General features: G+C 42.8%; 103 protein-coding genes and 1 other annotated feature (2 of these 104 running past the window's edge). Of the genes, 25 read left to right on the forward strand and 78 right to left on the reverse strand.

Going from position 1 to position 115,343, the window contains the following annotated elements:
- The 5 genes from IGJ74_RS15230 to IGJ74_RS15250 form a co-directional block, all read right to left on the reverse strand.
- Window positions 1-1,107, reverse strand: the 5' portion of a protein-coding gene (locus IGJ74_RS15230) for a sensor histidine kinase (RefSeq protein ID WP_074536794.1). Its footprint begins 252 nt before the window's first position; the window shows 1,107 of its 1,359 coding nt (coding positions 1-1,107); the start codon lies at window positions 1,105-1,107; its stop codon lies beyond the left edge, outside the window.
- Window positions 1,097-1,804 (reverse strand): response regulator transcription factor, encoded by a 708-nt coding sequence (locus tag IGJ74_RS15235; RefSeq protein WP_034878320.1) that lies wholly within the window; start codon window positions 1,802-1,804, stop codon window positions 1,097-1,099. Before IGJ74_RS15235 ends, IGJ74_RS15230 begins: the two co-directional genes overlap by 11 nt.
- A 141-nt stretch (window positions 1,805-1,945) precedes the next feature.
- Window positions 1,946-3,382, reverse strand: coding sequence for an ABC transporter ATP-binding protein (locus tag IGJ74_RS15240; protein WP_086332695.1), 1,437 nt, complete (start codon window positions 3,380-3,382; stop codon window positions 1,946-1,948).
- Window positions 3,379-4,080 (reverse strand): energy-coupling factor transporter transmembrane component T, encoded by a 702-nt coding sequence (locus IGJ74_RS15245; RefSeq protein WP_008379524.1) that lies wholly within the window; start codon window positions 4,078-4,080, stop codon window positions 3,379-3,381. Before IGJ74_RS15245 ends, IGJ74_RS15240 begins: the two co-directional genes overlap by 4 nt.
- Complete coding sequence (locus tag IGJ74_RS15250) at window positions 4,077-4,676, reverse strand: MptD family putative ECF transporter S component (protein ID WP_005233871.1); 600 nt, start codon at window positions 4,674-4,676, stop codon at window positions 4,077-4,079. The genes IGJ74_RS15245 and IGJ74_RS15250 overlap by 4 nt, the downstream gene beginning before the upstream one ends.
- Before the next feature lie 549 nt (window positions 4,677-5,225).
- On the opposite strand from IGJ74_RS15250, the gene IGJ74_RS15255 reads away from it, so the two are divergent.
- On the forward strand, window positions 5,226-5,801 hold the full coding sequence (locus tag IGJ74_RS15255) for a helix-turn-helix transcriptional regulator (RefSeq protein WP_087664598.1): 576 nt from the start codon (window positions 5,226-5,228) through the stop codon (window positions 5,799-5,801).
- A 218-nt stretch (window positions 5,802-6,019) separates the two neighbouring features.
- Here IGJ74_RS15255 and hxlB read toward each other — a convergent pair whose 3' ends face one another.
- The 11 genes from hxlB to nox form a co-directional block, all read right to left on the reverse strand.
- Window positions 6,020-6,613 (reverse strand): 6-phospho-3-hexuloisomerase, encoded by a 594-nt coding sequence (hxlB, locus tag IGJ74_RS15260; protein ID WP_176374301.1) that lies wholly within the window; start codon window positions 6,611-6,613, stop codon window positions 6,020-6,022.
- The gene (locus IGJ74_RS15265) at window positions 6,591-7,343 is read right to left on the reverse strand and encodes an SDR family NAD(P)-dependent oxidoreductase (protein WP_087664596.1); all 753 of its coding nucleotides are present in this window, start codon (window positions 7,341-7,343) and stop codon (window positions 6,591-6,593) included. The genes hxlB and IGJ74_RS15265 overlap by 23 nt, the downstream gene beginning before the upstream one ends.
- Window positions 7,344-7,422: 79 nt before the next feature.
- A complete protein-coding gene (rpe, locus tag IGJ74_RS15270; protein ID WP_087664595.1) occupies window positions 7,423-8,070 on the reverse strand; it encodes a ribulose-phosphate 3-epimerase in 648 nt (215 codons plus the stop codon).
- A gap of 41 nt (window positions 8,071-8,111) precedes the next feature.
- Window positions 8,112-9,362, reverse strand: coding sequence for a PTS transporter subunit IIC (locus IGJ74_RS15275; RefSeq protein WP_430608574.1), 1,251 nt, complete (start codon window positions 9,360-9,362; stop codon window positions 8,112-8,114).
- Window positions 9,363-9,551: 189 nt separating this feature from the next.
- The gene (locus tag IGJ74_RS15280) at window positions 9,552-9,848 is read right to left on the reverse strand and encodes a PTS sugar transporter subunit IIB (RefSeq protein WP_087664593.1); all 297 of its coding nucleotides are present in this window, start codon (window positions 9,846-9,848) and stop codon (window positions 9,552-9,554) included.
- A gap of 15 nt (window positions 9,849-9,863) precedes the next feature.
- On the reverse strand, window positions 9,864-10,331 hold the full coding sequence (locus tag IGJ74_RS15285; RefSeq protein ID WP_005233861.1) for a PTS sugar transporter subunit IIA: 468 nt from the start codon (window positions 10,329-10,331) through the stop codon (window positions 9,864-9,866).
- Window positions 10,332-10,527: 196 nt separating this feature from the next.
- Window positions 10,528-12,585 (reverse strand): BglG family transcription antiterminator, encoded by a 2,058-nt coding sequence (locus IGJ74_RS15290; protein WP_218193022.1) that lies wholly within the window; start codon window positions 12,583-12,585, stop codon window positions 10,528-10,530.
- A gap of 610 nt (window positions 12,586-13,195) precedes the next feature.
- Complete coding sequence (gene rplT / locus IGJ74_RS15295) at window positions 13,196-13,555, reverse strand: 50S ribosomal protein L20 (protein ID WP_003128653.1); 360 nt, start codon at window positions 13,553-13,555, stop codon at window positions 13,196-13,198.
- 63 nt (window positions 13,556-13,618) lie between these two features.
- Complete coding sequence (gene rpmI / locus IGJ74_RS15300) at window positions 13,619-13,819, reverse strand: 50S ribosomal protein L35 (protein WP_003128650.1); 201 nt, start codon at window positions 13,817-13,819, stop codon at window positions 13,619-13,621.
- A 60-nt stretch (window positions 13,820-13,879) separates the two neighbouring features.
- A complete protein-coding gene (gene infC / locus IGJ74_RS15305; protein WP_005228103.1) occupies window positions 13,880-14,401 on the reverse strand; it encodes a translation initiation factor IF-3 in 522 nt (173 codons plus the stop codon).
- A gap of 47 nt (window positions 14,402-14,448) precedes the next feature.
- Window positions 14,449-14,572: a sequence feature (ribosomal protein L20 leader region), on the reverse strand.
- A gap of 102 nt (window positions 14,573-14,674) precedes the next feature.
- A complete protein-coding gene (nox, locus tag IGJ74_RS15310) occupies window positions 14,675-16,009 on the reverse strand; it encodes a H2O-forming NADH oxidase (RefSeq protein WP_081117741.1) in 1,335 nt (444 codons plus the stop codon).
- Window positions 16,010-16,341: 332 nt separating this feature from the next.
- On the opposite strand from nox, the gene IGJ74_RS15315 reads away from it, so the two are divergent.
- Window positions 16,342-16,977 (forward strand): pentapeptide repeat-containing protein, encoded by a 636-nt coding sequence (locus tag IGJ74_RS15315; RefSeq protein WP_005233801.1) that lies wholly within the window; start codon window positions 16,342-16,344, stop codon window positions 16,975-16,977.
- Here IGJ74_RS15315 and IGJ74_RS15320 read toward each other — a convergent pair.
- Both IGJ74_RS15320 and IGJ74_RS15325 read right to left on the reverse strand, forming a co-directional pair.
- On the reverse strand, window positions 16,974-17,879 hold the full coding sequence (locus IGJ74_RS15320; RefSeq protein WP_008379505.1) for a magnesium transporter CorA family protein: 906 nt from the start codon (window positions 17,877-17,879) through the stop codon (window positions 16,974-16,976). The two genes, IGJ74_RS15315 and IGJ74_RS15320, sit on opposite strands and share 4 nt — an antisense overlap.
- 90 nt (window positions 17,880-17,969) lie before the next feature.
- On the reverse strand, window positions 17,970-18,614 hold the full coding sequence (locus tag IGJ74_RS15325) for a deoxynucleoside kinase (RefSeq protein ID WP_008379503.1): 645 nt from the start codon (window positions 18,612-18,614) through the stop codon (window positions 17,970-17,972).
- A gap of 305 nt (window positions 18,615-18,919) precedes the next feature.
- Here IGJ74_RS15325 and mvk point away from each other — a divergent pair, with 305 nt between their 5' ends.
- From mvk to IGJ74_RS15350, 5 genes are all read left to right on the forward strand, one after another.
- On the forward strand, window positions 18,920-19,852 hold the full coding sequence (mvk, locus tag IGJ74_RS15330) for a mevalonate kinase (protein ID WP_176374300.1): 933 nt from the start codon (window positions 18,920-18,922) through the stop codon (window positions 19,850-19,852).
- On the forward strand, window positions 19,845-20,843 hold the full coding sequence (mvaD, locus tag IGJ74_RS15335; protein ID WP_087664590.1) for a diphosphomevalonate decarboxylase: 999 nt from the start codon (window positions 19,845-19,847) through the stop codon (window positions 20,841-20,843). The genes mvk and mvaD overlap by 8 nt, the downstream gene beginning before the upstream one ends.
- 36 nt (window positions 20,844-20,879) lie before the next feature.
- Entirely contained in the window at window positions 20,880-21,962 is a 1,083-nt protein-coding gene (locus IGJ74_RS15340; protein WP_005233792.1) for a phosphomevalonate kinase, read from the forward strand.
- Complete coding sequence (fni, locus tag IGJ74_RS15345) at window positions 21,959-22,999, forward strand: type 2 isopentenyl-diphosphate Delta-isomerase (protein WP_087664589.1); 1,041 nt, start codon at window positions 21,959-21,961, stop codon at window positions 22,997-22,999. The genes IGJ74_RS15340 and fni overlap by 4 nt, the downstream gene beginning before the upstream one ends.
- Window positions 23,000-23,293: 294 nt before the next feature.
- Window positions 23,294-25,216: a heavy metal translocating P-type ATPase gene (locus IGJ74_RS15350; RefSeq protein WP_061053311.1), complete on the forward strand. Its 1,923-nt coding sequence runs from the start codon at window positions 23,294-23,296 to the stop codon at window positions 25,214-25,216.
- A gap of 81 nt (window positions 25,217-25,297) precedes the next feature.
- Here the strand turns inward: IGJ74_RS15350 and celB are convergent, their stop codons facing one another.
- From celB to rpsO, 4 genes are all read right to left on the reverse strand, one after another.
- Entirely contained in the window at window positions 25,298-26,638 is a 1,341-nt protein-coding gene (gene celB, locus IGJ74_RS15355) for a PTS cellobiose transporter subunit IIC (protein WP_034872146.1), read from the reverse strand.
- A 2-nt stretch (window positions 26,639-26,640) separates the two neighbouring features.
- Window positions 26,641-28,041 carry a glycoside hydrolase family 1 protein gene (locus IGJ74_RS15360; RefSeq protein ID WP_074536709.1) on the reverse strand — a complete coding sequence of 467 codons (1,401 nt, stop codon included), beginning with the start codon at window positions 28,039-28,041 and terminating at the stop codon, window positions 26,641-26,643.
- Between the two features lie 210 nt (window positions 28,042-28,251).
- Entirely contained in the window at window positions 28,252-30,369 is a 2,118-nt protein-coding gene (gene pnp / locus IGJ74_RS15365) for a polyribonucleotide nucleotidyltransferase (RefSeq protein ID WP_008379486.1), read from the reverse strand.
- A gap of 382 nt (window positions 30,370-30,751) precedes the next feature.
- Window positions 30,752-31,021 (reverse strand): 30S ribosomal protein S15, encoded by a 270-nt coding sequence (gene rpsO, locus IGJ74_RS15370; protein ID WP_005228072.1) that lies wholly within the window; start codon window positions 31,019-31,021, stop codon window positions 30,752-30,754.
- A 216-nt stretch (window positions 31,022-31,237) separates the two neighbouring features.
- Here rpsO and IGJ74_RS15375 point away from each other — a divergent pair, with 216 nt between their 5' ends.
- Window positions 31,238-32,098, forward strand: coding sequence for a MurR/RpiR family transcriptional regulator (locus IGJ74_RS15375; RefSeq protein ID WP_008379484.1), 861 nt, complete (start codon window positions 31,238-31,240; stop codon window positions 32,096-32,098).
- Window positions 32,099-32,167: 69 nt separating this feature from the next.
- On the opposite strand, the gene IGJ74_RS15380 is transcribed toward IGJ74_RS15375, so the two are convergent.
- The 7 genes from IGJ74_RS15380 to IGJ74_RS15410 form a co-directional block, all read right to left on the reverse strand.
- Window positions 32,168-33,553, reverse strand: a complete 1,386-nt coding sequence (locus IGJ74_RS15380) for a glycoside hydrolase family 1 protein (protein ID WP_087664587.1) — start codon at window positions 33,551-33,553, stop codon at window positions 32,168-32,170.
- Entirely contained in the window at window positions 33,550-35,805 is a 2,256-nt protein-coding gene (locus IGJ74_RS15385; protein ID WP_087664586.1) for a glycoside hydrolase family 3 N-terminal domain-containing protein, read from the reverse strand. The genes IGJ74_RS15380 and IGJ74_RS15385 overlap by 4 nt, the downstream gene beginning before the upstream one ends.
- Before the next feature lie 6 nt (window positions 35,806-35,811).
- The gene (locus tag IGJ74_RS15390) at window positions 35,812-38,859 is read right to left on the reverse strand and encodes an alpha-mannosidase (protein WP_087664585.1); all 3,048 of its coding nucleotides are present in this window, start codon (window positions 38,857-38,859) and stop codon (window positions 35,812-35,814) included.
- An 84-nt stretch (window positions 38,860-38,943) separates the two neighbouring features.
- A complete protein-coding gene (locus IGJ74_RS15395; protein ID WP_087664584.1) occupies window positions 38,944-40,596 on the reverse strand; it encodes an extracellular solute-binding protein in 1,653 nt (550 codons plus the stop codon).
- Window positions 40,597-40,617: 21 nt separating this feature from the next.
- On the reverse strand, window positions 40,618-41,532 hold the full coding sequence (locus tag IGJ74_RS15400) for a carbohydrate ABC transporter permease (protein ID WP_016621896.1): 915 nt from the start codon (window positions 41,530-41,532) through the stop codon (window positions 40,618-40,620).
- 15 nt (window positions 41,533-41,547) lie between these two features.
- On the reverse strand, window positions 41,548-42,501 hold the full coding sequence (locus tag IGJ74_RS15405) for an ABC transporter permease (RefSeq protein ID WP_008379472.1): 954 nt from the start codon (window positions 42,499-42,501) through the stop codon (window positions 41,548-41,550).
- Window positions 42,502-42,556: 55 nt separating this feature from the next.
- On the reverse strand, window positions 42,557-43,915 hold the full coding sequence (locus IGJ74_RS15410; RefSeq protein WP_016621897.1) for an alpha-L-fucosidase: 1,359 nt from the start codon (window positions 43,913-43,915) through the stop codon (window positions 42,557-42,559).
- A 297-nt stretch (window positions 43,916-44,212) separates the two neighbouring features.
- On the opposite strand from IGJ74_RS15410, the gene IGJ74_RS15415 reads away from it, so the two are divergent.
- Genes IGJ74_RS15415 through IGJ74_RS15430 form a run of 4 tightly spaced genes read left to right on the forward strand, consistent with a single transcriptional unit; the run spans window position 44,213 to window position 48,575 of the window.
- Window positions 44,213-44,842: a YesL family protein gene (locus IGJ74_RS15415; RefSeq protein ID WP_016621899.1), complete on the forward strand. Its 630-nt coding sequence runs from the start codon at window positions 44,213-44,215 to the stop codon at window positions 44,840-44,842.
- A 15-nt stretch (window positions 44,843-44,857) separates the two neighbouring features.
- Complete coding sequence (locus IGJ74_RS15420) at window positions 44,858-46,729, forward strand: beta-N-acetylhexosaminidase (RefSeq protein ID WP_087664583.1); 1,872 nt, start codon at window positions 44,858-44,860, stop codon at window positions 46,727-46,729.
- An 18-nt stretch (window positions 46,730-46,747) separates the two neighbouring features.
- The gene (locus tag IGJ74_RS15425) at window positions 46,748-47,245 is read left to right on the forward strand and encodes a hypothetical protein (protein ID WP_008379463.1); all 498 of its coding nucleotides are present in this window, start codon (window positions 46,748-46,750) and stop codon (window positions 47,243-47,245) included.
- A 25-nt stretch (window positions 47,246-47,270) separates the two neighbouring features.
- Complete coding sequence (locus tag IGJ74_RS15430) at window positions 47,271-48,575, forward strand: alpha-L-fucosidase (RefSeq protein WP_087664582.1); 1,305 nt, start codon at window positions 47,271-47,273, stop codon at window positions 48,573-48,575.
- A gap of 238 nt (window positions 48,576-48,813) precedes the next feature.
- On the opposite strand, the gene IGJ74_RS15435 is transcribed toward IGJ74_RS15430, so the two are convergent.
- From IGJ74_RS15435 to IGJ74_RS15470, 8 genes are all read right to left on the reverse strand, one after another.
- Window positions 48,814-49,314, reverse strand: coding sequence for a GNAT family N-acetyltransferase (locus IGJ74_RS15435; protein ID WP_005233764.1), 501 nt, complete (start codon window positions 49,312-49,314; stop codon window positions 48,814-48,816).
- A 150-nt stretch (window positions 49,315-49,464) separates the two neighbouring features.
- Window positions 49,465-50,766 (reverse strand): family 20 glycosylhydrolase, encoded by a 1,302-nt coding sequence (locus tag IGJ74_RS15440; protein WP_087664581.1) that lies wholly within the window; start codon window positions 50,764-50,766, stop codon window positions 49,465-49,467.
- 19 nt (window positions 50,767-50,785) lie between these two features.
- Window positions 50,786-53,053, reverse strand: a complete 2,268-nt coding sequence (locus tag IGJ74_RS15445; RefSeq protein WP_008379459.1) for a helix-turn-helix domain-containing protein — start codon at window positions 53,051-53,053, stop codon at window positions 50,786-50,788.
- Between the two features lie 129 nt (window positions 53,054-53,182).
- The gene (locus tag IGJ74_RS15450) at window positions 53,183-54,109 is read right to left on the reverse strand and encodes an ROK family protein (protein WP_087664580.1); all 927 of its coding nucleotides are present in this window, start codon (window positions 54,107-54,109) and stop codon (window positions 53,183-53,185) included.
- Window positions 54,110-54,639: 530 nt separating this feature from the next.
- A complete protein-coding gene (locus IGJ74_RS15455; protein WP_008379457.1) occupies window positions 54,640-55,176 on the reverse strand; it encodes a flavodoxin domain-containing protein in 537 nt (178 codons plus the stop codon).
- A gap of 19 nt (window positions 55,177-55,195) precedes the next feature.
- Window positions 55,196-55,777 (reverse strand): TetR/AcrR family transcriptional regulator, encoded by a 582-nt coding sequence (locus IGJ74_RS15460; protein ID WP_087664579.1) that lies wholly within the window; start codon window positions 55,775-55,777, stop codon window positions 55,196-55,198.
- Between the two features lie 282 nt (window positions 55,778-56,059).
- Entirely contained in the window at window positions 56,060-57,241 is a 1,182-nt protein-coding gene (locus IGJ74_RS15465; RefSeq protein WP_005233743.1) for an AI-2E family transporter, read from the reverse strand.
- A 15-nt stretch (window positions 57,242-57,256) separates the two neighbouring features.
- Window positions 57,257-57,610: a PTS glucitol/sorbitol transporter subunit IIA gene (locus tag IGJ74_RS15470; protein ID WP_034878298.1), complete on the reverse strand. Its 354-nt coding sequence runs from the start codon at window positions 57,608-57,610 to the stop codon at window positions 57,257-57,259.
- 118 nt (window positions 57,611-57,728) lie between these two features.
- Between IGJ74_RS15470 and IGJ74_RS15475 the strand changes: the two genes are divergently transcribed.
- Genes IGJ74_RS15475 through IGJ74_RS15485 form a run of 3 tightly spaced genes read left to right on the forward strand, consistent with a single transcriptional unit; the run spans window position 57,729 to window position 59,316 of the window.
- A complete protein-coding gene (locus IGJ74_RS15475) occupies window positions 57,729-58,751 on the forward strand; it encodes a lactonase family protein (protein WP_087664578.1) in 1,023 nt (340 codons plus the stop codon).
- A 19-nt stretch (window positions 58,752-58,770) separates the two neighbouring features.
- Entirely contained in the window at window positions 58,771-59,121 is a 351-nt protein-coding gene (locus IGJ74_RS15480) for a hypothetical protein (protein ID WP_005233740.1), read from the forward strand.
- Window positions 59,122-59,154: 33 nt separating this feature from the next.
- Window positions 59,155-59,316 carry a hypothetical protein gene (locus IGJ74_RS15485; protein WP_005233739.1) on the forward strand — a complete coding sequence of 54 codons (162 nt, stop codon included), beginning with the start codon at window positions 59,155-59,157 and terminating at the stop codon, window positions 59,314-59,316.
- A 43-nt stretch (window positions 59,317-59,359) separates the two neighbouring features.
- Here the strand turns inward: IGJ74_RS15485 and IGJ74_RS15490 are convergent, their stop codons facing one another.
- The 10 genes from IGJ74_RS15490 to metG form a co-directional block, all read right to left on the reverse strand.
- Window positions 59,360-60,907, reverse strand: coding sequence for a bifunctional metallophosphatase/5'-nucleotidase (locus IGJ74_RS15490; RefSeq protein WP_087664577.1), 1,548 nt, complete (start codon window positions 60,905-60,907; stop codon window positions 59,360-59,362).
- Window positions 60,908-61,083: 176 nt separating this feature from the next.
- A complete protein-coding gene (locus IGJ74_RS15495) occupies window positions 61,084-62,367 on the reverse strand; it encodes an ABC transporter substrate-binding protein (protein ID WP_016609876.1) in 1,284 nt (427 codons plus the stop codon).
- Between the two features lie 16 nt (window positions 62,368-62,383).
- Window positions 62,384-63,676, reverse strand: coding sequence for an MBL fold metallo-hydrolase (locus IGJ74_RS15500; protein ID WP_005233728.1), 1,293 nt, complete (start codon window positions 63,674-63,676; stop codon window positions 62,384-62,386).
- Window positions 63,660-64,478, reverse strand: a complete 819-nt coding sequence (locus IGJ74_RS15505) for a carbohydrate ABC transporter permease (RefSeq protein WP_005228015.1) — start codon at window positions 64,476-64,478, stop codon at window positions 63,660-63,662. Before IGJ74_RS15505 ends, IGJ74_RS15500 begins: the two co-directional genes overlap by 17 nt.
- Before the next feature lie 4 nt (window positions 64,479-64,482).
- Entirely contained in the window at window positions 64,483-65,364 is an 882-nt protein-coding gene (locus tag IGJ74_RS15510; protein ID WP_218193024.1) for a carbohydrate ABC transporter permease, read from the reverse strand.
- Window positions 65,364-66,437, reverse strand: coding sequence for an ABC transporter ATP-binding protein (locus IGJ74_RS15515; RefSeq protein ID WP_005233711.1), 1,074 nt, complete (start codon window positions 66,435-66,437; stop codon window positions 65,364-65,366). Before IGJ74_RS15515 ends, IGJ74_RS15510 begins: the two co-directional genes overlap by 1 nt.
- Window positions 66,438-66,906: 469 nt before the next feature.
- Window positions 66,907-68,409 (reverse strand): ribosomal protection-like ABC-F family protein, encoded by a 1,503-nt coding sequence (gene abc-f / locus IGJ74_RS15520; protein WP_086316601.1) that lies wholly within the window; start codon window positions 68,407-68,409, stop codon window positions 66,907-66,909.
- Window positions 68,410-68,893: 484 nt separating this feature from the next.
- On the reverse strand, window positions 68,894-69,322 hold the full coding sequence (locus tag IGJ74_RS15525) for a hypothetical protein (protein WP_005228008.1): 429 nt from the start codon (window positions 69,320-69,322) through the stop codon (window positions 68,894-68,896).
- A 171-nt stretch (window positions 69,323-69,493) separates the two neighbouring features.
- Window positions 69,494-72,172, reverse strand: coding sequence for a cation-translocating P-type ATPase (locus IGJ74_RS15530; protein ID WP_008379442.1), 2,679 nt, complete (start codon window positions 72,170-72,172; stop codon window positions 69,494-69,496).
- A 262-nt stretch (window positions 72,173-72,434) separates the two neighbouring features.
- On the reverse strand, window positions 72,435-74,441 hold the full coding sequence (metG, locus tag IGJ74_RS15535; protein ID WP_005233704.1) for a methionine--tRNA ligase: 2,007 nt from the start codon (window positions 74,439-74,441) through the stop codon (window positions 72,435-72,437).
- A gap of 356 nt (window positions 74,442-74,797) precedes the next feature.
- Between metG and IGJ74_RS15540 the strand changes: the two genes are divergently transcribed.
- A complete protein-coding gene (locus tag IGJ74_RS15540; RefSeq protein ID WP_034872151.1) occupies window positions 74,798-75,073 on the forward strand; it encodes a hypothetical protein in 276 nt (91 codons plus the stop codon).
- 50 nt (window positions 75,074-75,123) lie between these two features.
- Window positions 75,124-75,954, forward strand: coding sequence for an NUDIX domain-containing protein (locus IGJ74_RS15545; protein ID WP_194188228.1), 831 nt, complete (start codon window positions 75,124-75,126; stop codon window positions 75,952-75,954).
- Window positions 75,955-76,099: 145 nt separating this feature from the next.
- Here IGJ74_RS15545 and IGJ74_RS15550 read toward each other — a convergent pair whose 3' ends face one another.
- Genes IGJ74_RS15550 through opp3b form a run of 5 tightly spaced genes read right to left on the reverse strand, consistent with a single transcriptional unit; the run spans window position 76,100 to window position 81,118 of the window.
- Window positions 76,100-77,098 (reverse strand): RNA-guided endonuclease TnpB family protein, encoded by a 999-nt coding sequence (locus IGJ74_RS15550; protein WP_008379437.1) that lies wholly within the window; start codon window positions 77,096-77,098, stop codon window positions 76,100-76,102.
- Between the two features lie 30 nt (window positions 77,099-77,128).
- On the reverse strand, window positions 77,129-78,067 hold the full coding sequence (locus tag IGJ74_RS15555) for an ABC transporter ATP-binding protein (RefSeq protein ID WP_005233685.1): 939 nt from the start codon (window positions 78,065-78,067) through the stop codon (window positions 77,129-77,131).
- 14 nt (window positions 78,068-78,081) lie between these two features.
- Window positions 78,082-79,134, reverse strand: coding sequence for an ABC transporter ATP-binding protein (locus tag IGJ74_RS15560; protein ID WP_216593164.1), 1,053 nt, complete (start codon window positions 79,132-79,134; stop codon window positions 78,082-78,084).
- The gene (locus IGJ74_RS15565; protein WP_005233683.1) at window positions 79,134-80,177 is read right to left on the reverse strand and encodes an ABC transporter permease; all 1,044 of its coding nucleotides are present in this window, start codon (window positions 80,175-80,177) and stop codon (window positions 79,134-79,136) included. Before IGJ74_RS15565 ends, IGJ74_RS15560 begins: the two co-directional genes overlap by 1 nt.
- Window positions 80,177-81,118 carry an oligopeptide ABC transporter permease gene (gene opp3b, locus IGJ74_RS15570; protein WP_005233681.1) on the reverse strand — a complete coding sequence of 314 codons (942 nt, stop codon included), beginning with the start codon at window positions 81,116-81,118 and terminating at the stop codon, window positions 80,177-80,179. Before opp3b ends, IGJ74_RS15565 begins: the two co-directional genes overlap by 1 nt.
- Window positions 81,119-81,202: 84 nt before the next feature.
- Between opp3b and IGJ74_RS15575 the strand changes: the two genes are divergently transcribed.
- Window positions 81,203-81,538, forward strand: coding sequence for a DUF3899 domain-containing protein (locus IGJ74_RS15575; RefSeq protein ID WP_005227990.1), 336 nt, complete (start codon window positions 81,203-81,205; stop codon window positions 81,536-81,538).
- Between the two features lie 100 nt (window positions 81,539-81,638).
- Here the strand turns inward: IGJ74_RS15575 and IGJ74_RS15580 are convergent, their stop codons facing one another.
- From IGJ74_RS15580 to IGJ74_RS15650, 15 genes are all read right to left on the reverse strand, one after another.
- Window positions 81,639-83,300: a peptide ABC transporter substrate-binding protein gene (locus IGJ74_RS15580; RefSeq protein WP_005233679.1), complete on the reverse strand. Its 1,662-nt coding sequence runs from the start codon at window positions 83,298-83,300 to the stop codon at window positions 81,639-81,641.
- Between the two features lie 441 nt (window positions 83,301-83,741).
- Window positions 83,742-84,389 carry a pyroglutamyl-peptidase I gene (pcp, locus tag IGJ74_RS15585; RefSeq protein WP_008379428.1) on the reverse strand — a complete coding sequence of 216 codons (648 nt, stop codon included), beginning with the start codon at window positions 84,387-84,389 and terminating at the stop codon, window positions 83,742-83,744.
- A gap of 30 nt (window positions 84,390-84,419) precedes the next feature.
- Complete coding sequence (locus tag IGJ74_RS15590; protein ID WP_005233677.1) at window positions 84,420-85,340, reverse strand: DUF979 domain-containing protein; 921 nt, start codon at window positions 85,338-85,340, stop codon at window positions 84,420-84,422.
- Window positions 85,341-86,024 carry a DUF969 domain-containing protein gene (locus tag IGJ74_RS15595; protein WP_005233676.1) on the reverse strand — a complete coding sequence of 228 codons (684 nt, stop codon included), beginning with the start codon at window positions 86,022-86,024 and terminating at the stop codon, window positions 85,341-85,343.
- 196 nt (window positions 86,025-86,220) lie between these two features.
- Window positions 86,221-87,288 carry a 23S rRNA (adenine(2503)-C(2))-methyltransferase RlmN gene (gene rlmN, locus IGJ74_RS15600; protein WP_010749104.1) on the reverse strand — a complete coding sequence of 356 codons (1,068 nt, stop codon included), beginning with the start codon at window positions 87,286-87,288 and terminating at the stop codon, window positions 86,221-86,223.
- Between the two features lie 305 nt (window positions 87,289-87,593).
- Entirely contained in the window at window positions 87,594-87,890 is a 297-nt protein-coding gene (locus tag IGJ74_RS15605; protein ID WP_016612926.1) for a hypothetical protein, read from the reverse strand.
- 8 nt (window positions 87,891-87,898) lie between these two features.
- On the reverse strand, window positions 87,899-88,270 hold the full coding sequence (locus IGJ74_RS15610) for a type II toxin-antitoxin system PemK/MazF family toxin (protein WP_005227961.1): 372 nt from the start codon (window positions 88,268-88,270) through the stop codon (window positions 87,899-87,901).
- Window positions 88,271-88,279: 9 nt separating this feature from the next.
- Complete coding sequence (gene alr, locus IGJ74_RS15615) at window positions 88,280-89,401, reverse strand: alanine racemase (protein ID WP_218193025.1); 1,122 nt, start codon at window positions 89,399-89,401, stop codon at window positions 88,280-88,282.
- A gap of 121 nt (window positions 89,402-89,522) precedes the next feature.
- Window positions 89,523-89,888, reverse strand: coding sequence for a holo-ACP synthase (gene acpS, locus IGJ74_RS15620; RefSeq protein ID WP_005233665.1), 366 nt, complete (start codon window positions 89,886-89,888; stop codon window positions 89,523-89,525).
- 417 nt (window positions 89,889-90,305) lie between these two features.
- On the reverse strand, window positions 90,306-91,019 hold the full coding sequence (locus tag IGJ74_RS15625) for a GntR family transcriptional regulator (protein ID WP_218193026.1): 714 nt from the start codon (window positions 91,017-91,019) through the stop codon (window positions 90,306-90,308).
- Between the two features lie 18 nt (window positions 91,020-91,037).
- Entirely contained in the window at window positions 91,038-92,057 is a 1,020-nt protein-coding gene (locus IGJ74_RS15630; RefSeq protein WP_255324114.1) for an ADP-ribosylglycohydrolase family protein, read from the reverse strand.
- A 26-nt stretch (window positions 92,058-92,083) separates the two neighbouring features.
- Window positions 92,084-93,427 (reverse strand): PTS transporter subunit EIIC, encoded by a 1,344-nt coding sequence (locus tag IGJ74_RS15635; RefSeq protein WP_218193028.1) that lies wholly within the window; start codon window positions 93,425-93,427, stop codon window positions 92,084-92,086.
- A gap of 260 nt (window positions 93,428-93,687) precedes the next feature.
- Window positions 93,688-95,214 carry a degradosome RNA helicase CshA gene (cshA, locus tag IGJ74_RS15640; RefSeq protein WP_010749100.1) on the reverse strand — a complete coding sequence of 509 codons (1,527 nt, stop codon included), beginning with the start codon at window positions 95,212-95,214 and terminating at the stop codon, window positions 93,688-93,690.
- Between the two features lie 290 nt (window positions 95,215-95,504).
- Window positions 95,505-96,854, reverse strand: a complete 1,350-nt coding sequence (locus tag IGJ74_RS15645; protein ID WP_218193029.1) for a UDP-N-acetylmuramoyl-tripeptide--D-alanyl-D-alanine ligase — start codon at window positions 96,852-96,854, stop codon at window positions 95,505-95,507.
- An 86-nt stretch (window positions 96,855-96,940) separates the two neighbouring features.
- Window positions 96,941-98,035: a D-alanine--D-alanine ligase gene (locus IGJ74_RS15650; RefSeq protein WP_087664574.1), complete on the reverse strand. Its 1,095-nt coding sequence runs from the start codon at window positions 98,033-98,035 to the stop codon at window positions 96,941-96,943.
- A 182-nt stretch (window positions 98,036-98,217) separates the two neighbouring features.
- On the opposite strand from IGJ74_RS15650, the gene IGJ74_RS15655 reads away from it, so the two are divergent.
- Window positions 98,218-99,960, forward strand: a complete 1,743-nt coding sequence (locus IGJ74_RS15655; RefSeq protein ID WP_218193031.1) for an AarF/UbiB family protein — start codon at window positions 98,218-98,220, stop codon at window positions 99,958-99,960.
- 52 nt (window positions 99,961-100,012) lie between these two features.
- On the opposite strand, the gene IGJ74_RS15660 is transcribed toward IGJ74_RS15655, so the two are convergent.
- From IGJ74_RS15660 to IGJ74_RS15685, 6 genes are all read right to left on the reverse strand, one after another.
- Window positions 100,013-100,465, reverse strand: coding sequence for a YaiI/YqxD family protein (locus IGJ74_RS15660; RefSeq protein WP_218193032.1), 453 nt, complete (start codon window positions 100,463-100,465; stop codon window positions 100,013-100,015).
- A gap of 168 nt (window positions 100,466-100,633) precedes the next feature.
- Complete coding sequence (locus IGJ74_RS15665) at window positions 100,634-101,299, reverse strand: ABC transporter ATP-binding protein (protein WP_010749095.1); 666 nt, start codon at window positions 101,297-101,299, stop codon at window positions 100,634-100,636.
- A 10-nt stretch (window positions 101,300-101,309) separates the two neighbouring features.
- The gene (locus tag IGJ74_RS15670; RefSeq protein WP_016612931.1) at window positions 101,310-102,794 is read right to left on the reverse strand and encodes an ABC transporter permease; all 1,485 of its coding nucleotides are present in this window, start codon (window positions 102,792-102,794) and stop codon (window positions 101,310-101,312) included.
- A 170-nt stretch (window positions 102,795-102,964) separates the two neighbouring features.
- Window positions 102,965-104,821 carry a carbohydrate-binding domain-containing protein gene (locus IGJ74_RS15675; RefSeq protein ID WP_101699368.1) on the reverse strand — a complete coding sequence of 619 codons (1,857 nt, stop codon included), beginning with the start codon at window positions 104,819-104,821 and terminating at the stop codon, window positions 102,965-102,967.
- A gap of 15 nt (window positions 104,822-104,836) precedes the next feature.
- Complete coding sequence (locus tag IGJ74_RS15680; protein WP_005233649.1) at window positions 104,837-105,514, reverse strand: DUF4956 domain-containing protein; 678 nt, start codon at window positions 105,512-105,514, stop codon at window positions 104,837-104,839.
- Window positions 105,504-106,226, reverse strand: a complete 723-nt coding sequence (locus IGJ74_RS15685; RefSeq protein ID WP_218193033.1) for a polyphosphate polymerase domain-containing protein — start codon at window positions 106,224-106,226, stop codon at window positions 105,504-105,506. The genes IGJ74_RS15680 and IGJ74_RS15685 overlap by 11 nt, the downstream gene beginning before the upstream one ends.
- Before the next feature lie 131 nt (window positions 106,227-106,357).
- Between IGJ74_RS15685 and IGJ74_RS15690 the strand changes: the two genes are divergently transcribed.
- The 3 genes from IGJ74_RS15690 to IGJ74_RS15700 are packed head-to-tail and all read left to right on the forward strand — an operon-like array spanning window position 106,358 to window position 108,837.
- Window positions 106,358-107,032, forward strand: a complete 675-nt coding sequence (locus IGJ74_RS15690) for a response regulator transcription factor (protein WP_005233644.1) — start codon at window positions 106,358-106,360, stop codon at window positions 107,030-107,032.
- A gap of 3 nt (window positions 107,033-107,035) precedes the next feature.
- On the forward strand, window positions 107,036-108,352 hold the full coding sequence (locus IGJ74_RS15695; RefSeq protein ID WP_005233642.1) for a sensor histidine kinase: 1,317 nt from the start codon (window positions 107,036-107,038) through the stop codon (window positions 108,350-108,352).
- Between the two features lie 11 nt (window positions 108,353-108,363).
- A complete protein-coding gene (locus IGJ74_RS15700) occupies window positions 108,364-108,837 on the forward strand; it encodes a GNAT family N-acetyltransferase (RefSeq protein WP_016612933.1) in 474 nt (157 codons plus the stop codon).
- A 352-nt stretch (window positions 108,838-109,189) separates the two neighbouring features.
- Here the strand turns inward: IGJ74_RS15700 and udk are convergent, their stop codons facing one another.
- The 3 genes from udk to IGJ74_RS15715 form a co-directional block, all read right to left on the reverse strand.
- Complete coding sequence (udk, locus tag IGJ74_RS15705; RefSeq protein ID WP_005227927.1) at window positions 109,190-109,813, reverse strand: uridine kinase; 624 nt, start codon at window positions 109,811-109,813, stop codon at window positions 109,190-109,192.
- 83 nt (window positions 109,814-109,896) lie between these two features.
- Complete coding sequence (locus tag IGJ74_RS15710; RefSeq protein ID WP_016612934.1) at window positions 109,897-110,580, reverse strand: YjjG family noncanonical pyrimidine nucleotidase; 684 nt, start codon at window positions 110,578-110,580, stop codon at window positions 109,897-109,899.
- Window positions 110,581-110,594: 14 nt separating this feature from the next.
- Complete coding sequence (locus IGJ74_RS15715) at window positions 110,595-111,311, reverse strand: 16S rRNA pseudouridine(516) synthase (protein WP_016621920.1); 717 nt, start codon at window positions 111,309-111,311, stop codon at window positions 110,595-110,597.
- 300 nt (window positions 111,312-111,611) lie between these two features.
- On the opposite strand from IGJ74_RS15715, the gene IGJ74_RS15720 reads away from it, so the two are divergent.
- The 3 genes from IGJ74_RS15720 to IGJ74_RS15730 all read left to right on the forward strand — a co-directional run bounded on the left by IGJ74_RS15720 (window position 111,612) and on the right by IGJ74_RS15730 (window position 114,158).
- Window positions 111,612-112,226 (forward strand): 50S ribosomal protein L25/general stress protein Ctc, encoded by a 615-nt coding sequence (locus IGJ74_RS15720; protein WP_005227923.1) that lies wholly within the window; start codon window positions 111,612-111,614, stop codon window positions 112,224-112,226.
- A gap of 318 nt (window positions 112,227-112,544) precedes the next feature.
- The gene (locus IGJ74_RS15725) at window positions 112,545-112,862 is read left to right on the forward strand and encodes a DUF960 domain-containing protein (RefSeq protein ID WP_005233624.1); all 318 of its coding nucleotides are present in this window, start codon (window positions 112,545-112,547) and stop codon (window positions 112,860-112,862) included.
- A 243-nt stretch (window positions 112,863-113,105) separates the two neighbouring features.
- The gene (locus IGJ74_RS15730; RefSeq protein WP_087664571.1) at window positions 113,106-114,158 is read left to right on the forward strand and encodes a helix-turn-helix domain-containing protein; all 1,053 of its coding nucleotides are present in this window, start codon (window positions 113,106-113,108) and stop codon (window positions 114,156-114,158) included.
- Between the two features lie 38 nt (window positions 114,159-114,196).
- On the opposite strand, the gene IGJ74_RS15735 is transcribed toward IGJ74_RS15730, so the two are convergent.
- Both IGJ74_RS15735 and IGJ74_RS15740 read right to left on the reverse strand, forming a co-directional pair.
- A complete protein-coding gene (locus IGJ74_RS15735) occupies window positions 114,197-115,051 on the reverse strand; it encodes a MetQ/NlpA family ABC transporter substrate-binding protein (RefSeq protein ID WP_010749087.1) in 855 nt (284 codons plus the stop codon).
- Window positions 115,052-115,095: 44 nt separating this feature from the next.
- Window positions 115,096-115,343 carry the 3' portion of a methionine ABC transporter permease gene (locus IGJ74_RS15740; RefSeq protein ID WP_005233617.1) on the reverse strand. Its footprint extends 439 nt past the window's final position, so the window shows 248 of its 687 coding nt (coding positions 440-687); its start codon lies off the right edge, out of view — the gene reads right to left on this strand; the stop codon is at window positions 115,096-115,098.

The following is a 115,343-nucleotide window of genomic DNA, read 5'->3' on the forward strand; positions in this document are numbered from 1 at the left end:
TGTCAAGGTCACATGAATCGGCTGATCAGCAGGCGAATACTTCGCGGCATTTTCTAACAGGTTTTGGATGATTTGCTGGAAGTCACGCTTATGCCCACGTTTCATACATTGGTTCTCCACAAAATATTCAATCGATTGCGGAACGATCGTCGCTTGTTTTTCACACTCTTCTCGGACGATCTGGGAAACATCAACAAGGGTCATTTCATCTGGGGATTGATTTTTTTCTAGGTCCAACAATTGATTGCTCAATGTTTCCAAACGCTTCGACTCTTTGTCGATAAACGCCATTGAGGAAGGAATGACTTCGGGATGTTTGGTTCCACGCCGCTGGATCAATTGGACATGTCCGCGAATCGCAGCCAAAGGTGTTCGCAGCTCATGGGAAGCATCGGCAACGAATCGTTTTTCCCGTTCGATCGTCTCACGCTGTTCTTTCAACAATTTATTGAAAGCCAAGGCCACCGAACGAATCTCGATGGGTTCTTCAGACACTGACAATTCTCCTTGTCGGCTTTGTTCAATGGCAGCAATTTCTTGCGCCATGCCGGTAAGTTTCTGACTCCATTTCCCGACACTCCAATAAATCAGCAGGCTGCCAATCACAACAGCGATCAGATTCAAGAAACTGCTGATCATAAAGAGACCATAGGCTAATTCCACACTATCCTCCCCATTGATAGCGATCGTCACCTGATCCCCATCGACTTCTTGGGTTTTCGTGTAATAGATGCCATCCTCTGTAAAAACGATGTCTTCGAGAAATGGCATCACTCGTCCTTGATTGATATCGGCAAAAATCTCTTCCGCATCTTCTGATGAAACGACACTGCCATCGGCTAAGATCACTTGCAGGGCGTCTTCTTCATCTGCCGAAACATAGGCATTGACGAGAGTGTCCCAGGTATCCCCTGATGCCTCGCCTTTTTCGATGGCTTCAAGAATGTTGCTAGCACGATTTTCGATATGTTCAAACAAATAACCTACGGATAATAAAATAAACAGCAGATTGAAGAGAATCAGCAGACCAAAGAGTATCAAGGAAAAGCGGCTCGTCAATTGAAACTGGGCTGTTTTTCTACGTTGGTTGACTGACTTATTCTTCATGGTCGGTCCTCAAGACATAGCCTAATCCTCGAACGGTTGCGATCATTTTGCCTTTGCCGCAAACATCCAGCTTGTTCCGCAGTGTACGGATATAGACATCTACAACATTCGTTTGACCGTCGTATTCATAACCCCAAATCTCATTCAATAGGTCATCTCTGGTTTTGACGACTTCCGGCTCTTTCATTAATTCATATAAAATCCCAAACTCTTTGGGCGTCAACTCAATGGTTTCACCGGCAACCTGAACCAAGTGCTTGGCGATGTCCATCATCAACTCCCCCGCCACTAATTGGTTTTGCTGGTTCTTTTGTTGTTTGGCTTCTCTTTGCAGCCGCCGCTCAATCACGCGAATTCTGGCAAACAGTTCTTCGATTTCAAAAGGTTTCGTTAAATAATCATCTAACCCAACATCAAGCCCCGTCACCACATCGGCGGTTTGATTTCTGGCGGTCATCATCAAAATCGGGATGTCGCTTTCTTTGCGTATCCGCCGCGCCACTGTGATGCCATCATAGATTGGCAGCATCCAATCCAATAAAATCAGATCAAAAGCATTTGCTTGCTGATTGAACAAGGTCAATGCCTCTTGCCCATCTTTGGCCCAGACCGTGCCATATCCCTCAAAAGTCAATTCGGACTGGATAAAACTGGCTAAACTTTCTTCGTCTTCTACTAGCAAGATCTTCAAAGTCATATGCGCTCCTCCTCTGGTTTTGCTTCTATCATAACGGATTTTTTCAAAACTTCCTAACTGATTGAAAGAAAAAAACATGAAGATTTTTTCATGTTCGACCAAAAAAAGACGGCATGAACCAAGGTTCACTCCGTCTTTCAGTTATTCCATATTTTTTGCCAGCTGATACGTGCCAACAAGTTCTCCTTTTTCGAGTTGAATCATGTAAGGACATGTTTCAGCTAAAAACTCACGATCATGACTGATCACGGCTAATAAATCAACTTCTTTGGCAACTATTCGCAGTAGTTTTGCGACTTCCTCCATTTGCTGCAAATCTAATCCACTCGTTGGTTCATCGAAAAACAACAAACGTTTGCCAGAAAGCAAGGCACTGCCAATCGCAACTCGTTGTTTTTCCCCACCCGACAAGCTTTGCGGATGTCGGGCAAGGAGTGGTGTTAAGTGCAACAATGAGACAATTTCTTCAAAACGAGCTGCGTTTTGGGCTTTGATCAGCAGCTCTTTTTCCACCGTTTCAAAAAACAGCTGCAAGTTAACATCCTGCATCATAAGAAAGCTTTCCTGCAGCAGCTGCTTTTGGGTCCGCTTTTGTCCATTGATGGCAAATACTGCTTCTGGGCATTTTTTCAATCCTGACAGGACTTGCACCAACGTACTTTTGCCAGCACCATTTGGTCCAACGATCCCCACAGCTTGCTTCGTCGGCAATTGTAGTTCAGGCAAGTTAAGCGCCCAATTTCTGCTGTTTGCTGAGCGTTTCGATTGCTTGATCTGCAGATGCGTTGCCCTTAATCCAGACTTTTCTGGCAAAGATTCTCGGCAGTGCTGATTTTCCAATGCCGCCTCGCCTACTTTTCGCAATCCCAACTCGTGAATTGCCTCCTCGGGCAGTGACAACAGCTGAGCTGCTGGATAAGACGCCCGCAATCGTCCTGCTTCTAATAGACAGAAGCGATCTGCCAGTGGCGCCAAATACGCCAAGCGGTGTTCGGCGATCACAATGGTTTTCCCTTGTTGTTTTAAAGAAGCCAATCCTTGAGTCAACTTTTGGATCGCTTCTTGATCCAAATTACTGGAAGGCTCATCCAATAAGAACACATCATGGGGCAGCATCGTGGCTGCAGCGAGAGCAATCAGCTGCTTCTCCCCACCAGATAGGTCAAAGACACTAGCATCAAGCAACGGGGTCAGGGAAAACTGCTGTGCTACTTCGGTGATTCGCTGCCGAATGTTTTCTGGTGCGACGCCCGCATTTTCCATCGAAAAAGCTAACTCCGAATAGACATCCGTGGTGAAAAATTGAGTCTTGGGGTTTTGAAAGACGACGCCAATCGTCTGGGCATAATGGGAGAAATCGGCAACTGGCAAGTCTGTTTCTCCGACACGGATCTTTCCTTGCACTTCGGCGGGATACAGCTCAGGGATCAAGCCATTCAAAACATTGAGCAAGGTCGATTTTCCGCTGCCGCTAGCGCCGCACAAAACGATAACTTCCCCAGCTGCGACTGTCAAAGAAAGCTCAGATAATACGGTTCGATTTTCTCGTTTCACTGACACTTGTTCTAGTGTGATCATCCAAGCCACATCCTTTTCACGATAAAGCCGCCTAATGCTAAAAAGACCAAGCCATCCCACCAGCGCAGCTTCAGTTCGTGGACGGTGGTATGGGGAGTTTCTGATGCTAACCCGCGAACCAGCGCCGTAGCCGACAGTTCGGTTGCGGTCTTTTCAGCCGACATCAGTAATGGGATCAAAAAATACTCCGCACTTTGCAGTGGATGAAGCAAGATCGATCCTGCCGACAGCGAGATGCCGCGAAAGCGCATCGCTTGGCGAATACTTTTGAAATCTTGTACCAATGTGGGAAAAAAACGAAATAAGACTGCCAGCGGGACTAATAATACATTGGGCACGTGCATTTTTTGCAACGCCGCCATCCACTCACTGTTCTTCGTCCCACTAATGGCAAAAGCCGCCGCCATGATCGTTGGCAATAAGCGGCGATAACCGACGGAAAAGAAATCCAGCAACACGATCAATAGGTGGTTTCCTTGGCGAAACAAAAAACTATCTGCCAGTGTCAGCAAGACAAACACGCCATAGAACATCAGACCTTTTTTCCAAAAGCCGCTGACTAAAAATAGCAGCAGCAAGAACGTGACAAAGACAAACTCATCGATCCAGCTAATGGACACCATCATAGTAAAACTAGCAAAGAGAATCACCGCCAATTTGCTGCGGGGATCAAACCTTGTTTTCGACACATTCCTCACCCTTTATGCGATTGGATCGTTGGTTGAAAATGTTTTTCCATCAAGCGGCTACCAATGCCTAAACCAGCCACCGCACCAATCAAAACGGCCAATGCACAAAGCCCCAACATCACATTGGAGGTATGAGCAAACACACCGGCAATGTAGGTTTCATCTTTTCCGCGAGCCACTAATGAATCGATGTAGGCATTTTTCATAAACCACAGGGGCAAGATCGGGCCCATCAAGCCAAAACTAAAGACGATATAACTCGCCAGTACGCGAACGTTCTCTTTGAGCTTTGTTTTGTATTGAATCAAATCAGCTGTTAAGGCACAAATCATATTGGGCAAAAAGGCCAATGGAAAATGTCCTGAAATCAAAAAAAAGAGCCCTACCACGGTACCCATAATGGTGATTGCGCCAAATTTCGGTACTTTATTCAATAAAATCAGATAGATAATGCCAGAAAACAAAGCGGTGACTGCTGGAATAAATAAATTATGAAAACCTGGGATCACAAAACGCAAAATCAATAGACAGACGCTCATTAAAAGAAAATAGATCGCTGTATAGATCCCCACTGCAATTAAATCTTGAACCTTTAGTTTTTTCACTGCGTATACGCTCCTTCTTGCAAGCAATCAATGAAAAAACCGTTGCTGCTTGCTTGTACAAACTTATTTTTACAAAGCCTCAGTATAGCACAAAGCAGACGTTTTTATGGGGAGATATGCTTATCAACAGTCGATTTTCTTCTAGAACAGAACCAACAAACAGACGTGACTTCTGAATGGCTCCATTTCAACACACAGGGACCTTTAAAGATCCACTAATGGAAAAATGATGCTTTCACACGCTTAGTTGTTTTCTCCTCTTCCCATCTTTGCGAAATTAATGAATAATAGATAAAGACAAACATTAAAAATCAGCACAGACTCTTCATCATTTTCTTTATTAAGAAACCAGCAGGTGCTTCTAAAAAAAACAATAAGAAAGCTGACTGTCGCTTATTCGTTGAAGAAAATCAACGCTGTACTGCTGTGTAAACAGCATAAACCCAACTGTAAAAACATTTTGACACTTGATTTCAAGGCATTGTCAAAGACATTTGATCGTTAAAAAGCAGACATTGGCCTACACTAATGGTAGAAGGAGCGGATAAAATGAACTTAAGCAAACAAATAAAAAAACATCGGGAACGATTAAGTCTCTCTCAGGAAGGGCTGGCAGAAAAACTTTATGTCTCCCGACAAACGATCTCAAATTGGGAGAATGAAAAAAGTTATCCTGATGTTCACAACTTATTATTGCTCAGTGTTCTATTTGATGTTTCTTTAGATGAATTAGTCAAAGGGGATGTTGAACAAATGAAAGAAACGATTGAGAAAACAGCAATGGATCGCTACACGAAAATAATGTTGGTCTTTACATTGTTGGCCGCATTATCTGTTGGGCCTGCTCTCTTTTTACCAGGACACTGGTGGATTGCCCCGCCTCTATGTTTTTGGCTCGTCTCCATGTATGCCGCATTGAAGATCGAAAAAATCAAGAAAACCCAAAATATCAAAACGTATAAAGAGATCGTTGCCTTCATGGAAAATCAAGACCTCGATGCCATTAGGAAAAAGCGAGACATCAAAAAAGATTTCCTCTCAAAAACAGTCATCGTCTTGGTCTTTGCCTTGATTGTCGGCATGCTTGCATGGCTTAGTACATTGCCGCATTTACTGATGCGCTGATAAAAAATACAGGGTGCAGCTGCTTTTCATAAATGAGTAGCTGCACCCTGTATTTTTTCATCTTCACCAATGTAAGCTTTCACAGGCCCGATTTCAAGTTTCTCTGCAGTATAATTTAAAAAATCAACTCTTTAGCTATCATAAAATCTATAACAATTCTGGGTCTTCTCTATAAACAAAAGGCGAAGCTGTAAAAAAACAACCTCACCATTGCTCAACTATTCAAAATCCGCATGCCGACCAAACATTTTTTCTGATGTTTCTCCAGTTTCTTCCATTAAATTCAATACCATGCCATCAAATATCAAAAACGCTAGCTGCTCAAAAGCTGAACCCATTGGTTGAGCGAAATTATCTTCGCTGCGTTCATTTTCTTCTTTCGTCGTTCCGGGCAAGACTAATACAGCATCGGCAAGTTTCCCAATTGTCGACTCTTTCTTCATTGTAACCAATGCTAAGTCAACACCGCTTTGTTTGGCTTTTTCCGCCAAACTCTTCAAGCTGCCAGTTTCTCCAGAACCAGAGCAGATGATTAATAAATCCCCTGGTTTTGAATGGGGTGAACTGATTTCTCCAACTAAGCTAACAGAAAACCCTAAGTGCATTAAACGATTTGCAAAAGCTTGAATCGCGATACCCGAACGGCCGGCACCATTTAAAAAGATGTGGTTCGCGGCTTTGATTTGATGAACAAAATTTTCAATTTCAGAGAGATCAATTTTCTTCACATTTTGAGTTAGCTCATTCAGTATATCCAGTGTGTAGTTTTTCATTCGATTATTCTCTCCTCTAAGCAATCGTTCTTCCGCCATCCATCAAAATCGTTTGTCCTTGGATATATGAATTCGCCGGATCAGCTAAAAAGATTGCTAAATTCGCAACATCTTCGATCGTACCAAAACGGCGAACCGGAATTTTTTGAATAACTGCATCTAAACTTTCTTGCGTTGGGTAGTTCACTCGCATCATTTCACCAGTATCGATCAAACGTGGAGCGATCGCATTGACATTGACACCTCTTGGTCCTAATTCTTTTGCTAATCCACGAATTAGTCCTTCTCCTCCTGCTTTAGAGGCGGGGTAGGAAACACCGCCACCCGTTCCGCTTAATGCAGAACCTGAACTAATGTAGACAATCGACCCTTCGTTTGTCAAAAAATCATTGTAGAAAGCTTTTACTGTATTAAACAACCCTGTAAGATTGATACTTAACGTCTTATTCCATTCTTCAAAAGAAATATCATTCATTTTATTGGCAAAAGCTACACCCGCATTTAACACTAAGAAATCAATTCGGCCAAATTCTTTGAAAACTTTTTCACGAGCTTCTACCAAAGCATCCGGATTCGAGACATCCGCTTGAACAAACAATGATTTTACGTACTTTTCCGTAATTTCTTCAACCGTTTTAGTCCCTGTTTCTGGATTATAGTCCACGATCACTGTGTTTGCTCCAGCGGCTGCAAATTTTTCGGCGATCCCTTTTCCAATTCCGTGTGCTGCTCCTGTTATTAATGCAACTTTTCCTTCAAAATTTCCCATTGATCTTTCTCCTCATTTCTTATATTTGTTGATGATAGCGACTCCCACTTAAAACTAAAAGTGGGAATCGTATCAAGAATCAGCTATTTATCGCTTCTCTTAGCGCTTGATATTGAGCCTTTTTATCGTCTGAGAACAGTGCTCCACCGACTACGATCAGTTCTGCCCCAGCTTCGGCACATTCTTTAGCAATTTCTTTATTTACGCCGCCATCGACTTCGATCTGGATCTTGCGATCGCCGATCAACTCTTTTGTCTGACGAATTTTTTCTAAACTTTTGCGAATAAATGTTTGACCTGGTTGTCCAGGATTGATGGTCATGATCAAAATATAATCGATGTCATCCAGCAAATATTCTAAAATAGCTTCTGGCGTGCCAGGATTGATGACCACACCGGCTTTTCTTCCAGCCTTACGAATCTTTTGCAAAATCGAATGGATATGCGGTGTTGATTCGTAGTGAACAGAAATCATTTCTGCTCCTGTAGCAATCACATCATCAATATGATCTTTAGGATGTTGAACCATCATATGGACATCAAAGACCATTTTTGAATTCTTTTTCATTTCAGCGATCTGATTCGGGCCGAACGCAATATTAGAAACGAAATTGCCATCCATCAAGTCAACGTGTAAAATTTCTGTCTTTTCTTCTTCTAAGAAATGGATATCGTCTTGTAAATGCATGATATCTGCTCCAAAAATTGATGGTAATATTTTTGCCATTTTTACATACGCCTCTTTCTCTTCTCATATTGATCTGTTTGCTAAAAAATTGTCGATAACCAGTAAGTTAAAATACTCCACGGTCCTGTCAATACAAAGTCAGTTCCTTGACCTTGCAGGCCAACACGTGCCCCATTCAGCATTTCAGTTGCTCCCGGAGCGACATAGCCTCCCAAGTACATGACGATGACACAAAATAATACTGTTGTAATAATTGATCGCAATAAGTTTCCTTTGCTCGCCATAACTGTCATGACGGACATATAAATAATCGACATCAAGATTCCGATTGGGAATGTTTTGATCCCAGGTAAAGCCAATGCACAAAGCATTACTAAGGGGATCGAAATAACAGTTGTTGTTGTCGTTGTCGGATCGCCTAATCCTAGAGCTACATCCATCCCAATATTCAAATCAGCATCTTCACCCATTTGTTTCGTCATAAAGTCTTTCGCAGCTTTTCCAATTGGCGATAAACCATCCATCAACACGCCTACTACTCGTGGCATTAGAACCATTACACCTGCAACGCCCATCCCCATTGGAATGATTTCAGTGATTCCTTGACGCGTCAGTAATCCTAAGAGAACACCCACAATCGTACCAATGATCACTGGTTCTCCCAACACACCGATCCTTTTATTTACGCCTTCTAAGCTAACATCCAATTTATTTAAACCAGGAATAAAATCAATCAACTTATTCAATAACCAAGCAATGACCAACGTCCAGCCAGTATGAATGATCGTCGTACAAGTCGTGCCTTCTAAACCGTAGTATTCCTGCCACATTGGTGCTACCCAGTCACCAACAAACAAGGCTAAGACTGACAAAGCAACTGTTACACCAAGACCAATAAAGAAGTTATCAAAAATAAAGTAAGCCAATGCACCAGGTACTAGAAAATGCATATAATTCCAAATATCAACATTTAATGTTTTAGTTAATTTCAAACGGACAAGAACTAAATTGATTACTAAACCAATAGGAATCGCCAAGCCGGCAAAAGGTGCCATCCACGATGCCGCCCCAACGGCTGGCCAACCAATATCCGTGATCGTAAATCCTGAACCCATACTAGAATAGTAATCAACTGCCGGGTCTAAAGACGTATTCAACAATCCCACAACTAAAGTTAGTCCGATAAACCCAACGCCAACTGTTAAACCAGCTTTTACAGCATCACCTAATTTCATTCGGAAGACTAATCCTAAAATCGTGATTATGATCGGTAAGATTGCTGAAGAACCCATACTAGTAATGGTTTGTACGATATTAATTAATGTGTCCATTTCAATTCTCCTTTTTCGTTTTAATGAGTAAAAGATTGAAATAACTGCTATTATTTAAATCCTTGTCTTATTTACTTAATGTTTAATCAGAATACTTTTCTGATTGAATATGATACTATGAAGTCAGTTTTAGATTGGTATACCGTTCCACTTTGGTTTCGAGGCAAAAGCGGAACAGGTATACTTTTTTTATGAATTTTGAATCTCTTTTAGTTTTTCTAGCAGATTTGCTTTTAATTTGGCTTCATTAATCCCTGTCACAAATCCCATGATACTCATCACTGGTACATCAATGTCGCCTTTATAGTTGTTGGTTGTTAACACGATATCGGCATTTTGACTCATTGATGGTAATTCCGTCATACTACATTTGTTTAAACTGATGTGAATATCGTTTTCTTTACATAAAGCCTTCACTTCATCTGCTGCTACGGTTGACGTTGCGATCCCGCTTCCACAGGCTACTAAAATATTTACTTTTTTCATCGTTGTTTCCTCCTCTTATTTTTCAGCAACGACTGCTGATATTTTCTCCATTACTTCTTTTGCTGACGTTGCTGACTGAATAGCTTTTACAAATGCTTCTTGTTGAATCAGACCAATCACTTGTTTCAAGATTTGTAAATGCTGTGTCCCATCACTTAGCCCTAAAATAAAGAATAAATCAACATCTATTTCTTCATCTGCATCTTCCATTTTTTTTATTTTAATTGGTCGTTTTAATGTGACTACCGAAATAAATGAATGGTTGATATACTCTGGATCACCATGGGGAATAGCAACTTTGTGTGTGCCTAAATCTAATCCCGTTGGATAGTTTTCTTCTCTTTCAACAATGAAGTCGTAAAACTTTTCTTTGACATAACCTTTATCATTAAAAATTTTAGCCATCTGCTTAAATAATTCTGTACGATCTGCACTATCTAAATTAAGAATAATTAGTTCTTCTTTGACATAATCATTTAACATGAATTTAGCTCCTTTACTTTTTTGGTGAGTGCTTCATTCCTTGACTAAATCATAAGCGCTTTCAATCAGATTTACTATTTCTGTTTTTCACAAAAAGTGTAAATAAATCTGGCTCAATTGTGATGTACATAGAAAAAGCAAGACAATCGGATTTGTCTCGCTTTTCAAGTCATTCTGATTAAAAAGAATTGTACTTTTAAGCTTCATTTTGTTCCCTTGAAAAGTTTTGTATTGCTTTAGTTATCTTTTTGGCATCGCCATATTTAACTATTCTATCAATGAATTCAGCATCTTTGGCAATACGATTGATCTGATAAAGAATTGGTAAATGACTCGTTTTATCAGGTGTCGTCAATAAAACGACAACATGGACTCGCTCACTTTGATAAATGATTCCCTGCTTTAATACTAAAATACACACGCCTAGACTCTGTTTCATTCGCATTGGATCTAAGTGAGGCAGGACGACCCGTTGTCGAAGCATAATATATGCTGGTTGATTCTTATATTCTTTCTTTAGCATTTTCGTATATTCATCCGTCACAATATTATCCTTGATCAACGTTTGGCTGGCCAATTCAAGAATGTTTTCCCAGGATAGTTGCTCTTCTACAAACAAGACATGCTTCTCGCAAACAACGTCAGCTATCTCACTACTAGAATTGCTCTTGTTTTCCTGTCCAGACTTGCGATCAATTAACAATAAAGAATCTAGATCTTCAATAATCTTTGTTTCAATACTTTTATCAACTGAGACATATTGCTTCAAAATATCCACAATCTGTGAAGATCTTATACTATCAAAATCAAGTTGAAAAACATCTTTTATTACATCTTGCCGTAATTGCAACTGATCGCTTCTATTTAAAATTTCGTTAATGACATAAACTTTCTTATCCGATTTCACAGGGACTGTAGAAAAAACAATGTCATGTGGGAGTATAAATTTTTCGTATTCTCGAAGGGAATTTGTTGGATAAAAAAGAAATTCTGGGAAGATTTCTTTCAGCTTTTGTTCAATCAATTTTGACATGGAAATTCCATTTGGGCATAAGATAGCCGCCTTGATGATTTTGTCTTCCAAGTCACTATGCTCTGTACTGATTAGGTGACCACCTACAAATAAGGTAATATATGCGATCTCTTCATCCGCTATTTCGGTTTGAAAGAACGCTTCTAGAGGTGAAATAGATTGTCGTACAAAATCATGTAAAACACTATACTCAGAACGAATTTTATCATAAAGAACATTTCCTGTAGAAAGATCGTATTTTATACGATAATAGGCCGGTTTAAAATGATTCAGTAATTTTTTTAACAGATCTTTTTTATCAGAGAGCACCAATAGCGTATTCATTTCAAATTCAGTTAAGAATTCCCATAAAGAATTAGCTAGAAAAGGTAAATCTTTTTCTGAAACCAATCTCTTATTTCGAACGTTTGAACTTAACAATTGTAGAGAGATAAAGACTTTTTCTTCCTCAGGTAAATCAGGAAAATCTGTCGTGATATATGAAAGAGATTGGTATTCTTTCGTATTCTCAATTTCTTCTCGATCATCAACGCGACAGGTATCGATTGATTGTCCACGGTCGATTCTTACAAATATTGAAGAAATAAAATAGATCAATGGGTAAAAATCTTCATCTGTGTATTTAACACCTAAAAACTTTTCTATCTTTAAGACGTCATCCATGACGTGCTCCATGTAGTTCTGTGAGCTTCCTAGTAATTGGATGGTCACATTTTCTCCATAATTTCGATAAATTCGACTGATGGCGTGAAATAGTATGATTCGTTTGTCCCATTCTTCTCCCACGATCACGTATCCTCTTTTTCGAGAAAATTCAATGGCCAAATGGTACTTCTTCAGCAATTCCTTAGCCCTTTTTATATCTGTTAAGGCAGTATTTTTACTGATTTGAAGTTCAATACAGAAATGATCAAGCGACAGCTCTTCAATTCTTGTTAATATCATTATTAGTAGTAGCTGTACTCTGTCTTCTTTTGAAAAAACAATATCCTGTACTGTTTGGTGAATCGTCAAATAATCAGCGGCTTTATTTTTTGCATAAAAGTAGCCATTTCTTCTTTCTATCACAGGCAATTCTTTTTCAAGCAGTTTTTGGTTGATTGACTCTACACTATAAGCTAGTTGCCTTTGCGATATTTCAAAGTACGTTAATAAGTCTTCTTCCTTTAAACTTCGATGTTTTATTAACTGTCGAAGTATATCCTGATCACGATTCCTCATTTTGCAGACCTCCTTCAGTAAATAATAAGCGCTTTCAAAGTGAATATCTAATTTTTTTTAGTTCAAAAAATGTAAAAAAGAAGCGCGTGATTGTGATGAGCAAAAACAATTGATTCAATTAAAAAAATATAGCATACGGAAATAGAGAGTTTTTACTTTTCAAATGGCTTTTCACTAAAATTCTATACCTACGTGATGTAATATACGAATAAAATACTAATATGGAATGTACTAATATTGATAGAACGATGGAAACACAGCTCTATCAACAAAAAACTTGTCAAAGCTTCTATACAACTAAGTGCCTACTTCTCACTGAACGATAATGAATGGTCGGTTATTTTACTTTCCAGCGCTTTTGAAAGTGTAATTTTCTTTTGAGGCCATCAGATAACTTGCTTTTTTTACTTATTAAAGGAGCATCTTCAAATTTTTACAAATACAATTAGGATATGCTTTAACTTCTCCCAATCCAGAAAGAGGTATCAACAGTCTGATAATATTCCTTAGTCCGATTGAAATAAAAACAAGCGACCATTTATTATTGATAAAGGACAAAAAAGCCGCTCGAATGAGCGGCCCTTGCTTTATTAGATAAATTGTTATCTGATTATTTGTTTAAAGCGTCTTTTGCTTGGTCAGCTAATGCAGTAAATGCTGTTGCATCGTTTACAGCCAAGTCAGCTAACATTTTGCGGTTGATGTCGATTTCAGCTAATTTCAAGCCGTGCATCAATTTTGAGTAGCTTAAACCATTCATACGAGCCGCTGCGTTGATACGAGCGATCCACAATTTGCGGAAGTCGCGTTTCTTTTGACGACGATCGCGGTATGCGTAGTTGTATGAATTCATTACTTGTTCTTTTGCTGTTTTAAATAGAGTGTGTTTAGAACCGTAGTAACCTTTTGCTAATTTAAGCACTTTTTTACGACGTTTACGAGTTACTGTTCCACCTTTAACACGTGCCATGTATAATTCCTCCTAATATGAAAATCGATAATTGTTTGTATACGTGAAGCTTGGGTTACGCAATTATTTCATGCGTGCTAGTTGTTGACGGATACGTTTGTAATCGCCAGCTGAAACCATTGAAGCTTTACGCAATTGACGACGTTGTTTTTTTGTTTTGCCGTGGAAACGGTGACTGGTAAAGGCACGGAAGCGTTTCAATCCGCCGCCGCCAGTGCGTTTTACGCGTTTTGCTAATCCGCGGTGTGTTTTTTGTTTTGGCATAACTAATTTCCTCCTCAAAATCTTTCGTTATCTGACTTTAAACTGAAACTCAGTGAGTCATTATTTATCGTTTTTTGGTGCTAATACTAAGAACATACTGCGGCCATCCATTTTTGGCTTTTGCTCAACAGTTGCCAAATCAGCAGTTTCTTCCGCCAAACGATCTAACACTTTCTGACCAATTTCTTTATGGGTAATGGCACGGCCTTTGAAACGGATCGAAGCTTTCACTTTGTCCCCTTTTTCAAGGAATTTACGTGCATTACGCAATTTTGTGTTGAAATCATTGACGTCGATCGTTGGACTTAAACGAACCTCTTTAATGTTGATTACTTTTTGTTTCTTACGAGCTTCACGGTCTTTTTTCTGTTGCTCAAAGCGGAATTTCCCGTAATCCATAATTCTTGCTACTGGCGGCTTAGCATTTGGTGCCACCAATACCACATCAAGGTTTGCTCGTTCTGCAATTTGCAATGCTTCAGCTTTACTCTTTACACCAAGTTGTTCGCCGTTTTGATCAATCAAACGCAATTCACGTGCACGAATGCCGTCGTTTACCATCATATCCTTTGCTATGGTCATTCACCTCCGAGTTTTTTGAGAGAAAGAAAAGCTTGTCGATTCGAAATCAGACAATAAAAAAACGAGTTCTTCACGAACCCGCACGTACTCCACACAAATAAATAGTAGGAATCCTATTCTGCCCAGCGATATCTTCACTCAGGCGAGAAGCGGGTGCTTCTGCTTTTATTTCTCAACTTTTATAGTATACTGCTTTTTCCTCTTATTGTCAACAGTTTTCATGATTGTTTCAAAAAAAAAAAGCCGGAGCATACGCTCCGACTTTCGTGTTTCTTATTCTGCTTTCAATGCAGCCATCGTGATGTAGTTATATGGTTGGTTGAAGTGAGGCAAGAAGAAGATATCTAATAGCTTCATCTTGTCGATCGTTACGCCTTCTTCGATCGCTAGTGAGAACATGTGGATGCCCATTGCGATTTCAGATGTACGTGACGCCATTTGTGCACCAACGATGCGTCGTGTTTCTTCTTCATAGACGATACGGATCTTAACTGTCGCATTTTCTTTCATGAAGCCTGGTTTTTGGGTATCTTCGTAATCAGAGTATTTCACTTTCATGCCATTACGTTCGGCAGCTTCGACTGACAAGCCAGTTGAAACCATGTTGTAGCCGAAGATCGAAATCCCGTTTGATCCTTGAACACCTGTTGATTCTAGAGACGTTCCGCCGATATTATGGGCAGCGACGATCCCTGAACGTACGGCATTCGTTGCTAATGCGATATACGTTGTTTGTTGCAAAGCATTTGAGTACACAGTTGCACAGTCACCGACTGCGTAAACATCTGCATCGCTTGTCCGTTGATGGCGGTCCACTAAGTACGCGCCGTTAGCAAACAATTCCAAATGATCTTTGCCTAGCTCGTTGTTTGGTAAGAAACCGATCGCGTTGATCACTAGATCAACTGGGTATTCGCCGTTGTCTGTTACAACTGCTTCTACTTTCTCTGTTCCTTTGTATTCACGTGCTAATTCACCGAAATGCAATTCAATGCCATTGTCAGCTAAGTTTTTGTCCATATCTTCTGTGAACCATTTGTCGTAGTAGTTTGGCAATGCCCGTGTCGCTGCATCAAAAAGCAACACATTTTTACCACGGCGTTTTGCTGCTTCAGCAATTTCAACACCGATGTAACCAGCACCGATAACGGCAACGTTTTTCACGTCTTCTGAGGCTAACTCTTTATCAACCGTTTGTCCATCTTGGAATTTTTTCAAGAAATGGATGTTTTTCAAGTCACGTCCAGGTACTTTGGGTGAGATCGGAACAGATCCAGTTGCGATGACAACTTTGTCATAAGATTCAACGATCGTTTCACCTTCACTGGTCACAGCGTGTACTTCTTTTTTCTCAAAATCGATATGGTCAACCACTGTTTCCATATGGATTTTTGCACCTTTTGCTTCAAAATCTTCACGTTTTGTATAGAACAAGCCTTCGTATGAATCGATTTGACGTCCAACCCATAAAGCAGTCCCACAACCTAGGTAGCTTAAGTTTGTATTACGGTCGATCATTACGACCTCTTGGTCTTTGTAGTTATCTAATAGTGTATTGGCAGCAGCAATCCCCGCGTGGTTTGCACCGATAATAACTGTTTTTGTCATGGAAAATTTCCTCCTTTTGTTTACATTGTCATTATAGCTCGCTTGTGAATTTGAAAACTATCAACTTTTTCGCGATTTTAAAAATTTGTGACAGTTTTTCGTTGATATACGTCACTTTCAGCGGGTTAAGTTTCTATATCAAAATTATTTTCGTCTTGCAAGTAAAAAGATTGTGAAAAAATATTTATTAAAAATCAAAGATTTTCCTTGTTATAAAAGCATTCTGCAAACCGATTGAATAAATTTCACAATACCCTGCCGCTTTTTCGTAACTATCGCGGCATCGATTCGCCGTGTTATACTGAGAGAAAAACATACAGGATGGGATCTTGATGAAGAAAAAAATCGTATTGCCACTACCGCCCTTATTGTCGGCATTAGAGCCACAGGATTTTTATTTAGAAGAAGAACTGCTTTTCGAAGGGGGGGTGTTCGAAGGCGGTGATTATAGCTATGATACTTGCAAAAACCTTATCTTGAAGCAATGTCATTTCAAGAAAGTGACGATGCAAAAAACACGCTTGAGTCAATGGGAATGTCAAAATGTCCTCTTTGAGAACTGCGATTTTTCTAATCTGGAATGTTTTGGTGCCAGCTTTCATCGTGTTCACTTTAAACAGTGTAAATTGACTGGTACGAATTTTGCGGAAAGCTATTTCCGTGACTGTACCTTTGAAGATTGCGTGGCAAACTTTGCTTCTTTTAGCAATACCAATTTACGGACGATGCTGTTTCGTCAGTGCCAACTAAACGACAGTGAGTTTTATGAGATGGATTGGAAACACTTGACGCTACAAGAAAACCAGTTGAACAATAGCAACTGGTTTCACACAAAATTAGCAACTTTAGATTTTCGGACCAATCAATTTCAAAAGATCGCGTTGTCCTTTGAACACTTGCGAGGACTAACAGTCGATCAAGAACAAGCCTTGGTCATCGCCGCCGGTCTAGGTTTGGTGATCGACTAACGAATTCTGCGCCATAAAGCAATCAACATCCAGACGGATAACACTAAACTGATTAACAAGGCAATACCCCAACCGAAAATACTATTGGTAAAAGGCAGCGGAACATTCATGCCAAAGAAACTGGTGACGATGGAAGGCACAGTCAATAAGAGGGACCAAACGGTCAAAAACTTCATGGTATCATTCAAGTTATTGTTTAATAGATTATTGTAGGTACCAGACAATTGTTCCAAAATTTGGAATGCCAGTTGGGTCATTTCCACTGCCTGTTTGGCTTCGATCAAGGCATCATCCAGTTGTTCCCGCTCATCATCATCCATCAAACGATAAATGGATAATGCTTTGATTTGCTCCAAGAGGACCGCATTTTGTTTCGTGGCAGACACTAAAAAAACCAGTCCAACTTCCAAATCAGACATTTGCAGTAAGTTTTTATTGGTTGTTTTTTCCCGTAGTCGCTGATTCAAGCGAATCCGCTCACTATTGACTTCTTCGACTAACGGAAAAAACGTGCCAGAAATCAAGAACAAGCTTTGAAACAAAAAATGAATGGGCGTTTGCAGCGGGTTTTGCAGGATCAAGCGCTCCATCATTGGAATCACATAACGGGTATTGTGGGATGCAAAAGTAAAGAGTTGCTTCCTTTTTAAAATAAACGTCATCGGGCTGGTCTCAAAATGATTTTCACGCTTTTCTTGCTGAGGTACATTGAAAACCAGCAGCAATGCTTCCTCTTCGGCATCATATTCGACCCGCGCGCGTTCGTTTTTATCTAAAGAGTACGTAAGCATCTCGTCAGACAAATGATATTGTTTTTGCAGTGCCATCACGCTTTTTGCGTCTTGTTGGTCGACTTGAATCCATTCATAGTTTCCGTCATAAAAGACATGTTTGTTTTCCACAATCCATCCTCCACTCTTGCTTTCTTCTATTATAAAAGAAAACAGCCAGAAGCCCAATCAAAGGACTTTCCTGGCTGTATTGGCTATTACTTATTTACGGGCGTCTTTCAAGGCCTCTTCCACCATCGTTAAAACGGCCTGTGCCGCTTGCGGGTCTTCGACAAAATTGAATTGATCGCCATCGATCTGGATCTTTGGACTCTCATTGTACTCTTCGTACCATTGATCGTAGCGTTTGTTCAACTCTTTGTAATAGTCGTATAACGAAGGATCAAAGGTCAACTGCTCATATTCCCGCCCACGTTTTTCAATACGCTCGAGCATCGTTTCAAAAGAAACGCGAATATGCACCAAAAGATCTGGATGCTTTTTGTGGGCTGCATACGGCAGCTCTTCTAACATATTGGCTAACAATTCATCATAGACTTTGACCTCGGTATCGGTCGCTCGCCCAAGGTCCGCATTTAAATGGAACAACAGTGAATCCTCATAAATGGAACGGTCCAGGACGTTATTGTCGTCTTTCATGGCTTGCTTGATACTTTCAAATCGTTTATTTAAGAAATAGATTTGCAGTAAAAACGCATATTTATTTGGATCTGCATAAAATAATGGTAACACTTCATTGTCATCGATCGATTCATAAAAGGCTTGACTGCCAAAATGATTGGCGATCAATGCGGTCAAACTTGATTTACCGGCACCAATCGTTCCTGCTAATACGATCACGCTCATATCCCCCAACTCACTCATCACTAAATATTGTATGTTGCATTTGCGATATCAACTATACAACACTATATCTTGTGCCGTCAACTGAAACTTTTGAAGCACAGATCAAGAATTTTTTCAATAAAAGTTTAAAGATTTTTGCTTTTTTTTGAAATCTCATACGGAATGCTTAACGAAAGAGCCTTCTTCTAGTAAAATAGGAAAGGATCTTTAATTAAATTGTGTTTTTGTCAGGAGATAGTTACAATTGACTGACAAACGATAAATGAATCATGTGGGGTAAGCTCCCTAGAGAAATGAGGAAAATAATGTCAATTGGTACTGGCATAGCTACAGGAAAAATCATCTTAATGGGTGAACATTCAGTTGTTTACGGTGAACCAGCAATTGCTTTCCCTTTTGCGGGAGCAAAAGTACAAGTCGAGATCACAGCAAATGAAACAAACACCTTGATTTCAAGTTACTATCACGGTCTGCTTGAAGAAGTCCCCAACCACTTAAAAAATGTCAAAGACTTGCTGCATCGTCTGCAACAAGACTTCCACACGGGTCCTTTTGCAACCTCCATCGTCAGCACTATCCCTTCTGAACGGGGAATGGGTTCTAGCGCGGCGGTCGCTGTTGCACTGACTCGCGCTTTTTTTGATTGGATCAAAAAAGACTTTACAAAAGAAGAATTGATGACCTATGTCAACTTTTCTGAAAAAATCGCTCATGGCAATCCTAGCGGGATCGATGCTGCGGCAGCCAGTGGGACAGATGCCATTTACTTTATCAAAGGGCATCCCATCACTTCGTTTCCCCTCACGATCGACGGTTATTTGCTCGTCGCTGATACTGGAATCAAAGGGCAAACGAGAGAAGCAGTCAAAAGTGTCGCCCATCTTTTTGAAACCAGCAAGCAGCTGGCTAGTCAAGCAATCCAGCGTTTAGGGATCGAAACCAAAAAAGCTAAAGAGGCCATCATAGCCAATCAATTAGAAGTATTAGGTGAAAGCATGAACAACGCCCATCAGGCCCTGCAGCAGCTAGGGGTCAGCAATCAGCAACTGGATCAGTTGGTTTCCTTAGCGTTGGCACACGGTGCTTACGGGGCAAAGCTGACCGGCGGGGGCCGGGGCGGCTGTATGATCGCACTAACCAAAACGAAGGAACAGGCTGAGAACATCAGCCGTATTTTATTGTCCAATGGCGCTCGTGCGGCATGGATACAAGGATTAGGAGTTTATGAACATGTATAAGGGAAAGGCTCGCGCCTACACGAATATCGCATTGATCAAGTATTGGGGAAAACAAGATGAAACTTTCATTTTACCGATGAACAATAGTTTGTCCCTGACCCTCGATGCTTTTTACACAGAAACAACGGTGGCTTTTTCACCCGATTTTACGCAAGATCGCTTTACATTGGATGGCGTGGTTCAAACAGACGCTGCCACAAAAAAAGTTGCGGACTTTTTGGATCTGGTACGAAAAAAAGCGGACTGCCCGTGGTATGCCACGGTGGAAAGTCAAAATTTTGTTCCAACCGCTGCCGGACTTGCCTCTTCTGCCAGTGGATTAGCGGCATTGGCGGGTGCCTGTAGTGAAGCACTGGACTTAAACTTGTCGGAGCAAGAGTTATCCCGTTTGGCCCGTCGCGGTTCTGGTTCGGCGTGTCGGAGTATCTACGGCGGCTTTGCTGAATGGCATCAAGGCACCGATGAGACTTCTTTTGCCACGCAAGTGCCGTCGAATGGCTGGGAAGAAGAATTGAGTATGATCTTTATTTTGATCAACGCACAAGCCAAAGAAGTTTCCAGTCGTGAGGGGATGCGTCGAACCGTTGAAACCTCGAGTTTTTATCCGGGTTGGCTTACTGCCACCGCAACTGATCTCGTGAAAATGAAACAAGCGATTGCCGAGAAAGACTTTACTGCTTTAGGTGAAACGACCGAGGCCAACGCCTTGAAAATGCATGGAACGACCTTAGCCGCCGAACCACCTTTTACTTATTGGTCTTCTGAATCTTTACGAGCCATGGAATGTGTCCGAATGCTGCGAAAAAAAGGATTGGCTTGCTATTTCACGATGGATGCTGGTCCCAATGTCAAAGTTTTATGCCAAAAACAAGAAGAACAAACGATTTTACGTGAATTAAGTGCTCACTTTGCCTCAGAACAATTAGTAACTGCTCACGCGGGTAAAGGATTAGCCTTTTTACCGGTGGAAGAATCTTCTGCCATCAACTAAGAAGCCATTAAGAAGCCATCGATTAGGAGTGTCGAAATGATTGAACTATCCGTTCCCGGAAAACTATTTATTGCTGGTGAATACGCCGTTGTCGAACCTGGTCATCCTGCAATCATCGTTGCCGTTGACCAATTTATTACAGTCAATGTGGAAGAGGCCCGTAAAAACGGCAGCATCCAGTCTGCCCAATACAGCGACCTGCCGATTCGCTGGACGCGTCGCAAAGGCGAATTAGTCTTAGACCATCGGGATAATCCTTTCCACTATATTTTGGCAGCCATTCGTCTGACGGAAAAATATGCCCAAGAAAAAGGCATCCCCCTTTCCTTTTACGATTTAAAAGTGACCAGTGAACTGGATAACTCGAATGGTCGCAAATATGGCCTCGGTTCCAGCGGTGCCGTGACTGTTGCCACGGTCAAAGCATTGAATCTGTACTATCAAATGGAAATGGATCGGTTGACCCAATTCAAAATTGCGGCTCTTGCCCATCTCGCTGTTCAAGGCAATGGGTCGTGCGGTGATATTGCGGCCTCTTGTTATGGCGGCTGGATCGCTTTTTCAACCTTCGATCACGACTGGGTCTTAGCCAAACAAAAGGACCATACCTTAACAGAATTGATCGCTTTCGATTGGCCAGGATTATCGATCCGTCCCTTGACGGTTCCGAAATCGCTTCGACTATTGATTGGTTGGACAGGCTCTCCTGCCTCCACCTCTGATTTAGTGGATCAAGTCTATCAATCCAAAGAAGAAAAAGAAAACGCCTATGCTGCCTTTTTAGCAGCCAGCAAAGACTGCGTCAATCGATTGATCGACGGCTTCTTAAATGAAGACAGTCGCACGATCAAAAAAATGATCACGGAAAATCGAAAGCTCCTGCGGGAGTTGTCCGCACTAACTGGTGTACCGATTGAAACCCCCGCACTTAAAAAGCTTTGTGATCTAGCAGAAAATTATTGTGGTGCAGCCAAATCTTCCGGTGCCGGCGGTGGCGATTGCGGCATCGTGATCGTTGACCAGAAAACCGGTATTTTACCATTGATGAGTGCGTGGGAAAAAGCCGAGATCACCCCCTTGCCGCTGCATGTTTACCATTACCGGGAGGACCTATCATGAATCGAAAAGATGAACATGTTTCCTTAGCAAAAGCGTTCCATAAAGAACACAGCAACGATTTTGATGCAGTTCGCTTGGTCCACCAGTCCTTTCCGCAAATTGACGTGGCTGATGTGGCAATTACGACGACTGTCTTTGACCGCTCATTTTCCAGCCCTTTTTTCATCAATGCCATGACAGGCGGCAGTGAAAAAACCTTAAAAATCAATCAAGAGTTAGCAGAGATCGCGCAAGCCTGTGATTTGATGATGGCAACCGGCTCCGTTTCGGCTGCCTTAAAAGACCCAAGTGTCGCCGATTCTTTCCGCATCGTCCGCAAAGCCAATCCTGACGGCTTCTTATTAGCCAATATTGGTGCGGGCAGTCCCGTTGAAAATGCACAACGGGCAGTAGAACTGTTTGGCGCCGACGCCTTGCAGATCCATCTTAATGCACCACAAGAATTAGTGATGCCCGAAGGCGATCGTCAATTTAGCCAATGGCTGTCCTTATTGGAAAAAACGATGGCTTCCGTTGCCGTTCCGGTTGTCGTCAAAGAAGTCGGCTTTGGGATGTCCCGTGAAACGATTCAGCAGTTACTGGCGATCGGCGTACAAACGATTGATGTTGCTGGCAGCGGCGGCACAAGTTTTACTCAAATCGAAAATGCTCGTCGAAAAAAACGTGAATTGGCGTATTTAGACACCTTTGGTCAATCCACCGTGATTTCCTTGCTGGAAGCAAATGAGATCCAACAGCCCTTTACCCGCATCGCTTCAGGCGGCGTTCGGGATGCTTACGATATCTTCAAAGCACTTTGCCTTGGTGCGGATAGCGTAGGACTATCCGCCACGATCCTCGTGCTGCTTTTGTCAAAAGGCAAAGAAGAAACCATCGCCACCTTACAATCATGGAAGGAACAGCTGCAGATGCTCTACACAATGGCAGGACAGACAAGCACTAAAGACCTCACCAAGGTTCAGCTGATTTTTTCTGGCGCTGTCAAAGAGTGGTGTGAAGCACGTCAAATTCCCTTAGCAAAGTATAGTTTGCGTTGAGAGATCCAATCGCTGACTACCACATCAAATAAGTAAAAGCAGTACAATTCGTTTTTTATTGTGCTGCTTTTTTTGTGTTCTTTTTTCTATAATAGTAAGTTTCCATTTATCATTTGGATAGTAGCGTTATTTAATCGCTACTTGATAATCACTTTCATTATCAGGTACGTTGTTTTTTTACCATCTTGTTTTCGAATGTGCTATGCTCAAGTCGAGGGAGGAATAATCGATTGTTTCTTGAGAAAAGGATCGGTTTTTTCATTCCTAGACTACATTCAAAAGGAGGCGTTTCTTATGAGTAAATCCGAATCGTCGGCTGTTTTTTCAACGATTGCTTGTTTGCTATTGATGGCAACTGGCTTTCTTATGGCATCTTTTTCCATTCCTTATAGCTTTGTCCCTTATCTGTTAGCGATTCTTGCCGGGGGTTGGAAACAAACCTGGGAAGGCACGCAAGAATTGGTGCACGACAAACGGTTGAACGTCGATCTACTGATGGCGTTAGCCGCCATTGGTGCCTGTATCATTGGGCATTGGTTTGAAGGGGCGATGCTGACCTTTATCTTTTGTTTGAGCGGTGCCCTTGAGGAATATACGACCAACAAAAGTACGCGAGAAATTAGTTCATTAATGGCACTGCAACCAACGACTGCCTTAAAAATGATTGAATCTGGGGAGCTCGTCGAAGTACCAGTCGAAGCCCTTCAGTTAAAAGATACGATTATGGTGGCAAAAGGCAGTGCGATCCCGATCGACGGTATCGTGATCCAAGGAACCAGCAGTGTTGATGAGGCGGCCATCAGTGGCGAATCCATTCCTGTCGAGAAACGTTTAGGCAGTGAAGTCTTTGGGGGAACCATCAACCTTGGGCAGCCATTGTACATTGAAGTTACTCAAACGAGTGAAAACACCCGCTTTGCAAAAATCATTCAATTGGTGGAAGAAGCGCAGCAAATGCCAAGTCAAACGGCGACCCTGATCGAAAAAATCGAACGGATCTATGTGCCGATCGTCCTGATCGCCGTCCCACTAATGATCGTTTTGTGTACGTTTTTCACGAATTGGGGGTTCCAAGAAAGTTTTTATCGTGGCATGGTCTTACTAGTAGTGGCATCCCCTTGTGCCTTAGTCGCCTCTGCTACTCCTGCGACGTTAGCAGCCATTTCTCACGCTGCTCGTTTGGGCGTTTTATGCAAAGGCGGACAAGCCTTGGATGCCTTTGCCAATGTCAAAGCGATCGCTTTTGACAAAACCGGAACGCTGACTCGAGGCAAACCTGCTGTCACTGATGTTCATCTATTGCTGGATGAACCGTTTATCCCCCAACTGATTGTTGGGATGGAAAAACAATCAAATCACCCATTGGCTGAAGCGATCTTGGCGTATTTCCACGATGAAAGACCATTGGAATTAGCAGTGGAAGAACAAGCGGGGGTCGGTCTAGCCACCACTTACCAAGCTGCCCATTGGACGATTGGAAAAGAAGTCGATCTAACCTCTGTTGCTGTCAGTGAACAAACCCGCATCCAAGAATTGAAAGCAGCCGGAAAAACCTTGATTTATATCAATCGTGACCGTGTATTAGCAGGGTATTTAGCACTATTGGATCAGCCCCGTCCTGAAGCTCGTGAGAGTCTTGCCTACTTCAATAAGCAAGGAATTCACACGACGATGCTGACGGGTGATCATTTAGGTACTGCCAAAGTGATCGCCGCAGAAATCGGCTTGTCTGACTATGAAAGTGATTGCCTGCCTGATGAGAAAACCACTCGGATCAAAGAAATGAAAGAAACCTACCAAATCAATGCGATGGTCGGTGATGGGATCAATGATGCCCCCGCCTTAGCGACCGCAAGTGTAGGGATCGCGATGGGCGAAGGAACAGATGTCGCAATGGATGTGGCGGACATCGTCTTGATGAAAAATGATTTGCTGCGTTTGGTCGACAGTCACCGTTTGGCTAAGAAATTACAGCGGATCATTAAACAAAACATCGTCTTTTCTATCAGTGTCATCTTGTTGCTGATCGCTTCAAACTTCCTTGAATTTCTCACGCTACCTCTAGGGGTCGTGGGTCATGAAGGAAGCACGATCTTAGTTATCTTAAACGGGTTGCGTATGCTTTTGCCATTACACAAAGAAACACCCCAGCAAGCCAAACCAACCCGCAAAGATTGCGATGATTGTGTCTTGTATCAACAGTCTTTGCATACGTGACCACTATTTGCACTAGCAAAAACGCCCATTGTTGGCACTTCACTAGAAGTCCATCAACGGGCGTTTTGCTGTTTTTTCTACTTATGCTTGATTGGCAAGTTGTTCCGTGTAGAGTTTGCCATCGTACATCTTAAAGAATGGATAATAGCAGAGAATGGAAACCCCTAAGTTGATCAAAGCGATCAGGATGGCTCGGAAATCACCGCCGGTTCCTAAAAACGCCCCTATGCCCACCGGTGAAATCCAGGGAATTCCCGTAATGACTTTATCGACAAAGCCAAACGAGCTAGCAAAGTAAGCAATCGTCACGTTGATCAAAGGTGTTACGATAAAGGGGATGATCAAATACGGATTGTAGACGATCGGTGCCCCGAAGATCACTGGTTCATTGATGTTAAAAAGCCCCGGTAAGATCGCTGCTTTTCCTAAGACTTTGAGCTGTTGTGATTTTGCCACAAACAGCATCAATAAAACCAATCCAAGCGTACTTCCTGCTCCGCCCATAAAAATATACATGTTCACAAAATCCCCAGCAAAAATATTATTGGCACCATCGATATTTTCAGTTAGAGCCACCAATAGGATGGGATTGATGAAACTATTTTTAATAACTGCCGTCCCATGAACCCCCACTGCCCATAAGAGGTGGATAAGGAGCATAATCACGATGATTCCTAACCAAGAACCCGTCAACTCCTTCACGAATTCAAATGGTTTGGATAGCAATCCGTGAAGATCCGTGTGGAAAACCGCCAGTACTCCATTGATCGCCACCATCAAAAAGGCAATCAAAATCGCTGGGATCAATGACGCAAATGCTTTGCTGACTCCATCGGGAACTCCTTCAGGCATCTGGATGGTGATCTTTCTTTTTACACAAAAACGATAGACTGACGTAGCAAGTACTGCAGTGATAATCCCGATGAAGATCCCTACTCCACTGAAGCGAGTGATCCAACCGCCTAAAGCGACCCCATTATAAACAATGGCGGTTTCGCTTTCTGACTGCAGCAATTGTGCCGCACCATCTGTGATATCGACTTGGACGATCGTCATTAAAAAGGCAAACAAACTTAATAACGCCCCTACAAAACTGCTCATAGTCAAATGCTCTTCTTTATGATAAATCTCAGTTAAATAATACCCTGTTGCTAAACAATAAAAAACAGCAATCGAGCCAACAGACATGGTAGTTACGACACTATAAAGTGGTGAAAATCGTAAAATCGTTTGTTCAAAAAAGCCAGCCAGTGGTGGAATGATTTGTGGTAAATTATTGATGATTAAAAAAATCGATCCGACGATCGTAAAAGGGACCGTAATGATCCCTGCTTGCATGATTGCGCGAATAAAGCGTAAATTCGCCAACTTATTCAAAGGCGGCATCAAACGCGTTTCTAAAAAGGTAAAAACACTTGTCATCGTTACTCCTCCAACGAAGGGATCGCCCCTTCTTCAATCAGCTTTTGATACCAATAAAAGCTGTCTTTTCTCACTCGTTTTTGTTCTTTTTCCTGTGCATCATTGCGATCCACGTAAATGAAGCCATACCGTTTTCGAATCCCCTCATGTACACTGATCAAATCAATGGCAGACCACGGACTGTATCCGATCAGATCCACCCCAGCATTGATCGCGGCTAAGCATTGGCTGATATGCTGCGATAAATAGTCGATGCGGTACGGATCATGAACCGTGCCATCTGCTTCTAGATGGTCTTCGGCCCCTAAGCCGTTTTCGGTAATGATGATCGGTAAGTGGTAACGATCATAAAGTGTTTGCAACGTCGTTTTCAGCCCCAAGGGATCGATGGTCCAATTGAAGGCATTTTTCTTCAAGAACGTATTGGTGAACCCTTTGTAAAAACCACGCTCCATAATGTCTTCACTTTGCTGATCGCTGATACCGTTCTTCATGTCCCCAGCTTCCGTCGGCTGCTCCACTGTCACTGTGGTGTAGAAGTTCATCGCGACAAAGTCAGGCTTAGCCCGTTCCATCAACGCCTTATCCTCCGGACCAAAGTCAATCGTGAGCCCATTTTGGTTCAAATAATCTTGAAAGACCGTATTGTAACGACCGAAGCAGGCGAAATCAAGGTACGCCCAGTTCCGGACACTGTTGAAATACAACGCTGCTTGGTTGTCTTCTGGTCGACTAGTCGCCGCATAGACCAAGGAAATATTTGGGACCGGTCCGATTTTGCCATTCGGTACGATTTCATGACACGCTTCGAAAGCATATTTTTCAGCGATCATCAGGTGATGAAATTGCTGGTATTTTTCTGATAATGGAATCTTTTTCCCTAATATTTTTTGATCCACCAGCAGCATGATATTTGGTTCATTGATCGTCAGCCAGTGCGTCACTCGATCCCCATAGGCTGTAAACAGCGTTTTGGCGTATGCGGCAAATGCCTCAACGGTGCTGCGTTTTGTCCAGCCGCCTTCGTCTTCCAATGCTTGCGGCAAGTCAAAATGGTTCAACGTTACAAAGGGCTGAATGCCGTGTTTCAGCAATTCATCAATGACATCGCTGTAATGATCCAAGCCTTTTTGATTAATAGTACCGCGCCCTTCTGGAAAAATTCGCGACCAAGCGATCGAAAAGCGGAAAATTTTGATCCCCATTTCTGCTAACAAGGCGATATCCTCTTTGTACTGGTGGTAATGGTCGACAGCCACAGTAAAATCCGCGATCTTGTGGTTGTCTCTTGGACGAGTATCTTGGACACTCAGTCCCTTGCCATCGGTTTGATACGCTCCTTCGGTTTGGTGAGCGGAAATCGATGCTCCCCATAAAAAATCAGTTGGAAATGTTTGTTTCATATCGTACTCCTTATCCTAAATAAGATGCGTTTAACATCTTAGAATTATTGCTTGCATGGCAAAGACAATATTCTGAATTATCTCTTATTTTTCGCGGTAACGCAAAAAATAACTCCTGTCAAGTAAGACCCTTTTGAAGATGTGCTACTTAGACACAAAAAAAGCAAAGTCCAGTTTCCTAGACTTTGCTTATGATTTAGAAGTAGCAGCTTATTTTTGCTCTGCTTTATCTTCGTTCAATAGTGCTTTTCTTGAAAGGTTCACACGGCCTTGTTTGTCGATTTCTGTGACCTTCACTAAGATTTCGTCGCCTTCTTTGACAACGTCTTCTACTTTGTTGACCCGTTCGTTCGCAAGTTGTGAAATGTGAACTAAGCCGTCTTTGCCTTTGATTAAGTTGACAAACGCGCCGAATTTTTCAACACGGACAACTTTCCCAAGGTACACTTCGCCAACTTTTACTTCTTTCGTCAATTCTTCAATGATCTTGATAGCTTTTTGGATCATTTCTGCATCAGCAGAAGCAATCGAAACTTTTCCGTCTTGATCAATATCGATTTTCACGCCAGTTTCATCAATGATGCCATTGATGGTGTCGCCGCCTTTACCGATTACATCTTTGATCTTCGCAGGATCGATTTGGATCATTTCGATCTTCGGTGCGTATTGGCTTAACTCTTCACGAGGAGCAGCCAATGTTGATGTCAATTCATTTAAGATTTCCATCCGTGCTTTTTTCGCTTGATCTAATGCTTCTGTCAAGATTTGTTCAGTGATTCCTTGAATCTTGATATCCATTTGTAACGCAGTGATCCCATCTTTGGTTCCAGCAACTTTAAAGTCCATATCGCCAAGGTGATCTTCTAAGCCTTGAATATCAGTTAAGATCGTGTAGTTTTCACCATCAGATACAAGTCCCATTGCGATACCTGCAACTGGTGCTTTGATTGGCACCCCTGCATCCATCAATGCTAAGGTTCCTGCACAGATACTTGCTTGAGAAGAAGAACCATTTGATTCTAATACTTCTGCAACGAGACGGATTGTGTAAGGGAAGTCTGTTTCATCAGGAATCACTTGTGCTAAGGCACGTTCGCCTAATGCACCATGACCGATTTCACGACGTCCTGGTGAGCCGGCACGACCAGTCGAACCAACAGAAAATTGAGGGAAGTTGTAATGGTGGATGAATCGTTTTGATTCTTCAACCCCTAATCCATCAATGATTTGGTGTTCACCTAAAGGTGCTAACGTACAAGCAGACAATGCTTGAGTTTGTCCCCGAGTAAATAGACCAGAACCATGAACACGTGGCAATAAGCCAACTTCTGATGCCAATGGACGGATTTCGTCTAATTGACGGCCATCCGGACGAATCTTGTCGATGGTGATCAATTCGCGAACCACATCTTTTTCAAGATCTTCTGCGATTTGTTTCACTTCTTTCAAGAATTGTGCTTCCTCTTCATGTCCAGCAAATTTTTCTGCATATACTTCTTTCACTGTGTCTTTGACTTTATCGATCTCGTCTTCACGAGCCAATTTTTCTTCCGTCATAACAGCAGTTTTCATTGTTTGGTAGTAGCCGTCGAAAATTTCTTTTTTCAAGTCAGCATCTACTTGTAACAATTTGACTTCCATTTTTGGTTTGCCCACAGCTGCGACAACTTCTTCTTGGAAGGCAACCAATTCTTGGATAGCATCAAAACCGAATAATAACGCACCTAACATGTCTTCTTCAGAAACTTCTTTCGCGCCTGATTCAACCATGTTGATGGCTTTTTTCGTTCCAGCTACTGTCAATTCGATATCGGTTTGTTCTGCTTGTTCTACTGTTGGATTCAAGACGTACTCGCCATTGACCCGACCAACATCAACACCAGCGATCGGTCCGTCAAACGGGATATCTGAAATAGACAATGCTAAAGAAGAACCTAACATTGCCGCCATTGCTGGCGTACAATCTTGCTCAACACTCATTACGATGTTTGTTACTTGCACTTCGTTACGGAAACCTTCCGCAAACATTGGACGGATCGGACGATCGATCAAGCGGGCAGTCAAGGTTGCTTCCGTACTTGGACGTCCTTCCCGTTTGATAAAGCCACCAGGTACTTTCCCTACAGCATACATTTTTTCTTCGTAATTGATTGTTAATGGGAAAAAGTCGGTATCTTTTGCTTCCTTAGATGCAACCGCTGCACTTAGGACAACCGTATCGCCATAACGAACCAATACAGCTCCGTTTGCTTGTTTGGCTAATTGGCCAACTTCTACTTCTAATGGGCGGCCGCCCCAAGTTGTTTTGAATACTTGTTTTTCTGTCATGTTCTGCTCCTTTTCATCGGATCCCAGCAAGTCACTACTAAACAAATGAAAAAATCGGAATGTCGTTCCGCTGCTTTCATTTGGTTAGTAGGATGCTGCTTACAAGGACCCAAAATTCTTTTTAGCTGCGCTTTTTGATTCACCAGTCAAAAGGCCGCTCTTTCGGTGTTTCACTTTTTAGATGGCTCGAGATCACCTGTCAGACTGCATCAGCTGTTTTAGCCGACACTGCAGTCGCAGTGATTCCGCTGCTTGGTCACTACGCTCGTTTCCCTCGCCTAGTACTATTCGTCATCTGCTCTGTGCGGCTTGCGCCGCTCAGTCGCAGTGATTCATAGCAAAAAAGTGAGATTCGGGTTGAACCTCACTTTTCTTTGTTTGATTAACGACGTAATCCTAAAGCTTGGATTAATTCGCGGTAACGTTGTACGTCTTTTTGACGTAGGTAAGCTAATAAGTTACGACGATGTCCAACTTTTTTCATCAACCCACGGTATGAATGGTGGTCTTTTTTGTGCATACGTGCATGTTCGTTCAAATGGTTGATTTCTTCTGTTAAAACAGCGATTTGAACTTCTGGAGAACCAGTATCTCCTTCATGACGTGCAAATTTGTTGATGATTTCGTTTTTGCGTTCTTTTGAAATTGCCATGTTTTTCACCTCTTTTTCTTTTTCCCCTGCGACTGAGTAAAACGTTGGTGATTCGTTAAACCAAGTAACAGGTACTGTGCTTTTCACACGTAATTACTTTACTTGATTCTAAGGAAAAAAGCAAGTTTATCCACCTATTCTTTTCGTTTCTTTTGAAAGCTCCTCCAAAACTTATGTTATACTTAGGATACTACTCTATCTAAAGGAAGTGTAAGGATGAGCGTTCTTTCCCGAATCGAGAGCATGAAAAATGAATTATCGCTTTCTGAGAAGAAACTCTTCGCATTCATGGAGGCCAATCCTGAAAAAGTGCCGTCGATGACTGCGAGTCAATTAGCAGAAGCCACTGGGATCAGTGCGCCGACTGTCGTACGCTTTGCGAAAAAAACCGGCTTTGCTAGTTTGACAGATTTAAAAATACAATTATCTGCGGAATCCGGCTTGCGCCAAAATGCCAATGAAAACTTGGGCTATGCCGATGTTGAATTAAATGAGCCCTTTCATGCCATCACTTCTAAATTAAGCCACAATGCACAGGTGACTATGAATGAGACGGCCCAATTGTTAGAAGAACAGCTGATGTTGGCTGCCGCTGAACTGATCGCGACTCGTGAGCGAATCTTTGTCTGCGGGATCGGTGCTTCTTCATTGATCGCACAAGATATCCAACAAAAATGGACCCGTTTAGGCAAAATCGTCGTGTTTGAAAATGACTACAATCTCTTGTTGCCGCAACTCGTCAAAAACGAGAAAAAAAGTCTCCTCTGGGTCATTTCCAACAGTGGACACACGCCTGAGATGGTTCACTTAGCAGAAATCGTTAAAAATCTTGGCGTCCCGATTCTGTCACTCACCCGATTTGGCAGTAATCCGTTAACAAAGTTGGCGGATGTTCCCCTGCAAGTGTCCCGTTCCAAAGAAGCCAACCAACGTAGTGCTGCTACGAATTCGATTATCGCCCACCTATTGGCGGTCGATGTCCTTTTCTATGTCTTTTTAAGCAAGAATGAAAAGCTGGCACGCAATATCTATGCCTCACGCCAAGCCATTGCCGATTTTCGTGAGAAGTATTTATAAAATATTCATAGCCAAAGAAGTCCGCAGGAAAGTTTTCCTGCGGTATTTTTTCTTCTAAGGACACTTTGATCAATCAAGGGCATTCTTGGCAGCTACTTCTGCCAACCAAAAACTGGACGCTTTGGGATAACGCTTGAAGTCATTTTTCAAATCCACTCGATAAAACCCATAACGGTTTTTATATGCGTTCAACCAGCTCCAGCAATCCATAAAGGTCCACATATGGTAACCGAAACAAGGAGACCCGTCTTCGATTGCATGATGCAGCTGACGCAAGTGGTCTTCAACAAAGGCGATCCGATACGTATCATTGACCTGCCCCGTGGCGTCCATGAACCGTTCTTCCTCAGATGCCCCCATGCCATTTTCGGAAACAAACCATGGCATGTTTTGATAGTCATTCTTTAGACGCATCGCGATATCGTAAATCCCTTCTGGATAGATTTCCCAGCCGCGATGAGGATTGATTTTTTTCTCTGGCCAATCGTACCCACGAAATAACTGACGTGGCTCAAAGGGACCGGATGCTGCCTTCTGCGGAAGTGGTGCTTGGATCCGCAACGGTTGATAATAATTGCAACCAATAAAATCTACGGTATTTTCGCGAAAAATTTCCGCATCTGTTGCTTCATATTCAGGGGACAATTGATGCTCCTTGAATAAGCTCGTTAGTTTTTCAGGAAATTGTCCATAAACGACACAGTCCAAAAAACTGCGAATATACAAGAGATCTGCCCATTCAGCGGCTTCTCGATCAGCCGCTTCTTGACTTTTTGGATAAACAGGTGACAAATTCAAGATGATACAGATTTCTCCATCAGGAAGTGCGATTTTACGAAACTCGGCAACTGCCTTCGCATGGGCTAACAAGGTATGATAACCAACTTGAATTGCCCGCTTGAAATCACGCACTTGCGGCCAATGAGCATCTCCGTAATACCCACATTCAATATGCACCAATGGTTCATTAAAGGTCGCCCATTTTTTCACTAAATCGCCAAATTGTTCAAAAGCAGTTTTTGCATAAAATGCAAAATGGTCCACGGATTCCCGCGCCTCCCAGCCTCCTTTTTCCATCAGCCACCAAGGCATGTCAAAATGAAACAAATTAATGATCGGTTCGATGCCTTGATCCAGCATTTCCTGAAAATATGCCCGATAAAACCGGACTGCCGTGTGATTCAATGTTTTTCCATCTGGTAATAAGCGGGTCCATGCAATCGATGTCCGATAGGAATTCAAGTTCATGGCCTTCATGTTTGCTACGTCTTCCCGGTATTGATAGTAGGTATTTGAGGTGTCGCTTGGTCCGACACCATCGTAAAAGCGTGACGGCTCCAACTCAAACCATTTGTCCCATGTAGAGGGACTTTTGCCGTCAACCACTGCGGCCCCCTCGGTTTGCGGTGCTGACGCGGCCGCTCCCCATAAAAAGTTTTTTGGAAATTGAATCATTCTTTTGCTCCTTTCTGAATTACCTGCCACGTGCGGTCAGGGTTGGACCGTTGAAATACAAATCGATACTGCTGACCTGCTGTTTCGACTTCCAGACAAAACGATGTTGTTTCTTCCAAGGAAATTGCCAGCTGCTGCAATGATGCTTCACCGATCACGAGTTGAAAAGTTGCTTGTCCTTGACTAGGCACCCATACTTTTTGAAAGCCGCATAAGACTTTTTTCCTCGGCACATATGCTTTTGTATACTCTTTTAGATAGCATTGGACCACTTCTTTACCAGACACAGTAGAATGATTTTCAAGTGTGCCACTGACGATAATGCCTTCCCCTGCATATTCAGCCGAAACCGAGCTGCAAATAAAAGAGGCATAACTAAGCCCATAACCAAAAAAATATACTGGTGCGCCTTTTTGATCGAGGTAGTCTTTTTGAAACGCTGTGTTGCGATAATTATAACAGACAGGCAGTTGTCCAACTGTATCAGGAATAGAAACTGCTAATTTCCCACTAGGTACCGTTTCGCCAAAAAGGATCCGAGCAATCGCTTCCCCTCCATATTGGCCGGGATAGCCAGCGTAAAGCACCCCATCGAACAAGTCTTTCAAAGGAGCTAAGCAATGCGGTCGACCGGAAATCACGATCCCAATCAGCGGCTTTTTACTCTTCTTCAACGCAAACAGTAAATCCAACTGGCATTGCGGCAAATCGAGGGTAGCCAAGTCGATGTTTTCTCCACTGGTCATTTCCTGAGATCCCCTTAAGGCGGCACCGTTTTTGTCAAAATCCGTTGTGAAATCACGGGCACTGGAGCCGCCGATCGTCACTAAGACGACATCCGCTTTTTCTGCAATCTGACAGGCTTGCCTTCGTTGAGCCAGTGTGCCACTAGAGATTTCGCAGCCTTTCTCGTAGAAGAAGTCAGCTTGATGCGTACTTAAACTGGTCAAACCTTCCCAAAGGGTCGTACATGTTGTTTCTTCCTTGAATGGCGTATAATCCCCCAGCTGATGATAGAGCTGTTTAACGTGAGGACCGATGACGGCAATCTTTTGTCGCGTTTTCTTCAAAGGCAAAATACCATTGTTCTCTAGTAAAACAATCGATTCCTCCGCCAATTTCAAGGCAACTTGTTGCGCCTTTTCTTTACGGGGCAATGAAACACGGGGCGTTGCTTCTTTAAACAAGCCAAGTTTTTCTTTCAAAAGAAGCACACGACGGACTGCATCATCGATCGCCGTTTCCGCAAGTAGCCCCTCAAGGACAGCTTCTTCTAACACTGGGAAAACTTCATCCCATAAACTAACATCCACACCGCTGGTCAAGGATTTGGCGGCCGCTTGTGGGTGGCTCCCCAGCCAGTCAGCAATCCGATCCAGCCCACACCCATCGGCCATCACAATTCCCGTAAAGCCACTTTCTTCTCGTAAAACATCTTGCAGCAAATAAGCATTGGCATGGCACGGAACACCATCTAGATCATTGTATGCAGCCATACACCCCAAGGCCCCAGCAGCAATCCCCGCTTTCATTGGTGGCAGATGGATCTCGCGGAATTCCCGATCACCGATTGCCACTGGCCCTGCATTGTGTCCCCCCATTCCTGCACCTTGGGCAGCAAAGTGCTTTAACACCGCTAAAACGTTCTGTTTTTCAATCGTTGCTTTTGATCCTTGTAACCCTCTGACGGCTGCTTTGGTAAATCTGCTGGTTAAAAACGGATCTTCACTGAAACATTCTTCTGTTCGCCCCCAACGCGGATCTCTAGCAATGTCCAATGCGGAAACCAAGCCAACATGGGCTCCTTTTGCCCGAATCTCTTGAGCAGTGATAGTTTGGGCCGCTTGATACAGCTCTGGATTCCAACTAGAACCAACACTAAAATTGACCGGAAACGTCGTCGCTTCTAAACCTTGGTGCCCGTGAGGACACTCTTCACTGAGAAGGGCCGGAATCCCCAGCCGAGTGTGCTCCTGCAAATAAGTTTGAATCATAAGGGATAGCTCATAGGACTCCGTGGTCGTCAGGCCTGTTTGCTGATTTCTACCTGACCAAGGATCAGCTCGAAACACGCCGTAAATCCAGCCAAGACTGCCAAAACGAGCTACTTCTTTTTTAAAGGTTTCAGTTAAAATAATTTTTCCATTGTTTTTTTCGTAAACTTCCCAACCATACAGACGCTGATTCAGCTGGCCGATTTTTTCTTTCAATGTCATTTGCCGTAAAAGTGTCTCAATCATATGCTTCTCCATTTCTATTTAGTCTTCTAAATAAAGCATGATGGTCTGGATCTCAAAAGGCTGAAAATGGATTGTGATGCTTCGGGCATCCAGCGGCTCGACCGACAGTTCAGCGACGGTTTCTTCCAAAAGATTCGTTAAAACCGCTTTTTTGATTCTTTTCTGGCAGCGCATTTGACAGGCGGTGGTTTGATTGTGATATTCATACAACCGCACGATCAGTGCCTCTTCATCTTCGGCTTTTTTCACCGTATCCAGTAAGACATTCTTTTGGTCGACTGCTAGAAAAGCATCCCCTGATAGTTGTGACACCCTTGGAACCGTCAGAACGGGAACATTTAATGCCAATGCTTCTTCCATCGTTTGCGCTTCTTGCCAAGTTCCTTCGTGGGCGTACAAGGAATAGGTAAACTCATGAAGGCCTTGATCCGCTTCAGGATACGGATCGATCGGCGATTTAATCAAAGAAAGCCCGATTTTTTGATAATCCGTATTGAACCCATATTTCGAATCCGTCAAAATACTAACCCCATAATTCCCTTCTGAGAGATCTACCCATTTTTGTCCACAGCTCTCAAAACGTGCTTGGTCCCATGTCGTGTTTTGATGCACAGGCCGTTTTACCTGCCCGAATTGAATATCAAACGTTGCTTCCAATGTGTTAACATCAATCGGCATCAATGCCTTTAACAGCAGTTGATGCTGGTGCCAATCAACCGCTGTTTCAAAATCGATTCTTCCCGTGCCATGGTAAAAATGCAGCCATTGCGTAATAAAAGAATCTTCAAACTGACGTTTGATCTTCAAGGTATCGCGAATCTCCCCTTGCTCAACAACCTCAGCTGAGAGAACTTGCTTCACAGGATAAGGCTTCTTCTGGTAATAAATATCAATGTCCCACGCATCATAATCCATTGGCAGATCTTCGTAAGCCACTAACTGATTCAACCGCTCTCCTTTTGGCACGATCTCTCGCTGCTGCCGTTTGTCAAATAAAGAGATGATGTCAAAGTGTTCGTCAAAAATCACTTTAAAATCAACCGTTTCAAACGATTCCTCCAGCCGCATTGCCACTTGCTTTGATTGAGGCACAGCTGAGACAGGGGTCAGTGTTTTGCAGCTCAATCCAGCCATGGCGGGAATTTTGACTAAGAGCCGGTCATCATGGGTCCGCTGAGTCAGGTAAGCTTCTTTGATCCCTGTCTGATCGTCTAAATAGACCAGACCCGTCCGCTCTTGTCCCAGCGGATTAAAGACATGCCATGACGTAGCTTCGGCTGCTTGCATTGCTGGAATCAAAGCTTCGATCAGCTTGCAGCCTTTATCAAAGAGCTGTTGATACTCTTGATCCGTCTGATCATAAACTTCTTTGATCGAGCTTCCCGGCAGAATATCGTGGAATTGATTAAATAGCAGCTGTTTCCAAAGTTGTTCTAATTCAGCTTGCGGATAACGATTGATTGCACAAATACTATAAAGTTTTTCAATCGTCTGTAAGAAAAATTCTCCTTGGCGATTGGCCTTCTTGTTTTTGCCAATCGAAGTCAGTGTTCCACGATGGTATTCAAAGTACAATTCGCCGTACCAGACTGGGCCAGATTTTTCCTTAAAAGAATCTGCCAGTCGATCAAAAAAGCCCCCCACATGATTGCCAGTAATCGTCGGCATATCCGGCAATGTCTTTTGCAGCCGTTTCTGGACTTCTAGCATCTCTTTCGTCGGGCCTCCGCCACCGTCACCGTACCCATAGGCAATCAAAATTTCGTCGTGCTGATCTTTTTGCTGATAACGTTCAAAACTGCCTTTGATCGTGTAAGGATCTAGCAATCCATTATACGTCGTATAATAATCTCTTGGACTGTATCCTTCACTGATGGTGGTAATAAAATGCGTCAAAACGCGGCTGCCATCAATTCCTTGCCAATAGAAGGAATCATAAGGAATTTGATTGAACTGGTTCCATGACAGCTTCGTCGTCATAAAGTAGGGCGTATTTGTTTTGCGTAAAATTTGCGGCAAGGCGGCTGAATAACCAAAGACATCCGGTAGCCATAAGATGCGGCTATCGACTTGAAATTCCTCTTTCATAAACCGTTTGCCATAAAGGATCTGACGAACCAGCGATTCCCCTGAAGTCAAATTGCAATCGGCTTCCACCCACATCGCCCCGTCAACTTCCCATCTTCCTTCTCGAATTTTTGCTTTCATTGCTGCGTACAGTTCAGGATAGTGGGTTTTCATGGAATAGTATAGTTGTGGTTGGCTTTGAAAAAACGTATAATCTGGATACTCCTCCATCAATTTCAGGACCGTTTGGAAACTGCGCTCGCCTTTTTCAATAGCTTGCTGTGCCGTCCAAAGCCACGCCAGGTCGATATGGGTATGACCGACAGCTGTCACTTTTTGTTTTGGTGTATGCGCTGGTAAGTAACATGACGCAAGCAGCTGCTTTGCTTTTGCGAGACTTTCATAGAATGCCGCTGAGTAGGGCGTACGAAAATCCAAGATATTGGCGACTTGACCAAGGACTTGTTGATAAAATGCTTCGTCACCGCCAAACGCACGAATGGCACGCCAACTATCAAACAGGGCATAACAATCAAACCAGAGTTCATTGACGACAGGATCCAATGCCAATAAGTTGATATGCAGTGGGAATGGTTTATCGGAACGGCCCGAGAACAGATCAATCTTCAGTTTGACTGCTTTTTGTTGATATCCTTCAGCCAAAGTGACCTCTCGATGGTTGACATCGATAGCTTGGACATAGGTATCGTCCAAATAAATTTTGATTTGGGGATTGGTGGTGTTGTCCCACTCTGAGAGACTTGAATAGACTTGTAAGACACAAGGATTCCCTACCCAGTCAGCGGGAACTTGAAAGCTGCCTTTCAACTGATAATAGGTGTTTTTTTCTCCGAAATAACTCCCTTGTTCATACGGTACCCAATCCTCTTGCTTTAAAAAAAGCAGGTCTATTGGCTGTTGATAGCGTACACGGTACTGTTTTAATTTGTAGAAAATTTTTCGGATGCGTTCAAACTCGTAAGGCTGCATAACTCTCATTTTTCTTTTGACTCCTCTATCTATTTTTTGAAAAAAAACGGGTGGAGATTGATTGTCTCGACCCGTTTCCCTTATCGTATGATATTAGTTTGCTTTCCAGCGGTCATAGGCCGTTTGATAGACTTCGACATATTCGTCAATGCCCATTGCTTCGATCGTTTTCACATAATCGTCCCAATTGTCTAATGGCTCGACACCTGTGATAAACTTCGCTTCCATTTGTTCTACATAAGTTGTCAAATCAGTGGCAGTGGCTGCTACTTTGTCATTTTCTTCAATCGTTAAATACAGTAGCGGGAATGGTACTTCAGCGATGTCTTCCATCTTTTCTGCCGTTTCTTGTGCAACCCAATCACTAAAACGAGTATCTGGTTCTTCATCAGCCGTTTTGCGGATATGGTATTCACCTGTTGTATCAATGACAATGTTTGGTGTAGTCAATCCATACGCCGGCGTGATTTTGCCGCGTTCGTCTTCCGTGTTGTCTGTATCAATGCCATCCACATAAACCCGGACTTTTTCGCCATCCGCATTTTCTTGGTACTCCCAAAGAACACCTTCTGGCCCTTGTTCAATATATTTTGTGCCTTCTTCCGAATAGAAGTAATCCACCCAACGCATGGAAGCTTCTGGGGAAGGATTGACATTGGTCAATGCAAAAGTTCCCCGAGAGATTCGTGGACTGCCAGGAATCTTGGCTTCTGGTGCCCATTCAGAGGTCAACGGTTGGAACATCGGATCGTTCATCGCCTCTGCCTCACTGCGACCAGTAGTAAAGAAGCTGAAATAGTCGGCAAAAAGCCCTAGTTGATTGTTTTCACCCTTCGCTTTTTTCTGCTCATCGGACTGTCCATAAACTTCTTTATCCAGTAATCCTTCATCGTACAGTGTATTCATGTATTCCAAGAATGCTTTGTAGTTTTCTGATGTCGGTGTGTAGGAGACCACATCATCGTCCACTTGAATCCCGCGAGTCCGTAAGCCAAAGGCGGCCATCAACCAAACACGTGTCGAGTTCATATCGACATCCGTCAATGGAATCTCGTCTGCTTGACCATTTCCGTTAGGATCTTCGTCTTTGAAACGCGTCAACAATTCTTGCAGTTCCTCTGTGGTTTTCGGCAGTTCTGATACACCTAAATTATCTAGCCACGTGCCGTTGTACCACATCGGGCCTTGCCACCAGATTGAAGTCGCATTCCGAGAGATCATTGGTAAGGAGTAAATGTGCCCATCTGGCGTGGTGATCGATTTCAAGATTGAGGGATCTTCTTGCGTCAGTGCATAAAGATTTGGCATGATTTCTGGCGTGATATACTCCTCTAAGGGAAGTAAAATCCCTTGTGAACCGTAATCGATCTCCATCGAAGCCGTCAGTGCTTGCGAACCAGCACCGTAAACGATATCCGGCAAGTCGCCGGAAGCAAAGGCTAAGTTCAGTTTCGTACTAAAGTCAGCCGATGGCGGTGTCGTATAAGTCAGTTTGATACCGGTTTTTTCTTGGTAATCCTGTAGCGTCGGCATGTCTTCCCACTCGGCCATTCCCACACCTGGTGCCATGATATTCAAGGTCAGCTCTTCGCCTTCTTTGATGATTGGAAATTGGCTGTCATGATTGATAGCAACCTCTTTCTTTTCTCCAGTTCCCTCATCTGATGAATTGCCGCAGGCACCCAAGACGAGGGTACTGCATAAAGCGACACCCGCCATTCGTAAAAGTTTCTTTTTTAATCCCATTTTCTTCCTCCTTTGATTTTTTTATCCTTTAATTGAACCGACCATCATGCCCTTGACAAAATACTTTTGTAAGAACGGATAGACGATGATTACCGGTAACGAAGAAACGATCATGACACCGTACTTGATGACTTGAGCGAGTTGCTGTTTGCTATATAGCATGTTCGCCATTTCTGAAGTCACATTGCTGACGGTATTTGAAGACATATCTTGAAGAATCAAAATTTCTCTTAAAATCATCTGCAGCGGGTACATCGATCGATCAGAAAGATAGATCAATGCGTTAAAGAAGCTGTTCCAATGTCCGACGCCATAGAACAAAGCCATTACCGCAATGATCGGCGTTGATAATGGTAAAACGATCTGCATGAATAGACGAAAATCGGAACAACCATCCACAATCGCTGCTTCTTCCATCTCTCGCGGAATTGTGGATTGAAAAAACGTTCGTGTGACAACCACATTGTAAACCGAGACGGCCCCTGGAATCACCAGTGCCCAAACGGTATTCAGCATACCTAAGCTGCGAATCAGCAAATAGCTGGGAATCAAGCCACCAGACAGGAACATGGTAACCAGCATAAAATTGGTGAAGGCCCGTCGCCCATAAAAATCTTCTCGCGATAACGCATAGGCACAAGGCAAGGTTACCAAGAGATTGATCGATGTTCCTAACACTGTATAGTAGATCGTGTTCAAATAGCCACGCCAGATACTGCTGTTGCCCAATAATGTTCGATAGCCTTCGAAGGTGATTCCTTTTGGTAAAAGCCACATTTCACCTGAGTTTACCAGATGCGGATTTGAGATCGAAGCGCTGACGATATAGATCAGCGGATATAAAACGATCAGCAATGAAATTGCTAAAAACACATAAACAAAAATCAAAAAGATTTTATCAGCACGGGTATCTTTTATTAAAGAAGATGTTTTCACTTTTGGTCCTCCCTCCTACAATAGACTAGAATTGCTTAAACGTTTGGCAATATGATTGACTACGATCAACAATACGGAATTGATCAATGAGTTAAATAGGCCGACTGCCGCAGCAAAACTGTACTGCGCATCTAACAGCCCTTGCTGGTAAACAAAGGTCGCAATCACATTCGAGGATTGCATATTCAAAGGATTCTGCATCAAGATGATTTTTTCAAACCCAACTGACATCAAGCTGCCGAAGCTCATGATCAATAAGATCACCATCGTGGGCATGATCGTTGGAATATTGATATACCAAACGCGTTGCAGACGAGAAGCGCCATCGATCGTTGCCGCTTCGTGCAGTTGCGTATCGACTCCAGATAGGGCTGCCAGATAAATCACAGACCCCCATCCCGTTCCTTGCCAAACTCCGGACAGGACATAAATCGTTTTAAACCAACGAGGATTGGTCATAAAGCTGATCCGCTCGAAACCCAAAAATTCTAATAGGTGATTGATGATCCCTGTTGAGGGAGATAAGAAAGCAATGACCATACCAACCATGACCACCACAGCAATAAAGTTTGGGGCATAGGTGACTGTTTGGGTAATCTTTTTAAACGGGCCGTCTTTGATCTCATTCAAAGCCAATGCCAGGATGATCGGCAGCGGAAAACCGACAACCAATGAATAGATACTGATTCCTAAAGTATTTTTGATGAGTTCCCAAAAATAATAGGAATCGAAGAAACGTTGAAAATGTTTAAATCCAACCCAAGGACTTCCCAAAATCCCTAATGAAGGCATATAATCCTTGAATGCAATAATGATTCCATACATCGGTCCATAAGAGAAAATCAAAATAATCAAAAATGCTGGCAACACAAACAAGTACAATTGCCGATTTTTCTTGATCTTCATTTTTATATCTTGTTTCTTTGTTTTAGGTACTGAAACGGTTTGTCTGATTGGCGCTGTTTCCATTCTTCCTCCTCCTTGCTTGGTGTTAGCCTTATCATGAATTGTATTCGCTTTCAAATCAATGTGTATTTTTTTCCCTATGTGTCGAAACGCGAATCCCAACTGCCCCAACGTTCGGCTGACTGATATCCGACCATAAGAGGTACGGTTCGGTAGCGTTTTTATAGACTGGTAACGCTTTTTTAGTGGCTAGATCAATTAGCTCGTCTTCTTCAGTTGCGCCGATCTCTGTTAAAGGAATCTGTTCGCAAGCGCCTGCAGCGATACTGCGAAATGCAAAATGAGCCTTGCCCTCTTTTTGATAGGTCAAATGCCATTCATTTGGCCAAGCTATTGGTTTCGCCCGCGTTTCATAGATACCTTCACCATATAGCGCCAACCAATTGCCGATTTCTTCTAAGCGTTGGGTCTCTTCGAATGTAAATTCGCCATCAGGTGTTGGGCCGACACCTAAAATCAAATTTCCCCCTTTGCTGACTACCTCAATCAAGGTTTCCAGCAGTTCTTGGCTGCTCTTGAAGGTATCATTCGGCACATAGCCCCAATCATTCCCAATCGGGATATTGCTTTCCCAAACTTTTTTAGGAATTTCTGCTAATGCAGGAATTTTGCGTTCTGGTGTCACATAGTTTTCATGACGGCCACCCATCATTCGATCAACGATGATCAATTCCGGCTGTTTCTCACGTGCAATCTCAGCTAAACGATCCATTTGTAGGTCTTCTTTTCCTTGCCCGCACCAACCGGCATCTAGCCAAAGAAAATCGACTTTTCCGTAATTGGAAGTAATCTCTACAATCTGACGATGCACAAATGACACATAGCGCGCCCAGATTTCTGGGTGAAGGTGGGTGTCATAGCTGGCATGACGGCCTTTGACGGTATCATCATCCAACCAGTAAAAAGGAGAATACCAGTCAGCTTTAGAATAGTAGGCTCCTGTTGCAATCCCTGCTTCTTGAAACGCCGTAAACACTTCTTGTAAAATATCGCGTTTAAAGGGACTTAATTTCCCACCGATTTTAAACTCTGATTCCATAGTATTGAACATCGAAAACCCGTCATGATGCTTTGTCGTGAACAAACAGTACTTAAATCCTGCATCCTTACAGATCTTGGCCCATTTGCGGGTATCCAGCTTCTTCGGCTCAAATTGATTGATCAACTGCCAATAATCCAAACGTAGTGCTTCGATAGTTTCTCGATAGGGCTGGTTTTCTCTTGCCCATTCATCTTTTTCAGATAATTGCCATGATTCAACGATCCCCGCTTCGGCATACAGCCCATAATGGAAGATCACTCCGAATTTCAAGTCTTGAAACCATTCCAGACGCTGCTTGAGCATTTCTGTTTCTGGGACCCACGCTGCTTGCTCTCTCTCCTTGGCTTCTTCAATATCGCCGCGAATTTTTGTCATACATTTGCACTCCTTTCTTTGTTCTAAATGTAAGCGAAAAAAAGTCCATCTAACAATATGTAACTTTTTTCACTGTGTTAAACCAAGCAAGAGCGTTTGTAAAATTTGTAATGAAGAAAGCTTCCTTCCATAAAAACGTGAGGAGAAATAAAGCGGGTCAAACATATTTGCTGTGTTTTTCCTGTATGAGATGTGTGGTTTTTTTCATCCATGCCCACTATCCATGGATCAATGGTACGATAAGGGCAACAATTAAAGCGGATACAATATGGTTATCCGTAAGAAAGTGAGGATCTTATGAAACAATCCAATGGTCTTTATCATGTTTCCTATCAAGTCGGTGAATGGCTCCTCCATTGCCTAAAATTGCAGTTTCTTTGGTTCTATTGGGTTTTGCGATACGGGATATTTTTAGGGATTTTTCCTGCCACCGCTACGATCATTCAAGCTTTTTTCGACAGTTTCCAAAAAAAGGGACGACCAGCGGCTTTGAAGTCTTGGTTCAGAACTGTCGTGAAAAAAAATTTCCGTCGCGCCAATCAACTAGGAGCCATGCAAGTGGGTTTGCTGCTTTTCTTATGGCTAGAATTGCGCATCTCTAGTACCTTTATCCAAAATAGCTTGATTCACTTTTTTTTGCTGCTGTTGTTTATCAGTGCCCTTTTGTTCAGCTTGTATCTGCTGCCAGTGTATTTGCGTTATGACTTGCCCCTTCTTCACTATTTTAAGCAAGCAGTAATACTGATGGTTATCAGTGTTCCCCAAACGATTGCGATGATTTTGGGAATCTTAGTAACTACAATCATTTTGACTTTTTTACCGATTTTATTAGTCATCGGCTTTGTTCCTTTTTTCCTTTTTCCCAATAGTTGGTTCTCTTTTCAAGCGATCCAACGTTCAGAATCATTGCTGATAAAAGAAACTTAAGAAGGGACGTTCGTAATGAAAGACATTTTTATCCAAAGTAATGAAAATCTTGATGATTTTTTTAGTCGCATACTACCGGAACTCGCGTTGCGAGAATCACCGCAAGGGCATCCATTACAGCTGATTCAACGGCCCGGTTCTCTGAAAATTTGCCACGGTCCGCTAGAAACAATCATTTACTATCAAGAAAAAGCCCATTTGTTTCGGGCGTTGACCTTGTGGTTGCATGAGGACCGCCCTGTCTATATCCTGGAGGAACACCCTCATTTTGAAGCAATTGGACCAATGATCGATTTGTCCCGCAATGCAGTAATGACCGTTGAAAAACTGCAACGCGTTATTCTATTGACAAGCAAGATGGGGCTTAATCACCTCATGCTTTATATGGAAGACACTTATGAAATTCCAGAGTATCCTTATTTTGGTCATTTACGAGGCCGTTATACACAAGTTGAGTTAAAGAAGCTTGATAGCTATGCGCAATCTATAGGTGTAACTTTGATTCCGGCGATTCAAACATTGGCACACTTAACGAATCCCTTAAAATGGGGATTTGCTAAAAACATTCGGGACACGGAAGATATTTTACTGGTGGGAGAAGAAGAAACGTATACCTTTTTGGAAGCAGCGATCCGTTCGATCCGTTCGTGTTTTACGACGGATCAGCTACACATTGGCATGGATGAAGCTCACCAATTGGGGAAAGGAAAATATTTGGTATTGCACGGTTTAAAAGACCGTTTCTCGATTATGGCCGAACATCTGCAGCGGGTAGCTGTGCTTTGTCAAAACGTGGGTTTTAAGCCGATGATGTGGAGCGATATGTTTTTTAGGATCGGTGCACCTACTGGTGATTATTACGATCCAGACGTGTGTTTTCCAACAGAATTGTTTACTGACCTTCCTGCTGTCAAAATGGTTTACTGGGATTATTACCACCATGATCATGCCTCTTATCAGCGAATGTTTGCGAAACATCGGGAATTAAAACAGCCGATCGTCTTTGCTGGAGGTATCTGGACTTGGAACGGTTTGGCGCCGAACTATGGCAAAAGTTTCGCCACCATGCGTCATGCCTTGCAAGCCGCCAAAGAAAACGATGTCCAAGAAGTCTATGCCACACTTTGGGGCGACGACGGAGCTGAAACACCGTTGATTGCTGCGCTACTAGGTTTACAATATTTCAGTGAAGCGCAGTTTGGAAACGACCTTTCGTTAGAGAAATTAAATGAAAAATTCCAGCTCTTTCACGAGTCAGTTAGTAGCGATTTCTTGCTGCTTGATCGTTTTGATCAAACTGCAGGTGTACCAGAAAACAATCCTCACGGAGAAAACCCCAGCAAGCTACTGCTCTACCAAGACTTGCTGTATGGTTTGTATCAGGAAAACTTAACCGATCTTTCTTTAGCATCCCACTATCAAACATTGGCTCAAGAGTTGGCAGCTGTGAAATCAACACGGGACACACAAACGATGTTTGCCTTTTATCAGCAGCTGGCTGATGTTTTGGCACAAAAAGCTTGTATTACCGACCAAATCACCAGTGCCTATAAAAGCAAGGACTTCACGGAATTGCGCCAAGCAGTCGATGAGCTCAGTGTCTATAAATCCGCCTTGCAATCCCTTTATGAAGCCCATCGTAAAGTCTGGTTTGACTGGAATCGACCTTTCGGTTTTGAGAGTATCGATCTGCGCTACGGCGCCTTGCTGATGCGCTGCGACACGACACTCTGGCGGCTTACTGCCTTCTTGGACGGGGAGCTCGATACTTTGGAAGAATTGACTCAACCGTCCTTACCAATGGTGACCCCTTTCAGCGGCAACACTTCTGTGGGTCGCAATTTATTTCATGGAATCTATAGTGCGGGGAAAATTTCTGATGTTTAAAAGAAGGAGTGAGAAATTATGAAAACATCCTTGCTGCGCCGAACCATCATCGTGAGTTTGCTGGCTGTTGTTAGCCTATTCTTTCTCTATTTTCTAACAACCGATTCTTCTGCTCCAGTTCATGCCCAACCTTCAGAAAAACTGGAGATGACAGGTAATATTACAAATCAAGCAGCGGCGGAGGCTTGTTTGGCAGTGCTGAAAGAAAATTTACAAGCAGCCTCTGACCAAGATGCGACAGCTTATGCCGCCACGCTCGTGGCAGCGGCGCGAGCAGAGACGAGCCAAGAATTGGCTGCTTTTTTTGCAGAAGAACAGCTGCAGCACACGCTGCTTTCTTTTGAAGTCGTTAAACAAGAGACAGGATCCATGCTGGTCGCGGCGCAGCAGAAAACGATCAGCCCAAAAGATTCTTCCTACCGTGATCACATCACAGAGGCTTACCATACTTTCGTTAAGGAAGCAGATGGCTGGAAAATTCAAGAAACAGTCATGACGAATACAGAATTTCTTTAAGTGAGTGAAAAAGGAGTGATTTTTAATGAGAACGTATAAGAATTGGCCTGCCAACTACCCTGATCCAAACTGGTTCCTCCATGATCGGTTTGGCTTATTCATCCATTTCGGCCTATTCAGTATTGGCGCTCGACACGAATGGTTTATGACGACAGAAAAAATTGAACCCACCACCTATCGCGAGAACTATTTTTCTCAGTTTGATCCTGATCTTTTCAACGCGGAGGAATGGGCTCAAACCGCAAAGAAGGCCGGTTTTCAATACATGGTCTTCACGACGAAACATCATGAAGGCTTTGCCCTTTGGGACACCGCGCTCAGCGACTACAAAGTAACCAACACCCCATTCAAGCGAGACCTCTTAGCAGAACTGCTGCCGGCATTTCGCAAGGTAGGCATTAAGGTCGGACTGTATCATTCGCTGATCGATTGGTATCATCCAGATTTCACGCTCGACGGCCTGCATCCGCAACGAGAGACTATTCAAGCCCGTCAAGCCAATGACCAGCGGGACATGCGCCGTTATCAAGATTTTTTGGCTGGTCAAGTCACCGAACTATTGACCAATTATGGAACCATCGATTATATGTGGTTTGATTTTCCTTATAGCCATCGAGATTGGGGCTGGTCAAAAGGCAAGGGTGCAGCCGATTGGGATAGTAAGCGGATCGAAGAAATTTGCCGAAGTCTACAGCCGGAGATGTTACTGAATGATCGTTTGGATTTGGGCCGAGGGATTACCACCCCTGAGCAATTCCAACCAGACAAACCATTAGAAGCGAATGGATTGCCTTTAATATGGGAAGCGTGCCAAACGATGTACGAAACGTGGGGATATGATCGTGATGCTCAGCACTGGAAATCCAGTGAAATGATGACCAAAATGCTGATTGACACAGTAGCAAAAGATGGGAACTTTCTCTTAAATATCGGCCCGAATGCTCGTGGAGAAATCAACTTACCAACTCGCGGCCATTTAGAAGCCATCGGTTCATGGATGCATTATCATCAGCAAGCGATTATCGGCTGTGGTACCAGCACTTTTCAACCGCCTATTGACAGTCGTTACACCCAAAACGGGAATAAACTTTACTTGCACCTCTTCTCCTACCCCTACAAATCCTTGCATCTTCCGGGACTTGCAGGATGCGTGAAGCATATCCGTTTCTTACATGATGGCTCCGAGTTGTTTTATCGAGGATTTGATCCCGAGGAAGTTCTCACGTCAACGGAAGCCATCATCAACAAAGAGGACCTTGTTCTCAGCTTACCCGTCTGCTCCCCAGATGTGTTGGTACCAGTGGTCGAAATCACTTTAAAAGAAATATAAGCGCCTATTGCACTGTACTAAATGAATATTTTATTGATACAAAAACATTGTCCTTACTTTCTTTACAAAAAAATGACTAGAAACTGATCGTTTCTAGTCATTTTTTATGGCTATTTTTTCAAAAACTCCCCAAATTCGCTTATACGAAAGTAGCGAGCTAGCTTGTTGAACAGGTGATGAGAACATGCAAACAAGCTGCGGGATTAATCCTTTTTTAAAGGTACTTACCACGGGAGGGTCAAAGTTCCTTAGACAAATAAAGAACAAGATCGTCATTGTTACAACAAGGCACATTCATCGCACAATTCTGATTATTGAACCAAACACCAGATCCATCTGGAATATAGCCTTGTTTTACATACAGTCTCTGGGCCGATCCATAACCATTGTGTAAACCTACCCCTAATGTCACCACGGCAGCTATTTCTCGTGCCTTTTCTTCGGCTGCTTTTAAAAGCTGACTGCCTACCCCTTGTTTTTGATAAGATTCAAAAACATTAAAATCCACAATTTCTGGGTACAAGCCTTTAAATGGTCCGTGCTTTGCTAGAGGGACCAATGTCAAATACCCGGCAGTTTTGTTGTTTATTTTGGCAAGCAAAATGTATCTCTCCCCCGCTTCTTGCTCGTTTAAATACTCCATCAAGAGCTGCTGGCGAGAAGGCCACCCTTGCTTTAAAAACATTTGATCCATTTCAAGGATATCTTTTTTCTTCAACGGTTGAATGTCTATGATCACTTATTGCTCCATTTCTCCCCTCACTCGGAGTTACGTTCATTTTATCAAAATACTATTGGCTTTTGTTTCACTTGTCGCTAAACTTATTCATCATAAAGAAAACAACAGGGATTGTCAGCGATGTGCCCTTTCACCCAATTCCTCTAACAATCAGCTAAATGTCGCTTCCCACCCATCATAAAGCTTTCGAAATGTCTCTTTTGGTCGATTTGGCTCATTATAAACTTTTTGGCTAATGGCCGTTTGGAGCCAAAAAATCGCTTGGATCACTTCACGACTAGTCTGAGCCTCAGGTACATCCGCCCAGACGGATAAAGCGATCGCCTGTGTTTGGGCAAGCTGTTCCTGTGCAACTTGTTGTCCATTGGCAAACGTCGTCAACTGGAATTCATTGCTGATTTTTTCGTAAGTTGGGTAGGTATACCCTGCCGCTTCTCCTAAGACATAATAGAAAAAATTATCATTGTGATTGATCATGGTATAGCCCTTTTCAAAAAAGACATCCGCCGGCGCCATATTCTGGTTCCAACGGGTCCAATAGGAGATTTGACAATTCTCCGTCAACGTTGTCTGCTCTTGGCGATTCAAGCGGTAAAAACCATCATTCCAGACCCGCACAACAAAGCCGAGACTTTCAACAAAGGCCGCCAGCTCATTGACATAATCAATAAAGACTTCGATTCCGCTGGCTTTTTCCCCATAGCGCTCGCGGGCAGCTTCGATCATTTGTGGAAAGTTTTCTAACTGGTCAAAATCAATAAACTCATCGGCCCCGATGTGAAAATAGGTGCTGTCTTCAAACAGTTGCGCATATTCTCGATAAACTTCCTGAATAAAGGCTACGGCTTCTGAATCCAAAATGTTCAGTGCTCGATCATCACGAGTGCCAGCTGCTGTCGGCAATTGCCATTGAGGTTTTTGTGCTAGGACTTGACGCAAATGACCAGGAGAATCAAAATCAGGGATAATGGCAATTTCATGGTTTTGAGCATACGCAATCAATTCACGAATTTCTTGCTTGGTCAAACATTCTTCCGAAACAATTTCTGGAAATTGCTGGGATTCAATCCGAAAGCCTTCGTTTTCCGAAAAATGAAGTTGCAGATGAGTGAATTGGAAGCAAGCCATGCTGCGGACGATTGCTTTCAAATCAGCTAGCGAATAAAATTTGCGCCCGATATCGATCATCAGACAGCGTTCTTTAAGCGCTGCTATATAGCTTTTCTGTGCTAATTGACCCGTCGCCTGATCTCGGCCATATTTGGTTAACGCGTAAAAGGCATGTTCTGGCGAGGACACACTGATTGTTTGGTTTTCAAATCGAAAATCAGCATCCAGCTGCGGATCGATCACTATTTTCGGTAACGGATCTTTCGCCGACTGCCAACCTATTTCCTCAAAAAAGACGGCTGCTCGTTGCTGAACTTTTGTCAAATCAACTTGTTTGTTCATCTCATTTTCCCCCATACTTTCAATAATTTCTCATTTTTTGGTTCATTTCACGGTATTGCCCTGGTGTCACACCAACTATTTTTCGGAACTTTCTCGTATAATTGGAAACATCATAATACCCATTGTTGCGAATAATTTCTTTGATTGGCAAATCTGTTTCAATCAGTTCCTCTTTGATTTTTTTCAGTCTTAGTTCTTGAATATATTTGGAGAAGGTTTTGCCGCTTTCTTTTTTTACAAAACGGCTGACATAAGAGACAGAAACACCAACCTCCTCTGCCACCGATTCCAAGGAGAGCTGTGAGGAATGGTAATTTTCTTGGATAAAACTGAAGATTTTCTCATTCATTTCCGACTCGTCATCCAGCGGCTGTTTCTGCACCTTCGTGCAAATCTGCTGGGCAATCGTTAACAAGGCAGACTGCAATTGATTCAAGCTGTTGAAATCAGCACTTTCAGAAGCGGTATGCAGTACTTCTGCCCCCACCAATTCACCGCCGACTTGCGCGATCGTATTCAACAAGTAGTAGCCATACATTTTTTGGACACGAGGCGAAGTCTGTTTACTCTCGCCTTCTTCGATCAACCGCTGGATCGTTTCACTGGCAATCTCAATATTTCCTTGATTCAAGGCTTGGATCAATTTTAATTTTTGATTGTCTGGGTAATTGATTGGCAAATGATTGGTCTCTTTGGAAAGCTCCGCATAGTAGCTGATTTGCTTGCCTTGACTCCCTTGATTTTCCAGTGCTGCCAACCCTTCGATATAGGATTCATTGATGGCGGTTAGTTGATCGACCGTCATACCGACACCCATTGTGGGTGTTAGGGAGATCGCATGGGTAATTTTTTCCGCAATGGCATCCACAATTTCTTGTTGTTCTTTGCCATCAACAAACCCTACGGTCAAGGCTAACATTTCTTTGGATAAAATTTCCGTCGCATATGCCGTATAATCCGCCTCTTTGATTTCCTCGATATAATCGATCAGAAATTTTTTATCTCCTTGCTTGGCTTTGGAATCCACAGTTTTCGTATCGATGGCGATCACAAAGTAATTTGACTTAGGAAAGCAGACATGAACCGCTTCTAAAAGCAAAGCCAGTTCTTGCTCGGACCGAAAACGTCCGCTCATTAATTTGCGCAGCACTTGCTCTCTGGCATGAGGTGTTTGCAGGCGGACTTCCTGATGTAGTTCTTGGTGCTCAACCAAAAATGCCGCCAAGGTATTATGGACATCATCCATCGAATGAAGGGTCATTTTGGGGTCCCGATGAAACTCCTGAACCAGATTTTCGATTTTGCGAATTGGGCGATAACTACGTAACCCAAGCATCACGACTGCAGTGATACCCGTAAATAATATGGCGATAAATACTAGGACGAACTGCTCTTGTACACGGTTGACCGATGCCAGCGCTTGATTCGGATTAGCAACGGCTACCACTGAAATATTCAATTCATTATTGGCAATCGCTTGAACAAAATACGTTGATTGTTCAAACCGCATTCGTCCTGTTTGAATGCCTTTTTTCATGCGTTCGGGATGATTTAAAAAGCGCGCTAACTCATCATTGGTGGTACTGGCTAATAACTGGTACTCATCATTGATAATATAGGTGTTACTGATCCCATCGTTATTGCTGAGATCAAGAATTCTCTTCAAATTGTTCTCTTTGATTTCATAGATCGCTGAGCCATAGACAGTCATCTCTTCACTTTGAATGGGAACGATATAAAAGAAACGGGAATATCGCTGCTCCTCACCGGCGCCTTCTAATGTCAACAATGTAGGCGCTGAGGAATCCAATTGTGCGGCTAACTGTTCCTGGCCCATTTCATTTTTCGGCAGTACTTTTTTCAAAAATGTGTCAAAAGAGAATGATCCTACGGTTGAATACAAGGTTGCTGGGGACTCTTTATAATATAAATAGACTTCTTCGACTAAGTCGTTGGTGATTTTGTACGTTTGCATGGCCTCTCTTGCTTCTTTGGTCAAGTAAGGATGCTGCAAATATTTCAATGAGACAACATGATCATTGGTCATTTTTTGCGTCAGATAATTCAATTGAATAAACGTATTTTCTAAAGAATATTTCAACTGAATCAATTGATTTCTAGCGGTCAGCATCACTTGTTCATTGATACTTTTGACAGATGTATCATACCAAATCCATGACACGGCTAAAAAAGGCACTAAAAACACGATTAAATAAGAGCTGATGGCACGAATGATTCCCCTAAATAGTTTTTGACGATTCAGTTCCGTGTACTTTCCCATTTGCATCACCTATTCTCTGTTATTTCGAAAGCTCAAAAACGCTTTCATTTATCGGTACTTATTTAGGAGAAAAGAATGTATGATACTCTAATAAAATACGCTTTATTTTAATAAAAAACAATGCTTTTTTACAAGTCAGCTATCAGGCTTGTATTTTCTTAACCAGTTATAACAAGCGCCCAATAAATTAGATTCATTGCCGAAACGACAGGCACAAATGTTTGGCACGATAACAGTACTAGGAATCTGCTCAGCAATCATAGCTAATCGTGCGTTTACATGTGGGATCAAGAAACGGCTCGCACTGATTCCACCGCCAATCAAGATGATTTCCGGATCAATCATATATTGCAGGCTATAGCAAGCCGCCGCCAGTTTATCGACAAAATCAGCTACTACTGGCAGACATCGCGGATCTTGTTCTTGAACCAGTGTATCAATACGCTGGCCATTGATTGTTGGGTCTCCGATACGTTTTGCTGTTTTCTCTACTAATGTTCTGGTTGACCCTGCGATGCTCCAAAGTTCCCAATCCTTCCTTTCGGTCGGAAAAAGCAGATAACCAAACTCTCCTGCTAGTAAGTGTTTGCCGCGAATCAATTGATGATCGATCATCAAGCCACCGCCAACGGATGTACCTAGGACAATTGTCGCAAAGGACGCACAATTTTGAGCGTGACCCAACCATTTTTCTGCCAATAGCGCACAGTTGCCATCATTTTCGGCAGCAACTGGACATTGGTATGTACTGCGCAAATGCTTAACCAGTCTTTTACCAAATCCTTCATATAAAGGTGATGTCATCCCGATTTCTTGGCTTTGTGGATCAACCAGTCCCGTTGAGCTAATAGCGATGCCATCAAATGCTGCTGCATAGAATGCATCGATCTGTCGACATATACGTTGCGTGACTGTGAAATATTCCTTGTTCATAGGAAATTGAGTCAATTGTCTGCGTTCCCCTTGACTATTCACTAACCCACATTTAATAGCAGTACCGCCAATATCAATTGCTAAAATCCACATTTTCTTGACCTCACAAGGTTTTCTTTTGTCTTTCATTCAGTATACGCAACCAATGTTTTCAGCGACCATATGTATTTCTTGCAACAATATGTCAAATCCGTCCAAGCCATAAAAAAGCCCGCAACGAAAGATATCTTGCATTTAGAAAGAATATACATTGTACATACAGAGATAGCTTCTCTGCTTATTTTTTTAGCACTTGAAAGACCTGGTTTAACGTTCAGCTTCACAAAAATGTTCATCATGCAAAGCTAAAAAATAGAACTATTAGATACAATGTCTGAGAATTTTATAAACAAAGGAATCAGCTACTCCCGTTTTTTCTATTAAGATAAGCTATAAACAAAAAAACCGTCACGCATAAGACATCCTCTCATGCGTGATCGGCATTCTACTTACTCATTGAATTTTAGGAATAGATCAAACAATTTTAAGAACTTAGTTGCAGACTCTTGGTGTCACAACAAAAAATCTATTCGCAGTAAACTAATTTTGTTCTGTTCTTACACTCTGGTCACTTATTGCTCATTTGATTCATAAAACCTCAATAAAGCGCTTGTGCTCGTTCAATACAATTCCTGCTCCAAATAATCCACCAACGGAACCAAGTATTTTTTATCCGTCCAATCGCAATCTTGTCCATTGGCTTCCATGAGTACCTTCGTCTGTGGGTCATAGGTGTGTGGCTCTTTTTTAGCGGCCGCTTTTCTTAACATTTTCACTAAGGTTCGATCGAAAAAGTTCATTTTGCTTTCCTGCCATTGTCCTCTTCCGTAAAAAAAGGGGATGTCCTTTAGCGGACCCGTGAGATTCTGTTCTCTGAGTTTTTTCACTACCACTTTTTCAGGAACAGAAGCTCCCGCACAAAAGATGAGTATCTCTTTGCCTTTTAGCTGATTGCTATTCTTTTTTAAAAAGGACAGTCCAGCAATACCCGAAGCATAGATTCCCCCACAGAAGATAATTGTGTCATAATCCATTACTTCAGCTATTTTGGCTTTTGGGGTTTCTAGGCAGGGAAAACCTGTTGCTTCTTGAAGCCAGTGGACATACTTTTTGACAGCGCCGTATTTCGATTGATAAACAATAATGCCATTTTTCATGAGGAATTCCTCCCTGCAGTTAGGACTGCGACCTACTTTTTGTGCCATCTATTGCCTGTTTCAAAAACATCTCGTAAGCTTCTTCCTGTTGTGCATAGATTTCACCTAGTGGAATACCTGGTGTCGTTACTGCGAAAATCGTACCGATTCCGATCGTGTAAATGAGCATATGCAAGTGCAGCTGTTTGGCGGTTTCTATGCTGATGTTCAAATCGGCGGCAATCCTTTTTGCTACTTGAGGATTCGTCTCCAACTGATACAGCTCTTCTAATGACGAAACATTCGCTCTTTTTTGTAAGACAAAAATTCTCAAAATTTGGGGTTCTTCTTTCGCCAATTGCAAATACGCGTGTCCGGTACTGCGAAACAGATCCTGGGGGTCGCTATGGGCTTCTAGATACGCTTGTAAAAATTGCCGTGCTTTCTGCTCTACTTCTGTCCGCAGTCCTTCCATATTGGTGCAATAACTATAAATGGGCTGGACTGAACAGCCTAACCTTTCCGCAATATTTTTGACAATCACTTGCTCCATACCGCCTTTTCGAGCAATCTCAAAAGCGGCATCAACCACCATTTCCTTTGTTATTCGTTGTTTTGGCATCCAAGCCCCTCCTTAAGCACAAGTCACATTATATAAACGATTTATATAACTCGATTATATTCTTTTGTTCCTGCGAAGTCAATCGGGTCCAAGACACTACTCCCTCGCTCTTTCTATTGAATAAAGAGCTGTCGATTTCTCACAAATCATCGTTCATAGGTTGTAAATCTTCCGTTACTTTCCAATGATTGCTGGCTCTTTTATCCGCACAAAAAAGGTACAGCCCACAGAAAAAGGCTGTACCGTTGATAATACGTATGGACTCTTTTGCACTCGAAGCTGCTAAACTTCTGGGGTGTCCTCTGGTGGTGCTTCGAGGATTGGTTCTTCCTCTTCATACAAGGAGGAAACCCGCGTATACCATTCAAACACATGGGTAATGATCACCTTGGCAGCCGCATAGACAGGAATCCCTAAAATGACCCCAACAAGACCAAACAATTTTCCTGAAGTCAAGAGGACTAACAGGATCGTGACAGGATGGATCGACAACTCATTTCCTAGAACTAATGGCGAAATCAAGCGTCCTTCAATGGTTTGCTCAATAACAAAAACGATCAGAACTTGGATCAGTAACACTGGTCCGCCGACGATTCCTAAAAAGACCGCAGGGATCATGGCCAAAAAGGAGCCTAAATAAGGGATCAAATTTAGAAATCCCGCTGCAATCCCCAGTGTGATGGCATAATCTAAGCCAATAATACTAAAGCCGATCATAAACATCACTGCGACCGCAAACGCCACTGTCAGCTGTCCCCGAATATAGGAGGATACCTGGTCATTCATTTCTTTTAAAACGATCAGTGACGGCTGGCGCATTTTGGTTGGTAAAAATTTGACAAAATAAGGGGCTAGTTTGCGGCCATCTTTCAGTAGGTAGAACAAAATAAACGGCATGGTAATGACCGCTAAAACGATCGTCGCAACGGCCCCGAAGAAACTACCTAGATTTTGAATCGTACTGCGGGAAAGATTTTGGACGATATCCGTCAGAGAAGAAATCAACTTCTCATTGGAAGCTTCGATCTGATCTTGGACTTGCGAGAAGATTGGATCAGACAAGATTTCATTCACCTTATTCTCAATAATCGTCAAATACCCCGGCAGATTATCCGCAAAACTCATGGATTGCTCTTGGATCTTAGGAATGATGACCACCACCCCCCAGACAATCAGACCAACCACCAAAACAAAAAGACCAAAAATACTGTAAATTCGTTTGATTCCTTTGCGCTCCAAATAGTCAACAGTGGGATTCATCAAGTAATACAAGATCCCCGCCAAAATGATTGGCAATCCGACGATGGCTAAAAATTGCCAGACAGGCTCAAACAAATATGAAACTTTCGTGAAGAGCAGCAAAATTAAGAGAATCAATAAAATGACCAGCAAGCTGGTCACTGCTTGATTGTTTAAAAACCATTTCCAAAACCAGGAATGCGGCTTTTTCTGCGTTTCTTTCATGACATTCTTTGCCTCCTAGTTGTACGCCACTTGCATGCCGACTTCGAGGTTCGGCAAAACAGTTGGCGTTAAATAAATCGCACTTGAAAGCGGTTCTTCAGCCGGCACTTCGTCAAAGACAAAGGTCACATGCTGGATCGTTTGCAGGATTTGGTTAGCCACCGTTCCTACATATTGGACTTGATAGGTCTGATCACCAAAAGTAATCTGATCCTCTTTCTTTACGACTAACTCTTGCGAATCAGGAATCGTTTGGATGACTGAATATTCTCGCAATGTATCGGTCGCTTCTTCCCCAAAGAAGATGATCATTCTTTCTTGCGAATCGATCGCTTGTGGACCAATTTCTTTGATCGTCCCTTTTTTCATATGACAAACTCCCCTTTCTATCTTCTCGTTTATTATAACATAAAGAGTTTTTCTACCCGCCCAAAACCGCATTCTATGGTAGAATTAAAGAGGAATGAAACTATTAGGAGGTTTTTTTATGTTGCAAACGATTTATTTGGGTACGTACACTCGTCGCGAAAGTAAAGGGATCTATTCGATCGCTTTAGATACGGAAAAAGGAACACTGACCGATTTGACCTTATGCGCGGAAGAAAAAAGTCCGACTTATCTTGCCCGCAGTAAAAAAGAAGCAGTTTACAGCGTCACAGAAGTAGCTGGCAACGGTGGCGCCGCTGCTTATACCCCAGACTTTACCTTGCTGAATACCGCAACGGAAGAAGGCGCACCCCTTTGCTATGTAGCAGTTGATGAAAACCGTCAGCTTTTATATGGTGCCAACTACCACAAAGGTGAAGTGAATGTTTATAAAATTCTAGAAGATGGCAGCATCGAAGCAACGGACAGCATCTACCATGATGAACCCGTCGGCTCTCATGAAAACCAAGACAAACCTCATGTCCATTATACTGACTTAACACCAGACCAACGTTTAGCAGTTTGTGACCTTGGAACGGACCGGGTCTATACTTATGATATTTCAGAAGATGGCAAACTGACAGAAGTAGCTGTCTATGTGGCAGAAGACGGAACTGGTCCTCGTCACTTAGTCTTCCATCCAAATAACCAATACGCTTACTTAGTGGGCGAATTAGACAGCTCATTGACTGTTTTACGCTACAATCAAGCAGATGGCAGTTTTGAGAAAATCCAAAAGGTGCCAACGATCCCTGCGGACTTTACGGATTTCAGCAGTGGCGCTGCGGTACGGATCTCGAACGATGGACGTTTTGTTTACAGCTCAAATCGTGGCCACAATTCAATCGCTGTTTTTGAAGTAACCGATGAAGGCGCTGGCCTGGCTTTTGTTCAATCAATCTCAACAGAAGGCGACTTCCCTCGCGATTTCGATTTGGACCCGACAAACGATTATCTGGTTTGTGCCAACCAAAATTCTGATAACCTAACGTTATACAAACGCGATGAAGCCACTGGCAAATTGACTGTCTTAGAAAAAGACATCTACGCACCAGAATGTGTCTGCGTCTTATTCAAAAAATAAAGTTTTGGAGGATTCCCCCATGTTTGATAAAACACCAAAGGAACTCGTGCTCAAAGATTTTTCTAATATCTACAATAAATGTCAATCAACCTTTGAACTAGTGACGAGCCGCAAATACAATGAATCATTGGTCCTATTAACGACTGCGGAAACGTATGCGATCGCTGAAAAAGCCTATATTCGCTGCGATACTGCCAAAGAGCTGCAAACAGCGGAAGTCATTGCTTTCTTTGATGCTTTTGAGATCTATTATTTTGAATTAAAACAAGTCCTTTTTCATGATGACGATGATTTTGTTTCTTTAAAAAATCGTTTAGAAAAAATGAAAGACACTTACGAAGCATTGACAGCCTCATTTCATTTGTTATGATGAAATCAAATCAAAAGTGAAAAAGGTGACGTTATGAACCAAGAACAAGTGTTGGATCGTTTACGAGAAGAATTGGCCATGCCATTTTTCGAAGCAAAACTAGAAGACAAAGACTATTCCGAAGAAGACTATCAACAAGTCAAAGCGGATTTGGTAAAATACTTTGATGACTATGTACGTAATGTAGAAAATTAAGAAACAGCCTGCGATGATTCATTCATCGCAGGCTGTTTTGCTATTATAACGTCACTAGAAAGTTTTGATTCGTCGTAGCTTCGATCTGAGGATGCTGTTTCAAATAGTCAGCAATCAGTTCCGTCATATCGACTTGAATCTCACGAACGATTTTTTCGGCAGAAAACATGGCGTAGTTGCCACCGCCCACGGCACGGTATTGGTTGATGACGATCTCTAATTCTTGGTCCATCGCAATGGCTTTTTCTTCAAAGTCCAAACGGGTGATTCGTTGACCAACGGGTTGACTAAGATCGATCGTATACTCGATGCCTTCATACATATCGTAGTTATAATATTGCGGTTTTGGTTCAATAAAAGCAGGATTGAAAACGATCTGATCGTCAACAACGGCTAAATAATCCGCCGTTTGTTCTAAAGCAGCTTTTAATTCGGCACCTGTTATTTTGACTACAGCTAACGTATTTGGGTAAATATAATTGGTAATCACATCCCGCATCGTGATGGTTGCGCCAAAGCCTTTGCCTTCATTGTTGAAAAGAGCAGTGCCAGAAATTTTGGCGCCACTGGCAGCCATCTGAACACGATTGATGAATTCAATATAAGGATGCTCTTTCAAGCGTGCCCCCATCGGATCGGTGATTCGCATATCCCCACTGACTTTGCCTAACGGCTGATCTAGCCATGTTTGTAACTCTTCTTCGATGGGTGCTAACAAAGCCAATGTCTCTTGATCTGGGACAGCATCCGCAACAGGGATCAACGCAGCCGTACTGTTTGTGACATGAACCCCTGTCTGATTTTTTTCAACCGTCAATTCGATGGCGCCGATAAAGCTTCCACGATAACCGGGCTGCACAACAGGGACACCATTGATTTTTGTGGCAATCTCACGATGTTGGTGTCCTGTGAAGAAGGCATCGATTCCTGAAACTTCCTGCAGTAATTGATAGCCCTCATTTTCGCCAGTCAATAATTCGGTCGGTTCCCCAGTGACTAAATCACGCTCGAAGCCGCCATGGTAGCTGATGACAACGATATCGGCTTGTTCTCGTAAGTAAGGTACATAGTTTTTCGCTGTCTCAACGATGCTGACAAACTGCATCCCGCGAATCGTCGCAGGTTGTTCCCAATGAGGAATATAGGGCGTCACCATTCCTAAAATCGCGATCTTTACCCCTTCTTTTTCAATGATGGTGTAAGCTTGCCCAAAGAATGGTTCCCCCGCTTCATTTAAAATATTCGCTGCCAGCACTGGTGTTTGGTAGCTGGCGATCGCTTCTTGCAAATAAGGCAGACCGTAGTTGAACTCATGATTGCCTAAGACATGAACATCAACGTCTAGGTGGTTGACGACAGCGGTCAATGCGGCAACGGAGTGCTGGCTTTTGGCGATGTAATAGCTTAAGGGCGAGCCTTGGATAAAGTCGCCATTTTCGATCGTTACGACCGGTCCGGTGGCTGCTTGACGTAGCTCTTTCATTTTGGTAGCAACTTTTGCCACGCCGAATCCTTGTTCCGTGTCATCGGCAAAATTGGTTGGATAGACATAGCCATGCATATCGCTCGTTTCTAAAAACGTGATTTTCATTCAAAAGACTCCTTTTCCCCTCAATAGACCAAAAGGGCATGCGCATAAGTCGAAAACCCTCGAAAGCCAGCATTTTCTGCTTCCTTGTGTCTTCAAACCTTATGGCACAAACCCTTTTGTCTTTCATTCTCAGGTGTTTCCCTGATTATACCCTATTTTGACGAAGAAATTCAGAATTATTGGTTCCAAGCATCTTCTAATTGTGGTTTCGCGTTTTCAATCAATTGATCGACATCTTGATCTGTATTAGACAAAATGTTTTCCATGATTGAACGCATTTCATTGTAAGCAGGATCAGCATTTTCAATCACTGGGATCGAGAACAATTCTTTGGTTGCATCTTCTAATTTGGCAGCGACTTTTGTTTCAGGATTGTTTTTGTATTCATCGCTTTCCAAAACAGATTCAACAACTGGCATGTAGCCGGTATCGATCGCCCATGTTTTTTGCGCTTCTGGCGAAGTTAGGTATTTCATGTATTCAAAAGCAGCGGTGCGTTGCTCTGGTGTTGCGCTGTTGAACATATACAAGTCAGTTCCTTGTTGCAAGTTGATTGGTTCTGGACGAGCTGCTACGTCATATTCAAATTTGCCTTCGGTATCTTTTTTAACAAAGCCTTCCCCTGCGATTGAGCCGACATACATTGCGATTTGCTCGTTGGCAAATGGACCAGACAAGTATTTGTCAGAACCAGCGATTCGGAAGTAGCCGTCTTTAACACCATCTAGGTAGTAGTTGATGACTTCTTTTGATTCATCGCTGTCTAATTGCAAGTCTTTGTCAAAATCAACGCCTTGATTTTTCATTGCGATGGCATAGTAGTTGTTTAATGAGTCAAAACCAGCACCTACGACTTCACCGTTTGATTTTTCATAGATTTCTTGAGAAGCTTCTTTTAATTCTTCCAGGTTTGTTGGTACGTCAATACCATACTCGTCTAACATGTCTGCATTGTAAAACAGCATTTCTGTAGATTTGTTGAAAGGAATCCCGTATTGCACGCCGTCGATTTGTGCACCATCTAAAAGGGCACTGCGGATCTCTTCTTGGTCACCCCAACCGATAGTATCATCGTTGATGTATTCGCCAAGGTCAACTAGCATGTCATCTTGGGCAGCATTCCATAACCAACCAGGATATGCTTGGGTGATAGTTGGCAGATCTTTTGGTGAAGGCAAGGTTGAATTCACCTTTGCTTGCAAATCAGGATAGCTTGATTGGTTCTGCAATTCGATCTTGATGTTTGGATTTTCGTCCATGAATTGCTCGGTCAATTTCGTCAATGATTCTTCTTGCGCACCATTCATTGCATGCCAAAAGGTGACAGTCGTATCTTCGCTTAGTTCTGTAACGATTTCATCACTTTCCGTAGAACCAGATGAATCGTTGTTGTTTCCACAAGCCCCTAATACCAATGTCGCGGCTGCAGCTGCTGCAAATGCAAGTTTCTTTGTTTTCATTTTTTCCTCTCCTCTATCACTCTAAAATAATTTTTTCACCGCGTTGCGGCAATATTCTTTCACCATACGGATTCACCAGATTTTCTGGTTTCAGCGTATGGATTGGAACCAATCGTTGGGGCTCGATCCATGCAATGATCTGATCTAAATCAGCTGGTTTCGCATGTCCCGAGTTTGGCAAACGGACAAATTCGATCTCCAGTGCTGCCAATTGATCCAAAAAGACTTGATAAGCTGGATCAAAATCGCCTAACGGCTGCGCATCACTGTGAATATACAAACCACCCGTCTGCAAGTTTTCAAAATGCGCGACTGCTTGCCAAAGGTACTGGCTCGTGTCGGCACATAATGCCTGATAAGAAATGGCGAAGGCTGGATCGAGAGTCGCTGGTACTTGATCATCGATCGTATAGAACGGTACATCTTTATTGAAAATTTCTTTCAACAAAGCAGCTTGCGTCGCCTCTAAAACAACCGTCCGCGGCGCGGCTTCAACAAGCGCCATAAAGCGCTCGACATTGGCTGGATAGCCATTGAAAGTAATTTGTCGTTGGGGATTTTCTTTGACCAAACGCACGAAGGTCTCGATCAATTCTGTTTCACTTTCCACTGTGATCGCTTTGGGGTCCGGTTCTCTTTCTGGAAAGCTGATGCTGACCCCTTCCATCATCAATAGATCCGTGTGTTTGGCTAATTGACAGAATTCTTTGGTACGCTCTGGATGATAGCCATGCAAACGCAAATCACCGGTATAAGCGATAAAATGATCCGGCGTGCGAATTAACAAGGCCGCCGCACCGTACGCATCATGATCGACTGGAATGATCTCGACTTCGATTTCCCCGATCCGAATCACATCATGGGGTTCTAAGCCGATCAATTCACGGACAAAGCTTTTTTCCTCATGAGGAACGGGCAGCAAGAAGTCCCCTTTTTGATTCAACACTTCGAGGATCGCTTTGGTTTCCTTCAAGGTGTACATAGGAATATTTGGGTCTAAAAAGTTGATCATCTTGGAATGATCCAGATGGGCGTGGGAAAGAAAAACTGCTGTTTCTTGGTATTCTTTCGTTTCGCTTCCTTGGTACGTGTAGTCTAAGCGTGGATCGTAGACATTTTTCAGTTCTGGTATCCAGCGATGCGCAACTAACGTTTGTAATTCTTCATCTGGTAAGGGTGTTTCTGGATGATACTCCGAACCGAAATCAAAAAAGATATGGGCATCTTTGTACGCAACTTCGATGACGGTTCCTCCAATCGTTAAAATTCCGCTATGGAAGGTGATCGTTGTTTTATCCTTTGATGCCATCTTTAGCCACTCCTTTGATAATTTCTTTTCTAAAGATCAAGTAAATGATCAGAATTGGAATGACGGTCAAGGTCGCTGCCGCCATCTGTAAATGAACATCGCTGCCGCTTTCTGTGGTAAAGGCAGCCAACCCATTATTTAAGAGGCGGTATTTTTTCTCATTGGTTACTAGCAACGGCCATAAGAAGGAATTCCAGCTAGAGATGAACGTCAGAATCCCGACTGTCACTAAGGCTGGTTTTGACATGGGGATCAAAATCCGCCGAATGTAAGCCAAATCGCTAGCACCGTCGATTTTGGCCGCTTTGTAAAAGGTATTGGAAATACTTTGTAAATAGCCATTTAAATAATAGATGTAAAAAATACTAGTCAGAAAGGGAATGATCAAGGCACTATACGTATTCAATAAGCCCATTCGCGCAATCGTATTGTAATTGGTAAAGATGATGGATTCATATGGAACCATCAGTAAGGAGATCATCAAACCAATCACGAGACGCTTGTATTTGAATTCAAGACTCGTTAATGCAAAAGCAGCTAAAATTGCCGTGATCAGCGTCGCGATAGTCGTCACCGCGGAAACGAAGACCGTATTAAAGAAGTAGCGTAAAAACGGTGCTCGGGTAAAGACTTCCCCGTAGTTGCTCCATTGGAAGGACTCTGGCATGATCGTCGGTGGAATACTGGTTGCTTCACTGTAGGTCATTAGACCAGCTAAAATCATATAGACAAAGGGAAATAGCGTGATCACTGCTAAAATTGCTAAAAACAGCATCGAAACAATCGTGACAATTTTTTTCATTCGTTTATTCGCCCACTTTCTTCAAAAGTTTATTTTGGATAAAGGTGACGAGCAAAATAATGATAAACAAGATCACGGTTGCCGCCATTGCAATCCCCGGACGTCCGGCGATATGGAATTTGTCATAAATATAAAAGACTGCCGTCGTTGCACTACGAGCGATCCCTGGCTGGCCGCCAAACAAAGCATATACTTGGGTATAAACTTTAAAGGCACTGATCAGATTGACCGTCAACAAGAAAGCAAAGGTCGGGATCAATTGCGGAAAGGTGATTTTCCGAAAAATCTCACCGTCGGTGGCGCCAAACATTTTTGCGATTTTGTAGTGTTCTTTGTCGATGTTGCGCATTCCTGCCAACAAGATAATAATGTTGAAGGCGAGGCTCGTCCAAACGCCAAAGATGATCAAGGTCGTCATACTCATATTGACGTTATCTAGCCAGTTGACTGGCGCAATGCCGACAAGACCTAGCAGATAATTAATGATCCCGTAAGAGCCGTTGAAAAAGTAACGAAACACGATCCCGATCGCAATCGTACTTGTGACATAGGGCATAAAGAAGATCGTTTCAAAAAAACTTTTGTGTTTGACTTTTTCAAAAATGATCCACGCGATCGCTAATGAGAGGACCAGCGAGATCGGCACGACCGCAAAAGCAAACAGCGCTGTGTTTTGCAGTGCTCGAAAGAATACGGGGTCCGTTAAAACCCTTTGATAGTTCTCAAGCCCAGCATACTGTTGGTTAATCAAGGTTCCTTTTTGGAAACTCATGATGAAGGAACGAAACAGCGGATACACACTGAATAAGAAAATAATGACCAATGAAGGCAGTAAAAACAGCCACGCCTTTGGTTGATTCTCAGGGTTATAATTTTTTTTGAACATTAGTAGACCCGCTCTCCTTTTTCATCAAAGATAAAGGCTTTTTTGTAATGAAAATCAAATGACACTTGCGCGCCTTCTTCAATGATCTCTTCAATACTAACGATCGATTTCATATGTTTTGCAGCCAGATCAAAGTTCAAGATTCGTTCTCGTCCGATCAGCTCCACACTCTTGATTTCTGTTTGGAACAACCCTGTTTGTAAAGTGGTCAGCACATCTTCTGGACGAATACCTAACGTATATTGGCCGTCTGTCAATGGTTTCTTGAAGCGAATGTCGGTAAAGCGGTCAACTGGGATCGTGAATGCTGGATGGATCATTTGTCCCTCTTTGACTTCTACTGGCAAGATGTTGATGATTGGATTACCAATGAATTTCGCTACGAAAAGATTGTTTGGTTCTAAGTAAAGGTTTTGCGGATCGTCATTTTGTTGAATGATCCCTTCGTTCATCAAAATGATCTTATCACTGATAGAAAGAGCTTCTTCTTGGTCATGTGTCACGAAGATTGTAGTGATACCTACTTCTTTGACTAACCGACGGATCTCTTCACGGATCTTCAAGCGCAAACGGGCATCTAAGTTACTCAATGGTTCATCCAGCAGTAACACTTCTGGACTTTGTACCAAAGCACGAGTAATGGCGACCCGTTGCTGTTGTCCACCGGAAAGGGTTCCTGGTTTTTTCTGACTTAATTCTTCAATATTGGTCAGTTTCATGAACTTTTCAGCAATTTTTTGTGCTTCATTTTTCTTGATCTTTTTCTCTCCGACTGTCAAAGGAAACATGACATTTTCTAACACAGTCATATGGGGATAAAGGGCATAGTTCTGAAAAACAAACCCGATATTGCGGTCTTTCGGCTCCGTCTTAACAACGGAAGTACCATTAAAGCGGATATCACCATCGGTGGGACTTAACAACCCCGCGATCAAATTCAATATCGTCGATTTCCCGCAACCACTAGGTCCCAACAAACAAACCAAATCGCCTTTTTCTATTGTAAAATCTACTGCTTTCAAGGCTTCGAACTTATTATCAAAAACCTTCTTCAACCCGACTACTTCTATCAAAACTGCCCCTCCATTTTCTCTTTTTCCTCTGAATAGTTGACTGGCATTTCAAGTCACAAAAAAAACGAACTCTTGATGTTTCGGTCAAACGCTCAAAGAAATTCGATTTTAATCATAACAAACGAATGTTTTTATTCGATACTATTATTGTAAATGTTTTGTAAAAACCAATGGGAATTATGAAAGAATTTTTAATTAATTTACCAAACAATGAGAAAACGATGAGTGATTCAAAGGGAATTCTACCCGCTAATCCCGAACATTTCGTCATTTTTCGAAAATTTTCATGAAAAAATGAATGAATTTTATCTAATATACATACCTGTGTATAATAACACTATTTTTACACAGCTTTTTTATCAAAAGCACCCTTATTAAATACTTACTAAAATCGTCAGTATCTCTCCGATTAAAATAACAAAAAAGGACGGTTTCCCCAAAGAAAACAATCGTCCTTTTTTCCCTTCAGTTATTCGACTTCATCGATCGTCAACGTCAGCAATTTCGTTGAGACTTGCTCAAGAAAATAACGGTCGTGTTCAATGATCAGCATAGAAGGCTCCACCAAATGGATTACTTCCTCTAATTGCTTCTGATTGAAGACATCCAAATAATTCAGAGGTTCATCCCAGATAAACAATTCTGCTGGTGTTGCTAATGATTTGGCTAGTTCCACGCGTTTACGCTGCCCCATGCTCATTTGCTGGATCGGCGTTTGAAAAACAGCTCTTTCCAAGCCAAGCTTTTTTAAGTTATTTAGCAGATCTTGATAATTCAAGCCATGCTCTTGGGCAAATTCTGTCAGCATCCCACAATTGTCCTCGTAGTTTTGTCGAACATAACTGATGGTGATCCCATGGGCTGTTTTGATCGTCCCTGTCTGCTGTCCTTCGAAAGTACCTAAAATACTCGCAATCAAACTGGACTTGCCAGATCCGTTGGCCCCTTGAATCCCCAAGCGCTCTTTTTGACGGATCGCAAACGTCAGCGGTTTAAACAAAGGCTTCTCATAGCCGAGCTGAAAATGCTCTGCTTCCAGCAACACGTCATGATGGCTAACAAGCGGGGTCATTTTCAGAGGATCGATCCACTCAATGTCTTTTAACAACGCAGACTTGTCTTGAATTTGATCTTCCATCCGTTTAACGATCGCTTTCGAGCGCTTCATGGTCCGTGCCGCTCGGGCACCGATCGCCCCCGTATCATAGATTGCCCCACTGCCTTTTTTGGTCGGCGACCCTAATTTGTCCCGTTCGCGTCCTCGGGACCACTCCGCTTTCTCGGCTGCCGTCTGCTTCAAACGACCGATTTCTTTTTTCAACTTGCTGTTTTGTTCTTGCTCATAGGCATCTTTTTGCTGCTTTTGCAGTTCATAAACTGAATAATTCCCTTTGTACAACACCAAGCGGCTTTTTTCGATCGCCAATACATGATCGACGACTTCATCGACAAACTGTCGATCATGGCTCACAACGATAAACCCGGTTTTTTGCTGCAAATAGCGGGCAACATGTTGGCGAGCGGTCACATCCAAATGGTTGGTTGGCTCATCGATCAAAGCAAAATTCTCTTCATCAACGAACAAACGCGCCAATAGAACTTTCGTTTGCTCGCCGCCAGATAAAGTGGCAAAGGGCCGCCAAAGAACTTCTGGATCAAGTTGCAGCAGGTTCAATTCTCGTTCCAAACGCCACTGCTCAAATTCACCTGATTCTTGTAAAACAAAAAGCGTCAGTTGCTGATCGTCAGCGACGGTTAAGGGAAAATAAACGAATTGCTGCTCATGGGTAATCGAGCCGCTATACGGCAATTCATTGAGCAGCAAACGCAGCAAGGTCGTTTTGCCGCGACCATTTCTGCCAATCAACCCTAATTTCCATTGAGTATCAAGGTTCAAGTTGGCATCCTCAAAAAGCAACCGTTCCTGGCTATCAAAGCCAAAAGTTAAATGATTAATACTGATATTCGACATAAATATACCTCGTCTCTATTCACGGAATAGAGTAGACTAAAGCTATTTTCAGAATCAGTTTTTAGAGGTACACAAAAAGATCCCCCATTGAAAAAGTCAACCAATCCTGAAAATCTGCAGACTATCCCCTTGGAGGAACAGTTTCATGCAGCTTTCAACAAATTGGTTAATTTTTCAATGGAGGATCCCTCATTTCGTTTAATAGTGCCCTAAGTATAGCATTGATCGACAAAAAAGCGCAAGCTTGCTATTCCTTGCTATTTCAACTTTATATTTTGTTCACAAACTATCCCCGCTTTTGATGGAAACACTTCATTAAAAAACAAAAAAAACCATCAGGTTGGTTAGTCCTGATGGCAAAAGGAGTAAAATGAAAAATAAAAAGGTTGTTGGTTGTGAATTCATTATACCTCCGATAAAAAAACTTTACATGTGAAAAACATAACAGTTAAATTAAATAACTCTTGTTTAACTTGAATGTTTATCATTTTTTTAACAATAAAGCGGTCATCCGTTGGATAGCAAAAGAAATTTCGTCCGTTGCTTCATCTTGCTTAGCTTCAGCTGCATCAAAGGCTTCTTGGTCGATTTTGTTATCCAGACTCAAAATCATCTCATCACAGCCGGCAACATATTTCATATACGCTCGCTCGAATTTTTTATGGATCCCCATCACATTCGCTGGTGGACGCAATTTGCTGATTTTTTCCAGCATCAAGCGGTATTTGTCCGTGCCTTCTTTAAAAATTCTGGTAATCTCAGCTAGCCGCTCAGGTGTTACCTCTGCTTCTTTCTTCTCGTCGATCGCTTTGCGGATCTCTTCATAATTGGGATTCATTTTCTCCCCGATTGCTTCTGTTTCTTTGACAAGATCGTTGATTGTTTGTACATAAAAACCTAAGTTTGGTCGCACAGTGGGTCCCCTACTTTCTTTGTTATTATCTTCTATTTTACCGTTTCTTGCTGCAAATGAAAAGGTCAAGAAACAGCCATAGGGTTTATCGAAAATAAGCCAGCAAAAAAAGGCCTGCTGCCCATGGAGAAGGACAGCAGACCATTCGTTGTTTTTCTGTTTATTTTTGGCTTATTTGCGTCCCATTGCTCGTTGGATCGCTTTGACGATCTCAACGACTGGAATGATCGCAAAGGAGGCGCCTAAAACGATGCCCCATTGATACAAGTCAAGGTGTGCGACACGGAAGATATCGTTTAATCCTGGCACAATGAAGATCACTAGCATCAACGCAAAGGACAACAGGATCGCCCAGTTGAAGGCTTTGTTTCTAAATGCTCCTACTTTAAAGAGCGACTGATGGATCGATTTGACGTTGAAGGCATGGAACAATTGCATCAATCCTAACGTGGCAAAGGCCATCGTTAAGGCATCGGCATGGATCGCATCGTACGTATTGTGAACGGGCCATTGGATCGCTGACCAATAAACGAACAGCACGGTTGCTGCTTCTAAGATCCCTTGGTAGATGATACTGCTCATCACACCACCGGAGAAGAAGTTGGAACTGCGTCCCCGCGGTGCATGTTTCATTAGATCTTTTTCAGCAGGCTCCATTCCTAAGGCAATTGCTGGGAAGGTATCGGTTACTAGGTTGATCCAAAGCAAGTGGATCGGCAATAGCGAGTCCCAACCCCACAAGGTTGCTAAGAACAAGGTCAAAACTTCCCCTAGGTTAGCGGCTAGCAAGTATTGAATCGCTTTTTGAATATTGGAGAAGACTTTACGTCCTTCTTCCACTGCTACGACGATCGTAGCAAAGTTGTCATCGGCTAGGACCATATCGGAAGCACCTTTAGAAACTTCGGTACCCGTAATCCCCATACCTACCCCAATATCTGCTTGTTTCAAGGATGGTGCATCATTGACCCCGTCACCAGTCATGGCAACGACTTTGCCTTCTTGCTGCCAAGCTTTGACGATGCGGACTTTATGTTCCGGCGATACCCGCGCATAGACTGAGTAGTGGGCTACCTTTTGGGCAAACTCTTCTTCGCTCATTTTATTGAGTTCAGCGCCGGTCAAGACAGCATCATCATCGCCCGGTTTGATGATCCCTAAACGTCCCGCAATGGCTTCAGCTGTATCCCGGTGGTCTCCGGTGATCATGATGGGACGAATCCCAGCTTCTTTGGCTAAACGTACCGCATCGGCTGCTTCTGCCCGTTCTGGGTCAATCATTCCGACTAAGCCAGCAAAGACCAAATCATTTTCGACGATTTCTGATTCTAAGTTTTCTGGCACTTGATCTACGTATTTGTAGGCCATTCCCAATACCCGCAGCGCTTGTTTTGCCATATCGGTATTGTTGAATAAGATTTTTTCTTTTTCTTCATTCGTCATTGGTAGCTCTTGGCCATCCAATAGTACTTTTGAGGTTCTGCCTAGTAAGACATCCGGTGCACCTTTGACAGCAACTAAATAGCGGCCGTCTTCTTGTTGGTGGATCGTACTCATAAGTTTTCGGTCAGAATCAAAGGGCAGATCCGCTACCCGTGGTTCTTGATTGACGAGATCCCGCACATGGAATCCTTGATCCATCCCGAATTGCACCAATGCGGTCTCGGTCGGATCACCGATCAAGTTGCCTTCTTCACCAAATTTTGTATCATTGGCAAAGTTCATGACTTTTAATGCCATGTTGTCTAGCGGAATATCTTCTGAAGCAGCATGTTGTTTGTTATTGACATACAATTTTTCCACGGTCATTTGATTCAACGTCAAAGTACCGGTTTTATCAGAAGCGATAATGTCCGTTGCCCCAAGGGTTTCAACCGCAGGCAATTTACGGATCACTGCATTTCGTTTCGCCATTACTTGCGTACCTAAGGCTAAGATGATCGTTACGATCGCTGGCAGCCCTTCTGGGATCGCCGCTACTGCTAATGAGATCGAAGTCAATAGCATGTCGACCCATGACGTATTGTTAAAGATCGTTCCAACAAAGAACATGATCACTGCAATGATAATGATGGCGATCGTCAGGAATTTTCCTAGTTCATTTAAGTTACGCTTCAACGGTGTTTCGGTTTCTTGGGCGCTAGCTAGCATGCCAGCGATTTTCCCAACTTCGGTTCCCATTCCAGTATTGACCACGACCCCTTTTCCGCGGCCATAGGTCACATTACTGTTTGAATAGGCCATATTGACGCGATCGCCGATCCCGACATCCGTCCCTTCGATGACAGTCAATTCTTTTTCGACTGGTACGGATTCACCGGTCAAAGCGGCTTCTTCAATTTTTAACGAACTTGCTTCTAAGAGGCGTAAATCTGCCGGTACGACATCGCCAGCTTCTAATAGGACAATATCCCCCGGAACCAATTCATCGCTCTTGATGGTGACGGTATGACCATTACGCAGGACATTGGCATTTGGTGTGGACATTTCTCTTAGTGCTTCGATGGCCTGCTCTGCCTTTGCCTCTTGAACAACACCCATGATCGCGTTGATAATGACAACTGCTAAAATAATAATTGAGTCCACGACTTCATGGGAAACGACTGCTGAGATAATTGCCGCCGCTAGCAAAACGATGATCATCAAATCTTTAAATTGCTCAAAGAATTTTTGTGCCATCGATTTCTTTTTGCCTTCTTCTAATTCGTTGGGACCATACTCAGATAAGCGTTTTTGCGCTTCATCGTTCGTTAATCCATTGGCATCTGTTTGCATTTCTTCCAGAACATGCTGCGCTTCTTGCGCATAAAACGCCTGCGATAGCTGCTCCTTTTTGTTTTCTTCTGACATGTTTCTCCTCCTTTTATACTTACTCTTCCTTTATTGTACATGATATGAAAAAAAATAGACTTATGTATGCACTGTCTAAGCATACATAAGTCTCACTGTTTAAGACAGCACCAGAAATTTCTTTCAGGATGGTGATACTGCCGCAGATAAAATCCGCCAATTACTCCCTCATGTTCATATCAATAACCTACATTATACAAAAACTTTTCGGGTCTGGCAATTTTATTTTCGCTGAAATTCAACAAAGAATTTCTCTTAAAAATCAAGCGATGACCGAGCCGTTTGGCATGCCTTTTGGCGCTTCCACGATTTGCAGACGACCATCATTGTCTTCTGCAGAAAGGATCATTCCTTGGCTGACTTGCCCCCGCATTTTCCGTGGTTTCAAGTTGGCAACGATCACGACTTTTTTGCCGATCAAATCTTGTGGTTCTGGATAAAATTCAGCAATCCCCGATAAAATTTGACGATCTTGATCATCTCCCGCAGCTAAGCGGAATTGTAGCAGCTTGTCGGCCCCTTTGACTTTTTGACAATCAACGACTTCTGCCACTTTTAATTCGATCTTGTCGAAGTCTTCGTATTTGATCTCGGCTTTGTCTGATTGCAATGTGGTTTCTTCTGGATTCCATTTGACTGTTTCTTCTGGACTTTGTGTCCCTTCAGCCATTTTCTTTTGGATGTAGGCTACTTCTGTTTCAAGTTCCAACCGAGGGAAAATCGGTGTGCCTTTGGCAACGACTTTCGTGCCACTTGGAAATTCACCAAAGCGTAAATCTTTCAGATCCATGGCAACAGAAGCCAATCCTAATTGTTGGAAAATGTTGGCTGGTGTTTCTGTCATCACCGGTTGCAATAAGATCGCAACGATGCGTAAGCTTTCCGCCAAATGAACCATCACACTGTTTAATTCCGCGCGCTTTTCTTCTTCTTTGGCTAACACCCATGGTTGGGTTTCGTCAATGTATTTGTTGGCACGGGAAATCAATGTCCAAACTTCTGACAATGCCGTACTGAATTCCATTTTATCCATGGCTTCATGGTAACGACCAACCACATTGGCCGCAGTCGTTGACAGCTCGCTATCAAAAGGCGTTACTTTTGAGGCATAATCGGGCACTAAGCCATCACAATATTTATTGATCATGGCGATCGTCCGATTCAGCAGGTTGCCTAAGTCGTTGGCTAGATCGTAGTTCAAACGAGAAACGAAATCTTCTGGTGTAAACACACCATCGCTACCAAAAGGAACCGCCCGTAATAGATAGTAACGCAACGCATCTAAGCTGTAGCGCTCCACTAACATTTCTGGATAAACGACATTGCCTTTTGATTTCGACATCTTGCCGTCTTTCATCATCAACCAGCCATGACCAAAGATTTTTTTCGGTAAGGGCAAGTCTAAGGCCATCAGCATGATTGGCCAATAGATCGTATGGAAACGCACGATTTCTTTCCCAACCATATGCACGTCAGCTGGCCAGTATTTTTGGAACAAGGAATCGTCCTCTGAGCCATAGCCTAATGCCGTAATATAGTTAGATAACGCATCGATCCAAACATACACCACGTGTTCAGGACTAGCCGTGACAGGAATGCCCCATTTAAAGGTCGTTCTGGAAACAGCCAGGTCTTCTAAACCTGGTTTGATGAAGTTATTCAGCATTTCATTTTTGCGTGATTCTGGTTGAATGAACTCTGGATGTTCATCATAGTATTGAACCAAACGATCGGCGTATTTGCTCATGCGGAAGAAATAAGAAGATTCCTTCACCAATTCTACCTCATGACCGCTTGGCGCTTTGCCGCCGATGACTTTGCCCTCTTCATCTCGGTAAACTTCTGCTAATTGCGTTTCAGTAAAGTATTCTTCATCAGAAACAGAATACCAGCCTTCATACTCACCAAGATAGATATCGCCTTGATCAAGCAATTGCTGGAAGATTTTTTGAACGGCTGTTTTATGGTAGTCATCCGTTGTACGGATAAATTTGTCATAACTGATGTCTAGTGTGTTCCATAATTTCTTGACGTCAGCTGCCATTTTGTCGACGTATTCTTGCGGATCTACGCCAAGTTCTTCTGCTTTTTTCTCGATTTTTTGACCGTGCTCATCGACACCCGTTAAATAAAAGACATCAAAGCCCATCAATCGTTTGTATCGTGCTACCGCATCACAAGCGATCGTCGTGTAAGAATTCCCGATATGCAGCTTGCCGCTTGGATAATAAATTGGCGTCGTAATATAGAATGTTTCTTTTTCAGCCATGGACGCAAGTCCTCCTTTTCACTAGTAAAGTGTATACTTAGGTAGTATACAGTTCGCAACCCAAAAATGCTATAAATTTAATCAAAAAAGCGGACATAATAAGACCTTTCTTCATGCTCTAAAAGAAGCAAAGGAATCGTTTTCGTCCTTAAAACGCAGCAAATAAACCAGCAGATTTGAGTATTTCTTTTCTACTAGTTATCATAGCGCAGATAGCCGTTCACTTCAATGTTCTAGGGGAAGAATCTGATCCTGACAACGAATCTCATAAGAAATAAAGGTGTTTTATCTCTCTTTGATTAACAGGTACTTCTTTTGCTATAATGAGGAAGACTTCTCTTATAGAAAGGAACGCTATGACTCGAAAAAACAAACAGCATTTTTTGCTTTTAACCGCGCTTTCTGTGGGGCACTTGCTCTTTTCAACCACAGGTTACCCCTTTTTGTTTGCTTACTTCAACAGCCATGATTACGCGGCGCTTTTTGCGACAGCGCTGGCAATCCTACGGGTAGCTTTTCTGCTATGGATCGCTCTTTGGGGCTATTTAGCACTCAAAGAACACCCTCGGTCTTCTTGGCTTTATCTCGCACTGTTTTTCATTAATTTGATCGTTCCTTATTTTTTCCGTTAAGGAAAACCATCGCGCTCAGTTACTTACTTTATCTAAGGCAGGAGAAACCAATGAAAGAATTTACCTCAAAATCAGCTGAAAAACACTACTATGAGAAAGAAGCTTCTGAAGCAGACTTTCTTACGTGGTATCAGGCACAAGATCAGCCGAAATACGAGAAACCTTCCGTAACCGTCGATATGGTTTTGATGTGTTACAACAAAGAAGAAGAACAATTAAAAATTGCGCTGATCCAAAGAAAAGGCCACCCTTTCCGTAATTCTTGGGCATTGCCGGGAGGCTTCGTCAATCCCAATGAATCGACGGGGCAAAGTGTTATCCGTGAGACGCAAGAAGAGATCGGGGTCACCATCTCCAAGCAAAACATCGAACAGCTGCATACCTTCAGCACCCCAGATCGCGATCCTCGCGGTTGGGTGATCACCGTCAGCTATTTGGCTTTTATCGGTGAAGAACCCTTAAGTGCCGGTGACGATGCGAACCAAGTACGCTGGTTCTCTTTAGAAAGAAAAGCCAATCAAATTTATTTGACCAGCGGCGAGATCGAGATCATTCTTGACCTAGTGACTGGCGCCTCTGTTGGAAAAGATACGTTGGCTTTTGACCACAGCGCGATCATCCTCAAAGCTTTCAAACGGGTTGCCAACAAGATGGAACACGAGCCACAAGTGCTGCTCGTGTTAGGCAAAGACTTTACGATCACGGAAGCCCGTAAAGTATTCGCCAAGTTTTTAGGGATCGATTTTAAAATGATCGATCATTCCAACTTTAAAAAATCCATGCTCCAATATTTTACGGAAGTTGGCGAAAAGCCCGTCGGCATCGGGCGTCCCTCAAAGATCTATCGCTTAAATGACGCATTTTTAGGTGACAAAATGTAAAAAAATACAACCCCCTGTCAGACCGTAGTTTGGCAGGGGGTTGCTGGTTAATCATAATTAGTGAACGTGGTTCCTAGAAACAAAAATCAGAAAGATTTTTTCTATACCCTAGGCGATCCCTGGCGTTCCTTCCAGTTCAAGCAGATCAGCTGCTCATTTCGCCTGAGAGCCGCTCTAGCTTCTGTTGGTCCTGCGTGTCCAACGTGACAAAACGCAGTTCTTTGCCGTACCACTGCGCTTTGTACTGGATTTTGCGAACAAACTGATGCCAATCGCTGATGCTGTAATGACCGGCTTTTAGAACCGTTTCTTCAGCAATTTGTTCCAAATAGATTGTATCGTACTGTTTTACGAGATGATAACTGACTTGATCGATGAATTCCCGCTTTTGACAGCAGTGAAAACGATAGAGGCGAGCGACTTTTCCTTTTAGCTTCTGATAATTTCGTGCCTGAGTCAAAAGGATTTTTTTCCGTTTGACCGCCGTAGCTTTCACCTGAAGTTTGCGTTCTGCTCGTGTCAGCTTCTGTTTTGTTTGGATCGCATGCTCACAAGTGACCGGTACCGATTGGTTGGCTTTGATCAGCTGCTGCGGATCATAAACAACCGCGATAGACGCTTGCTGTTTCGGGAGTGGTGTGATCTCTTCCAAACAAAGAATCGAGATATAAAACTCTTCATTGTTTTTCGCTGAGATCGTTGCCGATTTGATTTTCCCTTTGATCTCCCGATGCTTTTTTACTGGAACCAGTGTTTTGAGCTTTGGCAGCTTGATTTGATCCTCTTCAAAGTAAATGGTGTGCTGCTGATTATTCGTAGTATACGATTGCCAAATACTTTTTTTGGTTTTCATTTTTGGAAAGCCAGCCCGCTTTTGAAAGTAATTTCGAAACGCTCGGTCCAGATTCCTTTGTGCATTCGCCAATGCCAAACTATCGGTCTCCTTCAAAAAAGGATACTCCTTTTTTAGTTTGGCTGGCGTCAACCCTTGCTTTGCTTCATTGTTGGCCAGCTCCTCCATCTTCGCCTCCAGCAGTTGATTGTACGTAAACCGAACACAGCCGAAGGTTTCGATGAAAAACTGTTTTTGCTGTCCATTAGGATAGATCCGAAATTTGTATGCTTTTAAAACACCCAGTTTCATCTCCTCCTAACACTCCCTATACCTTTGACGCTAGTTCCCCTTTTTTTGTGCTAACTTTTCTTGGTAGATCTTGGCTTCTTGTTTCGTGGCATAAACGAAATGTCCTGGTGCGATCTCTTCCATTGCTCGTTCTTGGTTATCGTTTGGTTCGCTGACGTATTTGATCCGTTTGCGTTGACGCTCATGGTCAGGATCTGGCAGCGGAATCGCTGATAAAAGACTTTCAGTATACGGATGGACCCCGTAATGATAGATTTCATCACTGGTTCCTACTTCTAGCAGTTTGCCATTGTGCATCACGCCGATCCGATCGCTGATGTGTTTGACCATCGATAAATCATGGGCGATAAACAAGTACGTCAATTTATGTTCTTCTTGCAGATCTTGCAGCAAGTTGACAACTTGGGCTTGGATCGAAACATCCAATGCCGAGATCGGTTCATCACAAATGATGAATTTTGGATCGACGGCTAATGCTCGGGCGATTCCGATCCGCTGACGTTGTCCCCCTGAAAATTCATGAGGATAACGGGTTCCATGACTTGGGTTTAGTCCGACGGTTCGCAAGAGTTCATCCACCCGATCATTGCGTTCTTTTTCATTTTTAGCTAATCCGTTGATATCGATCCCTTCGGCAATAATGTCGCGAACTTTCATCCGTGGATTCAAGGAGGCATAAGGATCTTGGAAGACCATTTGAACTTCCCGGCGAAAATCAGCCAGCGGTTTCTTGCCTTTGATTTTCATAACATCTTGTCCATCAAAAAGAACTTCGCCTCCGGTAGGATTATTCAAACGAATCACCGTCCGTCCAGTGGTCGATTTTCCGCTTCCGGATTCACCTACTAGACCAAAGGTTTCTCCTTCATAGATTTGGAAGGAGATATCATCGACGGCTTTGACTTCGTCTTTGCGGCCAACGTTAAAATATTGTTTGAGATTCTTTACTTCAAGTAAAACTTTTTCCAACCGTTTCTCCTCCTTTAGACAGATGCCTGAGTATTTTTTTCTTGGAATTTTTTCCAGCGAATCAAGATCTCATCCGGCGGAGTTACCTTCGGTGCTTGCGGCGCTAACAGCCAAGTTGCTGCTTTGTGGGTCGGTGAAACATCAAAGAACGGCGGTTGCTGTTCTGCATCGATCTGCAAAGCAAATTCGTTTCGTGGATAAAAAGCGTCCCCGGTTGGCGGGTCCAACAGATCCGGCGGTGAACCAGGAATCGCGTACAAACGATCGCCTGTCCCTTCTAACGTTGGCATCGAACCCAACAAGCCCCAGGTGTATGGATGTTGCGGGTTGTAGAAGATTTCTTCTGCGGTGCCCACTTCGACGATTTTCCCACCATACATCACGGCTACTCGGTCAGCCACATTGGCAACGACACCCAAGTCATGGGTGATAAAGACGATGGACGAATTGATTTTCTTCTGAATATCTTTTAATAACTCTAAGATCTGTGCTTGGATCGTTACATCCAATGCAGTCGTCGGTTCATCTGCAATTAAGATCTGTGGGTAACAGATCAGCGCGATCGCAATAACGATCCGCTGCCGCTGACCACCCGAAAATTGATGCGGATAATTTTTCAAGCGTTTCTCAGCATTCGGGATGCCGACAAGGTTCAGTAATTCCAACGCTTGTCGCAAGCCCTCTTTTTTACTGATTTTGTTGTGCTTCATCAATGACTCTGCCACTTGCTTGCCAATCGGCATCGTTGGGTCTAGTGAAGTCATTGGATCTTGGAAAATCATGGCGATTTCCTTGCCACGGATTTTTTGCAGTTCTTTTTCGGATTTTTTCAAAATGTCCGTCCCATTGAAGAGGATCTGGCCATTATCGACATTGGCATTGCTGGCTAATAACCCCATGATACTGCGGGTTGTCACGGACTTGCCGCTCCCGGATTCGCCCACGATCGCCAAGGTTTCTCCTTTGTATAGATCGAAACTGACATCGCGGATCGCTTGGACTTTCCCAGCAAAGGTGTCAAAAGAAATTTCTAAGTTTTTCACTTCTAAGACTTTTTTCATAGCAATCACTCTTTCATTTTCGGATCAAAGGCATCACGCAAACCGTCTGCCAGCAAGTTGAACCCAATCATAATCACAGACAAGGTCACAGCCGGTACCCACATTTGGTAAGGCAGGAACAAGAAGGTTTTGTAGCCATCGCTTAGTAACATCCCTAAAGATGCTGAAGGTGGTTTTAATCCTAGCCCAATAAAGCTTAGGAAGGCCTCGAAGAAAATCGCCGAGGGAATACTGAACATCATTTGTACGATGATCACGCTGGAAATATTTGGTAATACGTGTTTCATCGCAATCTTGAGACGGCTTTCCCCCAGCGTTGTTGCGGCTAAAACGAATTCCTGATCTTTTAGTTTCATTGTTTGGGCCCGTACGATCCGCGCCATTGGAATCCAGTTAGTGATCGCCATTGCTGCCACGATCGAGAAGATCCCAGGTTCGAAAACTACCAGCATTAAGATCATTACCACCAAGTTGGGAATACCTGATAAGATTTCTAGGAAACGTTGCATCACATTATCGATTCGTCCACCTAAAAGACCAGAGATCAAACCATAGGTTACACCAAAGATGATATCTAGCATCGCTGCGATAAACGCAATCAATAAGGAGATACGTGTCCCTACAAATAGACGACTCAATAAGTCACGACCTAATCCATCCGTTCCTAAAAGGAAATATGTCCCGTCAGGTACATTGGCAGCTGCATACTTATCTACTAGCTCGCCTCCCACCATCGCATAGCCGTTTAAGCCATTGATGTTGATACCGGGAATTTTCGGCGGCAGATTTGTAAAGGTCACATTTTGCGCGGTCGGATCATGTGGCGAGACAAAAATGGTAATGATTGAGATCGTAATAATGATCAGCAACAAAACGATTGAGAAAACAGCGGCTTTGTTCTTTTTCAAACGACGCCACGAATCTTGGAAAAAGGTTAATGAGGGGGTTGCGATCGCTTCACGCTCTTCATTGGTATTTTTTTGTAACGGTTGAAATTTGGCTGCATCGATGGCAGCAACATCATTTGCTGTGTAAGGTTTCTCTGCCATTAGCCACGACTCCCTTCTGAAACTCGGATCCGCGGATCAACGATTCCATATAAAATATCAACAACAAGAATCACAAAGACCAACATTGCGGAATAAAGGATCGTTACCGCCATGATCGTCGGATAGTCATTGGTCATGATTGATTTTACGAACTGTTCACCGATACCCGGGATCGCAAAAATATTTTCTACGACAAGGGAACCAGTCATCAAACCGACAGCTAGCGGTCCTAACAACGTCAATAACGGAATCAAACTATTCCGCAAACCATGCTTGAAGGCAATTTCCCAGCGGCTCAAACCTTTTGCTCGTGCCAACTCGACATAATCACTATGCAGCACTTCCACCATCTCGGTTCGAATAAACCTAGCGGAATCCGCTAACGGCGACATCGCTAAGGCGACGGTCGGTAAGATCGTGCTGGCAAAGGTCTCCCACTTGGCAATCGGCAAGATCCCTAGTTTGATGGCAAAAATATATTGCAGCAAAACGGCAAAGACAAAGTTAGGGATCGAACGCCCTAAGATCGCCACTAAGGTAGACGTTGTGTCGACCCAAGTATTTTGTTTCATTGCAGAGATCGTTCCTAAAATGATCCCAAAGAAGGTACCAAAGATGATCGCTTGTAGTCCTAGTTGCAGTGAAGGTCCGATTCTTCCTGATAATAAATTCGCTACTGGCTGGTTTTTAAATTGGAAAGAGATCCCAAAGTCACCTTTTAGTAGATTGGTCAAATAAAGCCAATATTGGGTAATGATCGGTTTGTCCAATCCTGCTTGCTCATTTAGCAAGGCAATTTGTTCTGGACTTAATTTTTCAGCATTCGTATATGGTGTTCCTGGCAAAAATTGCATCAAGAAAAAGGTGATCGTGGCAATCAGCCATAATGTTAAGACCATGTAGAACACTCGTTTCAATAAATATTTCAAAAAGCTGTTCACGCAGTTTCCCCCTTAAGTATTTTGACTTCTATTCAATAATTATGTAAATTAACATAGTACGAATCATTAAAAAGGAGTCAGATCATGAAAATAAAAAAAAGTAGTGGGCTCATACCCCTCCTATGCCTCGCAATTTCTGGCGGATGGTTAGCCATAAAAAATGAATTTTCCATAGCAGCTCTTTCAGATGCCCTTTTCTTGTGGGCGCTGTTCTTTTTGATCATTGGCGGTTTTTTATGGGTATTTGCTTCTGGTTTCTTTGACCATTTTCAATATTCCATGAAGAAAGCTTTTTCCAAAAATAAAACAGATTATCTGAAATTATCCCAAGTCGGCAAACAGAGTTACGCCTTTTGGTTATGGCCTGGTGTCTTCTTGTTATTCCTTTCATTGCTCTTTTTAATGATTGCTACTAGTTAATTTCACTCTTATATTTTTACTCATTGAAATGAGAAGCAAAAGGCTGAGACAAGAAATTGTCCCAGCCTTTTCTTCGGCATTTCAAGTCAACTACTCGTGATTATTCGATTGATGTCCACTTGTAGTCGTATTGTGCGCCCGCTGCGTGAGCAACAACACCTTTGACTTTTGTTGCACGTAAATGTGCTTCCGCTTTTTGATAAACTGGAATGACACCTTGTTCATTCATAATGATTTTTTCTGCATTGACTAAATCTTCCCAACGTTTGTCAGGGTCATTGGCATTGGTCGTACCTGCTGCTTTTACAGCTGCATCGTATTCTTCACTGCTCCATTGACCACGGTTGTATGAGTTACCTGTCGTAAACAAGTCAGTAAAGCTACTTGCATCGGCATAGTCAGCACCCCAACCGCCCATTACTGTATCAAAATCACCCGCATTTGAACGATCCAAACGAACAGAGAATGGAACTGGACTTAACGTGACTTTCACACCGTCCAATGTTTTTTCGATCGTGTCTTGCAAGTACTCAATGATTTTCTTGGTTGAGTCTGTATCAGAAGCTAAGATATCAAATTCTAATGAATCGATTCCTAATTCTTCTTTGGCTTTTTCCCAATATTCTTTTGCTTTCTCTTGATCGTAGCTAATGACGCTGCCAGCTGCTTCTGTGAAGTCTGTATGATCGCCAGGGCTGAAAGTCATGCCTTCTGGAACCAAACCACTTGAAGCAATTGAACCATCACCTAAGATCGATGTTACTAAGGCATCACGGTCGATCGCATAAGAGATTGCTTTACGCAAATTTTCGTTACGGAAAGGTGAATCTTCATCACGTTGATTCAATTCTAAGTAAGAAGTCGTTGCTTCTGGTTGAGAAACGAATGCTTCGTCGTTAGCCATCTGTTGCGCCAGTTCACCTGTTAGGATGACATCATCTGCTTGACCATCTTGGAAAAGATTCAAGGCAGTTGAGGATTCTTTCACGACGCTTACGTTGATCGTTTGTAATTTAACAGTGTCTTTGTCCCAATACTGATCGTTCTTTTCATAAGCCCATTCTGTATCCGTTCCTGGTCCATCAAAACCAGTCAGGACAAATGGTCCATTATAAACGGCATTGTCGCTTGTTGATGCATATTGATCGCCATTTTCTTCCACTACTTTTTGATTTTGTGGGAAGAATGATGGGAATGCTAATAAGTAATCAAAGTAAGGTGTTGCTTTTTCTAGGGTGATTTCTAATTCGTAATCCCCCACTGCTTTGATGCCTAGCTCTGATGGATCCGTATCGCCAGCTGTGATGGCATCCGCATTTTTGACTGGTGAAAATAGATACGCATATTCTGATGCAGTTTCAGGTTTGACCGTCCGTTGCCAGCCATAAACATAATCCGCTGCTGTAACAGGGTCACCATTTGACCATTTCGCATCTTCACGCAATTTGATCTTGTAAGTTAGTCCATCCTCGCTGACTTCAGCTGCTTCAGCTGCACCAGCAGGTTGTGGTGTGCTGTCAGCATCCAAACGATACAGTCCTTCATATACATTGTTCAATGCACTGAAGCTGATCGTATCGGTTGCTAATGAAAGATCCGCACTTGGCATTTCTTGTGAAACCACTACGTTAAATACTTGTTCTGCGTTGCTATCGCCGCTAGTTGCTGTGTCATTGCTTGAACTATTTGTTCCGCCTGTTGTACAGCCGGCTAACACCACGCCACACACAGCTACTAAACCATAGGCCCATTTATTTTTCATCCTGTCCTACCCCTTAATTGAATTAATTTTCAGAATAATCATTCGATTTCTGAAGTTAGATAAGATTTTAATTAATAATTATTAAAAAAGCAATCCCTTTTTCGATAAAAAACACCTTTGGAAGAAAGTTTTCTTGGTATTTACTTACCTTACTCTCATCAAACATTCGTTAAATGCTATTTTTCCTTTCTTTATTTATAAGAAATAAAGCGAAAAAAATAATAAAAAAACATGGTTAAATGTAACTTACATTCATTTTCTGTCTGCTTTTTTCATTTCAGTCATCAAAATGAGAAATGTCTGATAGAAAAGTAAACATGCAGAAAACAAGGATGATTTCTTATCAAATTCAGACAAAAAAGACCTGATCGCATGCTTACTGATCAGGTCTTTTCATTTTAAGAACTTTTGTTTTGTCCTCGAAAGGATGTCCTTCAATGATTAATGGATCGCGCCGCCAATCGCTTTTAAATCTTCTTTGTCGGCATAATCAACGATAGCTTCCACTGCTGCAGTTAATCCTTTGGCGATGTCTTCGATGCTCATTGCAGGCTGTCCTGCTTTATCGACGACTTGCTGAGGAATAAATGGCACGTGAATAAAACCGCCTTTCATTTCAGGGTATTTTGTATCGATCATGTATTGTACTTGATACATGATGTGGTTGCAGACGAAAGTTCCAGCAGTATTAGAAACGGCTGCAGGTATTCCTGCTTTTTTCATATTTTCTACCATTGCTTTGATTGGCAGTTGTGTGAAGTAGGCAGGCTTTCCTTCTGTTTGGATCGCTTCATCGACGGGTTGATTGCCTTCATTATCAGGAATCCGGGCATCATCCACATTGATTGCCACTCGTTCTGGTGAGATGGCAAACCGGCCGCCCGCTTGACCGATGTTTAAGACGACATCTGGGTGGACCTCTTCAATTTTCTCTTCGACGATCGCCGCTGATTTCCCAAATACAGTGGGGATCTCTGCTTTCACGATCTGTGCACCATGAATTGTATCTGGCAGTAATTTCACTGCTTCTAAGGCAGGATTGATTGCTTCTCCGCCAAATGGATCAAATCCGGTAATTAATAGTTTCATTTCCATCATCCTTCCATCTCTGTTTTACCACTAAAATGCCCAAAAGTACATTAAAGCGATGTGGATCACTAACAATAATAAAGCAATTGGGGCTTGTGCTTTAATGACACCATTAGGGTCTTTCATCTCTAACAAAGCCACTGGCAGTGCATTGAAATTGGCTGCCATCGGGGTCAGCAACGTGCCGCAAAAACCAGCGGTCATTGCTAAAGCGCCAGCAACAACTGGATCGCCGCCTTGCGCCATTACGAAAGGTACGCCAATACCGGCAGTTATAACGGTAAATGCTGCAAAGCCATTTCCCATGATCATAGTAAAGATCATCATTCCTAAACAGTAAGCCACGACACCGATAAAACGATTGCCTTCTGGCACGACGCCAGAGATTCCTTGAGAAATCACATCACCAACACCAGCAGCGTTAAAAATGACACCTAGTGCTGCTAATAACTGCGGCAAGATACCGGCAGTTCCGACTTGGCGAAGCATCCGGTCGGAATCGTCTAACACTGTTTTTGGTTTAGCGGAAGTTAGCACGACTGCCAACAAGAGTGCTAAGATCGACGCGATCCCGATCCCCACTTGGCCCCCTAATGGTGTATAAGAAATCACCACAGCGATCAATGCCAAGCTGATACATGGTACGAAGATCGTACTACCGATCCGTTTTGCTGACGCTTCGGCTTTTTCATCATCAACGTCGACGATTTTACCGATCTGTACTTGTTTGAAGAAGGTCAAACAGCCCATCAAAACGATCAAAATTCCGTCCACAAGATACGGCAAAAAATTTCCGAAAGCAAAGACGACCCCTAGCAGTAACCAAAAGGCAGAGGTGCCTAATCGTGTAGGATGGTCTGCTTCACGAAAAACCCGGACAGCCGTCATGATCGACAGCAGCCCAATCAAGATATAAAAGAATTCTAGTAATCCGTTAACGATTCCTTCCATCTATTTCTCCTCCTTCTTGCCATATTTTTTTGCTAATTTGCGATCAAAGAGCAAGTTCGATAACGTGGCAATAACTAAGACGATCAATGCGATCGGCAATGATGCTTGCGCGATCGAACTAGCTGCCACATCATATCCAAGTGATTGCAACGTTCCTACGATCAACAGCACACCAGAAGCAGCCACGAAGGTATTTTGGGCAAAGAAATTCCCGAAATTTTCATTAGCGGCAGCCCGAGCTTTGATTTTTTCCTGATCTTTTTCATCCAGTTCCCCAAATTTATTTTCCCCAGCAGCTTGCGCCATCGGGTTAACGATTGGGCGGATAAATTGCGTATGTCCTTGGATCCGAATAGAGAAAAAGCCAGCAAGTTCCCGAATAAATAAGTACAAACTCAAAAACTTCCCTGGTGTCAAGCCTTTGATTTTTTCAATCAATATGACGGCCTGCTGTTTCAAGCCAAAACGTTCCGACAAGCCGACCATTGGTAATGTCAACAAGAACAGTGTCACGAGTCGATTATTGACAAACGCTTCTCCTAACATTGTTAAAAAATCAACAACAGAAATTCCCGATACAAGCGCGGTGACAAAACCAGCAACGATTACGACAGCAATAGTATCTAGCTTCAGCAAAAAGCCGACTAAAATAACTAGAATACCAATTAATTTAATCCATTCCATCAAATCATCCTTTCACAGTAAGTTATTTTTAATGAATACCAGCTTTTAGTATAATCTATTTTTTTCTTGTAAAACAATGTTTTTTGAATTTTCTTTACAGGAATACGCTTTCTTTAAGGCGTTTTTTAATTGCTTAGATAATAAAAAACCAAAAGAAGAACTGCGCTTGTGCAGTCCTTCTTTTGGTTTTTTTTGTTTAAGAAGCAGAAGCTTCTTTTTTCATTTGTTTGCTTCGCAGCTGTCCGCATGCTGCGTCGATATCTGTCCCATGTTCTTTACGAATCACACAGTTGATGCCGTTTTTCTTTAAAATGTCATAAAAAGCTAACACATCGGCTTTTTTACTTCGAGCATATTGGTCATGCTCACTCACTGGGTTATAAGGAATCAAGTTGACGTAAGACAATTTCTTTTTATCCTTCAATAATGCTGCCAACTGACGGGCATGTTCCGGTCGGTCGTTGACATGATCCAGCATGATATACTCAAACGTGATGCGACGATTGGTTTTTTCTAAATAATAATCGACCGCTGCCATCAGTTTTTCAATCGGGAAGCTCCGATTGATCCGCATCATGGAGGTTCTGACTTCATTATTTGGGGCATGCAGCGAAATCGCTAGGTTCACTTGCAAGCCGTTCTCCGCAAACTCTTTGATTTTATGCGCCAAGCCGCTGGTTGACACGGTAATATGCCGCGCACCGATCGCTAAACCTTTTGGGTCGTTAATAATCTGCAAGAAATGCATCACATTGTCATAGTTATCAAAGGGTTCGCCGATCCCCATGACGACTACGTGAGAGACCCGTTCTCCCTCGTTGCGTTCATCAAAATAGTGTTGTACTAACATGATTTGAGCCACGATCTCGCCTGCTGTTAAATCCCGCTGTTTCTTTAATAACCCACTGGCACAAAAGGTACAGCCGATGTTGCAACCGACTTGGGTCGTCACACAAACCGACATGCCATACTCTTGACGCATCAAGACCGTTTCAATCATGTGATTGTCGGGCAATTGAAATAAATACTTGACGGTCCCATCACTGGCTTCTTGTACCACCATCTGCTTCAGGGGATTGATCACAAAGGCTGCCGTCAGTTTCTCAATCAAAGGTTTCGGTAAATTGGTCATTTCTTCAAAGCTGGTTACTCGTTTTTCATAGAGCCACTCCCACACTTGGTTGGCTCGAAATTTCTTTTCATTTTGTTCAGTTATCCACAAAGATAGATCTGATTTGGTAAGTCCATAAATCGATGGGTTCACTTTTTTCCCTCTTTTCAAACTAGTCGCTACATACTATAACTGAATTCTTTGTGAAAAGCAACCGTACCTTGGTTGTTTGTCAAAGCAAAACCGTTGCTCTACTGCGCTGGTTGATCATTTTTTCGATGCTCAATGTTCCCATCCATCACGCCATCTTGCTTGAAATAGCTCTCACAAACATTTTAGTCATAAAAAACAAGCAGTGAATGAACCAACTCCTGTGAAATAAATGGAGCAGCTCTTTCCTGCTTGTTTGCTTTTCCTTGAAGAGATACTCTCTCATGGGCACTGCTTTCTTCACATGATCACCCTTCAAAAGAAAGGACTCGGCCTTCTTTGGCGGTCAACATCCCCCGTTGCGGTGGCTGTAGCTGTAAATAAAGCTGGAGTGACATTTCTAATATCAGTTCTTTGTCTCCTTGTTGAAAAACGCCGTAATAATGGGTCTGTTCCCGTTTCTCTTCATATGTATGACTGACAAGGTAATACCCTTGTTCCATGGTTTCGTTGCGCTTTTTGGTTTCTGAAAGAAAACGGCGAATATGTTTATAAGTAAAGAGAATCAATAAAATGACAACTACTATTAATACTACATACCCCATTGCTTGTCTTACACCTCGATCGTTGATGTAGCAAAGGTCGGCTCCACACCAATACTGATCATCAAAGCAGCATCGACTTCACACATCACTTTATCGTCTAAATGACAAACTTTTTCTTTCAACCGACTTTTGTCGATCGTGCGGATCTGTTCCATCAAAATGACGGAGTCTTTGCCAATCCCTGTGCAAGAAGCGGAAATCCCAATGTGGGTTGGTAATTTCGGCTTCGCCATTTTTGCCGTGATCGCCGCAATGATCACGGTGGGACTGAAGTGATTGCCCAAGTCATTTTGAATGATCAAGACCGGTCGTATTCCGCCTTGCTCCGATCCAACGACTGGTGAAAGATCGGCAAAATAAATATCTCCCCTTTTTACCATAGGACCACCCTAACTTTTATATTCTCGCGGAACCCTTGCTGAGAGGGTGCACGCTACTTCATAGTGAATCGTTTCTAACTGGTCTGCAACATCCTGCATCGTAATTCGTTTCCCATGATTCTCACCAATCAACGTGACCGTTGTACCGACAGCAAAGGCTCGCGGCAAACGAATCATCAGTTGATCCATACACACCCGACCGACGATTTCACAAGGTTCGCCTTCTACTAAGAGTGAGAAGCCTTGCATTTTTCGTAACCAGCCATCCGCATAACCGATAGGCACAGTGCCGATCCATTCCTGACGGGGCGTGATATATGTCTCACCATAGCCAATCCCCGCTCCTTTTTCAAGTAATTTCACTTGGATCAGTTCAGAAACAAGTGAAAGGGCTGGTTTTAAGGAAAATGGTTCCTTCAATGCATGACCTGACGGATTCAATCCATACATCGCGATCCCAAAACGGACCATATTCCCAACGGCCTCTTTGTGCCACAAGGAGGTCGCGCTATTGCCTGTATGTATATATGTCGGCAAATAAGGCAAAACAGTTAAGACTTCTTTAAACCGCTGGTGCTGTGTTTCCCAATAAGTTGTATCAGCTTGATCGGCTGTGGAGAAATGGGTAAAGATTCCTTCCCAATCAAATGTGGGATGAGTTTCCAACCAAAGAACGGCTTGAAGCACTTCTTCTGGGGTCAAAAAACCGATTCTCCCCATGCCGGTATCCACTTTGACATGTACTTTAAGCGGTGTCTTTATAGGATTCTCTTCCAAATAAGTACCGGCTTCTACCAACCAGTCCATCGAAGCGACTGGAAAAGAAAAATCGTATTCTGCAAGTAAGGGAATATCTTGCACGTTCACAGCCCCTAAAATCAGCAGCGGGTCAGTGATTCCTGCTTCTCGCAATTCGATTGCCTCATCGATCGTCGCAACGCAAAAACCGGCTGCACCGCCTTCTTTGGCTGCTTGAGCAGTTTGTACCGCTCCGTGCCCGTACCCATTGGCTTTTACCACCGCAAAAAGAAACGTCTCGCTTGGTAAGTGAGCAATCTCATTTTTGATGTTTTCGGTAATCGCGGTCGTATCAATAATCGCTTTCGTTGGTCTATGGTAAGCAACCACCATTTCCAGTTCCTTCTTTCTACTAATGCTTGATCAGACAAACAAATTAAGTTGGTTTTATGTAGTCGGCTGTTCGTCCATAAAGTATCGTAGTTTTTTCACCAAGTGACGACTTCCACTCAGGTTACTCACTATCCGATACTTCTAAGATAATTTGTGCAAAGGCAGTATCATTTGTATGGGTGATACTGACAAACGTTTTTTCTAAAGGGTGCGGTGCTTTGGTAACGATCGGTGCACCGAATTCATTGGTCAAGACTTCAATATCATGAAAAGAAACTTTGCCGATCCCCGTCCCCCAAGCTTTCGAGAACGCTTCTTTGCAGGCATAGCGCCCCCCGAGGAACTCTACCTGACGTTTCAGGGGCAAACGGGCAAATAATTTTGCTTCCTTCTCTGTTAAAATACGCGTTATAAACTGAGGTTTTTTTTCAATTAATTCTTTCATTCGAGGCAGCTCGACTGCATCGATCCCGATTCCTTTAATCATTCTTCTCGCTACCTTTACTTAAGATAGGGGTTTCCAAATTGGAATTGGCCCTTGTTCAGCTAGTTACCATTCTACCAAAAAAATGGCGAATTACCATTCAAATCTGACGAGTTTATACAGAGATTAAGATTTTCAAAGGGAAAGCTGCTGATAAATCATGCTTTTCTATTTTTCAAGTATTCTTGGAATAAAAAAACAATCTTTTCAAGTTTTTAGCGACTCTTTAGTCTATTTTTCACTATTTCTTTCAAAACTATCAAGTAACTATTTCTAAAAAAAATGAAAGAAAGCCCATTCAATCAAACGGAATCGCTGATTGAATGGGCTCTAATCAATAACTACATCTTTTTCTAAATAAAAATATAGGTAGAAGCGACTAAGGATAATTTCTTTTAAATCCATATTCTAAATACTGCTCTATCTATTCAATTGAATTTCATATCTATATCTATCCGCACGATAATAAATTTCCGCATATTCGATATTTCTGTTTTTATCGTCCATAGTATTTCTTGTTACATACAACAATGGTTCGCCCGTCTTGATCTTTAGATGTTCAGCTAACACTTCATCTGCTACGATAGATTCAATAATTTCTGTAGCACTTTCGATCAGAATAGATTTATCTTCAAAAATTTTATAGAGTGAAGCTTCTGGAGAATTAAAGTCCTCTTCATTTAACTCTATATAATTTGTCGGCACATATACTCGCTGAAAACCAATGTTCTCATCATCAATGATTCGTATCCGTTCATTCACATAAACTTCTTCCATTGGAGATAATTTTAACTGCAACCTTACTTTTTCAGGTGCAGGTTCTCTTCTAAAATCAACTAGCTTAGATGAAGTAATATGCTCCCTATGCTCATCATTAAAACTTATCAAGCGATTCAATTGTAATGTTCGCTTATTGCTGTTAACGATTGTTCCCAATCCAGGAACCTTTTTGATGTATCCATCCGATTCTAACAGTTGCAGTGCGGAACGAATCGTTATTCTGCTGACACCATATTTTTTTTGCAAATCAACTTCAGTTGGAAAAAAATCATTTTCCACATATTTTTTTGCAATAATACTTTTTTTCAATTCTTCATAGATTTGATAATATTTAGAATTACTATTACTACTCAAATTATCCCTGACCTACTCTCATTTCACTATTTCTGCAATATTAGAGGCTAACCCTCTTATGTCCATTTCATTCGCTTTTTCTATCACTGATAATTTACTCTTGACCGTCTCATCTACTGATACAAGCGCACCTGTCATAGAACCGACGATTGTAGCAATCGTATCGGTGTCATAGCCGATATTTACAGCATCGATCGTTGCTTGATAGGGCGTTTCCTTATTTAGGGCTACGATTCCATACGCACAGGGAACCGCTTCTGAAACATGAAGTCCACTCCCAACAACATCATAAAGTTTCAACAACTTATCAACTTTTTCACCACTGCCATTCGCTATATCTAAAGCAAGCTGTATTCTTCGATAAACACTTGGTCCTGGAACATGCTTAGAATATTTTTTTCCTTGTTCTTCTCCGAGTTTTGCACCTAATAAGCCAGCTTCAATCACACTATCCATTGTAGCACTTTCCTTCAATGATTCCGACACACTTAGGGCAACCGCACAAGCACCTGAGATTGACAATGAATTATCATGGGTGACTTTTGTAATTATAATAGCATCTTCTAAAGCCTTTTCATAGTCACCTGGATGAAATAGTCCCGCCGGAGAAATCTTCATTGCGGAACCATTTGTAGCTTTAGAAGCATAATCTACTGTTACTGCCCCAGGAAGTGCTTTTATTTCCGATAAATTATTTTTGTACATTTCAATCGCACTTCTTGTTGTAGGTCCAGCAAAACGATTAAAATAATGCGGAATATCAGACCATTCAATAATACTTTTCTTTATAATATCTCGGTCAATCATTCCTTGGTTCTTAAGAATATTTTGACAGATTAAATATATTTGTGAAAAATCATCAGTGACTTCACCTGCCTTATTTCCATATGCGAATGCTGTTTTGCCGGGTTCAACTAGCTTTTCCAATGGTCCAGCAAATTTTATCCGAATTTCATCAAAAGGCAGATTTTCTGTCGCAGCCCCCATTGCGTCTCCAATCGCTGCCATTGTTAAAGATCCTAAAATTCTCTCAATCATGTAATCAATTCTCCCATCCATTTTACTTATTTAAGTCCTTTAACCCCAAACACAAAAGTTAAGACAAGTCCACCAATAAACGATAGCAGTAAACCAACTAAGTATGCCCATAAGGTAGGTCCAGCAAATGCAGGGATCGTTGTCAGTCCCCCAAATACAAACGCATTCCCAATAACATCAAAAGCACCCATAAAAGCACCACCAATCGCTGCACCGATACATCCTGCCGCTAATGGCGTCTTATACTTCACTCCAATACCATAGATCGCTGGTTCGACTATTCCAGATAGAAAAACAGAAGTAATAGCCGACACAGAAAAATTTTTTAAATCTTTATTCTTAGTCATAATAAAAATAGCTAACGCAGCACCGGCCATCCCAAAATTTGCGTTGGCGCCATAAGCAATAAGAGCAGAAGTACCTGTCGCAGCAATTTCAGGAATAATGATCATCGTATTAGGGGCCCAATGAAATCCAAACATAATCAAAATATTCCAAATGCCTCCAATAATTGCTCCAGTAACAATGCTGTTTATCGCTGTTAGTCTCCCAACAACATCGGCAATAAAAAGACTAGCATAATTTCCAATTGGTCCAATAATACCGGCTGCAATCGGTACTAATAAAAACAAAAGTATGGTCGGTATAACAACCATATGCAAACTTTGTGGAATTACTTTCTTTAGAAATAACTCCATTTTTGATTGAAGCCAAACAAGAATAATTGATGGAATCACTTGTCCTGTATAGCTAAATAATCGAATCGGCATACCCATGAATTGAATGATTGTTCCTGGTTGATCATTCATCATCGCTACAAAATCTGGCATAATCAGTACCCCTAAAACAGCAATAGCGATATATGCACTGGTTTTGAATTTCTTAGCAGAAGTGATAGCTACTAGCAATGGGAAAAAATAGAATACCGATGTTGCAGCTAGAGTTAGCAAAGTATTCGTGTCACTCTCTACACTCAATATTCCTAGTTCATTTGCTAAGATAGTAAACCCTCTTAAAAGACCCGCACCAGCGAGAAGCGGCAATAATGGAGAAAAGATACTGACTACTAACGAAACAAATCGGTTGATCAAACTTTCATTTCCTGTTTCTCCACTTTCCAATTCTGAATGATTACTCATATGTGCTCGTACTGCTTCATAAACTTCCCCTACATTTGTTCCTATAATGATTTGAAAACTTTTATCGTTGTCTACGATCCCTATGACTTCAGCTAAATTCTTGATTCCCTCAGCATCAACTTTACTTCTATCTTTGAATGTTGGTCTTAATCTTGTGGCACAATGAGTCAGACTAGAAATATTACCAGAACCACCCATCAACTCTAAAAGCATAATCCCCAATTCATCCATCTGTTTTCCTCCAAGAATTTTTTAAATGTTATGACGTCATATCATTAAAAACAATATATAACGCTTTCATAATTATGTCAACAACAATTTTAGCAACGAAACTAACATAAAATATAAATAAAAACTATCTAATTTATCTATATTTCTATTAATAGAAACCTTGTAATTTTTAACATAAAAAAAGAACATGAAGTGAGCGAAGCTCGCCATACATGTTCTTTTAATAAAAAGCTCATTCTTATTGTAATTCAAAAAAACAATTAGTCTTGGTTATTTCTGATAACGAAACCGCGTTTTTTGTCGTTGCTACGGCGATTGTTTTTACGGGCACCATCTTTTGAATAGTTACCACGGGCTTTATTGCCGTTGCCGCCGCCACGGTTCCCACCGTTTTCTTTGCGGTTACGATTGCCGCCATTGCTGTTATTGCTGCGACGTCCGTTTTTATTGAATGATTTTTTTCCTTGAGGTAATGGGCGTTCTGGTGTAATTTTGACTGGTTCTAAATCAGCTGGATCTTTCGCCATTGTTTTTAGAAGCAGTGCTGCTAAATCTTGTGCAGAATAACGTTCCAAAAGATCGTCGGCTGCTTGCAAGTATTTATCCAAACCATTTTCATCCAATTTTGTTTCAACAGATTCGATTGCGGCACCTAATTGACCTTTAAATGCTTCTTTTTCGGTTGGTGGGCGCATTGGTGTCATCCGTTTTTTCGTTAAGTTTTCAATGACATGCAAGTAGCTCATTTCGTTTGGTGTAACGAAAGTCACTGACATTCCGCCTTTTCCGGCACGACCTGTACGTCCGATCCGGTGAACATAGCTTTCAGGATCTTGAGGGATATCGTAGTTGTAAACGTGTGTAACACCAGAAATATCTAATCCGCGAGCTGCTACGTCTGTGGCAACTAAGATATCTAATTGACCACTCTTAAATGAACGTAAAACGCTCATCCGTTTTTGTTGAGAAAGGTCCCCATGAATGCCTTCAGCTTTGTAGCCACGAGCTTCTAAACCACGTGCCAATTCATCAACACGACGTTTCGTACGACCGAAAACGATCGTCAATTCTGGTGATTGCACATCCAACAAACGAGTCATGACATCGAATTTTTCATAATCTTTTGAGCGAACATAATATTGATCAATCAAATCAGCGGTCATTTCTTTGGCTTTGATTTGAACATGTTCAGGCTCTTTCATGAATTTCACGCCGATATTTTTGATTGCTGGCGGCATTGTTGCTGAAAATAGCAACGTTTGACGAACATCTGGCACTTGGCTGATGATTTTTTCAATATCTTCCAAGAAGCCCATGTTCAACATTTCGTCTGCTTCATCTAATACAAGCGTTTCAACCGTACCTAATTTTAAGGTGTGGCGGTTGATATGGTCTAACATACGTCCTGGCGTACCAACTACGATATGGGGACGATCTTTTAATTGACGGATTTGACGGCCGATATCGGCTCCACCGTAAACTGCTTGAACGCGAATTTTTTTGTCTTTACCAAGACGATACAATTCTTCTTGGGTTTGGATCGCTAATTCACGGGTTGGGGCAATCACTAATCCTTGTAGTTGATGGTTCGCTGGGTCGATTTTTTCTAACATTGGCAAACCAAATGCGGCGGTTTTACCAGTACCGGTCTGTGCTTGACCGATCACGTCTTTGCCTGCTAAGGCTAATGGAATCGTTGCTTCTTGGATGGGTGTTGCTTCTTCAAAGCCGGCACGCTCAACAGAAGTCAATAATTCGTTGGATAATTCTAGATCTTTAAATTTCAAATGGATCCTCCTAGGCTGGTCATCTTTTCGATGCCTGTTTTTCTATCATCGAAGCGTAGGTTAGTTCTTCAGAAACACAAGAGTAGTCCCATTTACTCTTATCTTTCTCTCGGTACCGAAAAACCGCTTCACGAAGGCATTATAAAAGGCTAAAACAAGTGTTGTTTGTCTCAGCCATCATTTTATCTCAAAACGTCAATGTTTTTTACAGTAATCATTCTGTGCTTCATCTTTCGGCGTTAGATAAGTATAACACGTTTTGAAAGTTTCAGCAAGATTTCAACTCCGCTTTACATTCCTTTTAGTGCATCAACGACTTCGCTCAAGCCCATGCCATTGCTCCCTTTGATTACCAAGCTGTCGGAAGGTTCTAAAGTTTCCTTTAAGGAGGCGATCAGTTGTGGTTTTTCATCTGTCGCAAAATAGCGCACCTTGTCAGCAAGTGGTGACTGAGCTAGTCGTTTTTGCAATGCTTGCATTTCTTTGCCATAAAGAAAAACTAGTTGGAACGAGTCATCTAAATGTGCGGCCATCTGCTCGTGCATTTGTGCAGAATCTGGTCCTAATTCAAGCATATCTGCCAATACGGCGATCCGTCTTCCTTCTAACGGCAGTTTGCGGAAGCTATCCAATACAAGACCCATGGCCGTCGGATTGGCATTGTAAATATCGCTCAAAATCGCTGCCCCATTACCGGCAGTCACCCATTGGGTCCGATTTTTCGTCAATTGAAAATTCGCCAAGCCTTCCTTGATCGCTTCATCTGCTACACCAAAATGACGTCCTAACCCAATCGCGATCAAGGCATTTTTGACATTATAGCCGCCTAAGACCGGTAAGGTAAAGGTGGTACCTGCAACCGTAAAAATCGTTTGATCTTGCGATTCCTCCACGATGTCTCCTTGTAGATCTCCCTCAGTTAAGCCAAAAGTTTCAATGGTCTGCGTTAAATTGGGAACAAAGGGCTCTAACAATGGTTCATCAGCTGGCATCATAAAGAAGCCGTCTTTTTTCAATCCTGCGGTGATCTCCATTTTCGCTTTGGCGATCCCTTCTCTGGACCCTAAGTTTTCAATGTGGGCTTCGCCAATCAACGTGATAGCGGCAGCGTCAGGTTCTGCTAAGCGCGAAAGGACTTCGATTTCACCTGCATGATCCATTCCCATTTCTAAAATCAACACTTGGGTATCTTCTGGCGCATGCAAGATAGTCAAAGGCACGCCTAGTTCATTGTTGTGGTTGCCTTGGGTTTTATAGGTCTGGTACTTTTGGGCCATGACCGCTTCCACCATATCTTTGGTGGTCGTTTTCCCGTTACTTCCAGTAATACCGATGATTTTCGGTGCAAGCTTTTCTTTATACGCTCGTGCCAATTGTTGGAACGCTTTGACGGTATCCGTGACAGGAATCACAAGGATGTCTTGCGGCGGTTCGATCGTAGGATGGCTCCACAGTGTGGCGATCGCACCATTGTCTTTGGCTTGTTGGGCAAATTCATGGCCGTCACGGGTCCCCGCTAAGGGAACAAAAAGACTGTTTTCTTTGATCAGACGGCTGTCGAATTCCACAGAGGCAAGTGGTGTTTCATTTTCAATTTGCTGACCAAATACGGCAGCGGCTTCTTTTACAGTAAAATTCATCAGGTTCGCTCCTTTTTCCTAAAAAAAGAAAGCCCAAGATCGCTTCAAGTATTTTCCTTGAGTTGAGCTGGCTTTCTTCCTGCTATTTATTCTGCTTCTTTTTCATTCTCTGCTTCAACTTCTGCTTCTTCCACATTCGTCAAGAAAGAACGTCTTTGGTTGAAACGATTCATCCCTAATTGGATCAATTCTTCAATCAAATCACCATACGGCAATCCGGTCTTTTCCCATAGCAATGGGTACATGCTGAATTCAGTGAATCCCGGCATCGTGTTCAGCTCATTTAAAAAGAGCTCGTTTTTATTGGTCAAAAAGAAATCACAACGGCTCAACCCACTGCCGCCCAACATCGTATAGGCTTTTTTCGCAAACTCTTGGGCTTTGGCTTGTGTTTCTTCGGGAATTTGTGCAGGAATCTGCATCTCGATTCGGTTGTCAATGTATTTGGAATTGTAATCATAAAACGCAACATCTTTTACGATTTCTCCCGGCATGGTGGTCCGCACGTCTTCGTTTCCAAGAACAGCGACTTCGATCTCACGGGCTTCGATTCCTTGTTCAACGATCGCTCGGGTATCATAGCGATACGCTTCTTGTAGCGCATTTTGCAGTTCTTCACGGTTCTCGGCTTTCGAGATACCGACACTTGAGCCCATGTTGGCAGGTTTGACAAACATCGGATAAAGCAGACTGCCTTCACATTGATCGAAAATCTTTTTCGGATTTTCTTTCCACGCATTTTTCAAGACTGGTACATAGGGAACTTGCGGAATTCCCGCAGCTTGCAAGATGTACTTGGTCATGATTTTGTCCATCCCGCAGGCACTAGTCAAGACACCGGCTCCGACATAAGGCATTCCGATGGTTTCTAAAAACCCTTGGATCGTGCCGTCTTCGCCGTTTGGTCCATGGAGCAATGGAAAGACGATCGCGTCTTCTTCATAGATGGCCCCAGGTGAAATTTCTTCCCCTTTGGTCTCTTCGTTGGTCAATGCCAAAGTATCTGATGACGTTGGCGCCTCAGACAATAATGGGCCTTTTAACCAGCGTCCTTCTTTAGTGATCATTACTAATTGAACTTGGTAGTAATTATAATATACAGCATTAACAACTGAAAAAGCGGATAACAGTGATACCTCATGCTCTGCACTGCGTCCCCCGTATAATAAAATGATTTTCAAAAGAATTTCCTCCTGTATTCATTGATTCTACCAAACTAAGTCTTCCACATTTTAGCACAAAATCGACCAACCGGCATTAAATCTTGCAGAAATTTCTTTAAGCTTACACAGTCGTTAGTTGAATGTTTTTCATTTTGTCAGTACTATGAATATATCACGGCACGTTTAAAGAGGTGGGACCTATGACAGAACAAACTGCTCCTTCTAGAAAAGGACGATTAAAACAAATCCTTCAAGTCTTTTTGAAATACAAAGTCGTTCAAAATATCAGCAAACAGCAGCATCCCGAAATGGTGCGTCAAGCGTTTGAAGAATTAGGACCAACATTTATCAAAATCGGGCAGATGCTTTCGGTCCGCAATGACCTACTTTCCAGCACTTTCGTTGATGCCTTCAAGCAGTTACAAGACAATGTCAAAAGCGATCCATTTCCCAAGGTCAAAGCACTGCTGGAAGCAGAACTACAGCAGCCACTAACGAAAGTTTTTTCCGCTTTTGATGAAATCCCAGTCGCCTCAGCTTCCATCGGACAAGCCCACCGAGCAAACTTGATCAGCGGCAAAGAAGTGATCGTCAAAGTGCAGCATCCGGGAATCATTGCGGCGATTCAAGTAGATCTCGATCTTTTTGATAAGGCTCTACCGTTAGTTCGTGCAATTCCAGAAGCCAATGTGGTGGATTTAAAAAGCGTGTTAAGCGAAGTCAGACGATCCCTTGCCAATGAAACGAATTTTTTGCAAGAGATGAAAAATGCGCAGGAATTCTACCGAAACAATCACCAAAACCCGCAATTGGCATTGCCAAAAGTTTATCCCGAATGGTGCACCCAAAAAGTATTAGTCATGGATTACATGGCCGGTGAAAGTTTGAACTGCTTGCTGACCCGCAGCAATCAAGATATCGTTTATGACAATCAGTCCGTGAAAGCAGTGAAAAAACAAGTGGGAACGCTATTAGTCGAAAACTTTATGAAGCAAGTCTTTGAAGATGGCTTCTTTCACGCTGATCCGCATCCTGGCAATCTTTTTTTACATGTCTTCACAGATCAAACCAACCGACCAAAACCATTCCAAGTCCAACAGCGCGTCGGTGTCCTCGGCGGTGTTGATTATTCATTGAAGTGGCAAGAAGAAGCGATTATGCCGCCTTACCAAGTGATTTTCTTAGATTTTGGGATGATGGGACACTTGGATCAGTCATTACGCAGTCGCTTAGCTGATGCATTGATTGCTTTGTATACCCAAGACACCCAAGAAGTCGGCAAAGCTGTCTTGCGTTTGTGCAACAGCAGCGGCAGTTCCTTTGATGAAGTCGCCTTCTATCAGGATCTTCAAAAATTTGTTGAAAACTACTATAATATGCCGCTAAAGGATATCGACTTGCAAAAAGTGATGGGGGAAGTCATCACGATCTGCCATGATAACCAACTGCAGATGCATCGAGACATCACCTTGCTGATTAAGGCTTTTGGCACCTTGGAAGGTGTGATCAAAGCCTTAGACCCCGAATTATCAATGATGGAAGTCACTCAGCCTTTTGCACAAAAATATTTCTTACAGCAGCTGAGTATTGAAGACGAGGTGAAAAAAAGCGCATTGGCAACCGCAAAAAGCTTGCGGGCACTTAGCCATCTTCCTGATCGAACCTTGGCTGTCTTAGACACTTTTGCCACTGGTAAACACCGGTTAAATTTAGAGATCCGCGAACAAAAACAGCTATTGGATCGCTTTGATCAGATGGTCAATCGACTGGTGATCGGTATTATTCTAGCTGCGGTCATCCTTGGCTCTTCCTTATTGGTGGTGGCTAGTCCGCAACAAGGAGCCTTCGTCCATCAGATGGGGATCTTCGGATATACCTTGGCATTTTTCGCGATCGTAGCTTTAGTCGGCAAATACTTTTATGATCGTTTTCGTAAGAAATAAATAAGCACCTTCAATTCCCGTGTCTCATGCAGAAGCTGGGTCTTGAGGGTGCTTATTTTGCAAGGGTCTGTCGCAATTCGTTTTCAAAGATTCGTTTGAAGACTTCCCGATCCTCTTTCGTAAAGGGCTTCGGTCCTTTTGTGCGCTTGCCTGCTTTACGCATCTGCGCACCTAAGTAGCGTTGACCTAATAAAAAATCGATCGTTTCTGGCAAATACTCTGTACCGTTATGGTGAAAAACTCGTGCTTTTTTGGGCAAGACTAACGAGGCTAAGCCATAATCTTGGGTGACGAGAAAATCGCCGGGTTCTATCTCCTTCACGATTTCATAATCCGCGCGATCCGAGCCTTTGTCGACATAGACAAAGTGGACATGGGCGGGATAGTCTTTGGTCGTATAATGATCGACACTGGTCACGATTACTACCGGCAGCTGATACTGCTGAGCCAGCTCGATCACTTCATTTTTCACCGGCGAACCGTCGCCGTCAATAAAAAGCCGCATCTGCTTGCTCCTCTCACAAATTTCTTCGTTTACAATTACTTCTATTGTAAGAGGAGCACCTAGAAGATGCAAGCAGACTTTGCAGTATTTTCATTTCAGTATTGCTCAATGAGGGGAATAAGAATGGCGATCTTTGTCTCACTAACTAGCAGTTGCCATAAGTAAAGCTTATCCTTCAATTCTAGAAAATGCTCGTTCTTTTAGCTCATAAACGACATCGCAAGCCTTTGCTACCTCTTGTTCATGGGTCACTAAGATGATACATTTTTTTTGCTCATGGGCAATTTCTTGAAACAGTTTGACGATTTCTTTAGATGTCGTTTCATCCAAGTTTCCAGTCGGTTCATCGGCTACGATCAGCTCATGTTCACAGCACAACGCGCGAACGATAGCGACCCGCTGCTGTTGCCCACCCGATAATTGGGTCACTTTTTTCAGTGCCAGCTCTTCCGTGATGCCAACTTTGGCTAAGTTGGCTAAAGCATAGGCCTTTTTATCGGCTTGCTGCGACTTCGCGATCGCCATGGCTGTGATCACATTGTCCAGTGCCGACATATAAGGCAATAGATTATACGCTTGGAACACGATGGAAACATCTTTGCGGCGGTATTCTCGCAATCCGATTTTTGCTAACGTTTCTTCATTGTAGAAAATCTTTCCTTCTTTCGGTGTATCTAGGCCCGTGATCAGTGACAGGAAAGTTGTTTTCCCCGATCCGCTGGAACCTAAGATCGCATACATCTTGCCAGGTTCAAAGGTCAAATCAACGTCACGAAACAGCGCTTCTGCTTCGCTTTGATACCAATATCCTAATTGTTCTGTTCGTAATGTCATGTCGTTCCTCCTAAGAAACCAAGATTTTTTTCGGATTCAACCGCAAAATGCCCGCGGAAGAGAGTAAGATCGAGCCAAAACTGATCCCTAGACCGAGTAATGCCAATAAACCAATTTGTTGAGGGGAAACGGTGATCTCCAAGGACTCCACTTCTGCTGATTGGGTGAAGGATGGGAAAGAACCACCACGATTTCCGCCCATTTGCGGCATCTCCCCGCCTCCAGGACCAGCGTTTTCAGTGGCTGCTTGATCAGTCGTTGTCTCTGTTTGTTGTGCCAATAATTGCTCTCCGACGGCATTCCCGACAAGATTGCCGCTAGCGGCCGCGATCCCTAAAGCAAACACCATACAGACAAAAATCTCTGTGAAAAACTGTAGGATCACTTTAGCCCGTGACTCGCCTAAAGAGAGCAATACACCAATCTCATAGCGACGTTCCCGAATCGACATCATCACGATCAACGTCAAAATAATGATACCGGCAGCAGCAACTAACACAATAATATTTTTTGCAAAGCTAGCAACATTATTCAATGGTGTCAGCATCGACTGATACATTTGATCGTTGGTTTGAATGCTGTAGGTTTCTGTATCGATCAACCCTTCCGCTTCTTCCACGAATGCTGTCATCTCAGACGGATCACTCAAGGTATAGGTTGCTGAATCAATGGTGTCCTCATTGCCGCTCAACGTATTGGCAAGAGTATAAGAGGCAATGATCGTGTTGGCTGGGTTGAGAAAGTTAAACATTTGGCTCATGCTGTTGCCAACTTCACTCGTTTCATAGATTCCCTTGATCGTCACTTCTACTTCATTGTCCTCTGCATCAGTGATCGAAAACGTATCTCCGACCGCCAAATCATTCGCTTCAGCTAGTGAGGATTCGATCAGGACTTGGTTCGTACCTTCATCCTCAGAAGTAATTCCTTCTCCATCCGTGATCGTCGCTGTTCCTTCCGAAAAAGTCGTATACGCCGCACTGCTTGATACACCAGTGATTTGGAAATCACCCGTACTCATATTCCCACCAGGCATTCCTCCTGGCATACCGTCCATTTGCCCCGTCTCGCTGCTATCGGTTGCTTCTGACTCTGTCGATGAGTCACTGCTGGAGATCGGTTCGATCCCGCTGACGGCATCAGCAGAGGTGCTGACTTCAAAACTATATGAGGCAACCCCGTCTAAATCGGCGATCGCTTGGGCATCAGTAATCGCTACTGGTGTCGATTGAAAACTCCCTGGATCTGGTCGGGTGCTTTGGTCATCGCTGTCAGAAGAAGAGCTCCTTTGCTGAAAAGCCTGCTCGCGGTTTGCTTGCAACGTCACAGTTGCGCCAACACTTTTCTGGGCATTTTCAGTCGCTACTAGTGCCGCACTGCGAATCGTCAGACCCGCCAATACAAAAATCAAGATTGCAGAAAATACGGCGATCAGCAACAGGCTCCGGCCTTTTTTCGCCCATAAACTTTGGAGACCTCGTTTCAAAAAATTCATCTTTGTTCCTCCTGAATAGCTATTTATTGTCTTTCGACTATAAGGATCCTAGCTTAAATTGACCTTAAACCGTCTCCTGATTTTTTGAATCATAGAAACAGACCGCAACGGCTGCCTGCGATCTGTTCGATTTATTGATAACCATTTGGTGATGATCGGTGAAACTTCAACTAACGACCAAAACCACCGCCCATCTGATTGGTTGTCGCTGTTGCACCTGATTGGGTCAAGTTAGCGATAGTATCCGTGACGGACAATGTTCCTAACTCTGTCCCATCACTGAGGGTTCCGCCAGCATAATAACCGGAGACTGCTTGTGCATCATTCGTCCCACCACTGACCAACGTATAGCTGCTATCGGTCAAATCTGGGCTGGAAAGAACCACGTGTTGGTAGCTTTTGCTTGGGGCATAGGACAAGATCGTCTGACCTTGACTGTCCTTTAAGGTCACTAGGGTCTCGGCTGATTGGGTTTGATCGAAACTGATTCCGATCGACTGTTGACTACCACCGCTAACGTTCATGGCCATATCGGTCGTGCCTGCCGCTAACAAGACGCCGCCGGTGAGTTCAAATGTGCCGTTATAGTCCAAAGCACCATTGCCACCGGTCGTTGGACCATTTACGATGACGACGCCATCACTCATGGTGACATTGCCATTACTATCCAGGCCATCCCCTTCGGCATCAATGACCAACGTTCCACCAGTGATCGTGATCTGTTTACTGTCATCCGCGGTATCGCCGCCGCCAGGGCCGCCGCCAAAACTGTCTTGACCAAATTGTCCCGTTGTTTCATCCGTATCACTGCCACCACCGGCATTGATCCCATCATCGCTAGCCACGACGTGTGTCGTGCCACCTGCAATCGTGATTACACTTGCTTCTAATCCTTCATAGGATTCTTCGATAGAAATCGTTCCGTCGGAGATCGTCAATTCATTGTCGGCGTGGATCCCATCATCGCCACTGCTGGCAGTGATCGTGCCACCTGCAATGTTGATCGTATCATTGGCATGCAAGCTATCATCCGCACTATCGATCGCAAAGGTGCCGCTGCTGATGGTCATCACACCGCCAGCTTTCAATCCTTTGTAACTTTCATCCGTCACTAGCGACTGACTTTGGGCTCCGTCAGCCGTTTTGATCGTGATATCAGCTGATTGGATGCTTAAATTTGTTTCTGCTTGGATCCCGTCACGACCACTTTGGATCGTAAAGGTACCACCATCAATCGCAACGTAGCCTTTTTCCGCATCTTCCGTATTATTCGCTTGGATGCCATCTCCTTCAGTGGTGTTCAGTGTGTAGTTCCCCGCCAAGATCGACACGGAATCTTTTCCTTTGATGGCATTGTTTTTCGCTGTGATTTCAATCGTCCCCCCTGCTAAAACCAAATCATCTTTGCTGCGCAATCCGTTGCTGTAATTTCCTGTGATCACCAACGTCCCATCGCCGTTGATGGACAAATCTTCTTTACTATAAAAGGCAGCATCTGGTTCTGTCTCGCCTTCAGCCAAGGTGTAGCTGCTGCCATCCGTCAGAGTATTCGTCGTATCACTGGCTAAGGTCGTGATGACTTTTTCTGCTTGTTCGATGACGACGGCCGCCCCGTCTTCATTGGTGATCGTGACACCGGCAAAGATCAGATGGACTTTTTCTTCTTTGTTGACGTTGACAACCAGTTGGCCATTACTTAACGACCCGCTGACGACATAGGTGCCGGCTTGGGTGATCGTCACGGTTTGGTCTTCCACTGAAACGCCATCAACAGCCGTCGTGTCGCTGCCATTCAATTCAAGTTGCGTAGCAGTTGCCTCATCGTAGGAAGCATCAACATCTTCTTCTTCGTAACTACCGTAATAGTCCACAGAATCATCAAGGGTCGTTGAAACGTTGGTCACTGCGGCAGAACCGGAAACTGCTGCTGCGGAACTGGAACTGCTGCTCGTGCTAGTACTATCGGTTTGCCCGCAAGCGCCTAAGAGCAGCGATGAGAGCAAGAGTGGATAAATGAGTTTTTTCATAAAAGGTTCCTCCTTCTACAGCTCATCGCGGTTAGCGGTGAGCTTGCCTAAAACAACAGGTAAATTGCCATTACGAACCCGAACTTCATCAATGATTTGCTTTTCTTGCGCTTGGTCTTTTAACAGCAACTGATAGCGCAATTCATACAAGCTTCCCATCGTCGTCGTTCGAACCGATGTCAGTTTGGCAGAATGCGTATATTTTTCAAAGAGATCATCGAATAATTGTGGATAATCCAAATCTTCCGGAATCGTGACCTTCAGTTCCCGTTCACTCGTGGCTTGTCGATCGCCAAAGGGCATCGTATATAAAAGGGTCAAGAAAAGCGCCACGATAATGGAAAAAATGACAACATAGCCGACATACCCCATCCCAGTTGCCAGACCGATCCCCATCGACCAAAAGACGCTGGTAATCTCTCTAGAACCCCCGGGAACCGAGCGGAAACGAATCAAACTGAAGGCACCTAAGATCGCCACCCCTGTGCCAAGATTGCCGTTGACTAGCATGATCACCGATTGAACGAGAATCGGTAAGACTGCCAAGGTAATGACGAAGTTTTTCGTATAGACATTGCGGATCATATGGATCGCTGCCACTAATAATCCTAAAAGCAATGAGGCGGCGATACAGATCAATAAGCTACTCCATTCAAGGGTGCTCGTATCGCCAGAAAATAGACTAGATAACATGTAACCGTTCCTCCTTCTTGAATAAATGCCGTTGATAGGTTTGGGCATATTTTGAAAAGCTGCCTTTGCGCACACTGTATTTGTTCAGCAGTTCCACAAACCATATTGGATAAGAGCCGAGGGCTTTGACTTCCATCAACACTCCGACTTCCGGTGCTACTAGTTCACCGTCACTACCGGAACCTAACATGAGATCGCAGGTGCGAAAGCGAATGTTTTGATCGAACGTCACGCGAAATTCACTATCATCATCAACAAACAGCGACAGGCGATCATAGGCAATCAAGACTTTTGGTAGCAGGTCCGGGTTTTTCTTAAATAACCAGTGGATCTCCGCGGCGATTTGCGGGGCTTCCTCCATTGACGGCAAGACCCCCGTTTGCAACCAGCGGCAATAGTCAGCATAGGGCATCGGAACGCGGCGTTTGTAGACCACGCCACTGACTTTCTTCTTGATCTCTAAAAAAATCAACTGTTGCTCTGTCGGTACCCCATAGCTGCGGACCCGAAATTTTTCTTTGTATTTCGGTTTGTCCATCGAATGACGAATAAAGCGGTAATCCTGGGTATCATAATACAAGGACATAATCGTGTGTTGCCCATATTCATCGATCGCCATTTTTTGCTGCAACTCGCCAAGAAATGCTGGAAATTGCTCCTTAGTCAATAGATATTTCGTCTCTTTTCTTTGAAAGACTTTTTTTAATTTCATAAAATGTTCCTCCCTTGAAATCCATGCACTGAATTTACGGCAGCTATCTTAAATGCAGCTTAAGACAAAACAGTTTTTTTAAGCATTTTTTATGCTATTCGTGCTATTCTTATCCTTAAAGAGGTGGGAACATGATTAAATTATTAGTAATCGAAGATGACAAAACATTATCTGAAAATATGAAAGAGATCGTCAGCGAAATCGGTGAAGTCACGCAAGCATATGATGGCAGTGAAGGCTTGTACGAGGCGGAAACGGGGATCTATGACTTGATTATTCTTGACTTGATGATGCCTGAGATGAACGGCTATGAGGTGCTTTCAGCATTACGAAAAAAAGGACTCCAAACACCCGTCCTGATTTTAACAGCCAAAGACGGCTTAGAAGACAAAGTAACCGGCTTTCAAAAAGGGGCTGATGATTATTTGACCAAGCCTTTTTATCGGGAAGAATTATTGATGCGGATCAAAGCGTTGCTAAAACGCTCCTTAGGTTTGTTCAATGAAAATACACTGGAATATAACGGGTTGCTCTGTAACCTTGGCACCAACGAGGTCAGCTATCAAGGGGAGCTTTTACCGATTCAAGGGAAAGAATTTGAGCTACTGCTCTATTTTCTACAAAATAGAAACATTATTTTGACCAAGGAACAGATTTTTGATCGCATCTGGGGGTTCGATTCAGAAACGACCCTGACTGTCGTAGAAGTCTACATGAGCAATCTGCGAAAACACTTGCGCCAGACAGGAATCGACAAAGAGATCCGTACGTTGCGAAATGTCGGCTATATTATGCAAGGAGCCTAGTCTATGAATAAAGAACGCTCTAAGAGACAACGGCTGCACTCCTTTCTCCTAAATGTCAGTGCCTTTGCTTTGGTCTTCTTACTTTTAGGAACGATCGTGCTCCAATTATTCAACCAATCGGCTTATCGTCAAACCGATATTTCTTTGGAACAAGCAGTCAAAGATACCCGCTTGATCCAAGCTGAGATCAGCGCTTCGCAATCCAATCTAGAGGTATTGCCACCAGATAGTGCAATGCCGAAGATCCCTGGTACCAATCGCTTCAACACCCAGTTGATCCTCTGGTCTGAGGACGGCGAGATTTTAAACAAACAGACTTTAGGCGGCCGTTTTTCACAATTGGCAAGTCTATCTTTAGATACGAGCCATTTAGACAGTATCACGTCTTTTTCAGTGGTGGATCAGTCCTTGTCAGAGGAAGAAGAGACACTTTTGTTTCGCTCAATCACCACCAAAGCCCCAACCAATGACGCCGGGGTCGGCTATATCCAAGTCTTAGCGAACACCAATCAAATCAAAAATGCCATGAACAATTTCCAAACCATCTTGATTTTATCGATGATTTTTTTCTGGATTCTCTCGATCGGGATCAGCTACTTGCTTTCCAGCTTGAACATGCGCCCAATTTTAGCCTCGTGGAAGAAACAACAAGAATTTGTCGAAAATGCTTCTCACGAGCTGCGCACACCATTGACGATCATTCAAAATAGTCTGGAGCGCCTGTTTACCAAGCCCAATCATACGATCATTGAAGAATCTGAAAGCATTGCACAAGCGTTAGCGGAAACCCGACGGCTAACTGGATTAACGGCTGATCTACTAACGATTGCCCGCAGTGATTCCAATCAACTGCTGTTAACGAAAGAAACCGTCGAATTAGTTCCGTTTATCGATGACTTAGTCAAACCTTTCAAAGAAATTGCCGAACTGGATCAAAAACATTTTATTGTCGAAAATTTTGCCAAAACGACCGCTTGCTTTGATCAAAAGAAAATTCATCAAGTCCTCGTGATTCTCCTAGATAATGCCTTAAAATATACCAGCAGTGGTGATAAAATTACGCTCTTATCGGAGATTTCTAACAAGCAATGGCTGATCGAGGTCAAAAACACGGGACCAACTATTTCCGATGAAGAGAAAGCTCGCATCTTTGACCGCTTCTACCGCGAGGATCGTTCTCGCTCCAAGGAGACCGGCGGCTATGGTTTAGGCTTAGCGATCGCCAAGCAAATCGTCGAAGAGCACAAAGGACAAATTCTGGTCAAAGATCTGCAGCCACGAGGGGTTATTTTTCAGATTCGCTTACCTAAAGAAGGATAAAGGAGAAAAAAATGCAGGTCATCACCCTTAAAGAACACCCTGAATACTTAGCAGAAGCGATCCGTTACTTCCAAAAACAGTGGGCTGGCCCCGATTCCCTCATGGTTTATGAAGACAGCCTGACCCATAGTTTTTCAACAAGCATTTTGCCGCAATGGCTACTGCTGGTCAACGAAGAAATCGCAGCAGACGGACCTTATCAAATCATCGGCTGCGGCGGCTTGATCCCCAACGACTTCATCAGTCGGATGGATTTGACGCCTTGGCTTTGCGCCTTGTATGTGGACCCTTTGTGGCGTGGCCAAGGCGGTGCCCGCCTTTTGATCGAAACAGCTAAACAGCGCGCTGCTGGAGCTGGTTTTGATTCTCTGTATCTATGTACGGATCTTTCTACTTTTTATGAGCAGTTTGCTTTCGAACCGATCGGCACTGGCTACCACCCTTGGGGAGAGTCTTCCACCATCTATCGCTGTTCTCTCACGTAAATAAACAAAAAAAAGCTGTGAACAAAATTGTTCACAGCTTTTTTCACTCACAGTACTATTGCTAGTAGAATACCCTATCTCCACAAAAGGAATATTCCGACACCCTACAAATCCGGTAGGTTGCTTACGCGGTGTGCCTCTGCTATCAATCTGGTCAGCTAATGCTAGACCTTCTCGACTCGTCGCATGAGGATTACTTTACCATAAAATTAGTCGGAATACTACTGTTTTTTTTTATAAAATCAAAAACTGCGGATAAACATCTTTCAAGAAAGAGCACTTATCAGCAGTTTTACATGAACCAGTTGTTTCTTCTCAAAAGAAACGTTCAAATCGATGGATTCAAGAAACCTTAGGATAAGAAGGTTGCCACTTTGGTCGTAATCAAATCAATGGCTACGTGGTTTTCGCCGCCTTCTGGTACGATGACATCAGCATACCGTTTTGTCGGTTCGATAAATTGATGATACATCGGTTTTACGACCGTCAAGTATTGTTCGATCACAGAATCCAACGTCCGGCCACGCTCTTCCATATCACGTTTGATCCGGCGAATGATGCGAATATCATCATCTGTATCAACATAAAGTTTAATATCCATTAAATTACGCAAACGTTCATCTTCTAAAATCAAGATCCCTTCCAAGATAATGACTTCTTTGGGTTCTTGAATGATCGTTGCTTCGCTGCGGGTATGAGCGACATAATCATAGACAGGTTTTTCGATCGTTTGATATGCAAGCAGCTGCTGCAAGTGATCGATCAACAAATCAGTATCAAATGCAAAAGGATGGTCATAGTTGGTGTTCAACCGTTCTTCAAAGCTCAGATCACTTTGGTCTTTATAGTAGGAGTCTTGTTCAAGCATCATAATAGAATGGTTGGGGAAATGATTAAAGATCGCCCGACTCACGCTTGTTTTTCCACTACCTGATCCACCTGTCACACCAATAATAATGGGCTTGCCATTCGTCATTCAATTAACCTCTTTCATCTTAAAAAATTCACACTGGTTCTATTATAGCGAAAATTCGGCAAATTACTACTGTTTCTGTAGAATCAGTGCTGCAATAAAGGAAGTAATTGCTGCAAGCGTTCGATCTCAAAGGTAGGCTGAATCTCACCACTGTTTTTTTTCTTTGGATTAAACCAAATCGTGTCGATCCCTGCCAATTGTCCGCCTAAGATATCTGAAGTCAGTGAATCGCCAATAATGACTGTTTCTTGTTTTTTAACGTTTGGTATGCGGGCAAACACGTAGTCAAAATATTCTTTCATTGGTTTTTGATAACCCGTGTCTTCTGAAACAAAAATATCACGGAAATAGGGCTTCAATTTGGCATCTTCCAAGCGACGGTACTGGGTTTCAGAAACCCCGTTCGTAACCACGTATAGGTCAAAATGCTGCGCCAACTCTGCTAAGATCTCATCACTGTTGTCTAACAGTTTATGTCCTTCATTTAGAAATTCTCGGTACGCCAATTCAACTGCTGGACTATCGACCTGAATGCCTTGCGTTTCAAAAAACAAGCCGAAACGCTCATTGATGACTTGGTCTCTCGTGATTTTCCCTTGCTCAAACTGCTGCCACAAATCATGATTGATCGTTTGATAGCTTTGTTTGCGCTCTGGAGTCATTTCCAAGCCATGAGCTTCAAACAGTGCTTTTAAGGCTTGATCTTCGGTATCTTGAAAGTCGAGGATCGTGTCATCGACATCAAATAATAATGTTTTATACTTCATTTTCTCCCTCTTTCTCAGCGGAAATGCGCCGCCAGTCCTTTTAATTCTTCTTGCGTCAGCGAGCGATAACTGCCCACTGCTAAATCATCTGGTAGAACCAGCGAACCCATCGCTGTTCGTTTCAGCTGGATGACTTTTTTCCCTCGGGCTAAAAACATCTTTTTCACTTGATGGAACTTGCCTTCAGCAATTTCTAACGAAACAAAGGAATGATCCGCTCGGGCATCGATGATCGTTAGGGCAGCTGGTTTGCAAGTGACACCACCATGAAAGGTGATCCCTGTGGCAAATGCCGCCACATCTTCAGGAGTCACCAAGTCATTGACCACCACTTCATATCGCTTGGTCACCTTTTTGGTGGGATGCAGCAAGTCATAGCCTAACTGACCATTCGTCGTAACTAATACCAACCCTTCCGTGTCCCGATCCAATCGACCGACGGCATAAAGATCAGGATGTTGATCTTCGGGTGCAATCAAAGCGATCACTGTCTGGTGCTGTTGATCCAGATTGGCTGTAACGACACCCTTGGGCTTGTTGACGATATAATAGCGTTCCTGTGTTTCCAACTGCCGCCCCGCAACCATGATTTGATGCAAGCTGCTATCGACGTTGCGCTCGGGCCTTCGCTCAATCCTATGATCCACAAAGACCTTTCCTTGCTGGAACAACCGTTTCATCTCTTTCCGAGATGTATTCAATTGTTGCTCGATCACTTTATCTAAACGCATAAATTTTTCTCCATAGTGGCTATTATAGCTTAGGATCTAGCGAAAGGAAACTGCCAGGATTTCAAATGATTTGACTTTCTTTGTCTTTTTGCGTAAGGTTAAAGAGTAAAGTAAATATAGTTTCTCATACACAGCGTTATGACCTGGTGGAGAAAAGTTGAACCAAAACTTTCTGGGGCAGTTGTGTACACAACTGCCCTTTTGCGTGTTTTCACTCACGTACCACTTAATGTGCAGAGTTAACAAAATTTGCTTAAAAAATCTCGTTACTAACGAGAAAATTTTAGGAGGAATTGAGTTATGTCAGTATCATTAGAAGTTACGAAAAGAGAAGTTCGCCCACGTTCTTTGCGGAACAAGTTGCGTCACGAAGGAAAAGTACCTGCAATTGTCAATGGGTACAAAGTAGAAAGCACACCGATTGCTGTCAATGCAGCAGAATTAGAAAAAATCTTGCGTGAAAATGGATTGAATACCGTAATCACGATCAGTTTAGAAGGCAAAAAAGTCAATACACTGATCAAAGAGTATCAATCAGATACCTTCACACGCAATTTAACCCATGTTGAATTCCTATCTGTCGATATGAATGAAGAAACCGAAGTAGAAGCAGAAGTAACCTTAATTGGCGAATCTGCTGGTGTCAAAGCTGGTGGTGTTCTAGCACAAAACTTGTATACAGTCGTTGTATCAGCAACACCAGACAAATTGCCTGAACGTGTTGAGATCGATGTGACGTCATTAGAGATCGGCGATTCATTAACAGTGGCTGATCTGCCTAAGAACGACGAGTACACGATCGTGACCGATCCAGAAGAACAAATCGTTGCGGTTACTGAACCACAAGAAATCTCTGAAGATGAAGAAGCCGGCGAAGCTGCTGAACCAGCAGTTATCGGTGAAGACGAAGAGTAATCATAGAACACCGTTCTTAAGATCACGTCTTCAATCAACAGACACTTCTAAGAAATGTAGGACTCTTGAAGGGATTTCCCTTCAAGAGTCCTTTTCATTCTTACGAAGAGCTGGTATGCTGCAACTGACTATTTCCCATTGAAAGACGTCTTTGGGAAAGCTTGGTCCAGCCAACCCAACAAATTTTTAAGAAAATAGTTAAAATGCGTCGCTGACCAAAAAGAAAAGCAGAAGTAGTTGCATTTTTGACGGTTCTTCATTATGATAAATAGACAAATTTGATGTTAATGGCAAGCCTACTTGAAGGAGGGGTTTATTATGTTTGAAACATTTGATGATCACCGCAGTCGTTACGCTTCTGGCGGTATTGTTCAAACACTACCTAGCGAACTGATCGATAGTATCTGGTTGATCATCGATCTTGATTTAAAAGGGTTTATTCCGTTGACAAATCTGCTCACCTTTGAAGTCCAAAACAATCATGGTCGTGTCACCCTGCTTTTTTCTCAAGCCCAAAGTCAAATCGAACTTGGTGTTGATCTACCGTACCGGTATTCCGACCTGTATCCCCAAAAAGTCTATGTATATGACGATGGGCAACGGCAAACGATTTTATTGCCTAGCGAGACTCGTTAACGCCCATTCGCCATTCTCTTTTTATAACGACACCTATATAAAAAACCACCCTTTTTATTTTAGAAGGCGGTTTTTTTTTGCATACCTCCTTTCATTTAATTCTGTCTAGCAGCAATTTCAAATAAATACTCGACAAAAACATCGTTTTTTATTACGTTTTATTGACTATTTTTTGCGAGTGAAAATAACGAATGAAGTTCCCTTATAATAAGGACAGTTGCAAAATTTAGCTGAAAGAGGTGCATGATGTTGAAAAATATCCTTGAAAAAGATATTATGCAAATGCTGCGACTCTCCACAACACTTTTAACCGAAAATCCCCTGCCTTTGAATAAAGCTGCTTCCGCCCAAAATATCTCTGTCAAAACGATCCGCCGGCTGCTGTCAAGCTATTTAAACGAGGACCCATTCTTCCACTATGATGTACAACAAGGGCACATTCGTGCAGAACGTCATTTGCAGCAATCAGCCAGTTGCTCCCTCCCCCATATGGAAATGATTGCTGCATTATTCACTAAAAGTGCAAATTATCAGCTACTCTTGCTCTTGTTAAAAATGCCGACTATTTCCTTTGCAGATCTCTACAAACGCTATTATCTCAGCCCATCCAGTTTGCATCGGCGCTTTTCATCCTTTTCTAACTTTTTAGCACCTTATCAACTAGCTATCGATCGCCGCAGTTATCCTTTAATCACTGGCAACGAACGACAACTGCGCTATGTGCTTTTTCGCCTTACCCTCTTAGCAAACCCAGCGCTTATCTCCCCCAATCAAGCGTTTCAGGAGCTGACACAAATCCATCAGTTACGGAAAACTGCTTTTTATCCCAACACATCAATCACGTTTACTCAACAAGTTTTTCCCAAACACTTTGTTCCAAGTTTCTACTTAGTCGGCGAACGCAGCTATTTGTTTTTATGGAAACAGCTTCTAACACTGGAGCCTTTCTATGTACCTGCAGAAGAATCTGGCCTCTTATGCCAAATCATCACCCCAGTTTTGAGACAGTATCCAATCGAGCAGCCGTTAGAGGTTCTTTTGCCGAAAATTTTCCAAGCCCATCTGCTGGGGGCATTATTGGAGGGCAATTTATTTGTCTACCCGCCATTAAATCCTCGCTTATCTGAACGTTCACAACGCTTGGTCCGTGCTTTCTTGACACAGCTTCCCCACTACGAAAAACTTTTAAAGAAGCATCCCGAGTTGCCCTTACTCTATGAATGCATTTGGCAAGACGTCTCTTTCTTCCAACCCATCATTGCCTTTCCGCAACAAAAAGAGCGCCCACTTGAATAGTGGTACGCTCTTTTTAAAATCATTTTACTATCAGTGAATTATTTTGCGTCAGCATCAACGATTTTCACTGAACCTTGCCATTGTTCTTCAACAAAGTCTTTGATTTCGTCTGAATGAAGCACTTCAATCAATTTCTTGATTTTGTCGCTATCTTCGTCACCACTGCGGACAGCGATCACGTTGACATAAGGAGAATTATCCGCTTCTAATAAAACAGAATCATCCGCTGGGTTCAAATCGATCCCGAATGCGAAGTTCGCATTGATGGCAATTAGGTCTGCTTCGTCGTTTTGATAAGCAGTCGCCAAAAGAGATGGATCGACGTCATGTTTAAATTCTAAGTTTTTCGGATTTTCAGCAATATCATCAAAGGTTGCCGTTTCTGTATCAACGCCGTCTTTTAAGGTAATCAAGTCAGCATCTTGTAAAATCGTTAGGATACGGCCCCAGTCAGATTCAGAAGTGGAAGTAAGAACCGTTGCACCATCTTCTAGTTCTGAAATATCAGAGATTCGTTTTGAGTAAAGACCCATTGGCTCGATATGGATCGCACCGGCATTAACAAAGTCATAGCCATTGTCTGCGATTTGTTTGTTCAAGTAAGGAATGTGTTGGAAGTAATTGGCATCGATATCGCCATTTTCCAATGCTTTGTTTGGCAACACATAATCATCGAAGGTCTTGATTTCAAGATCAATGCCTTCTTCTGCTAGTAAAGGTTTGGCTTGTTCTAAAATTTCCGCATGAGGCGTAACCGATGCACCGATCACTAATTTTGTTGATTCTCCCTCAGCCGCAGATGAATCAGAGCTTCCTGAATTTGAGCCCGTTCCACAAGCAGCTAAAGCGGCAGTTAACAATAAGGTTGTTGCAATACCAAAAATCTTTTTCATATCCATTTCCTCCCATATTTTCCACTTTTTGTTCTTCGTTTCATTTACCGTTTATCGGTGGCCTTCGCAAGGAAATCGCCGACCCCTTGGATAATGAAAACGATAATTAAAATAATCACTGTTGCAACAAGCGTAACAGTGTAATTTCCACGTTGAAATCCTTCTTGCCAAGCCAAAGCGCCTAGCCCACCGGCACCAATCGCACCTGCCATGGCGGTATAACCAATCATTGAGATCGTTGTGACCGTCAGTCCTGAGATCAATGCCGGAACACTTTCTGGAATCACGATCT

This window comes from Enterococcus sp. AZ009, from assembly GCF_050548785.1.
In the GTDB taxonomy this organism is placed as follows: domain Bacteria; phylum Bacillota; class Bacilli; order Lactobacillales; family Enterococcaceae; genus Enterococcus_D; species Enterococcus_D entomosocium.

Coding starts and splice junctions, on each gene's coding strand:
- IGJ74_RS15235 (WP_034878320.1), bottom strand. CDS start 1,804: ATGACTTTGAAGATCTTGCTAGTAGAAGACGAAGAAAGTTTAGCCAGT.
- IGJ74_RS15240 (WP_086332695.1), bottom strand. CDS start 3,382: ATGATCACACTAGAACAAGTGTCAGTGAAACGAGAAAATCGAACCGTA.
- IGJ74_RS15255 (WP_087664598.1), top strand. CDS start 5,226: ATGAACTTAAGCAAACAAATAAAAAAACATCGGGAACGATTAAGTCTC.
- hxlB (WP_176374301.1), bottom strand. CDS start 6,613: ATGGCGGAAGAACGATTGCTTAGAGGAGAGAATAATCGAATGAAAAAC.
- IGJ74_RS15265 (WP_087664596.1), bottom strand. CDS start 7,343: ATGGGAAATTTTGAAGGAAAAGTTGCATTAATAACAGGAGCAGCACAC.
- rpe (WP_087664595.1), bottom strand. CDS start 8,070: ATGGCAAAAATATTACCATCAATTTTTGGAGCAGATATCATGCATTTA.
- IGJ74_RS15275 (WP_430608574.1), bottom strand. CDS start 9,362: ATGGACACATTAATTAATATCGTACAAACCATTACTAGTATGGGTTCT.
- IGJ74_RS15280 (WP_087664593.1), bottom strand. CDS start 9,848: ATGAAAAAAGTAAATATTTTAGTAGCCTGTGGAAGCGGGATCGCAACG.
- IGJ74_RS15285 (WP_005233861.1), bottom strand. CDS start 10,331: ATGTTAAATGATTATGTCAAAGAAGAACTAATTATTCTTAATTTAGAT.
- IGJ74_RS15290 (WP_218193022.1), bottom strand. CDS start 12,585: ATGAGGAATCGTGATCAGGATATACTTCGACAGTTAATAAAACATCGA.
- rplT (WP_003128653.1), bottom strand. CDS start 13,555: ATGGCACGTGTTAAAGGTGGAACAGTAACTCGTAAACGTCGTAAAAAA.
- rpmI (WP_003128650.1), bottom strand. CDS start 13,819: ATGCCAAAACAAAAAACACACCGCGGATTAGCAAAACGCGTAAAACGC.
- infC (WP_005228103.1), bottom strand. CDS start 14,401: ATGACCATAGCAAAGGATATGATGGTAAACGACGGCATTCGTGCACGT.
- nox (WP_081117741.1), bottom strand. CDS start 16,009: ATGACAAAAACAGTTATTATCGGTGCAAACCACGCGGGGATTGCTGCT.
- IGJ74_RS15315 (WP_005233801.1), top strand. CDS start 16,342: ATGAAGAAAAAAATCGTATTGCCACTACCGCCCTTATTGTCGGCATTA.
- IGJ74_RS15325 (WP_008379503.1), bottom strand. CDS start 18,614: ATGAGCGTGATCGTATTAGCAGGAACGATTGGTGCCGGTAAATCAAGT.
- mvk (WP_176374300.1), top strand. CDS start 18,920: ATGTCAATTGGTACTGGCATAGCTACAGGAAAAATCATCTTAATGGGT.
- mvaD (WP_087664590.1), top strand. CDS start 19,845: ATGTATAAGGGAAAGGCTCGCGCCTACACGAATATCGCATTGATCAAG.
- IGJ74_RS15340 (WP_005233792.1), top strand. CDS start 20,880: ATGATTGAACTATCCGTTCCCGGAAAACTATTTATTGCTGGTGAATAC.
- fni (WP_087664589.1), top strand. CDS start 21,959: ATGAATCGAAAAGATGAACATGTTTCCTTAGCAAAAGCGTTCCATAAA.
- IGJ74_RS15350 (WP_061053311.1), top strand. CDS start 23,294: ATGAGTAAATCCGAATCGTCGGCTGTTTTTTCAACGATTGCTTGTTTG.
- celB (WP_034872146.1), bottom strand. CDS start 26,638: ATGACAAGTGTTTTTACCTTTTTAGAAACGCGTTTGATGCCGCCTTTG.
- IGJ74_RS15360 (WP_074536709.1), bottom strand. CDS start 28,041: ATGAAACAAACATTTCCAACTGATTTTTTATGGGGAGCATCGATTTCC.
- pnp (WP_008379486.1), bottom strand. CDS start 30,369: ATGACAGAAAAACAAGTATTCAAAACAACTTGGGGCGGCCGCCCATTA.
- rpsO (WP_005228072.1), bottom strand. CDS start 31,021: ATGGCAATTTCAAAAGAACGCAAAAACGAAATCATCAACAAATTTGCA.
- IGJ74_RS15375 (WP_008379484.1), top strand. CDS start 31,238: ATGAGCGTTCTTTCCCGAATCGAGAGCATGAAAAATGAATTATCGCTT.
- IGJ74_RS15380 (WP_087664587.1), bottom strand. CDS start 33,553: ATGATTCAATTTCCAAAAAACTTTTTATGGGGAGCGGCCGCGTCAGCA.
- IGJ74_RS15385 (WP_087664586.1), bottom strand. CDS start 35,805: ATGGAGAAGCATATGATTGAGACACTTTTACGGCAAATGACATTGAAA.
- IGJ74_RS15390 (WP_087664585.1), bottom strand. CDS start 38,859: ATGAGAGTTATGCAGCCTTACGAGTTTGAACGCATCCGAAAAATTTTC.
- IGJ74_RS15395 (WP_087664584.1), bottom strand. CDS start 40,596: ATGGGATTAAAAAAGAAACTTTTACGAATGGCGGGTGTCGCTTTATGC.
- IGJ74_RS15405 (WP_008379472.1), bottom strand. CDS start 42,501: ATGGAAACAGCGCCAATCAGACAAACCGTTTCAGTACCTAAAACAAAG.
- IGJ74_RS15410 (WP_016621897.1), bottom strand. CDS start 43,915: ATGACAAAAATTCGCGGCGATATTGAAGAAGCCAAGGAGAGAGAGCAA.
- IGJ74_RS15415 (WP_016621899.1), top strand. CDS start 44,213: ATGAAACAATCCAATGGTCTTTATCATGTTTCCTATCAAGTCGGTGAA.
- IGJ74_RS15420 (WP_087664583.1), top strand. CDS start 44,858: ATGAAAGACATTTTTATCCAAAGTAATGAAAATCTTGATGATTTTTTT.
- IGJ74_RS15425 (WP_008379463.1), top strand. CDS start 46,748: ATGAAAACATCCTTGCTGCGCCGAACCATCATCGTGAGTTTGCTGGCT.
- IGJ74_RS15430 (WP_087664582.1), top strand. CDS start 47,271: ATGAGAACGTATAAGAATTGGCCTGCCAACTACCCTGATCCAAACTGG.
- IGJ74_RS15440 (WP_087664581.1), bottom strand. CDS start 50,766: ATGAACAAACAAGTTGATTTGACAAAAGTTCAGCAACGAGCAGCCGTC.
- IGJ74_RS15445 (WP_008379459.1), bottom strand. CDS start 53,053: ATGCAAATGGGAAAGTACACGGAACTGAATCGTCAAAAACTATTTAGG.
- IGJ74_RS15450 (WP_087664580.1), bottom strand. CDS start 54,109: ATGAAAGACAAAAGAAAACCTTGTGAGGTCAAGAAAATGTGGATTTTA.
- IGJ74_RS15455 (WP_008379457.1), bottom strand. CDS start 55,176: ATGAAAAATGGCATTATTGTTTATCAATCGAAATACGGCGCTGTCAAA.
- IGJ74_RS15460 (WP_087664579.1), bottom strand. CDS start 55,777: ATGCCAAAACAACGAATAACAAAGGAAATGGTGGTTGATGCCGCTTTT.
- IGJ74_RS15465 (WP_005233743.1), bottom strand. CDS start 57,241: ATGAAAGAAACGCAGAAAAAGCCGCATTCCTGGTTTTGGAAATGGTTT.
- IGJ74_RS15470 (WP_034878298.1), bottom strand. CDS start 57,610: ATGAAAAAAGGGACGATCAAAGAAATTGGTCCACAAGCGATCGATTCG.
- IGJ74_RS15475 (WP_087664578.1), top strand. CDS start 57,729: ATGTTGCAAACGATTTATTTGGGTACGTACACTCGTCGCGAAAGTAAA.
- IGJ74_RS15480 (WP_005233740.1), top strand. CDS start 58,771: ATGTTTGATAAAACACCAAAGGAACTCGTGCTCAAAGATTTTTCTAAT.
- IGJ74_RS15485 (WP_005233739.1), top strand. CDS start 59,155: ATGAACCAAGAACAAGTGTTGGATCGTTTACGAGAAGAATTGGCCATG.
- IGJ74_RS15490 (WP_087664577.1), bottom strand. CDS start 60,907: ATGAAAATCACGTTTTTAGAAACGAGCGATATGCATGGCTATGTCTAT.
- IGJ74_RS15495 (WP_016609876.1), bottom strand. CDS start 62,367: ATGAAAACAAAGAAACTTGCATTTGCAGCAGCTGCAGCCGCGACATTG.
- IGJ74_RS15500 (WP_005233728.1), bottom strand. CDS start 63,676: ATGGCATCAAAGGATAAAACAACGATCACCTTCCATAGCGGAATTTTA.
- IGJ74_RS15505 (WP_005228015.1), bottom strand. CDS start 64,478: ATGAAAAAAATTGTCACGATTGTTTCGATGCTGTTTTTAGCAATTTTA.
- IGJ74_RS15510 (WP_218193024.1), bottom strand. CDS start 65,364: ATGTTCAAAAAAAATTATAACCCTGAGAATCAACCAAAGGCGTGGCTG.
- abc-f (WP_086316601.1), bottom strand. CDS start 68,409: ATGTCGAATATCAGTATTAATCATTTAACTTTTGGCTTTGATAGCCAG.
- IGJ74_RS15530 (WP_008379442.1), bottom strand. CDS start 72,172: ATGTCAGAAGAAAACAAAAAGGAGCAGCTATCGCAGGCGTTTTATGCG.
- metG (WP_005233704.1), bottom strand. CDS start 74,441: ATGGCTGAAAAAGAAACATTCTATATTACGACGCCAATTTATTATCCA.
- IGJ74_RS15540 (WP_034872151.1), top strand. CDS start 74,798: ATGACTCGAAAAAACAAACAGCATTTTTTGCTTTTAACCGCGCTTTCT.
- IGJ74_RS15545 (WP_194188228.1), top strand. CDS start 75,124: ATGAAAGAATTTACCTCAAAATCAGCTGAAAAACACTACTATGAGAAA.
- IGJ74_RS15550 (WP_008379437.1), bottom strand. CDS start 77,098: ATGAAACTGGGTGTTTTAAAAGCATACAAATTTCGGATCTATCCTAAT.
- IGJ74_RS15565 (WP_005233683.1), bottom strand. CDS start 80,177: ATGGCAGAGAAACCTTACACAGCAAATGATGTTGCTGCCATCGATGCA.
- IGJ74_RS15575 (WP_005227990.1), top strand. CDS start 81,203: ATGAAAATAAAAAAAAGTAGTGGGCTCATACCCCTCCTATGCCTCGCA.
- IGJ74_RS15580 (WP_005233679.1), bottom strand. CDS start 83,300: ATGAAAAATAAATGGGCCTATGGTTTAGTAGCTGTGTGTGGCGTGGTG.
- pcp (WP_008379428.1), bottom strand. CDS start 84,389: ATGAAACTATTAATTACCGGATTTGATCCATTTGGCGGAGAAGCAATC.
- IGJ74_RS15590 (WP_005233677.1), bottom strand. CDS start 85,340: ATGGAAGGAATCGTTAACGGATTACTAGAATTCTTTTATATCTTGATT.
- IGJ74_RS15595 (WP_005233676.1), bottom strand. CDS start 86,024: ATGGAATGGATTAAATTAATTGGTATTCTAGTTATTTTAGTCGGCTTT.
- IGJ74_RS15605 (WP_016612926.1), bottom strand. CDS start 87,890: ATGGGGTATGTAGTATTAATAGTAGTTGTCATTTTATTGATTCTCTTT.
- IGJ74_RS15610 (WP_005227961.1), bottom strand. CDS start 88,270: ATGGTAAAAAGGGGAGATATTTATTTTGCCGATCTTTCACCAGTCGTT.
- alr (WP_218193025.1), bottom strand. CDS start 89,401: ATGGTGGTTGCTTACCATAGACCAACGAAAGCGATTATTGATACGACC.
- acpS (WP_005233665.1), bottom strand. CDS start 89,888: ATGATTAAAGGAATCGGGATCGATGCAGTCGAGCTGCCTCGAATGAAA.
- IGJ74_RS15630 (WP_255324114.1), bottom strand. CDS start 92,057: ATGATTGAGAGAATTTTAGGATCTTTAACAATGGCAGCGATTGGAGAC.
- IGJ74_RS15635 (WP_218193028.1), bottom strand. CDS start 93,427: ATGGATGAATTGGGGATTATGCTTTTAGAGTTGATGGGTGGTTCTGGT.
- IGJ74_RS15645 (WP_218193029.1), bottom strand. CDS start 96,854: ATGAATTTTACTGTAAAAGAAGCCGCTGCCGTATTTGGTCAGCAAATT.
- IGJ74_RS15655 (WP_218193031.1), top strand. CDS start 98,218: ATGACAGAACAAACTGCTCCTTCTAGAAAAGGACGATTAAAACAAATC.
- IGJ74_RS15660 (WP_218193032.1), bottom strand. CDS start 100,465: ATGCGGCTTTTTATTGACGGCGACGGTTCGCCGGTGAAAAATGAAGTG.
- IGJ74_RS15665 (WP_010749095.1), bottom strand. CDS start 101,299: ATGACATTACGAACAGAACAATTAGGATATTGGTATCAAAGCGAAGCA.
- IGJ74_RS15670 (WP_016612931.1), bottom strand. CDS start 102,794: ATGAATTTTTTGAAACGAGGTCTCCAAAGTTTATGGGCGAAAAAAGGC.
- IGJ74_RS15675 (WP_101699368.1), bottom strand. CDS start 104,821: ATGAAAAAACTCATTTATCCACTCTTGCTCTCATCGCTGCTCTTAGGC.
- IGJ74_RS15680 (WP_005233649.1), bottom strand. CDS start 105,514: ATGTTATCTAGTCTATTTTCTGGCGATACGAGCACCCTTGAATGGAGT.
- IGJ74_RS15685 (WP_218193033.1), bottom strand. CDS start 106,226: ATGAAATTAAAAAAAGTCTTTCAAAGAAAAGAGACGAAATATCTATTG.
- IGJ74_RS15690 (WP_005233644.1), top strand. CDS start 106,358: ATGATTAAATTATTAGTAATCGAAGATGACAAAACATTATCTGAAAAT.
- IGJ74_RS15695 (WP_005233642.1), top strand. CDS start 107,036: ATGAATAAAGAACGCTCTAAGAGACAACGGCTGCACTCCTTTCTCCTA.
- IGJ74_RS15700 (WP_016612933.1), top strand. CDS start 108,364: ATGCAGGTCATCACCCTTAAAGAACACCCTGAATACTTAGCAGAAGCG.
- udk (WP_005227927.1), bottom strand. CDS start 109,813: ATGACGAATGGCAAGCCCATTATTATTGGTGTGACAGGTGGATCAGGT.
- IGJ74_RS15710 (WP_016612934.1), bottom strand. CDS start 110,580: ATGAAGTATAAAACATTATTATTTGATGTCGATGACACGATCCTCGAC.
- IGJ74_RS15715 (WP_016621920.1), bottom strand. CDS start 111,311: ATGCGTTTAGATAAAGTGATCGAGCAACAATTGAATACATCTCGGAAA.
- IGJ74_RS15720 (WP_005227923.1), top strand. CDS start 111,612: ATGTCAGTATCATTAGAAGTTACGAAAAGAGAAGTTCGCCCACGTTCT.
- IGJ74_RS15725 (WP_005233624.1), top strand. CDS start 112,545: ATGTTTGAAACATTTGATGATCACCGCAGTCGTTACGCTTCTGGCGGT.
- IGJ74_RS15730 (WP_087664571.1), top strand. CDS start 113,106: ATGATGTTGAAAAATATCCTTGAAAAAGATATTATGCAAATGCTGCGA.
- IGJ74_RS15735 (WP_010749087.1), bottom strand. CDS start 115,051: ATGAAAAAGATTTTTGGTATTGCAACAACCTTATTGTTAACTGCCGCT.